Below are 115,343 nucleotides of genomic sequence, written 5' to 3' on the forward strand. Positions count from 1 at the left end.
AGGATTGTTTTTCTTTTTGGCTCTGTTTTGAACTTTCTTTATGGCATCTGAACCAATGAAAATGCCAGATTTTCTAAGTTCTTCACCTAAATTATTAATGTGATTTTTTTAGCATTCAAATATTCTTTTTTCGTTACATTTTTGCTGTTAATTTGGCGATTTTCTAATTCAATAGTTTTATGACGCTTAGAGAGATTTTTAAAACTAATTAACTCAAATTTATAGAATCCTTTTGTATCTTCTATTTTAATTATAAGCCCGGGTAAGCCACTAAATTTGTAAGGACCTTCCGATAGAGGAATATCTTTAGCATACCAAGCTTTGTATTGTCTTCCTCCATAGTTTGTATATGCTACCCCACAATCTATATTTGCAATCTTATCATTTTCATTAGATATTTTCCATGTCAAATTAGGATGTTCAACATAATGCACTGAAAGTTTTGCTGAAATATCATTATAAAATAAGAGTTCATTGTTAGAATAATTTTTAACAATTCTATAAGGAAAAGCGGTCTTAGGGAACTTAGATAAATCCAAAATTGCTACACTATTACCTTCTTTAATATACGAGTTCTTTATAGAATCTCTTTTGTATTTATTGGTACTTAAGAAAAGAGATTTGTTTTTACCAATAAGTAATAGGAATTCCTCACTATCTTTACTGTAGATATTGGTAGAATCATTTTGGTAATTTAGCCAGTACTCACACTGTATTTTCAAGCTGTCTATAGCTTTTTCTTGTGCATAAAGAAAATTAACACTTGTGACTAACAATAGAAAGATATATCTCATTTTTTTGAATTAATAGAGTGTCCGAAAAGGCGAACATATTTTCTGAGAATAGAATCAGATGTGAATATTTTAGTAAGAGTGTTCAGAACTTTTTGGACACTCCGATGTTATTTATTTCCCACAAATTTCATCATCGGCCTGTAAAATTAAATTTACAACTCCGGAGTAGAGTCTCCACATGCTATGCCATGTATGCTACAAGATAGTGTAAAAGGGAAACAACCACTTTCATTTTGTTCTTTTGACGAACAGTTTTTTTCTGTTTTTTCTGATACCTTTTTATTGACTTTATCGTCAATATTGCCATCTTTTGCGGCAGCTGATCCTACAACTAATAATGTTGCGATAAAAAAAGATTTTTTTCATAATATTAAATTTAAGAATTTGTACTTGACAAATATAATGGTGTTTTTTTATATCACAAACAATAAAAACTTTTTTTTATTCAATATGCAAGTGAATATTGTCCAGAAAAACTTTTATATATTTGTAAATTATTAGAATTATATGGTAATAAAAACAATGGCAGAATATGCCGCCGAAGGAAGAGCCCCCGAAGTACTTTTTTGGGTGGGCTGTGCTGGCAGTTTTGATGACCGTGCTAAGAAAATTACCCGAGCGTTCTGTAAAATTCTCAGTCATATAGGCGTAGAGTTTGGCGTATTGGGACAGGAAGAAAGTTGCACCGGAGATCCTGCAAAAAGAGCCGGAAACGAGTTTGTCTTTCAGATGATGGCGCTTACAAATATTGAAATCCTTAATGCTTATGAGGTTAAAAAAATCGTAACGGCTTGCCCTCATTGTTTCAACACTCTTAAAAATGAATATCCGGGATTGGGGGGGCATTATCAGGTGATGCACCATACTCAGTTTTTGAAACAATTGATGGAGGAAGGGAGGCTGAAAGTAGAAGGCGGAAGTTTCCAAGGAAAAAAAATCACCTTTCACGACCCTTGTTATCTCGGTAGAGGAAACGGAGAATACGAAGCGCCAAGACAACTTTTGCAGAAATTAGACGCAGAGCTGGTGGAGATGAAACGCTGCCGCCAGAATGGGCTTTGCTGTGGAGCAGGTGGTGCACAGATGTTCAAAGAACCGGAGAAAGGGAAAAAAGATATCAATATAGAAAGAACAGAAGAAGCACTGAAAGAAAATCCCAATATCATAGCGACGGGATGCCCTTTCTGTAATACGATGATGACCGATGGCGTGAAGCACTTTAATAAGAATACGGAGATAGTAGTAAAAGACATTGTAGAATTATTGGCAGACGCCAAAGAACTTTAATACTTTTGATTATGAAAATTGACGAAAGCAATATTGTAGAGACTAATGACTATCGGGTGCTGATATACCCTGCATCTCGCCCGTTCACGGCGAAAGAGAGTAAAGTCATTACCGAAAAACTATTTGATTTTCTATCGACTTGGGCAGCTCATGGTAAGCCACTATCTTCATCTTTCAAGATTGAAAAAAATCAGTTCATTATAGTAACTGTAGATGAGGACAAAGAGTCGGCGTCCGGTTGTTCCATTGATGCCTTGGGCGGTGTAATGAGAGAGCTGGACAGTGCATTTAGTTTTGGTCTTTTTGATAGAATGAAAGCCTATTATCTACAAGACAACAAAGTGAAAACACTTCCTCTAAAAGACTTCAAAGAGGGATTGAGAAACGGCACTATCCCTCATAATATAGAAGTATTTGATTTTTCAAAATCTACTTATGTTGCTTTTTTATCAGATTTTCTTTTACCGCTAAAAAGAAGCTGGGCGGGGATTTATGTAGATTAAAAAGCTCTATTTTTAGATTAGCCGCCTAAATTTTGATAGTTAAATCTTACTCATTGTAAATGAAATGGATTTCGCTAATAAATGTGTATTTTCGCTTTATCGTTTATGAAGAAAAAAATACTATTTGTTGTCTATGTAAGTACTTAATATGAGAAAATTTATCAAAAATTTTATTGATAATAAAGGTGTTTGGGTAATGTTTTCTTTGGTATTGGTCAAAGTTGGTTTTTTTGTGATGAATATTCTCATTATCAGATGGCTTACAAAAGAAGATTATGGCAGAATTTACATAGCAATTAATTATGTAAGTTTTTTTATGGCTATGGTAGGAATGGGAAATTATCAAGGAGTTTTGAGGTACAATTCTATAATGAAAAAAGGGAGGAAGAGTACCTTGATTAAGGATTATGCGATGGGAGAGGGGCTCAAGAGACAAATGCTCTTAAACATAGGGATGCTGATATTGGCATTTGTGTTTTTTGGTAGTAGATTTAGTATTTTGGAAATTATAGCGTGGCTGAGTATCCGTTTCTTAGGGTTTTATTTTTTAGAGTTTGCCAAGGTAGAAGCCCGTTCGGATTTTGATAATAAAAAATTTGTATTGTACGATGTTTCTTATACTTTGTCTTCGTTGATTTTAGGAATAGGGCTGACTTATTTTTTCGGTGCAAAGGGTTACCTCACCAGCCTTTGTGTAAGTCCTTATGTTTTGTTTTTGTTCAAAAGGTTTCGCTTTAGCTTTCGCCGCCCTGAGATAGATTTTAATTTCAAAGAATTTTGGCACTTTTCGTGGGTAACGGCACTTACCACTCAGATATCAGGTTGGATTTTTATGTTGGATATTTTTATGATAGGAAATATGCTGCCCAATACTTCTGTTGTGGATTATAGGGTGGCATCTATTATCCCGTTCAATCTATTGTTCATAGGTCAAATATTTATGCAAACAGACTATCCCAAGCTGTGCAAAGAACATAGAAACATTCCTTTTCTCAAAAAGTATATTACCAATTATACCTTGGTGATGCTCGCATTTTCTGTGATAATATTTTTGGTGTCTCATTTTTTCTCTACGGAAATATTAGGAATTTTTGGTAAAAATTATAAAGACTCATCGTTGTTCAATATTTTAATTTTTGGAACGATGTCTGCTTTGCTCGTGAGGATTCCTTATGGCAATTTTTTGGCAGCATTGGGGAAATCTCATTGGAACTTGCTCATCGCCATTTTTATCAATCTATTCATTGTCGCAGGACTTTATTTTGTAATTCCAAAGTATGGGCTAAAAGGTGTGGCGTATTTTACGGTAGGTACAATCACTCTTTCCGGTGTTCTTTCTATGATGGCGTTCTTCCACGAAATAAAAAAATCCAATACCTTTGCAGAATGAAAAAAATATTGATTTTAATAATTTTAGGCGTTGCTGTTTCTTCTTGTAGAAAAGAAAATGTTCCTTCTCAAAAAATAGAGCAGGTTTTAAATATTTATGTGAAAAACAGTACAGGGAAAGATTTGTTGAATCCGAAAGATTCTACCAATTATATCTCGGTTTCTGCTGTTGATTTAAATGCCGATATAGATGGGGTGCAAGTGCCTTTGAACATTATGCAGAACGATAGTATCTATTTTTTACAATATATTGCCGGAGCGAGGCGTATTCTCAAAGATTCTTTATCTAAAGACGAGAAAACTTATTCTTCCGATATTGTCTTAAGTTTTAATAAAAACGTCAATCAACAGCTGGTGTCTACTACCGATACGTTAGGTTTGGAGTATTTTTGGTCGCCTTCTATGTTTAGACTTTCAGATGTGAAGCTCAATAATGTATCCCTCAAAAAAGGAAAATCAGGAAATCCTACAGAGGTGGTTATCGTCAAATAAAAATCGTAAATTTGCCTCACGAATTTCATTATTTATAAATAAAGATTAAAAATAAAATGTTACAAGTCCAATTTCTACGTGATAACAAAACGCGTGTTTTAGAAGGTTTAGATAAAAGAAATTTCAAAGAAAAGCACTTGGTAGAAGATGCCGTTTCTTTGGACGACCAAAGAAAGAAAATTCAGTTTGAGTTGGATGAGAATCTCGCTCAGATGAATAAAATATCCAAAGAAATAGGGCAGCTGATGAAAGAAGGCAAAAGAGAAGAAGCGGACCAAGCAAAAGCCCAAACGGCAAACTATAAAGAGAGTATCAAAGAGCTGCAACAGTCGCTTTCTGAAACAGAGGAAAAGCTGAAATCCGTTCTGTACCTTATTCCAAATATCCCTTGCGACAAAGTGGTAGCGGGGACTTCTGCCGATGATAACGAAATTGTATATCAGTCTCAGGAGGTGAAAGGAATAGGAGAGGGGGCGGTTCCTCACTGGGAATTGGCACAAAAATATAATCTTATAGATTTTGAATTGGGGGTAAAGATTGCCGGAGCCGGTTTCCCTGTTTATTTGGGCAAGGGAGCGCGTTTGCAGAGGGCATTAGTGCAGTATTTCCTTGATAAAAATACAGATGCGGGATACCTTGAGGTAAATCCGCCTCATGTGGTAAACGAAGCATCGGGGTATGGTACCGGGCAGCTGCCTGATAAAGAGGGACAAATGTATTTTGTAAATGAGGATAACCTATACCTTATCCCGACTGCAGAGGTGCCGGTAACTAATATTTATCGTGATGTCATCCTTGATGAAAAGCAATTGCCTATAAAAAATACGGCTTTTTCTCAGTGCTATCGTAGAGAAGCGGGAAGCTATGGTGCTCATGTAAGGGGGCTCAATAGATTGCATCAGTTTGAGAAAGTGGAAATCGTAAGAATAGAAAAACCGGAAAATTCTTATGCTGCATTAGATGAGATGGTGAAGCATGTTCAAGGGCTATTGGAAGACTTGGAACTGCCTTATCGTATATTGAGATTGTGCGGAGGAGATATGGGCTTTACTTCTGCGCTGACTTATGATTTTGAAGTGTGGAGTGCTGCGCAAGAAAAATGGCTGGAGGTATCTTCTGTATCAAATTTTGAAAGTTTTCAGGCCAACCGTTTGAAATGCCGTTTCAAATCAGGTGAAGGAAAATCTCAATTGGTGCATACGCTAAATGGCTCTGCAATGGCATTACCGAGAATAATGGCCGCGTTGTTGGAAAACAACCAAACCCCGGACGGTATCAAGATTCCAAAAAAAATTGCAGAATATACGCGGTTTGATAAAATTGATTAAAAAAAAATAAACAATCCTTCTGTTGAAAAATAGAAGGATTGTTTATTATTAAGAGTTGTAGAATTATTACATCTCCTTTTTCAAAAATTTTCCTGTTAGGGATTTTTTGTTTTTTATAATTTCTTCCGGTGTACCTTCTGCTACTATTTTTCCACCGCTTTTTCCCCCTTCTGGACCTATGTCTATGATATGGTCGGCAAGTTTTATCACATCCATATTATGCTCGATAATAATGAACGAATTACCTAAATTCACAAGTCTATCGATGGCTTCCATCAAAATTTTTATATCTTCAAAATGCAATCCTGTAGTCGGTTCGTCCAAAATATAGAGTGTGTTACCGGTTTGCTTTTTGGCTAGTTCGGTAGCGAGTTTTATACGCTGTGCTTCTCCACCGGATAGAGTAGTGGATTGCTGTCCGAGGGTAATGTATCCCAATCCTACATCTTGGAGGGTTTTAATTTTATTGTAAATTTTAGGAATGGGGTGGAAAAACTCAGAAGCCTCATCGATGGTCATTTCAAGGATATTAGAGATAGATTTTCCTTTATACCTGATTTCAAGTGTTTCACGATTAAAGCGTTTCCCGTTACAGGTTTCGCAGTGGACATAGACATCCGGCAAGAAGTTCATTTCAATTACTTTTAGTCCTCCGCCTTGGCAGGTTTCGCAGCGTCCGCCTTTCACATTAAAGGAAAATCTTCCAGGTTTATAGCCTCGTATTTTACTCTCCGGAAGTTCTGCGAATAGAGCCCTAATATCGGTGAAAATACCGGTGTAAGTGGCAGGGTTAGAGCGTGGTGTTCTTCCGATAGGGGTTTGGTCCACATCTACGATTTTGTCTATGTTTTCTATCCCTTCAATGGATTTGTAGGGCAGTGGTTCTTGGATACTGTGGTAGAAATGCTTATTGAGGATAGGATAGAGGGTTCCATTGATTAAGGATGATTTTCCGCTTCCAGATACCCCTGTAACTACCACCAGCTTTCCGAGAGGGATGTTTAGTGTTACATTTTTTAGATTGTTGCCTGTGGCTCCTTTCAGGATAATATTTTTGCCATTGCCCTCTCTTCGGTTTTTAGGGATTTCAATGTTTTTTTTACCCGTAAGATAATCGGCGGTAATGGTATCGGCTTTTATTAAATCTTTCGGGCTGCCTTGCCAAAGGATTTTTCCGCCGTGTATTCCGGCTTTTGGTCCTATGTCCAAAACATGGTCGGCTTCCAAGATAATGTCTTTGTCGTGCTCTACTACTAAAACAGAATTGCCTATATCCCTCAAGTTTTTCAGAGAGTGGATTAGCCTTTCATTATCTCTTTGGTGTAAGCCGATAGAAGGTTCATCTAAAATATAGAGAACATTGACGAGCTGAGAACCGATCTGAGTGGCTAATCTTATACGCTGGGATTCTCCTCCGGAGAGTGTTTTGCTACTTCGGCTGAGGCTGAGGTATTCTAATCCTACATCTAATAAAAATTGCAGGCGGGTTTCTATTTCTTTTAGAATTTCGTTGGCAATGATTTTATTTTTAGCACTAAATTTATTTTTTATCTGTTTGGTCCAATCTTTAAGTTCTGTAAGGCTCATTGCATTTACTTCCGCAATATTTTTTCCGTCAATGCGGAAAGCCAAGCTCTCTTTTTGCAAGCGTGTGCCGTTACATTCCGGGCAAGTTTCTTCAGAAGAAAATAGGCGTTCTATTTTTGCAGCTTCGTGGTTATCTGTATTTTCTATTATTTTTTCTAAAATGGGGATTATTCCGTCGAAGTTTATTTTAAGTTTTTTAGAGATACCGGCGTGTTTCAGGCTTTTTGTGATTTCTTTTTGGCAGCCGTAGAAAATCATATTTTTTACTTCTTTTGGTAGGTCTTTGAAAGGAGTTGTAAGGCTGAGGTCGGATAATTCTAAAATATTTGTAATTTGAGATTTTATCCATTTAGTATTGCTTAGTACTTCCAAAGGGGATAAAGTTTTAAGGGTGGAGAAGTCCGGATTTTCTATAATATTTTCTTCTCTGATTTTTTTTACGGTTCCTAATCCTTTGCAAGTAGGGCAGCTTCCTTTCGGCGAATTAAAAGAGAAGGTATTGGGCTCCGGTATAGGAAGGGCATTTCCGGTAGATACATCCATTAAGTTTTTCGAAAAGTATCGGAACTCGTTATCCCCAAACTTTTGGATCATTACTACACCTTCTCCCATCTCTAGAGCTGTTTTTAGGGATTTTTCCATTCGGCTTTCGGTATTGCTTTCACCTATAATCCACCGGTCTATTACTACTTCTATGTCGTGGGTTTTGTAGCGGTCTAGTTTTAGGTCGTATTCTATATCTTGGAGTTCTCCGTCTATTCGTGCTTGGGAATATCCTTTTTTAGCCAATTGTACGAAAAGCTCGTGATAATGCCCCTTTCGGGAACGAATGAGGGGAGCTAGCAACAATATTTTTTCTCCGTTGTAGGTTTCTTTTATTTTTTCTAAAATTTGTTCAGGAGTGTGGCTTACAAGCAGTTCTCCCGATTTCAAGGAATACGCATCGGATACTCTAGCAAAAAGAAGCCTTAGAAAATCATAGAGTTCTGTTACTGTGCCTACGGTAGATCTTGGATTCTTGTTGGTGGTTTTTTGTTCGATAGCAATTACGGGCGAGAGTCCCTCAATTTTATCTACATCAGGACGTTCCAGACCTCCAAGGAATTGCCGTGCGTATGCCGAAAAAGTTTCTATATAGCGTCTTTGTCCTTCTGCGAATATGGTATCAAAAGCCAGCGAAGACTTTCCACTGCCGGAGAGTCCAGTGATGACCACGAGTTCGTTTCTTGGGATTTTTACATCAATGTTTTTCAGATTGTGCTCTCGTGCACCGTATATTTCTATGAATTCTTTTTCGTTCATCTTGCAAAGTTAATAAGAATAGATTTAAGGAAGAGCATCGTACATTCTTTATTGTTGTGTCTAAATGGCAGTGGGGAAATGTCTAAATGGCATATTTGAATTGTCGGAATAATTATTGACTGCTCTCTCAAAATATGCAGGTTGAGAATTTCATTATTCGAATAATGTATATGAATATATATACTTATTATAATAAACAAAATAATTGTATATTTGCGATTGCATATTGATGTGGTTTTAGACTAAAATAGACAAAAAACAGTGTGGTTACTGGCTTTTTATTGAGCAAAACATATGTTTTTTGTTGGTGAAAACCACTAGATTGATTATTAAATAAAATACTTTTCAAAAATATAGATTATGTATTGGACATTAGAACTTGCATCTTATTTAAGTGACGCTCCATGGCCTATGACTAAGGCAGAGCTTATAGACTATGCCATTAGAACGGGAGCTCCTATGGAAGTGGTAGAAAATCTCCAAGCTATAGAAGATGAAGGAGAAATCTACGAAAGCATAGAAGAGGTATGGTCGGACTATCCTACGGATGAAGACTTCCTCTGGAATGAAGACGAATATTAAAAATTAAAAATGATACAGGTAGTCCTGCTTGCTGTCTGTATCATTTAATTTATAATCCTAAGCAGAATAATGCCATTCTAAAATTGGCTAAAATAAATTTATTATGAGTTTTTTTAATACAATTCTCAAAGGTTTTTTAGGTAATAAAAATGAAAAAGATCTAAAAGAAGTAAGAAAAATAGTAGCTAAAATAAAAGCCTTTGAGCCTAAAATAGAACAGCTGTCGGATCAAGAGCTTAGACAAAAAACTATTGAATTTCAAGATAAAATAAAGTCTGCAACAGATAAGGTAACTTCTCTAATCTCCGAGCTTAAAGAAAAAATACAATCTACTACAGATGTAGATGAAAAAGAAGGCTATTTCGAGAGAATAGAAGTCTTGAAAAAAGAAGCTTACCAAATAGAGGAAAAGGTACTACAAGAGATCTTACCAGAGGCTTTCGCTGTAGTGAAAGATACCGCCAGAAGATGGGCTAAAAATGGAGAAATAAGAGTAAAAGCTACGGATAGAGATAGAGAATTGGCTGCCACAAAAGACTTCGTGAAAATAGAAGGTGATGAGGCGGTATGGCTTAACCATTGGGATGCTGCCGGTACAAGTGTGGAATGGGATATGGTTCACTACGATGTACAGTTCATAGGCGGTGTGGTACTACACAACGGAAAAATTGCCGAGATGGCAACAGGTGAAGGTAAAACCCTTGTGGGAACTTTGCCTATATACCTTAACGCATTACCGGGAAGAGGGGTGCATGTGGTTACAGTAAACGACTATCTTGCCCGGAGGGACTCTGCGTGGATGGGACCTTTATACGAATTTCACGGGCTTTCCATAGACTGTATAGACAATCACCAGCCGAATTCGGATGCCAGAAGAAAAGCTTACCAATGCAATATTACCTATGGTACAAATAACGAGTTCGGGTTTGACTATCTAAGGGATAATATGGTAACCAATCCTAATGAAATGGTTCAGGGAGAGCTCAACTATGCTATCGTGGATGAGGTAGACTCTGTACTTATTGACGATGCGAGAACACCGCTCATCATTTCAGGTCCTGTACCTCAGGGAGATAAACACGAATTTGATTTGCTAAAACCTTCGGTGGATAGAATTGTTAATATTCAGAAAAAAACGGTTTCTAATATCTTTCACGAAGCGAAGAAGCTCATCGCACAAGGCAATACCAAAGACGGCGGATTCAAATTACTCCAAGCGTACAGAGGATTGCCAAAAAACAGACAACTTATCAAATTCCTTTCCGAAACAGGGAACAAATCTTTGTTGCAAAAAGTAGAGGCGCAATATATGCAGGACAATAACCGCGATATGCCTAAAGTGGATAAAGACCTCTATTTTGTGATTGATGAGAAAAACAATCAAATAGACCTTACAGACAAAGGTGTAGAATATATGTCTCAAGGAAACTCGGATCCTCACTTCTTCGTCCTTCAAGATATAGGAACGGAGATTGCGGAACTTGAGGCTAAAAATCTTTCCAAAGAAGAAGAGTTTGCCCAAAAAGAAGAATTGTACAGGGAATACGCCATTAAATCTGAAAGAATTCACACACTTAACCAATTGCTAAAAGCTTATACATTATTCGAAAAAGATGATGAATATGTAGTGATAGACGGGGAGGTGAAAATAGTGGATGAACAAACAGGGCGTATAATGGAAGGACGCCGTTACTCCGACGGATTGCACCAAGCCATCGAAGCAAAGGAGAATGTGAAAATAGAAGCAGCAACTCAAACTTTTGCTACCATTACGCTTCAGAACTACTTTCGTATGTACAATAAGCTGTCCGGAATGACCGGTACCGCAGAAACAGAGGCCGGAGAGTTTTGGGAGATCTACAAATTAGATGTAGTGGTAATTCCTACTAACAGACCGATACAAAGACACGACAGACAAGACCTCGTGTATAAAACCAATCGTGAAAAGTATAATGCAGTTATAGAAGAGATAGAGAGGCTGACTTCCCAAGGGCGTCCTGTCCTTGTGGGAACTACTTCTGTGGAAATCTCACAGCTGCTTTCCAGAGCATTACAACTAAGAAAAATAAAACACCAAGTTCTTAATGCCAAACTACACAAGCAAGAAGCCGAAATCGTAGCAGAAGCAGGTGGTGCAGGAGTAGTAACTATCGCAACCAATATGGCAGGGCGTGGTACCGACATTAAACTTAAAGACCATGTGAAAGAGGCAGGAGGACTTGCCATCATCGGTACGGAAAGACACGACTCAAGACGTGTGGACAGACAGCTAAGAGGGCGTGCTGGGCGTCAAGGAGACCCAGGAAGTTCTCAGTTCTATGTTTCATTGGAGGACAACCTAATGCGTCTATTCGGTTCCGAAAGAATAGCCAAAATGATGGACAAAATGGGGCATAAAGAAGGAGAAGTGATCCAGCATTCTATGATTACCAAGTCTATCGAAAGAGCTCAGAAAAAAGTAGAAGAAAATAACTTCGGTATTCGTAAGAGACTTTTGGAGTATGACGATGTTATGAATAAGCAGAGAGATGTTATTTACAAGAGAAGAAAAAATGCACTCTTCGGAGATCATTTGAAGTATGATATCAATAATATGATTTTTGATGTAGCTCATTCTGTGGTTTCAGCAACTAAAGTGGAGAATAACTATAAGGAATTTGAATTTGAAATTATTAAATACTTTACGATGGAATCTCCTGTTTCTGAAAATGATTTCAAAAACAAATCCGTAGAAGATCTTACTCAGATTGTTTATAAAAAGGCAGCAGAAGACTATCAAATGAAGCTCAATTTGCTGAAAGAAAAATCTTTCCCAATTATCGAGAATGTATATCAAAATCAAGGTAATATGTTCAAGATGATACAAGTGCCTTTCAGTGACGGCATCAAAACAATGACTATCGTTACGGATTTGAAAGAAGCCTTTGAAAGCCATTGTGATACGATGATCAATGATTTTGAAAAAAATATATGCTTGGCGATCATTGATGAAAATTGGAAACTTCACCTTCGTGAAATGGATGATTTGCGTCGTTCTTCTCAGGGTGCTGTTTATGAGCAGAAAGATCCGCTTGTGATTTATAAACAAGAATCTTACTATCTATTTAGTGAAATGGTAGATAAAATCAATAAAGAGATTGTATCATTCCTCTATAAAGGGGAAATACCGGCATAGGTAACAATCAGTAAAAAGCAGCCCTCTCTCTGACCAGAGAGGGTTTAGCTTATCTAAAATATTTAATAATAACAACTAATTTTAATGGGACTATTTACGCAAATATTTCAGTTTATTCTAAGTATATCTATCCTTGTGATATTACACGAGCTGGGGCATTTTATACCGGCTAAGCTTTTCAAAACAAGGGCAGAAAAGTTTTTTCTTTTTTTCGATCCTGTGTTTTCTATTTTTTCTATGAAAAATATCAACGGAAAATGGCAATATCGTTTTTTGTCCAAAAATCTTCCTGATACAGAGACAATAATACAAGATGATGGAAAAGAGAAAAAAGTTCCTATAGACCTATCAAAACTTCCGGAAGATGATTGGAGGCGATACCCTGAAAGTACTAAATACGGTATCGGCTGGTTGCCTTTTGGTGGCTATGTGAAAATTGCAGGAATGATAGATGAAAGTATGGATATAGAGCAGATGAAGAAGCCGGCAGAGCCTTGGGAGTTTCGTAGTAAACCTGCTTGGCAGAGACTAATCATTATGCTGGGTGGGGTAACGGTTAATTTCTTTTTAGCATGGTTTATTTATTCGTGTCTTAGTTTTTTTTATGGAGAAACTTACCACGATAATTCCAAATTTCAAAACGGAATATTTGCTACGGAAGCCGCTCAAAAAATGGGGCTTAAAACGGGAGATAAGATTATTGCTATTGACGGAAAACCATCGGTTAAAATGGAACATTCTCTTATCAATATGTTGTTTGCCAATAATATTACCGTTATCCGAAATGGACAAGAAATAACATTCCGTATAAACGAAGATGGTGTAGCCGAAGTATTGAAATCTAATAAAGCTAAAATTTATTTTACAGCTCGTTTCCCTGCTGTAGTGGATAGCGTGCTCCCTAATTTCGGTGCCAAAGAAGCAGGACTGGAAAAAGGGGATAAGATTATTAGTGTGAATGGTATTTCTACTCCGTTTTATGACGATCTGGAATCTTTATTGGCTTCTCACAAAGGTAAAACCATAGCTATAGATATAGAGAGAAATAATGAAATTCTGCATAAAGACATCAGAGTGAATAGCGAAGGAAAATTAGGTTTTTTCCCTTCTGCGACTGTTATAGAAAAAGCGTTTGACCAAACAAAAGTAGTAAAGAAGTATTCTTTGTTAGAAGCGATACCAAGAGGTTTCTCAAGAACCATAGATGCACTTGTAATGCAGGTAAAACAGTTTAAAATTATATTTAACCAAAAAACACAAGGTTATAAAAAAGTATCCGGACCGATAGGTATTGTAAAGATGATGCCGGAGCAGATCAACTGGGAGTTATTCTGGAGTTTTACGGCTATGTTTTCAATTTGGCTAGCTTTCCTTAATCTATTACCGATTCCAGGGCTAGATGGTGGGCATGTGATGTTTACACTTTGGGAAATGATTACTGGTAAGCCAGTGCCACAAAAAGTATTAGAAAATGCCCAAATGATCGGCGTTATTCTCCTTATGGGACTGATGTTGCTGATTATTGGTGGAGATATTTTTAAACTTTTTAAATAATTTTTTCAGAAAAAATTTGGTTGGTATTAAAAAAGTTTCTATATTTGCACCACGAAAAATGAACAAAACATTCCTCCTTAGCTCAGTTGGTTAGAGCATCTGACTGTTAATCAGAGGGTCGCTGGTTCGAGCCCAGCAGGAGGAGCCAAAAAGACTTACAGAAATGTAGGTCTTTTTTATATCTTTAATAAGATCTTTGGGGTGTTGTGAAAAATAGAAATCACCGTTTTACGAAAAAAAAGAGATTTTATTCCTTAGAAGCTACCTCATATTTATCAATTCTTCTAATGGTACTTCCAGAGCTTCGGCAATTCTGTATAGTGTGTATATACTAGGATTGGTTCTGCCTGATTCTATTCTCTAAATATTAGTAAGGGCTATTTCACCACGCATTTTACCCACAAGTTCAACCTGAGATCTCCCCTTAGATTCTCTTGCTTTTTTAATGCTTATTACCAATAATTTTAAGAATTTCTGCTTTTTCCAATTTGACTTATTTGACAAGTCAAAATTGCATCTTATATTTGTCTAATCAAATGCTATATATGACAAATTTTAAAATTATGAAAACAAAATTACTTTTATTATTTATGTTTATTTTCAAAATTCATTTGCTCAATACAATACAAATGATGAAAATGATTCATTTATCCTTATAACTGTTAAGGTTATATTGGCTATTCTTATATTTTATTTGTTATTTAGAGGTGTAAGCGTGGATAGAATCAAGAGGTAAAGAAAAATACCTGACTATTGATTCTTTTGGGGTAATTTATACTTTAGGATCCATTATAGTAATTAGCTTATTTGTATTGCATGTTTCTCAGGATGAATCAGAAAACAAACCTCTTATTAGAATAATTTTAAAAATCATATGTGCGCCTATTGTTTGTGGAGAAGCAAGTAAACAAAATAAAAATAAATATCTTTGGTTTATTTTAGGGGTAATAGAGTACCACGCTGCTTTATTAGTACTGATGAGGAGTAAAACTATTTTAAAGGTTGAGAAATCAAAAGATGAAAATATTCAAAAAGCAAATGAGGAATACATTGCAAAAATTAAAACCCTTGCTGAACTTAAAAATTCTGGAATTTTAAATGATGAAGAGCTGAAAATTAAAAAAGGCGAAATCCAAAATGAATATATACAAAAAATAGATAGAATAAGAGAATTAGCGATGGCTAATGCCAAAGAGAAAACCGAAGCGGAGCTATTTGAAAAACTAAAACAGGCTTACAACAGTGGAATAATTACCCAAAAAGAATTTGAAGAAAAATTTTTGTCCCTTGTCGATTCTGAAAAAGACAAAGAATTTAAGAGAGAATAAAGCTATTTAGTAAAATTAGGTCAAACATACAAAATTATATTTTAGAGATATCTGGAATGTATGTCTTTTGATTATAAGTTTGTTAGGTTTTTTATTCTTATGAGATGTATTTGTACGGAGTAGCCTTAGTTACTTAAACTCTCGATAATAGGCGATAAGTCCGTTGGTGGAGCTGTCGTGGTCGAGCCGAGATTTTTCGTCTTCGATTTCGGACAATATTTTACCGGCTAAAACTTTCCCCAGCTCTACGCCAAATTGGTCGAAGCTGAAAACATTCCAGATTACACCTTGTACAAAAATTTTATGCTCGTATAATGCAATCAGTTGCCCTAATGAAAAAGGTGTTAATTCCTTAAATAGAAATGTGTTCGTAGGTTTGTTGCCTCTAAAAATTTTATAAGGTAACGACGCTTGAATTTCGTCTGTATTTTTTCCCGATTGCTCTAATTCGGCTCTCACCTCTTCCTCTGTTTTGCCAAATGCCAATGCTTCTGTTTGAGCAAAGACATTTGCCAGCAGTTTCTCCTGATGGTCCGAAATCTTATTGCACGAATGAACATAGGCAATAAAATCCGATGGGATAAGCGAAGTCCCTTGGTGGATAAGCTGGTAAAAAGCGTGCTGCCCATTAGTACCAGGTTCCCCCCAAATGACAGGTCCCGTAGCATAATCTACAAAGTCTCTGTTTCTATCTGCCGACTTGCCATTGCTCTCCATATCCCCCTGCTGTAAATAAGCGGGAAAGCGTTCCAAATATTGTGAATAAGGTAATACAGCATAAGTATCCGCTGAGAAAAAATTGCGATACCAAATCCCTAAAAGTCCCATCAATACGGGGATATTCTCCGAAAATTCCGTTGTTCTAAAATGCACATCCGTATCGTAAGCTCCTCTAAGCAATTCCTCAAAATGCATATAGCCTACAGCTAATACAATACTCAGCCCAATGGCACTCCATAGTGAATAGCGACCTCCTACCCAGTCCCAAAATTCAAAAATATTTTCTTCTAAAATTCCAAAATCTACTACGGCTTTTTTATTTGTAGAGAGTGCTACGAAATGCTTTGCTACATCGTCTTTTTGTGCATCCGATTTCAAAAACCAATCTTTTGCAGAATGGGCGTTCGTCATCGTTTCTTGTGTCGTAAAAGTTTTGGAAGCAATGATAAACAAAGTCGTTTCAGGATTAAGATTTTTCAAAGTTTCCGCAAGATGATTACCATCTACATTTGATACAAAGTGGATATTGAGCCTTGTTTTATAGTGCTGAAGAGCTTTGCATGCCATCACGGGGCCCAGATCCGATCCTCCGATACCGATATTCACGACATCCGTTATCGCCTTACCGCTAAAACCTTTATGTGTCCCGGAAATCACGCGTTCCGAGAATACTTTCATTTTAGATAATACGGCTTTAATGGAAGGCTTTACATCTTTGCCATCTACCAAAATCGGGGTATCCGAAAAATCTCTAAGTGCAGTGTGAAGGACGGCTCTGCCTTCCGTTTCATTGATTTTTTCTCCGGAGAACATGGCTTCTATTGCTGCTTTTAGCTGGCATTCTTCGGCAAGTTCAAGAAGGGTTTCCTTGACTTCGGAATTGATTAAGTTTTTAGAATAGTCAAAAAGGAAATGGTCTGTCTTCATCGAAAACTCAGAAAAACGGCGGCTGTTTTCATTAAACAATATCCTTAAATCAAATTTTTGATTGTTAAATATTTGTTTTAATTTTTGCCAAGATTTAGTACTCTTAGGATTTATTTTTGGTAACATATTGTGTTTCTGTATTTATTGAATTTAATAAACCGCATAGCCTTTTATGCTAAAAAAGCCTACAAAGATAACTCTTTTTTGGATAATGGCTCTTGCACCGTCCTCCTCAGACTGATGCTTTTCCTTAAGATACACCAAGCCAAAGCTCCTAATTATACTATGTTTATTATAATTTTAGGTTGATTTTTCGTACTAATATTCTTATTGATTTTTTGTACTCTTGATAGCCCAAAAATCCTCTAATGAAACAATAAACACTTATAAAAGGATAGAGTATAGGGATTAATTTAAAGAATATTAAAAAATATTGTAAAGCCTTAATTTCATTAGTAGAAAATGCTATCTCATTAATATTAAAAATAAAATGAGCTATTGAATAAATCGAATTAACATCACTACTATAATATGAAATAAAACTAAGAAAAGCTGTGACAGACGCAAAAGAAAAACACGAACGAATTACATTCTGAAAAAAGCTAATATCTTTTTTGTAGCTACGCCGTGTACTTCTCATCACTTTCCAATCGAAAATCCAAATGAATATGATACTCACTAACACCAAAACCTGTAAAAATACCCAATAATAAACAGCGACATCAGGAAATTGCAATGCTAAAGCCACAAAAGCAAAAAATAAAGCCATATATATTTTTAAGCTTTTAGAGAGCAAACTGCCTTTTATGGATTTTTCAGTCTCCTTTTGTATTCTTGTAATCTTTTTTTCTGTAGGTATCCAGGTTCTGTTTACCATCGTAAGATCTTCATTCCAATACGCTTTTGCATTAAGGAAAGCTTCATCAAAGGTACAGTTTTCATCCTTCATCTGAGCTTCTATTTGTTCTGTCATATGGTCTTGCACCTCTACGAGAAGCTCCAGCGGCAAACGCTTTCTATTTAACAAATAATATATAATTTTCCGTGTTTGGTCTATCCTTAGCATAGTTTTGTCATTTTAAGATTGAAAATAGTATTCAGATTTGAGATATAGCTTACCATTTCCTCCTCTTTTTCCACTTGGTAGCGTTTCCCTTTTTCTGTGAGGAAATAGTACTTTCGGTCTCTCCCGTTGATATTTTGCACTTCGGATTCTATGATGCCATCGTTTTCCAATTTATGCAAAATAGGATATAGTGCTCCTTCTGTCATTGCCAGATGCCCGCTCGTCAGTTCCTTTGCCTGCTGAGTCATCTGATAACCGTACATTTTTTCACTTCTTGCAAGAAGTTTCAGGATAATATTCTGTAGCGTTCCTTTGTATAAAGCATTCTTTTTCATAAATGATAAAATTAATACATCACAAATATATGCATAATTTTCTTATATATTAAAATTAAACTTAATTATTAACCTCTTAGACGAATATTCGTTTTTCTTAAATGAGTGAGAGTAAATATTTTGAGACTATTGTAGTCAGTGGCTTTGTGATAAAAGTCATATTTTTTTATTTAGAATTATTATATTTTAAATTTTATCTTTGCAAAAAAAAAGCTTTGGAAAAAGGATTACGCGATTTTTATGGGAGGTTACTGCCTATTTCTGTGTTGTTATTCTTAAGTCAAAATATGGAAGCTCAGAAAGATTCCATAAAGAATAAAGATATAGAAGAGGTCGTAATAACAGGCTACAACAAAGTAAAGAACAGAGTATTCACCGGATCGGCAGTACAAGTTAAACTAAAAGATATTCAGCTAAACGGAGTAGCTGATGTTTCTCGAATGTTGGAAGGGAGAGTTGCCGGTCTTAATATCCAAAATGTAACAGGAACATTCGGTTCTGCACCAAGGATAAACATTCGTGGAGGTGCCTCTATCACGGGGAATGTACAACCGCTCTGGGTAATCGATGGTGCGGTGTATGAAGATATTGTAAGTCTTACCTTAGACCAATTGGTTTCAGGGGATGCTGTTACGCTGATCAGTTCGGCAATTGCCGGTATCAATCCTTCTGACATACAAGATATACAAGTACTGAAAGATGCTTCTGCAACCTCTATGTACGGTGCGAGAGCTCTAAACGGAGTGATTGTAATTACGACGAAATCAGGGAAAAGAAATTCCGCTAATAAAATATCTTACAATTATGAACAATCCTATAGAGATATTCCGTCTTATAATGATTATGACTTGCTAAATTCGCAAGAAACGATGTCTATATATAGAGAAATGGAAAACAAAGGCTATTTCTCTATGGCTAATACTTACTACGGCAGAAGAGCCGGCGTTTATTATCAAATGTATGATGCCATCAATACATTTGACCCCAATACTGGGAAATTCCTTTTGGAGAACACAGAAGATGCAAGGCTTGCTTTTTTAAGAAAATACGAATATGCCAATACTGATTGGTTCAAACAGCTATTTAGAATTACTCCGACACAAAATCATACCATTAGCTTTTCTGGAGGAGGTAAAAATACAGCTGCTTACGCATCTTTAGGATTTTTCAATGATACGGGGTGGTCTATTACAGATGAGGTAAAAAGACTCACTGCCAATATGAAAAATACCTTTTATATTAACAACAAACTCAAAGTAGAACTCGCCGCTCAAGGAAATATTCGGAAACAGAAAGCTCCCGGTACTTTTTCTCAAAGAAAAAACACTGTAATCGGCTCCTATGAGAGAGATTTTGATATAAATCCGTTCTCCTATGCACTGGGAACCAGTAGGACTCTGAGAGCAAAAGACGAAAATGGAAATTTAGAATATTATAGAAACAACTGGGCTCCTTTTAATATTCTTAATGAATATAATAATAACTATATGGATATTAATGTATTGGATTTCAAAATACAAACGGAGCTTGAATATAAAATTAATAAAAAATTAACCGCTAACTTCTTAGCGGTCGCCCGAAAAGCTCAAACAAAATCTAGACATTATATAAAAGAAAATTCTAATACCGTCCTTGCTTTTAGAGCTAATGATAATGCTAAGGTGGCAGACGAAAATATTTATCTCTTCAAAGACCCGGACCACCCTTTGGCTTTGCCTCAATCGGCTTTACCTAATGGTGGAATTTTTAACCAAACAGATAACAGCTTGGAAAGTTATCTGGTAAGAGCCTCCTTAGATTATAGTAAAAGATGGAATGCCCATGATTTAAAGTTATTCGGATTCAGCGAAGTAAGATATGCAGACAGAACGGTATCGCCGTTCCAAGGCTACGGTATTCAGTATGATAGAGGAAATCAAATCTATACCTCGCCTTTGATTTTTCAGAAACTAATCAATGACAATATCGACTACTTCGGGCTTATGATGCGTAGGGACAGAGGCGTTACATTCTCTGCAAATGCCACCTATGCCTACAACAATAAGTATGTGATAAATGCCGTAGGAAACTATGAAGGCTCTAATATCGCAGGAAAAGGTAGTAGAACACGCTGGCTGCCTACATGGAATGTCGGTGCGAAATGGAATATTCATAAGGAAAACTTCCTTAGCAATACGCCTTGGATTAGCACTTTGGCGCTTCGTGGCAGCTATGGTCTCACTGCAAAAATGAATGAAAATGCCATCAATTCCTTGGCGGTATTCAAAAGTGCCATCACCAATCGCTACAATATCAAAGACCGAGAAAATGAGCTAAACATACTCTATTTGGAAAATAGAGACCTTACTTGGGAAAAAATGTACGAAACCAACTTAGGACTGGACTTAGGACTATTTGGTAATAGACTTAATACCACAGTAGATGTTTATTCAAGAAAGTCTTTTGACTTAATAGACCTCATCCGAACCTCAGGGGTAGGCGGGCAATATTATAAGTATGCCAATTTCGGTGATATGGAGACAAAAGGGATAGAGTTTACCCTCAATTCTACCAATATAAAAAACGATAATTTTGAGTGGCAGACCAACCTTAGCTTAAGCTACTACAAACAAAAAATAACAAGATTACTCAACAACCCAAATACTTTTGACTTAGTATCAGGAACAGGACAAGGTAATGTGGTAGGTTATGCGAGAGGCTCTATTTTTTCTTTTGATTTTGCGGGGCTTAACTCTGAAGGACTGCCGACTTTTAATTTTGAAGATTATCCATTCCAAGGCAATATACCTTACCAAAATATATCAGGGGCTGATTTTTTAGATACAAATTATTCTCTTTCTTACCTTAAATACAATGGTAGTGTGGAGCCTAATTTCACGGGTGGATTTTCCAATACATTCTCATACAAAAACTTCTCGTTGTCTTTCTTTGTAACCTTCCAAGCCGGAAATAAGATTAGACTAAAACCTACTTATGATGCGGCTTATGGAGACCTTAATGTATTTTCAAAATATTACTTTGATCGTTGGGTAAATCCGGGAGACGAAGCTAAAACCAATGTGCCTGTAATTCCTTCTCAAGATCTTATCTCTTTACTCGGAAAAGAAAATATAGAAAGAGCTTATAACACTTATAATTACTCTCAGCTAAGAATAGCAGACGGTAGTTTTGTGAGAATGAAGAGTATATCATTAGGGTATAAAGTGCCGGAAGTGTATAGTAAAAGATGGGGCGTATCTTCGTTATCTTTCAGACTGCAAGCGGTAAACCCATTTTTAATCTATTCGGATAAAAAACTAAACGGGCAAGATCCCGAGTTTTATAGAGCCGGAGGAGTGGCTGTACCTATTACGAAACAATATTCTATTAGTTTAAATCTTGGATTCTAACGACTATGATGAAAAAAATTATATTACTTTTACTAAGTTTTACTGTTGTTTCTTGCAATCGGTATTTGGATGTATCACCTGATTCCCAGTTAGATATTAACATTGATTCGGAAGATAAAATCGCTGAGCTTCTTACTGCTGCGTATCCTAAGGCGAGTTATTTCCCAATTTTGGAAACAATGAGCGACAATGCAGAGGAAGTGAGCGGAGGCGTTCATACCAACCTCAACGAAGCAATGTATTATTGGAGAGATTTTGAGCAAGAAGATATCGATACTCCGCTTAATTATTGGAACGATGCCTATCGGGGAATAGCCCAAGCCAATCATGCGTTGGAATACTTAAAACAATATCCTCAAAAAACAGGACGAATAAAAGCACTCTACGGAGAAGCATTATTGCTCAGAGCTTATCTGCATTTTATGCTTGTGAATATTTGGGCTAAGCCTTATAGCCCAAATTCCGATGCACCAGGAATACCTTATGTTACCCATCCGGAAAAAAATGCTATTCCTAAATACAAAAGGCTTACGGTAGGGGAGGTTTATGATAAAATAGAAGAGGATATGCTTTTGGGTATCGCTGCTTTAGATGAACAATATTATAAAATCCCTAAATACCATTTTAACAAAAAGGCAGCTTATGCCTTTGCTGCAAGATTCTATCTGTACAAAGGGGAATGGGATAAAGTTATTGCATATTCTGATTATATATTGGAAAACGATCCTCTTCCTAAAATAAGAGATTGGGCAAATAAATACCAAAGTTATATTACGACACCTTATCTGATTCCAAGGGTTTATTCCTCTGTAGATGAACCTGCCAATTTATTGATTACCTATACTCAATCCCGTTGGAAAAGAAATTTGTCAGACGCAAAATATGCTATGAGTGAGAATCTTAGGAGCAAGCTGTTTTCTAATTTTGCATCTAAGTACTCCGCTTCTTTTTGGTATATTACAAAGGGAAATAGCCTTACCGGAAATAGATATGTGGATAAATTTACAGAGCTTCAGAAATTTCAAGACGAGGGAAGTAATCCTAGAGAACTCTACACCCCTAATGTACTATTCACTACAGATGAAGTACTACTTAATAGAGCAGAGGCCTATGCTATGAAGCAAAAATATGATGATGCCGTAAACGACATTATTACCTTTATGAAAAATAAATCTCAAAAAACTTTTATTAAAGACGAACTGTTAGTAGCTTTCCAAGATGGGCAAGAAAACTATACTCCTTTCTATCCTCTTACATTCTATCAAGGTTCTTTGGTAAATGCTATTGCGGAACTGAGGAGAAGAGAATTTGTACACGAAGGACTGAGATGGTTTGACATTAAAAGATTTTACCTTACCGTAAACAGAAACAAAGCCGGTGACGAATACGATATCAATAAAATACTAAAAAAAGAAGATCCGAGAAAATTATTGCAAATCCCTCTACAAGCCCAAAGATTAGGCTTAGAAGCTAACCCAAGATAATGAAAAAAATGAGAAGAATAGTTGCTATTATTATACCTGCATTATTGTTATTTATTTCTTGTAACAATAGAGATGAACTCAACGAAGAGTCTGTCCTCGTGAAAGAAATAAAAAATAATGACGAACTAGATACTTGGCTTTATAACAATTATACAAAGTCTTATAATATAGACGTAAAATACCGATGGGATGCTAATAATATAGGGCTATCTAATACTACAACTCCGGTAGAAAGAGAACAAGTAAAGCCTACTATGGAAGCTCTAAAAATACTTCTAATAGAACCCTATAAGAAAGTTACCGGTGATAATTTTCTAAAAACTTATGCTCCTAAAGAAATCTATCTCTACGGCAGTAGAAATTTAGACACAGAAGGATATGAACAGATAAAAAGTAATCACACGCCTTTGCAGATGCCGCTATTTAGGGTTAATGACTTCAAAAAAACAGATTCTGCCTCTGTGGTCAAAATACTTAGAATGGCTCAACACCACTTTATAAAAGCTCTAATTCATAAAAAGCCTTTTGATAAAGAAGCTTTTTTTGCACTTAATTTTTATAGTTATAATGATAATTGGGGACAGCTGGATCCCGATAAGCTATATGATTTAGCATCCAGAGCTTCTGATTTTGGCTATTATAGTATGTTTGCAGCAAGGGGCGGCGTAGAAGAGGACTTTGCAGAAACTGCTAGTGCATTACTTTGCAATACCAAACAAGAAGTAGATGATATGATATATAGCTATGCCGGCTACGAAGACCCTTATGTTCCTGATGATAAAATTAGGGCTAAAAATGCTATAAAAACTTTAGAGGCTAAAAGAGATTTTATTATAAAATATTTTAAAGATAATTTTGATGTTAATTTCAAAAGGTTACAGTTTGAAACTAATGTCCAACTTAAAACTTACATAAGATGATTAAATATAAGCAAGTTTTAATACTATTAGGATTTACCGCCATTTTCTTATCTTGTAGAAACAAAGATAGTAATATATATAGCGAAACTCCTTCAAAAAGAATACAAGGAAAGATAGACGAATTAAGGCAAGAGCTTGTGAATACTCAAGACGGATGGTTGTTATCATACTTCCCTGCTACCGATTCTCTTAAATTTTCAAGTCCTACCAAAAATATTAAGACAGATGATAATGCTATAGTACAACTTCACACCAAATTCGGTGAAGGAGGGTATAATTTTTATATGAAATTTAACCCTAAAGGAACAGTAGAGATGCTTTCAGACAAAGATTATAATACTGTAAGAGCTACCCATATAAGTGATTTTGAAGTAGGCCAAAACACTTATACTCAGTTGAGTTTTACAACTTATAATTACATCCACCAATTATTAAAAAGCGATTTTCTGTTTTGGAAAAAAGATGAAAACGGAAGACTTATATTCAGGACCAATCAATATTTGGATAAAAACAAAGAATATATAGTAATGACCCCGCTAAAACTGAATAATGAAACGATAAGTGAGAAAATATATAATATCTATTATCAAAGACTTCTTTTCGAAAGGGCAAATAATCCTATTCTTACCATTAGAGATAGTGATAATAATATTTTATTCCAGAGTAATTTTGCTTTTAGACAGATAACCAAAGAAAAACGCTATACGGTCTTTGTGAAAAATTGGCAGCCTAAACTTTACAATAGTTCTTATTATTCAGGCTTAGGTTCCGGATATACTTCTACCGAATCCGGATTGTTCTTTTATCCGGGGATTAGACTGAGTGACAAAGTAGTATTTAGAACATTTAACAGAGATGGTTCTGTTTATAGAGCAACAGTTGATGGCTATACTGCGGAAATCGATACAAACTAAAAATTCATAAAATGAAAAATATATTACATACCATTATACTCTGCGTTCTTATATTTCCTTTAATATTAGGATGCAACCAGCGTTCAAAAGATTTTCCGGATGAGAATTATAACAGCTTGTTCCCCAATAAAGGCAAGATAGACACTCCGGATGTGGATTATACGGATATGACCTCTATGCCTTGCGATCCTAAGGAAGATGATATCAACTATAAATATCCTGGGGTAGATATTTCTGAAAATGTAAGAACCTATACTGTAACTCTAAAATATCAATTCTCTGAAGAACAAGTCAATACATTAGGCGGAAGTGATAATCGTTCTCAATTTGATCTAAAATATATTGACGAAAATAAAAAATTAGTAACATTAAGAAGTTACTCTGATGATGAAGGACATAAACAAACCATTGAAAATAAAAAACAATACGAAACAACTTTCAAAGTAAAATCAGGCTATCCGCTGTATTTATCCGTATATGGTGCGGGCTACGATATATTCAAAATCAAAGCCAGTATTCAAGCGAAATCCGATGACGGCATAGTCGTGTCTCCCGTTATAAAGTACGAAAATTCCTTCTATACAGATGGGTTTAGTGATGATTTTTCTTATTGTGAAAAAATTATATTACCTTAAAAAATATTCATTATGAAAAATAAAATTATCTTAGCTCTTATGCTATCTTCTTTATCTTTTATCTCTTGCTCTCGCGGAGATGGTGGTTCTTCAAGCGAGCCTATCACACCTATTACGGTTGATGAATCTTACAAATACGAATTTTCTCGTAATGGATTTAGTACTGTAGATCTAAACGAAGGCATCGAAATGATAAACTCATTCTACCAATTAGACAAATCTTTAAAAACTGCGGGGATAACCAGTTTGTCTAAATATCAATCTCTTACAAGCTATGACAAAAGTATGGAGTCTATCACGGCAAGTTCTACTGGGTATTATCTTAAAAATTCTGCACTAAGAACAAAAGTGTTAAATGATGTCCGTCATTTATTTGATGACTTAGATATGATTCGTAATGCCGGGGGAAGTGAAGCAGAAGAGGGAAAAGCAGGATTCATTGGTTACGACCAAGAAAAAAGATATGTGAATGAATATGGTATAGAAACCGGAGCGGTATTACAAAAAGTTCTAATGGGATTAGCTCTATTAGACCAGATTTCTAATGACCAACTCAGTAACAATGTTTTAGATAATTCAAAACTTCAAAATGATAATAGCAATGGGGTATTGGTATCCGGTAAAAAATATACAGAATTGGAACACCATTGGGATCTCGCATATTCTTATTTGGGAAAAGAAAACTTTACACAAACCCCTCTATTCATATCAAACTATATGGAGAAAGAGACTATAGATATGCCTTTTTTGAAAGATATAGATAAAAGAGTATATAAAGCCTTTTACCTCGGTAGAAAAGCTGCTGTGGAAAAAAATTATACTGAAATGAAAGCGCAAGCGAATGTTATAAAAAAAGAACTTAATACGCTATTTGCCGCAAGAGCGATCTACTATCTCAAAAAAGGAATTCCGGATTTGAGAGAAAATGTAAAAAATGCATTCCACGGGCTATCAGAGGCGTATGGGTTCATATATGCTCTCAATGCTTGTAGAGATACAAATGGGAAACAGTATGTATCTTATGATGAAATCAATCAAATGCTTTCTGATCTTAAAGGAGAAAGAGGATTCTGGGATGTTGACCGCTTGGCTGCTGATGAAAGCACAACTGGCTCTTTACTCAATGTTTCTAAAAGAATAGCGGATAAATTTGGATTCAATGTAAATGATATTTAATAAATTTGAAAATTATATAAAATAAAATAATTCAGTATTATGAAAAAACTATTATTAGCATCCAGTGTATTATTCTCTACGCTTGTGTTTTCACAACAAAATCTTATTGACAATGGTGGATTAGAAGAATGGGAAGATATAAACTACGCTCCTTATGAACAACCGGTAAATTGGAAAGCCGGAGGATCCAACGCCGAAAAATCGGGAAGCAATCCACAAGAAGGAGAGTTCTGTGTGGCTTTTCCTCCTAGTAGTAATAGCAGCAGCTTTATCCGTTATCTAAAAAATAATGCCGGTGTGGTACCGGGACAAAAGTATATCCTGTCTTACTATGTTTATGATAATAGTGAAGGTAGATCTATAGCTCATAATTTCGATTGGAGAAAATCCTCGGGGGAAAGTATAACAACAGGAAAAGACAATTATACCAATGCGGATAATAGCGATAGTTGGGTAAAAGTGACAAGAGAGCTTACTGCTCCCGATGAAGCTGCCGGTTTTGGTATTACTGTAAGAGCTGGGGGTACTGGTTCTGATGTGCTTAAAATAGATAATTTCAGCCTCGTAAAAGAGAGCGATATGGGAACTACGGAAGTTGCCGATAAAAAACCTAATTTCTATGTTGCAAATAAGGTGCTGCATATCTTTCCAAAAGAAAAAATGACAGTAAAAGTCGTTAATTTCAATGGACAAATTCTACAATCAAAAACGGTAAATACAGAGACGGTTTTAGATTTGAATACTTTATCAAAAGGGATTTACATTGTAGTATTTGAAACTGATAACGGTTTATTCGCAGATAAAATCAGCTTATAGTAAATATAACCAATTAAAATTTTATAAAAATGAAAACAATTAAATTTTTCTTGCCTATTATGGCGTCCGTATTGACATTGTCATCATGCAATAATAATGATGATACAGATGTAACTGTAACCCCCGATAAGTACACCGTACCTTCGGAATATGTTTTTACCAGAAATGGAAAATCTTCCGTTGATTTAAGTCTTGGTAATCAGGTTTACCTTAAACTTAAAGTGTTGGATGATGCTGCAAAAGACTTTAAAAATATAAATAAAGCAGATTTATTGGCTATATATACCGAAAAAGGAGCTGACAATTTTAGTTTGAAAGAACTTACTGCGGGTAATAGCGTAAAGTATATAGAAGATAATCTAAATGAATTGGTGGATATCGTGGCGGAGTCAAAAGATGTTGTAGCTACTGAAGGAAAAGCAGGTAATGTTGGTGGTAAAAGAATGGTTAATGGCTTAGGCTTTGAAAATGCTCAGCTTATTCAGAAAGGGCTAATGGGGGCTTTATTGTTAAATCAAATTTTTAATAATCATTTAAGTGACAATGTTCTAAAAAATAAAGCTGTTTTAGATGCTAATAATAAAGCAACTTTAATGGCGGGGACTAATGAAACCGAATTAGAGATGCATTGGGATACAGCCTATGGTATTTTAGGTCTAAATCAGCCTAATAATGTTAATGCCTTTTGGTCAGGATATCTTTCAAAAGAACTTACAGATATTCCTGAGACAAAAGGGGTTAAAGAAGTTATTGAAACTGCATTTAGAACAGGTCGCGCTGCGGCATCGGCTAAAGACTATAAAACAATGTATGAACAAGTGGCTATTATTAGAGAAAAACTTGCATTGGTTGCATCTATTAGAGCGGTTCATTATCTAAACTCAAAAATTGATGTAGAAAATGTGGCTAATTCTTTCCACGGACTTTCCGAAGGAACCGGCTTCGTATATGCATTACAATTTACTAAGAAAAAAGATGGAAGCAGCTATATTACTAATGATGAATGTATGAGTATCATAAACAGTATCAAAGGAGATAAAGGTCTTTGGGATGTAGATAGATTATCTAAAGATGAAAACTCTCAAGGGTCTCTTAAATATTCTGCAAAAATGATTGGTGATAGATTTGGTTTTGACTATACCAAGCCATAATAATAACTTAATAATACAGTCTTGATTTTTCAGGACTGTATTATTTCAAAAAACATAAATTATGAAAAAATATTTTTCACTAAGCGTATTACTATTTATGCTAACATTATTGGTATCATGTGGAGGTAGCTCGTCGGGTGATGAAATCAATAATGGTGGGAGCAGCGGCAATGGAGACGGCTTTGACCGTAAGGCTATGCTTACAAATTGGATGGACCATTTTGTAATTCCTTATACTCAAGATTTTACTAATGCAGCTAGAGATTTAGATGAAAAAATAAAAAACTTTAATAATACTCCTAATGCCTCTACGCTGTCTGAGGCAAGAAAAGCTCTCAATAAAGCCTACGAAGCCTACCAATACATCGGATTTTATCGTTTTGGAAAAGCAGAAGAAGTAACGATGAATTTTCAGTATAGGCTAAATACCTATCCTACAAACACGAAGAGAATAAAACAAAATGCAGTAGCTAAAAATTACAGCTTCCGAAAGCTATCGGAAATCAGTAATGGAAATATTGCACAAGGGCTTCCTGCCGTGGATTATTTGGTCAATGGTATTGGTGAAAACGATACAGAGATTATCTCTTATTTTACCACAAATACCAATGCAGAAGATTATAAAGCCTACCTTATAAAACTTACCAAAGAAATGCTGTCTTCTTCGGAAGAAGTTTTAGCAGATCTGAAAAGTAATCGTAATAAATTTATTGAAAATACGAGTAATAGTGCTTCCGGTAGTATTAGTTTGGTAGTAAATGCTTATGTACAGTATTATGAGAAATATCTTAGAGCAGGAAAGATAGGCTATCCTTCGGGAATTATCACGCCTATGTATATACAGCAAAATACCGAGCCAAAACCAGAACTTGTAGAGTCTCAATTTTCGCCGCAGTATAATCGTTCTTATGCATTATTAGGCACGAAAGCAATGGCAGAGTTTTTTCAAGGGAAAGGCTCAGATGGCACAGAAAGACCGTCTTTGCAACAATATATAGAGTATATGTCTGCTAAAAATAATAACAACAAGACCCTTGCACAAGAAATCAATTCAAACTTCCAAAGTTCTGAGGCTGCGATTCAAGGTCTTGAGCCCAATTTTAAAGTTCAAATACAAAAAGACCTTAACCAATTGAAAAATGCTTATTATAGTCTTCAAAACAATGTTCCGAAATTAAAAGTAGAGATGGCTCAGACTTTAAATATTACTATCTCATATATGGATACAGATGGAGATTAAAACACTAAAATACCAATTGCTAAAACAACCCATAAGTGCCTCTGTATTGAGTACTTATCGGTTGTTTTTTGGTGTTCTGATGCTCATTAGCATCGGAAGGTTTTTCTATTATGATTGGATTTACAAACTCTATATACAACCTAAATTTTTCTTTAGCTATTATGGTTTTGGTTGGATAAAACCTTTAGGCGAATACACTTACGGGCTATTTGCATTAGCCGGTTTGTTTGCTTTTCTGGTGATGATAGGGAAGTGGTATCGGTTAGCGATTGTAGGTTTTTTCCTTACATTCACTTATATAGAGCTTATGGATAAAACCAATTATCTCAACCATTACTACTTCATTAGCATTCTCAGTTTTCTGATGATTTTTCTACCGATGAATGCCTCTTATTCATTGGATGCAGAAAAAAGCGTATCGGTGCGAAAAGAATTTGTTCCGGCTTGGGCAGTTAATTGCATCAAACTACTCGTGGGGATAGTCTATCTCTATGCCGGACTTTGCAAACTTAATTCCGACTGGCTGTTCCAAGCAATGCCCCTGAAAATATGGCTGTCTTCTAATTTTTATATTCCCGTTATTGGTCCTTGGCTGGACAAAACCGCAACTGCATATATCTTTGCTTGGGCAGGTGCGTTGTATGACATTAGTATTCCTTTCCTTCTGTGGAATAGAAAAACCAGAGTCCTTGCTTTCATCAGTGTAGTGGTATTTCATACACTTACTTGGATTTTATTCCCTATCGGGATATTTCCTTTTGTGATGATGTTCGGGGCTACCATCTATTTTTCCGAACAATGGCATCAAAATTTTTGGCGTAAACTTTATAAAGCATTAAAACTTGATATTAACAAATATAAAAACAATAAAACCTATCAAATCTCCCACAGATGCCGCCGTGTGGTTTATCCTATCTTGATATTATTTTTCGTTATCCAAATATTTTTCCCTTGGCGATACCTACTCTACCCCGGAGAATTATTTTGGACGGAAGAGGGGTTTCGTTTCTCGTGGCGGGTAATGCTTATGGAGAAAGGTGGCTATGCAGAGTTCCGCGTCTATAATCCCGAAAAGAAAGAATACTATATTATAGAAAACTCGGATTTCCTTACCCCTACTCAAGAGAAACAGATGGCGTTTCAGCCTGACTTTATACTGCAGTTTGCCCAATACCTCAAAACTTATTTTGAGAAAGAAAAAGGAATGAAAAATGTAAAAGTTTTTGCTACGGTCTATGTAGCTCTAAACGGAAGAAAAAGTCAATTATATATTAATCCAAATATAGATTTATCTAATGAAAAAGAATCTTTTCTACATAAGAAATGGATTTTGCCCTTCCCGGGTAGCATCAAAGGTTTGTAAGCTCAGCTTACTCGTAGCGCCTCTATTCTTTTATTCACAAGTGCAAGTAAAAGATATAAAGGAAGTACAGCTTGTGAAAAGGAAATTAGCCGCTTTTGAGTCCAGAAGACTGAGAGATGTAGAGGGTAGTAATATTTTTGCCGCAAAGAAAACGGAGGTTATACTGATGGATGTAAAAGTTATCAATAAAGCGCTGAACAATCCCCGCCAAGTGTTTTCCCAAGTTGCCGGAATCAATGTATTCGATAGTAATGACGGCGGCTTGCAGCTGAATGTAGGAGGGAGAGGGCTAAACCCAAACCGCTCTGCCAATTTTAATACCCGACAAAACGGATATGATATCAGCGCCGATGTATTAGGTTATCCGGAAAGCTATTATACCCCGCCTGCGGAGGCATTGGATGAAATCCAAGTCATAAGAGGGGCTGCATCTCTGCAATACGGAACTCAGTTTGGCGGTCTTCTTAACTTTAAGATGAAATCGCCTCAAAAAAATAAAAAATTGGAGCTCATAAGTAGAAATACCTATGCGAGTTTCAATACTTTTACCACATTCAATTCCCTTAGCGGAACGACAGGGAAATTAGGATACTATACCTTTTTCAATTATAAGCAAGGTGATGGTTTCCAAAATAATTCCGAATACAATTCCAGAAACTTTTTTGCCCATTTGGATTATGCCGTTTCCAAAAAGACTAAAGTAAGTGCGGAAATTACGAAATTCAACTATCTGGCTCACCAGCCGGGAGGTCTTACCGATGCTCAATTTTATCAAGATCCTTACGCAAGCCACAGAAGTCGGAATTGGTTTCATGTAGATTGGAATCTTTGGAATTTCAAAATCAATCATCAGTTTACCGAAAATTCAAAAATTGATATTAGTGCATTCGGGCTAAATGCTTATCGATATACATTGGGCTACAGACCTTCTAAAGTTGCTAATTCGGATTATGACGACGCCGTAAGAGATTTGATTACGGGGAAGTTTAGGAATTGGGGCGTAGAAGCCAAATATCTACAACAGTATGGTAGAAAAAGTAACACTTTCCTCATAGGAGGGAAATATTACCAAGCCAATAATACCGGAAAACAAGGTCCCGGAAGTATCGGCAAAGGTCCCGATTTTAATTTTGACCAACAGAATGTCAATTATTTCTTTCAATCGGATTATCTTTATCCCAACAAAAATATAGCCCTGTTTTCTGAGAATATTATCAAAGTAGGCGACAGCTGGTCTATAGTTCCCGGTATCCGGTGGGAATGGATAAACACAGGTTCCGAAGGAAACTACCAACGCATCATACAAGATAACGCTGGAAATGTCATCTACAACAAAAAATTCGATGAATCCGAACATAGAAAAAGAAATTTTTTCCTATTGGGCTTAGGCGTTTCTTACAAACCGATGAAAGCATTTGAATTTTACTCCAACCTTTCCCAAAACTATCGCTCGGTAACATTCAGTGACATAAGAGTAGAAAATAACTCTCAAGTGATAGACCCCAATATCAAAGACGAAACAGGCTATACCGGCGATATCGGTATTAGAGGAAATTGGAAAAACAATATCTCTTATGATGTCAATGCTTTCGGATTGTGGTACAACAACCGTATCGACAATGTATTTCGCAAGCGTGAAGGGCTGTTCAATGATGTTGCCAAAGTGAGAACCAATGTAGGAGCGGCACTTATTACCGGTATTGAGTCGTTAATTGATTTTAACCTCAATAAAATGATATTGAATAATGAGAAAGACTGGAAATTAAACTTATTTCTCAATACAGCACTTACGCATTCGGAATATGTAAAATCTGAAATACCGGGAATCAAAGGAAACCAAGTAGAATATGTCCCAAAAATAAATCTGAAATCCGGACTAAACTTTGGCTACAAAAATCTATTGGGGAGCATTCTATACACCTATATGTCCGAACAATTCACAAGTGCAACCAATGAACCTACGGATAAAACAGATAATATTTGGGGGATAAGAGGGAGTATTCCGAGCTACCAAATCTTAGATGCCTCTTTTTCTTATCGATTTAATTCTCACTTAAAAATAGAAACAGGAGTAAACAATATCTTAGATGAGGTATACTTTACCCGCAGAGCCACAGGATATCCCGGTCCCGGCATTATTCCTTCTGCACCTCGCCAATACTATATGACTATGGAGATGAAGTTTTAGTTTGTACTAAAAAGTATATCCATAAAAAAAACAGACTTCATAAAGAGGTCTGTTTTTTTATGAATTATTATTGTCCTTATTCTTTCACAATTTTCTTAACGGACTCTTTACCGTTTACCACAACACGAACAAGATACACACCTTTACTCAACTTGTTAAGACTGATCGTATTGCGATTAACATTAGATGCCACTACACGCCCTAAAGTATCAAATACTTTTATTTCAGAAGGAACGCTTAGTGTATTTACATACAATACATCTTTTACCGGATTAGGATATACTGATAAAGTAGAACTTGCATTTACTTCTACCACAGACATATTACCACATGTAGAAGCAAAAATAACATCTGTGTCTCTCTTCCATTGATCCTCCTTAGCAGTTTTTCCTTCTGTAATTTTCACACAATGAAGATTAGGGTTACCTGTAATATCAAATTCCCCAAAGTTTGCATAATCACCGAAAGAAATATCTAAACTATTTAATTGGTTATTACTAAGAATAAGTTTAACTAATTTTGAATTATGGCTTGCATCTAAAGTTGTCAATTGATTATCACTTAAATCAACTTCGCTCAATTCTATATTCTTAGAGATATCAAGACTTGTAAATTGATTACCATACGCAGAAAGATATGTCATCTTGGGATTATGTGTTAAATCTAAACTTGTAAGATGATTGGTGGCAATACTTAAACTATTCAACTCGGGATTGCTCTCTACATTTAAAGATGAAAGATTACTTTCATAGCATTCTAATTGTTCAAAATCAGGATTATTAGAAAAATCTAAAGTTGTTAAATTTTCAGTATTATTACATGTAAGATTTTTCAATTTCGGATTTTCACTAAGATCCAAAGATTGAAAATTAGATCCCTCAATATTTAAGTCTGTTAATTTACTATTGCTTAGTTTCAGGTGGGTTAAATTACCCGTATTATATAAGAAATCAATACTTTTCACATTCACAAATGCCTCAAGACCAGTAAGATTGCTTATATTAGAATCAGAAATATCCAAGCGTGTAACAGCAGCGGCTTCTTCTTGGCTAATCTCACCATCACCATTCTTGTCTATGGCTGGCCTGATTTTTAAAAGTTTTTGTTTTAACGCTGCATCCGGAATGTTTACATTCTGGGCTATTGACAAAGCTCCTGTAAAAAATAGCCCCGCTAATAAAAATTTTTTCATAAGTTAATTTAATATTTATTTAGAATGTGCAAAAATAAAGAATTAAGCCCCTTAAAAAAAATATGATTTTAATCATTAGAAATAAAAAGCAACCTCACGAGGAGGCTGCTCTAAAAAATATTGATAAAAGCAGTTCTTATTGTAGAGTTACATTATCCACCTGGATGGTCGTGGTTACGGTTTTGCTACCTTTATAAGCAAATACGATAAACCCTCTACCTGAAGTAGGAACCTTATATTCTCCACTATTTACCCAGTCTTTGGCATAGCCACTAGTGTTTCCGCTTGAGATTTGGAATTGATTTGTAATATCTACCAAGTCTGTATCTTTAAGTTCTTTACCAGGCTGATATTTCGTAGTATAATAAACTTTTAGTACATCTCCTTTGTTATAACCATCTTTCGTTTGGAACGAGATCTTGTTGGAGCCTGTAAACTCTGCCGGTATCATAAAGTAAGTAACTACCGGAGCCTCACTTGTGGTCTTGAATGCCTGAGCCATAAGATATCTCTCTTTAGTTTTGCTGAAATAACCGGAAGTCCAAAACTTATTGCCTGACTCTAAGTAGTTAATAAATCTACCGTCTTTAATATTATAATTTTTATTTTTAGAATCTTCTACTTTTAAGTCATCGAAATTTTGAACAAAAGAAGTCTTGTACTCTAATTTATCTCCTCCCAAAATAGTTCCCTGAGGGGTATCTTTAGAAAGAGTAAATCTCTCATCTGTAAATTTCACATCTTGTAGGCTGTTAATGTATAATTGCCAAACTGTATCTTTGGTTTGATACTTGCTTACAACTACTGTGATTTCACCACTTCCTGTCGGTAATACAGTTCCTGCAAAACGGGCATACCCGCTATTTCTTACTACAGCTTCGTTTCCGTCTTTATCTACTATAATTCTGTCTGCGGTGGCTTTTTGTAGATAATCTGCATAAGTTAGTTTACCGTCTGCATCTTTGAACTCTACATTTTTAATGGTTACCAAAGTATTGATATTATTATCTGTGAGTGCATCTTTTAGGTTGTCATAAACCTTAGGAACTATAGTAGCCACATCCATATGATTAACTGCATTGACACCAGATAAGAACTCGCTTATTTGGGATTGTGGAATCTGTCCCGTAGGGGTTCCGTAGCCTAATTTGATAACACCTCTGTCTTGCCCGACAGTCAATCCATTAGCCATCACTCTAATATGAGCTCCGATAGGAAAGTCCGTATAGAGGAAACCTTTGTTTACTGCTACTTGTATTCCGGCAGTTGCTCCGATAGGCTTATCCTGGATAACCAAAGTCTTGTAGAAGTTTCCTTGCTCATCGCTGGATACCACATAGCCGTCGAAAATCACATTTTCTTGTCCGGCACCTTTGGGAAAGAAGTAGGTATTCTTATAATCAGAAGGTGCTTTTGCTTTCACATCTGAGATTGTACTATTGGGTACATCAAATCTATCTGTACCTTTAAAGTTAGGAGTGTCAAAATCATCGCTTTTCACACAAGAGGCAAGTGCCCCCATAGTCATTAGAGATAATAACGAGATTTTAAGATATGAAGTTGTTTTCATTTTTTTAATAATTGAGGTTAGTTAGAATCTTAATTGTAGGTTAACAAAATATTGTCTGCCTTGTAAATAGAAGTATTTAGGGGCAAAATAAGGATTTTCTCTATCGTGGTCTCTTCTGAAATCTGCAAAGTTCACATTTCTTGTTTGCTCAAAACCTCCTGTTGCATAGGAAGTATTGTCAAGAATATTATTTACAGAAGCGGTTATCAAAAGATAGTATTTACCGATAAGGAAAGATTTTCCTGCATTTACATTAAAAAAGCTGCCGTCTTTCAGTTTCACTTGTTTAGTCAATCTTCTGTACTCTGCTCTATCTACGCCGGCATAAGGCGTTCCTGTATTGGGATTCGTTACAAAGAAATCTGTTCTCAAGATAGAGGATGGGTCCAAATAATTATCATCTAAATAATTCCAGCTGGCTCCTATCCACCAAAACTTAGGACTGTTGTATTTTAGTCCGAAAGAATAAGCTTTCTGAGGAGTTCCTCCTACTTTGAAATTTCTGATATAAGATTTTCCATAGTTTATATAGGTCTCTCCATTAGGAAAGATTCCCGCAGCATCAGACATGAAGTAAACGGCAGGATTGTTTCTATAAGTGTATTCGCCGTAGCTCACTACCCCTGTAGCTACCAATGTCGGTAGGATGTTAGCCTGGATACCCAGTTCTGCTCCCATATTTCTCTTTTCTACATCAGTCATCAGCTGTGTAACGAAAGCACTTTGAGCGTTGGTAATATTGCCTTGTGCATCTACATTAGAAAGCTGGATACCGTCTGCAAAAAAACGCTGTATATCGGTCCCGTGATAAGAGTTTAACAAATAAGCGGTTGCTCTTATTTTTACAAAAGGGGTGGACATAATATAGCTGATGTCATTTGCGTTAATTACCGTACTCTGAATATTTGGTGGCGTAACGGCATTGACTCTTGCGTTTGGATAGAGATTGGTTAAATAAGGTGCTTGAGAGTAAAATGCTCCGTTATACTTCAAGAAGTTTCTACCATTGATTCTATACACCACTTGCCCTTTAAGACCTGTGTTCCAAAAGATTTTTTCTTTTGATTTTCCATAAGAATTATCATACAAGTAGTGTTTGAATTTACCATCTCTACTGCTGCTACTATAAGAAAATAATCCGGAAACAAACACATCAAAATTACCTGCTCGGAATTTTAATGAAGGATTAACATTTACTTCCTGTCTGCTGAAAATATAGTCGTATCCGATCTTATCTCCTACTTTTTTCCTGATATTGTTATCCGTTTCATTGAGCAAACCAGTTTTTCCAGGTTGATTTGTGGAAGCGTATGGGTCTTGATTAAGAGCATAATCACCTCCGAGCAAATCTCTTACTTCTCTATATTGTTCAGAGTTGTAATTTTGGTAAGCCAGATTAAGATAGAAACTCGTATCTCCACCGAAATTATATGTAAAGTGCGTGGCTGCATTCCATATTTTGTCATCATTCACATCGTTTACCAAATAGTAAACAGACTGCTCTCTGCCCCTATTGGCGTTGTATAGGGCTTCCCAATTTATTTGGGTGTAATTAGGGTCATTGGTTTCCCATTTATTTTTTAGAAATTCGCCTTCTTCTAAGTCTTCGGAGGTAGCTCCTTCTCTGCCAAACCAATAGCTTGGTAAGTTTTTGTAGTATAAAGTGGATGGATTTTGGGCATTATACCAATCCAATCTTGAGCTTTTATCTTTCCCGAATTGATAAGACACAGTAGTTACCAAATTAGATTTCTCTCCAAGTTTAAGAAAATCCGAAATCTGGAAAATCGGCTGGAAGCCTTCTTTTATTCGTTCACTGCGTTTTCTGCCATTTTGCCAACCCCAATAAGCATTGTAGTGGATACCTCTGTAATTTTTCACCTCTTCGGTCATTGGGCTGGCGGTGCTTCTTCGGTAAGGCGAACCTATAAAATTAAAAGTGATGGAATGTTTATTCCCAAACCTCTTTTCAATTCCCAAGTAAGTTCCGTAAGCATCGTAGAATGTTCCTTCTTGGATTCCTTCCTGAGCCCACCTTCTAGCTCCCATTATGGTAAATACCCATCCGTTGCGGCTCATTCCGGAGGTGTATCTCAACGAAGTTCTATAGCGGTAGTTTCTGTTAGTCAAGGATTGGGTAAGCTGAAATCCTTTTCTGTAACTGCTTGCATTGGTATATTTGGATACCACTCCGCCTGCTCCACCAAATCCGTATTCCGAAGGAGCATGGTTTTCTGCAATTTCAGGATATTTAGTAATATCATTAAGTCCTCCCCAGTCGCTGTAATTGACTATACCTCTATCGGGGTTTGCCATATTGATGCCATTGATCATATAAGAGGACATTCTTCCATCCACACCGCGAGGGCGGAACCAGTAGTTCCCCAAATCAAAAGAAGCAACATTGCTAAAAACATCCTGAGATGAATGTAAAAGCCCTAATGTAGGCTTCGCTGCAATTTCATCTGTGTCATTAGATGAATCTATAAGAACTAAACCCAAATCTTGTGTCCCAAGGTTAGAATAAAGCGTAACAGTTCCTAAATTTTTTCGTTTCTCATTGGCTAAAACATCAAATTCCAGCACCTTATTTTCAAAATTGGGCTTCATCACCGTGATTTTGTAGTGTCCGGGCTTCATGTCCACCAGTTGAAAATAACCAATCTTGTCTGCCAAAATATCCTCGTCCCCATTCTGAAGCATGACTTCTGCATTTTCTATGGGGGCACCTTTGTCATCTTTTACATAAGCAAAAACCGTAGTTTGTGCATAATAAAATGAGGCCGGTAACATCGAGAATATTGAGATCAATGATAATCGTTTAATCATAATATTCTATTTTTTTTCTTGAATATAAAAATGTTATCCATTGCAAAGATACCTTATTTTTTTGGTAGAACCATAGCTGTGACTGCAAATAAGACTATGATATATATCAATAAATGAGTTAAAATAATGATTAAAAGAAAGTTGAAAGGGTTTTGTGTCTTCTCTCTATTAATTAAAATTTAATCTTAAAGGTTAATTCTAAGATTTTCTATAACTTTGCCGTGATAAACATTATTCATCAAAACTATGAAAAAAAATCTTATACTGGCGGTATTGTACCTCTCGTGCTTTGCTTACTCCCAAAGTGGAAAATTCAGAAGAATGGCAACCATTGGTTTTTACAATGTAGAGAACTTGTGGGACACCATAGCTTCCGCAGATTATATAGACGGAACTCTGTCTCCGGACAATCCGAAATTCCACAGAAGCATTTCAGTAGACTCTATAAAATATCTTCCTCATGAGCCTTATAGTGGTGAATGGTCCGATTCTAAGCTCAAAGGTAAAAAAGTAGTAAGATACCAGGCTTTTAACGATGAATTTACGCCTAATAGCTCTAAAAGATATACAACAGAATTATATCACAAAAAACTACAAAACTCTGCAAAAGTCATCTCAGAATTAGGTGCTTCTATTACCAAATCTCCTCCCGTAATTGTAGGACTCTTGGAAGTAGAGAATAGACAGGTAGTGGAAGATCTTACCCAGCAGACACCCCTCAAGTCCTATGATTATGGAGTAATTCACTTTAATTCTTACGACTTTCGTGGTATAGACCCCGCTATTATTTATCAAAAAAGGAGATTTAGTCCTACCTATGCTACTCATAAAGAGCTGAAACTCTACAAAGAAGACGGAAAAAGAGAATATACACGAGATTTGCTCGTGATTTCCGGTTACTTGGATGGCGAAAAGGTAGCAATATTCCTAAACCACTGGCCGTCCCGTAGAGGAGGAGAGGCTATTTCCCTCCCCAAAAGGAATGCCGCCGCTGCTTTATTAAGAAAACAGATGGATAGTGTGAGGGCTGTAGAACCTAATACTAAGCTGATAGCAATGGGAGATTTTAATGACGACCCTGTAAGCAGCAGTATTAAAGATTATCTAAAAGCAGTGGGGAAACCGAAACAGCTGAGCCACGAGTATCCTTATTTGAACTTAATGTATCCTCTTTACAAAAAAGGAGTGGCGTCTTTGGCTTATCGAGATGCACCCAATTTGTTTGACCAGATTATCGTCTCCGAGAATCTCGTTAAAAATACAGATCCTTACACTTATAGTGTTTATACAACAATAGTTTATGCTCCAAATTACCTCATTAACAAAGAGGGGAACTTCAAAGGCTATCCTTTCCGTTCTTGGGACGGAGATACTTTTACTGGTGGATATAGCGACCACTTCCCTGTTTTTACGGTATTGAGCAAAGAGGTGGAAAGATAAAATATTTTATTTTGTACTGATAAAACAAAGCCGGCTCATATTGAGTCGGCTTTGTTGATTTATAAAATTTTATTTCCATTTATCCCATTTAGAATCATTATCACGAGGGGAAAATGTACTCATCAGAGATTTCAGAGCCGCTATATCTATCGATGCTGAATGAACGGAATTAAAAAGATTGAAAATTTCTTCTTTTTTAGTGTCAATGAATAGATTAAATGGATAATTCATCTGAAAATCATCTGCATATGTTTTTAGTTTGAGTAACGCATCGGCTGTATTTAGGGCAGCAGAGTTTTGGTTAGATGCCATATTATCCAGCCCTAAACGGTGGTAAGAATAATACACATTTCGGAAACTATCCATATCCTGCCGTAGCAGACGGTTTACCAGTGCTCCTCTTGTACGCTGTCCTTCCATTTCGCTCCAGCCTTTGAATCCTTTATTTTGCGAATTTTGAGCAATTTGTTTAGCGGTTTCAAACCACTTTTGTCCTCCTTTGTTTTTAAAAGAATCTGCATCGTAGCCTAAAACCAGATAAACATAAAAACTAATGACATCTATCAGATTTTTTCCCGAAAATTGTCTGTTGTTAAATATCAAGTTTTCGTTTTCATCGTACTTAAATGAAAAATTATTGTCGTTGATATTGATGAGAGGGGTTTCATATTGGCTATTGTAAATAGGGCGTACAGCCTGCACGACAATACTTCCATTGAATACATTGCTGCTTGGTTTTTCGGATATTACAATGGCAAAATTACATTTTATTTTTTCAAAGTTTTGTAGGCGTTGCCCTGTCCAGCTCGTATTATTGATAAAATCTCTAAGGCTTTTCTGTAGGATTTTGAATACCATATCGTTGCTGCCTGCTACCTGAGAATGGTTGATTTGGACTTCTGCTTGAAGCTCTTGTGCGTGGGGCATTATTCCCCAGATAAGCACTAAAAATACAAAAAGTTTTTTCATTTTCAATTTTTATGATGACTACAAAAGTATAAAATATTTGGTATTCAGTCTAAAATGTTTTTGCATCCCCAAAAAGACTTTTGAAAAAAAATCTAAATGTTTTAAAGTATACCTATAATGTGTTGATTTTCAATGATTAAATTTTGTTTATTTTTTTATTTATAAATTTGTACAAAATTAAAATATTATGATCAACAAAATTAGTTCGCTTAAAGTAGTTCTCATATGTTTAGTTCTAAGCTTTTTATCCTTGAATTTACATGCCCAAAGCCATAGTTATATTGATAAAAATAAGGATATGGCTAATGAATTGTCTATTAAATATGGGATACCTAGTTCTGTGATATTGGCAGTTGCTTTTGTAGAATCTGGTGCTGGGACGAGTAAAAATGCTAAAATTCTAAAAAATCATTTTGGTATAGTAGGAAAAAATACGGTAAATAGATCCAGATATAGAAGTTTCAAATCTGTGAGAGCTAGTTATGAAGCCTTTTGTAAACTTCTTTCAAGGAAAAAATATTATGCAAGACTGAAAGGCAAAAAGAACTTTTCGGAATGGGTACATGCCATCGCCGAAGCCGGCTATACCACGGTACCTAAAGAATGGATAAGAAGAGTTACTTTTGTAAATAAAAAGTTCAACCTAAGTCGATTAGATTAAAGGTAATGTTGTGATAGAAAAGAACAGCCACTCTTGAAATTATCAAAGTGGCTGTTTTGTGTTAAAAAAAAGCATATAAAGAGATTAAGCTATTGTAATGCTGTCGTCTAAATAAACATCTTGGATAGCATTGAGCAATTCTACGCCTACTTTCATATCTTTTTGGAAGGCTTTACGCCCAGAGATAAGTCCCATACCACCGGCACGCTTGTTGATTACTGCTGTTCTCACAGCGTCGGCTAAGTCTGTGGCACCTTTGGATTCTCCTCCGGAATTGATTAAGCCTGCTCTTCCCATATAGCAGTTGGCTACTTGGTAACGAGCCAAGTCGATCGGATTGTCGGTTGTAAGTTTTTCGTAAACCAATTTGTTGGTTTTTCCTACTTTCACAGCATTGTATCCACCGTTGTTAGTAGGTAGTTTTTGTTTAATGATGTCTGCTTGGATGGTTACCCCCAGATGGTTTGCTTGTCCTGTCAAATCAGATGAAGCGTGGTAATCTACACCATCTACCTTGAAAGCACTATTTCTAAGATAGCACCAAAGGATAGTAGCCATACCCAGTGAATGTGCATATTCAAAAGCTTTAGCCACTTCTACTATCTGTTTGTTGCTCTCAGGGGAACCGAAATAAATTGTAGCTCCTACCGCTACAGCTCCCATTTCCCAAGCTTCTTTTATGGTTCCAAACATAATTTGGTCATAAGATTCAGGATAAGATAGTAATTCATTATGATTGATTTTGACTACAAAAGGAATTTTATGGGCATACTTACGAGCTACTGCTCCGAGTACTCCAAAAGTAGAAGCTACCGCATTACACCCTCCTTCTATCGCTAATTTTACGATGTTTTCAGGGTCAAAATAAATAGGATTTGGTGCAAAAGAAGCACCTCCGCTATGCTCAATTCCTTGGTCTACCGGTAATATGGATACATATCCTGTATTTCCCAGTCTTCCGTGCCCTAATATCTGCTGGAGGCTTCTAAGAACTTGAGGATTGCGATTAGACAATGCCCATACCTCATCCACATGATTAGGAGACGGTGCGTGTATCATTGACTTGTCAATAGTTGAACACTTGTGGTTCAAAAGCATCTCTGCATCAGAACCTAATAACTCGATAATTTTGCTGTCAGCCATAATTATTTAATTTATTTGTTAATTCTTTTGTATGTTGTACAAATATAATCATTATCATCAGAATGAGCAAAATATTATAAATACTTTATTCTAAGAGTATTTAGAGAGGGATGCGTGGCAAAAACAGAATTTTATTTCTCCCAAATATACGGTCTAAATACAAAAATCGAATATGAAATCCTATTTTTTCCGTTTCTACAAAGTTGAAAATAGATTTTAGCTATACAAGTTTTTTCTTGGGTATGTTTTGAAGATAAGTGTGGGATATTTATTGTATAAGACTATTGGTTTTTGTAATTTTACGAGGTTAAAAGTAGGCTTATGTTTAGACCTAAAAAATGTTTTTCAAAAGTGTTTTTATATTTGCTTGGAATGGGATTTTTCCTGTTTTTTAATTCGTTTAATGCCCGTAGCAGAGATGCCAAAACGGTGGTAATAGGTGTGAAAGTGGCTCCTCCTTTTGTTGAAAAAAAAGGAAGTAATTTTTCGGGGCTTAGCATCGACTCTTGGGAGCTGGTAAATAAGTCATTGGATTGGAATTACAAATTTAAAGAATATAAAGATGTTAATTCCTTGTTATCAGCAGTGAGACGAGGAGAAGTGGATTTTAGTATCAATCCTATTACTGTAACGGAAAATAGAGCAAGGCATTTTAGTTTTACCCAGCCATATTTTATTTCAAATACGGTGATGGCAAGAAAGAAGGGGTTTATCGTTGTTACTATACTGAAAAATCTGATGACTTGGAGTTTTATTTCGGCTGTAGGAGCATTGGCTACTATTATTTTTATTTTCGGTTTTCTTATTTGGATTTTTGAACGCAAAAAAAATAAAGAACAGTTTGGAGTGGGCAGATGGAATGGGATAGGAGAAGGCTTCTGGTGGAGTGCTGTAACGATGACTACCGTAGGCTATGGAGATAAAACACCCAAAACAACTATGGGAAGGCTTATAGGTATTGTTTGGATGTTTATAGCGGTGATCAGTATTTCGAGTTTAACGGCAGGGATTGCCTCCGCACTTACTGTTCAAAACCTTAATGAGGGTATTTCCTCTATAGACGATCTCAGCCGTTTTAAGGTGGAGACAGTCAAAAATTCAAGTACAGGAGAGTTTTTAGATTATTATCATATACATTATAAGGCTGTAAACTCTTTAGCACAAGGTGTCAATGATATTGATAAAGACAGGGAACAAATTTTTGTGTATGATGAGCCTCTCCTTTACTATCAAATTGATAGTTTGGACAAAAGAGACGACATAGAGATTCTTCCGCATATTCTTAGAAAAGATTATTTCAGTTATTGTTTCCCTAAAAATTCAAAACTAAGAAATGAGGTTAATCCGGTTCTTGTCAGTACTCTGAAAGATTTGCGTTGGCTTAAACTGATAAAAGATTATCAAGCAAAGTAAATTCTCTATAAAGATTATTCTTCTTATTTTTGTGCAATGCAGGATTCTTTTTTACATAAAGGCAAGAGGAGGATATTGGTCAAATACCTCAAAGAAAAAATAGGAATAAAAGATGAACGGGTTTTGGCTGCTATAGATACCGTACCGAGACATTTTTTTATGGAAAGTGTATTTTTGGATTACGCTTATGAAGACAGAGCGTTTCCCATTGCAGCAGGACAAACAATATCTCACCCCTCTACTGTGGCAGAGCAGACGGAGCTTCTGGAGATAGAACGAAGCGACAAGATACTTGAGATAGGTACCGGAAGCGGCTATCAGACGGCCGTACTTATTGCTATGGGGGCGTTGGTCTATACAATAGAAAGACAGAAAGGATTGTATGATTTTTCTAAACAAATGTTTAAGAAAATGAATATTAGCCCTATTCATCAGGCTTTTGGAGATGGATTTGAGGGACTTCCTTTCTTTGCTCCTTTTGATAAAATCATAGTAACCTGTGGAGCAGGGGAACTTCCTATGGCACTTTTACGACAGCTTAGAGTAGGTGGTAAAATGGTAATTCCCTTAGGAGTAGAGGAAGAACAGGTGCTTTATAGGTTTACTAAAATTTCGCCTACAGAATTTGAAAAAGAGCAATTTGGTTTGTATAAATTTGTACCGATGCTCGGTAATATAAACAAGTAGATTTTTTATAAAAAAATATCCTGCTTTTTAGGATACGGCACATTCAAATAGATAAAAGAGGCCTTTCGAAGTTCTAAAATTTAAGTTTTTCCTTGGTCTTCAGTTGGTTTTATGTTAAACTTCTTTGATATATTCATTATCAATAGTACTAAATTCTGATGATTTCGAAATGTATTGTTTGACTCATTTATTGCTATATTCATTCAATTCCCTTTCCCATAAATTATACGGATGTACAAAATAAAATTTAGCCTGCAATTTTTTTTGCAACCTTTTGATGATGGGTAAACTCAACACTATTATCACTGGTAATGGACTTTACCGAGTCTTTATAGGGCAGCAGTATATCTATCACGGTTTGTGTCCGTATTTACGCATTTTTACCTTAAAAAAATCCTTTTAATAGAAATAAATCTTTTTATCTCATATATCGCTTTTATATTTGAACTTAGGAATCTCTTTTAGTGACAATAAAATTATATTTGTAAATGTCTCAAAGCTATAGAGTGTTTTTGTTGATATTATCTTCACTTAAAACAAATTTATTGTTTATGTGTATTTATTACTGTAATATTTTATTGGCTAATTTACTATACATGGCATAACAATATTGACAATTGATTTGCTACTCAGCTCTGCTTTCTCATTATCGTTAAAACCTTTCAAAATCCTAAGTTAAAAAACATTGGACGACACAATATCTATTTTTTGTTGATAAGAATAATTATTCTCTCTTCAAATTATCTCAAGGAATGTTTCCATATCGTTTTTTTTTACTATCTTTGGGCAAATTAAAAGTAAATATCAATAATCATAAACAAACCTCATCTAATTAAACTAATAAGACAATATGCACAGATATGTTTCAGCCGAAGAGGCCATCTCAGTAATAAAAAGTGGAGATAAGATTTTCCTGCATGGAAGTGCTTGTACTCCGAATTTTTTGGTAGATGAACTTGCCAGACAAGCAAACCGATTAAAAAATGTAGAATTAGTATCCATTACCGTACAAGGTAATGTAGAATGTGCCAAACCACAGTACGCAGACAGCTTCCACATTAACTCTCTTTTTGTATCTACTCCGGTAAGAAATGCAGTAAATGGAGGAAACGGAGATTATGTCCCTATTTTTCTCAGTGAAATACCGCGATTGTTCAAAAGCAAAATACTTCCGCTGGATGTAGCTATCGTTACGGTGTCTCCTCCCGACAAACACGGATACTGCACTCTGGGAACCTCCATAGATGTAGCTCGAAGTGCGGTAGATTCTGCCAAAATCATCATTGCCCAGGTCAATCCTAAAATGCCGAAAACACACGGTGACGGCTTAATCCATGTAAACCGCATTGCAAAAATGGTGTGGCACGAAGAAGAATTATTGACCATAGACTACGCCTCTAAAGTAACCGACATTGAAAGACAAATCGGGAAAAACATTGCAGAGCTTATTGACGACCGCTCTACCCTGCAAATGGGAATCGGAACAATCCCCGATGCAGTACTCCAATGCCTTAAAAACCATAAAGACCTCGGTATCCATACAGAAATGCTCTCCGATGGTGCAGTGGAACTTATTAAAAACGACATTATTACCAATAAATATAAAGGAACTCATAATAACCGAACCGTTACCAGCTTCTGTTTCGGAACTAAAAAACTCTATGATTTCGTAGATAACAATCCTTCCATAGAATTTATGGATGTGGAATACGTTAATTTCCCTATCAATATTATGAAAAACCATAAATTAACGGCTATCAACTCTGCAATAGAAATTGATTTTACAGGGCAGGTTTGTGCAGATTCCATTGGAACTTATCAATACAGCGGGATAGGCGGACAAATGGATTTTATGAGAGGTGCCGCATTGAGCGAAGGCGGAAAACCTATTATCGCCATCTCTGCGAGAACTAAGAAAGGAGTTTCTAGAATTGTACCTTGCTTGAAAGAAGGTGCGGGCGTGGTTACCACAAGAGGACATATCCACTATGTTGTAACAGAATATGGTACAGCTTACCTTTATGGGAAAAGCTTTAAACAGAGAACAAAAGCACTTATAAATATCGCTCATCCCGATGATAGAGAACAATTGGAAAGAGCAGCCTTCGAAAGATTCGGTTCACTATTGTAAAATATACTTTAATTAATTTAAAAGAAAGTTCCTAAGTTCAAATATAAAAAGCAACAAATGGGATAGGATTTTTATTTCTATTAAGGAGGATTCTCTTAAAAAAAAGAAGAGAAAAACAAAAAAGTTTTTCTCTTCTGAATCCTGAAGTCTTTGTTTTCCAAACAAAAATAAAATGAGTCCGTTAACTTTAGTACAAAGTAGGCATTAAATGCTTATTTGGAAGCTGAGTTTGCCTATCGTCAAAAGATTACAAAAAAAAGTTGCAGGCTAAATTTTATTTTATACATCCGTATAATTTATGGGAAAGGGAATTGAATGAATACAGCAATAAATGAGTCAGACAAAACATTCCGAAATCATCAGAATTTAGTACTATTGATAATGAATATATCAAATAAGTTCAATATAAAATAACTGAAGACCAAGGAAAAAACTTAAATTTTAGAATTCCGAAAGACCTCTTTTATCAATATGTTGCATTGGTTGGTCGGATGTACCCTTTACAGCCATTTTAAACTATCGGTAATGACTTCGGATTTGAGTTCCGTTTCTTGCCATTCTTTTTCGGGAATGCTTTGGGCAGTGATGCCTCCGCCTACATATAGAGAAATGGAGTTCTCAAAAATTTCGGCACAACGAAGATTTACAAAATAAAAAAAATTATCCTCTGATTTTACCCGAATATATCCCGAGTATAAAGCCCTATCGAATAGTTCAAATTTTTTGATATTCTCTCTGCAAAATTCTTTTGGATATCCGCATACTGCTGGGGTAGGGTGTAGGGCATAGATGATTTTCTCTACATTCTCGGCTTTGGTATTGATTTCAAAGTCATTGCGGAGGTGCTGTATATTTCCGCTTTCTACGGTGTAAGTATCGGATACTCCGACTCTGCTGCTGAATTCCGAAAGAATATTTTTGATGTATTCCGTAACCGGTTTTTGCTCCTCTATTTCTTTATCCGTCCATTCTTCTCCGATGGACAGAGTCCCTGCAAGACTCATTGTAGAAAATGTTTCCGTGATGGTGTTGTATTTTCCTAACAGTTCCGGTGTCGCCCCTATCCAGCATTTCCCATTTTGAATCAGAAGATACACAAAGGCAGACGGATACTTTTCGCAAAGCTGTATAAAAGTATTTTTCAAATCTAAATATTTATCTTGGAAAGAAATTGTTTTCTTTCGGGCATAAACCATTTTTTTCAAGTTGTTTTCTTTTACGAAATCGATAATTTTTTGTACCGTATCTTCGTAATCTTTTCTGGAAATATTTTCATCAGAATCTTTATTGGCTTCAAGGGATTGGGAAGTTAGATTAAGCTCCGAAAGACGGTGCTTGGGCACTTCTACCGCTTCCCCTGAAAAGTCGAAACATTTCGCACCATCGAAATCAAAAAAATCTACAGTATTATATCCTTGGTTGTGTTCTATTTTATAGACTTCTGTATTGTTGGGTAATCTGAAAAGTGTGTAATTCATTATTTTTTGATAATGTTATTAGTCATTGTGGTGTGGTTGATGAGCTGATCGTTCTCGTCACGGATTTCTATAGTGGAGACATGTACGGTTCTCCCTTTTCGGAGGAATTGTGCCACACCGGTTACCATTCCGTTTCTTTTGCTTCTTAGGTGGTTGGAGGTGATATTCGTCCCTACTGCATAGTATTTTTTTTGGTCTATGCTTACATTGGAGAGGCACGAACCTAAGGTTTCGGCTAAGACACAACTCGCACCACCGTGCATAATACCAAAAGGCTGGTGTACTCCTTTGTTTACGGGCATAGTTGCAGTAAGGGAATCTTCGGTAACATCAGTGAAAATGATGCCTAAGTTTTTCGCTAAATGTTCTTCGCTCCAATTATTTAGGAAATGGAGGATTTCTTCTTTTCGATCTTCGTTCATTACTTATGCGTTTTACTTATTGTATGTTTGGATTCCAGTTTTCCGGTACTTTTGGGTGTATGTCTTTCTCTATATAGTAATCGGAAATTGTTTTTAGAATATCTTCATAAGATTTCGTTTCAAGCTCTTCTACGCTTATTTTTTTTCCAATGTATGATATTTTTCTTTTGAAATCGCCGGTGGCAAGGACAATAGGAACTCTTGCTTTTAGTGCCATATGATAGAATCCTTTACGCCATTTTTGTACATAGCTTCTTGTACCTTCGGGTGTGATAACCAAACTGAAATCCTCTTTTTCGAATAGATTTGCCACGAAATTTACCAAGTCGTTTTTCTGGCTTCGGTCAATACCTATTCCGCCCAATCCTTTTACTATTCCTCCATACCAAGCTTTGGTGTGAGCATCTTTGATGATGATTTTAAGAGATTTTCCTAACGACCAGTAAGTTAAATTTCCCAAAAGATATTCCAAATTGTGCGTATGCGGAGCAACCACCAATATGCAACGGTTCAAATTGTTGGCATTGCCGTCTAATATGACTTTCCATCCTAATAGTTTAAGGATGAGTTTCCCTATGATTTTTTTCATTTTAGATTAAGTTGATAATATAAAAAACAAGTAACCCTATGTTTGACAGAGGCTACCCATAAAGCTAATGATTCTTGTATTTATAGAAAATCTATAAGTCTAAGAATGCATAAAGTGAGACAGAATATCCATCACTTTTACTACGATATCCAAAACAATTTGTACCATAATTTTTTTTGTTTTTATACACGGCTAATTTACGAATTAATTGTAATTGCACAATACAGCATAATGTTAAAATAAATATAAAATTTTAACTGTTGGTTAGATAGAAAATAGGTTAAATTTATTAGAATGTAATTGGTTAAATTGTGTTGAAATCTGATTTTTGTCATTTGTATGTTTGTCTGTAAATGTGTATTATTGCCTGATGTTAAAATAAATAAAATAATAGATTTTTATTAAGCAAACGCTTTGCAGCGGCTTTGTTTGTGCTTGCGAGTGTTTTCGGTTGGGCACAGCAGAAATTACCTCTACAATCGATGGGAAAAGTCTCTTTGGGATTAACTCTTTTATCCGTTGATTATCAAACGCCAATACAAGGTTCTTGGATTTTAGATTCTAAATTTGGTACGGGGCCTAGTGCTACCATAGAAAATGGTAAATATCTGCCGGCTTATCTCGCCCAATCTTTATTTCTGTCTTCAGAAGCTCGTTATCTATACAGTTTTACCAAACGCCAAGAGCTGGGGCGAGATATAGCTTTAAATAGTGCATCATATTTTGGGATTAAAGCAAGATATAATTTCAAACCTTATCCTGGTGCTGGGCGAGATCTTGATTCTTTTTTTAGTAGGCGTGATGATCGGAAGTATAGTAATACTTTAAGCTTAGCAGGAGTATGGGGATTGCAGAGAAATTTAGACTCTAATTTTTTATTCAATATTTATATTGGACCAGGTTATATGATTGATTTTAATAACAAAAGTTCGTCTTTTTATCCTGATTTAGGATTAGTATTTTCTTATGTCTTTATTAAAAGCAAGAAATAAATTCTCATCGCTTAAAAATATGCAAAAAGGAGGTTTTTGAAGCCTCCTTTTTTATTGATGAAGAAAGAAATAATTTAACTACTTTGTCTTTGGGGTATTGATATTGAAATTAAAGCCAGGTACATTAAAGTTGATATTCATATCATCAGAATCTGTATCTATATTTAAGCTGTCCATTTTCTTTTTGGCTTCTTTACCGCTGTAAGTTTTTCCATTGATGGTAACTTTATCCTTCCCATTGATGCTTTGGATAGAGATTTTATTTCCATTCCTGGTGATATTCATAGAGACCGTTCTGTTTACTTGGGTGCTATCCGCTTGGTCATCATCATTGTCGTCATCATCGTCATCGTCTCCGTTTTTGGTTTTTGAGGCGTAAGGCGAGTCGTCATTTAGGCTAATGTTGTCTGTATCCTCGTTGATTACCACCATATCTTTTGGAACTACTATAGTGTATTTTACTCTGTATTTTCTCATTTTTTCGGAATAAGGAAAGAGTATATAGTTAGGCAGTTCTATATTATTCCCTTCTATTTTTACCAGAATTTTTGACTTTAATGGAAGGTTATAGCCTTCGGCAATTCTGGTGATTTCCAGATAAGGTATTTTTATATCCTTTCTTGAGACCTCTACATCGGGATTATCGCCGTCGTAAACCGTTTTTTTGTCTGTGAAAATATTATCATAATCTTCGGCAGATTCGGGAATGTGTATTTTATTAATTCCTACAAAAAGGGTATCCGAAGGGGTGTTAATCGCTATATTCTCTGTATCTTGCTTTTTGCCGCTATATACTTTGCTCCCTTTTATTATTAAAGTACTTAATACTAGACCGGTAATAATCCATAAACCAATGAGTATAAAGAATATATATTTAGTATTTTTAAAAGAGGTTTTAGGTGATAAAAGTTTGATACTCAATAAAGACAAACCAAATGTAGGAATGGCAAGGGTAAAGAATAAAAATAAATCTATAAGATACAGGTAATCATTGTAATAAAAAGATAATTTTGTAAAATGTAGTATGCTCGTAAATCCTACGGAGCATAAAGTTGCAAATAGAAAGCCTACTGCTACTATTGCCACCATTCCTCCAAGGATGTACCTTAGAATAGTGAGAGGCTCGGATTCAGACTTTAGAGGAAGTTTTTCCATCGCCATAGAAGCTGTTTTTATATTGTCAAAATTGGCAGGTTCGCCTTTCATTTTAAGGAAGTCGGAAGCGGTTTGTGCTTTTGGTAAGATTGCCCAAAGAATAAGGTATACCATAGTTATAAACGGTAGAGAAGGTGCGTATTTGAAGAAAATATAGATAATGGCTAGGGCAGCCCATATTCCACGCATTAGGGTAACATCCATATTGAAATAATTTGCCAATCCGGAGCATACCCCTGCGATTTTTTTGTTTGTAGGGTCTCGGAATAGTTGCTTTTTCATCTTAGGCTTTTTTGTATTGTCTGCATAGTAGGTTTCCTCTTGTCCTTCTATCTCTTCCGGTGTACCGATGAGGGAGATTACTTTTTCCACATCTTCATTGCTTACGACTTCGCGTTTCCCTAAAGATTCTTTCAGTATTTCTACTACTCTTATTTCTATATCGTGCATCACCTCGTCTGCCTCTTCTTTTTCCATATTATTTCTTAGGGCAGAGAGATATTCACTTAGTTTTATGTAGGCGTGTTCATCTATAACAAATGAAAAACCGGCTAATGCTATTGATAGTGTCTTGTTCATGGTATTAAGGTTTATATTGGGTAATTTGGTTTACAGAGTCTATAAGTTGTTGCCAAGTGGCTTCCAGTTCGGTGAGGAAAACTTTTCCTTTTTCGGTAATCTGGTAGTATTTTCGTGGTGGTCCAGCTGTGGATTCTTCCCAGCGGTAGGAGAGTAGGTCGGCATTTTTCAGTCTGGTAAGCAGCGGATAGAGCGTCCCTTCCACTACATCTAATTTTCCGTTTTTCAGAGCGTCCATCAGTTCGGAGACATACATCTCTCTTTGTTTGATGAGGCTTAGAATACAGAACTCCAGAATGCCTTTTCTCATTTGGGCTTTTGTATTTTCTGTGTTCATTTCTTTTGTTATAATGAGGTTAAAATATTATAAAATTTGATTCTAATTAGAATGATTAGGTCTAAAATTTAGACTACTTTCCTAATCTATTCACTTCCGAAGGTTGATTTTGGTTAATGTTTATCTTCTTATAGTTCTTTCCTGTAATATTCCATTGTACGGTAATTCCGAAGCTTTGGGTATCGTAGAGCATACTGTCTGCATAGTACACTTCCGGGATATGCGTTTCGTTTTTCTTTTTGGTGCGGAGTATATCATTGGTATTTAATATTATAGAAAGGTTTTGGTTGATTTTTTTCGTTAAACCTAATCCAAGAGATTGCATAGCAGATTGTGTCATAAGCCCTATATTATTAGGCGATTGTAAGTAGTATTCAATATTAAACTGAAGTCCCTTGCCAAAGTCAAATGTATTATAAGAGATGAATTGGAAAAAAGGTTTTGATTTTGCTAAAGTCTGATAGGTTTTGTCTTTAACATTTATATAAGATCCCATTATAGTGGTTTTTGTCGTCCAAAATTCATTGAAAAACGAGTGGCTGTATTGTGTGCCTAAACCGTACACATACACATTGTCGAAGTTTCGGTAAGACTGTATGATATTTTTTCCATCTGTTTTGAAGAAAATCCCTGCCATATCTTTCATATACTGAAATTCGGAGAAGATACCCCAGCCTTTTTTGAAGGTATTTAGTGAAAGACTGTATATTTTTTGTGGGCTGATTTCGCTGTCACCCGCAAAGAGGGTATTAGAATTATGGATTTTCGCAAACGGATTTAGGTAGGCGTAGTTTGGCCTTCTGATTTGCTTACGGAAAGATATGGCATACATTCTTTGTCCTTGTGTCGCCCAGCTGTAATCCGTATTGTAGAGGAGATTGGAATAATTTTTTTTATTCTTGTAACTTTCCTTTGTGGCAAGGTCCGAAAAATCGTAATCAATAAACGAGCTCTCGTTTCTTATCCCCAGGTTAAGGTTGCCTTTGCCTAGCGGAATAGACTGATTGAAATAGACTGCTGCCACTTGCTCCTTGTAATGGAATGGCGAATTGGTATCAAAATTATAATTGTTATTCGTTACATCCGTATTCGTATATCTGCTTCCCACCGAGCTTAGGCCCCATTTTGTTTTGAAGTTCAAGTCTGCGTAACCAATGTAGATAGGCGTGGTATTTTTAATGTCTTGGCTGATGAACTGCCCTGCCGAAGTAGCGGAATTGTGGCTGTCGCTTTTACTGAAAATCTGATATGTCCCTATTTTTAGGGAGGTGTTTTCATTGAAAATATGTTTCCAGTTCTGAGAAAGCTGTAATTTTTTGCTTACCGTATTTTCTTGGGTTGTTTTCAGGAAGTCGTCGTTGAAGGTTTGGTTGTTGTTTTTAGACTTGTCGTAGCTAAGCGTTCCCGAAAAGCTCAGATTGTCTTTCTCTGAGGGGGAAATATTTAGGTCAATGAATGCTTGGTGGCTGTGCTCTTTATTATCATCAATGTTTTCAATGGAGAGCAGATCCTTGTTGCCTATCTTTTGTTTGATATTTCCGGTATTGTACTCGGGGGAATTATCGTAATTATAGGAAATATAGAACTGCGTTTTCTTGCCATTTAGTGCATAGTTGATATTGTTTGTGCCGTAGAAATCCTTTCTGTGTTTCCCACCGGTGGCATTGATGCCCAGGCGGTAGTTTTGTTTGCTTTGGTCTAAAATAATATTGATTACCGCATTTACCTCTGTGCCGTAGGAGGCGTTAGGATTGGGATTGAGTTCCAACTTTTTTATGGATTTAGGGTCAAGGGACTCGAGGAAGTTTTTGAGGTCTTTCCCTCTTAGCTCGCTTTGCATCCCGTTGATTTCCACGATGGCAGCCTTGTTGAATATAGACATTTCGCCGTCTTTGTTTATATCCAGCATTGGCACCAGTTTCATTCCTTCCCAGGCGTTTTGTGTCTTTTGGAAATTGGTATTAGACACTACTACTTCGTATTTTCCCTCTTTTTTGCGGACATTCATTGCAGGGAGTTTTTTCATCACTACGGTTTTTATCGTTTGTGTTTGTAGTGAATCTTTACTTTGGCTCTTGGTTTGGCTCGTCTGTGCTTGGGACAAGCCAAATATTAGAACCGGGCTGAAAATTGAAAATTTGTTCATAATCTTTTTGCTTTTGGTTGTGTAAAAATTGATTTGATATATATGTAAAATGATTTGGTGATTATTTTACATTGCAAAGATATATAAATTAAATAGTATTATGCAATACAAAGTACTATATTTATTTTTAATTTGTTGATTTTCAATGTTAAAAATTTTAACAAAAGTTTTTTGACTTAAAAAAATAGGGGCAAATAGAAAAAATGCGTAGAAATCATTTGTTTTTTTGTTTGCATCCCCAGTTACTTCTTTATATATTTGAGCTATGAATTACAACGAAGCATTACAAAAGAGATATTCCGTAAAGGAGTTTGATTCCGAGAAAAAAGTTTCGCAGTCTGTTTTGCAAAATATTCTCAATGCAGGGAGGCTTTCGGCAAGTTCTTTGGGGCTGCAGCCTTACAGGCTTATCGTTGTAGAAACGGATACTGTTAAAAACGAGATGGCTTCGGTGTTTGCAAACCCTCGCCAGGCACTTACTTGCTCTCATCTTTTGCTTATCGTAACCAAAAAGGAAATTGAACCTTATTATGTAGACCGTTATTTCGAGCATATTGCAAAGGAGAGGGAAGTGGAGGCAGATAGTCTGCTGCCGTTCCGAAATATGGTAGACTATTATTTGTCAAAGCTTTCAGGCGAAAACTTATCGGCGTGGAATGAGAAACAGAGCTATATCCTACTGGGGCATTTGATTTTTGCGGCTGCATTGGAAAATGTGGACTCTTGTCCTATGGAAGGTTTTGACGCACAAGCGTTAGCTCAATTGATTGATTTGGATACGGCAAAAGAAAATGTTTCTGTAACATTGGCATTGGGGTATCGCTCTCAGGGAGACATTTTTCAACATTTCAAAAAAGTGAGAAAACCAGAGGGGGAACTCATTAAGTTCTTGTAAAAATAAACTTTATCCGTTAAAAAAAAATTGGTAAGGTGTGTTTTCTGCTTATTTCTTTGAATGATAATTTCAAAATAATTTGTAATTTTGTATAAGATTTAATGTTGTTTAACGGTCTTATAATCAATATGGTTTGGTTAAACAATGTTTTGTAAATAAAATGATATGAAAGTTGTTTTAGCGGGTGGAACAGGTTTTGTGGGAAGCCGGCTTACGGAAATGTTGATAGAGCGGGGACACGAGATTCTGATGCTTACGAGGTCTTTGGAAAACAAAAAGAATACGGATAAAATTACTTATTACGAATGGACTCCCTCTTTGCTTAGCTGCGATGTGGAGCCTTTTCTGGTTGCCGATGCAGTGGTTAATCTTGCAGGGGCCGGGATTGCAGATGAACGATGGACGCCGGAGCGGAAAAGGGAGCTGATGAATAGCAGGGTCAGCAGTAATCGTACTATTGTAAAAATGCTTAGAAAAGTAGAGAACAAGGTAAAGCAGGTGGTCTGTACTTCTGCTATCGGCTGGTATGGCTATCAGCCGGACAATTCTAAAAAGCTGACGGAAGATTTGCCTCACGCTGCGGATTTTTTGGCACGTTTATGCTATGAGTGGGAAGAGTCTGCAAGGCGTATAGAGAAGATGAATAAAAAATTGAGCATCATCCGTACAGGTATCGTTTTAGGTAAAGGCGGAGGAGTTTATCCACAGATGACAAAGTCTATGAACTTTGGGGTAATGGGGATTGCTGGAGATGGAAATCAGAAAATGAGCTGGATTCATTTAGACGACCATTGCAGGGTGTATATTCATCTTTTGGAGAATGAAATAGAGGGTATTTTTAACTCGGTTTCCCCCAATGTGGTTACTCAGGAGCAGTTTTTGGTTAAAGTAAAAGAGGTAAAAGGGCGATTTTGCATACCAATTAAGACCCCAAAATTCATTTTGAAGACTATTTTTGGTGATTTGGCGGAAATGATTTTGTCTTCCGCAGTTATTTCCTGCGAGAAAATACAATCCACAGGCTTCAAGTTTAGATTTAATAGGCTTTTGGAGGTTGTAGAGACTATTGAAAAATCATAAAATAGTTACTTTTTCTAATGTTTTCTATTTTGTTAGTAATTATTTAAAAATAATGTTATTTTATTGATTTTTTTTTAATCATATTTTAATCTAAACGATTGTCGGTGGTATTTTGTTGGTCCGTATTGGTTTAAGGCGTCTCTATGCTGCTTGGTAGCGTATCCAAAGTTTTTGTTCCAGCCATATTGCGGGAATTCTTCGTGTAGTTTTATCATAAGCCGATCTCGGTAGTTTTTGGCTAAAATAGAAGCCGCAGCTATGGAGAGTACTTTGGAGTCCCCTTTTATAATACATTGATGCGGGATAAAAGGGTAGGGGTGGAATCGGTTGCCGTCCACCAAAATCAGCTCGGGGCGGGTTTTTAGTTGGTCTATGGCGAGGTGCATAGCATGTATGCTGGCGTTTAGAATATTATGCTTGTCTATGAATTCCGGAGGTAGCTCTGCAATGGCGTATTCCAAGGCATTTTCTTTAATATAAGTATCTAATTCGTTTCGGATTTTGACGGTCAGCTTTTTTGAGTCGTTGATGAGGTTTTGCTCAAAGTTTTCCCTTAAAATTACCGCTGCTGCTACTACCGGTCCGCACAAGCATCCGCGGCCTACTTCGTCGCATCCGGCTTCTATATAATTTTTTGTCCAATTTTTTATCAATTTCATAATGTGCAAAGATAGGTTAAATTTTTAATTCAAACAATATTTTTAATGGGTTGTTTTAATTTTTTTTGTATAAAATTTGTGTAATTTAACATAATTGGTTAATATTGTCCCAAGTGAAAAAATTATTTAAGATATGAAAAAACTAACAACGAGTGTTTTGGTTGTGGTGCTTTCTTCATCGTTTGCTATGGTAAATGCCCAGCAGAAGAAAGACACTATAAAAACTAAAAACATAGAGGGGGTAGTAATTACCGCCCTTGGGATTAAAAGAGAGAAAAAGTCTCTTGGGTATGCTTCTCAGGAAGTTAAGGGAGGTGCTTTGACGGATGGAACTACTAAGACGGGGAATGCGGCAGCATTGCTTTCCGGTAAAGCAGCAGGAGTTCAGATTAACTCTAATAACAACTTTGGTGGTTCTACCAATATTGTGATTAGAGGGTATAAGCAGCTAGGCGGTAATGGTGGTTCGCCGCTTGTTGTAATTGATGGTTCTCCTATTAGCAATACTTATGTTTCAGGAGATTATGATTTGGGTAATTTTCTTTCAGACCTTAATCCGGATGATATTGCGAGTATGAATATTCTTAAGGGAGCGGCAGCTTCTGCACTTTATGGGGAAAGAGCTCTCAATGGAGTTATCGTTATTGAAACTAAAAAAGGAAGAAATGGTAAGAATGGTTCTTGGGGCGTTACTTTATCTACAGATGTTAATTTCGGCTTTATAGACAAATCAACTTTCCCTACTTACCAAACGAGATATGGTGCAGGGTATGGTCCTTACTACAGTATGAAATCTAATCCGTTTTTTGATGAGGGACCAGATGGAAAACCTATGGCACCTTTTGGAGAAGATGCTTCTTATGGAGCAGAGTTTGATCCGAACTTACTAGTATGGCAGTGGGGTTCTTTTGATAAGTTTTCATCTCACTATGGCAAGCCTTATGCGTGGACAGCTGCTAAAAATGGTCCTATAACATTTTTTGATACGCCATTTACAACTTCCAATAGCATTACTTTGGAGAAAGGAAATGCTAAAAACAACTTTATGTTGAGTTACAACAATTTCCTTTCTACAGGATTGATGCCAAATTCAAAACAGAAAAAGAATACATTCTCTGCAAGAATTAACTATCAGCTTACAGATAAATTAAGCGCCAGTGTATATTCCACTTTGACATTAGAAGACACAAGAGGAAGAAATAAAACAGGTTACTCAGACAATTTGGTAACTGGCTTTAGAGAATGGTGGCAGACTAATGTGGATTTACAAGAGCTTAAGGATGTGTATTTCAAATCCGGAGGTCTTAATAGAACTTGGAATAGGTCTTCTGTAGATGATGGTAGTCCTGCTTATTGGAACAATCCGTATTTCCAAGTGTATCAAAACTATGAGTCAGACGGAAGGACAAGGAATTTTAGCTATGCTCAAGTAAAATACAATTTTAATAAAAACTTTGGACTACTTGCAAAAGTATCTAATGATTTTTATAATATGCTTGTAGAGCAACGGTTAGCAGATGGTAGTTTGACTCAGGCGTTTGGTGTGTCTGGAAGAAACGCCAGTTCAGGTTATTGGAGACAGAATAGAACAGGATTTGAGACTAACTTTGATGTTATTGGAAATTATAAATTTGATATTTCTGGTAAATTGAATGTTCAGGGTATTGTGGGAGGTAATGTGAGAAGATCTGGATACGAGTCTCTTACAACTTCTACAGAAGGAGGACTTGCAGTACCTGGTATATACGCTATATCAAACTCTAAAGGACAGGTTTTAGACCCTGTAGAGTACTATGCAAGGAGTGCTTCCGCAAGTGCATATGCTTCTGCCTCATTTGCGTATGATAATTTTCTATTTGTAGATGCTACTTATAGGATAGATAAATCATCAAATCTGCCAAAAGGGAATAATGTATATGGGTATCCTTCATTTACAGGAGCATTATTGCTTAGTGATTTAATTCAGAAAGATTGGTTAAATTATCTTAAACTAAGAGCAAATTATGCAGAAGTAGGTTCTTCTACTGGAAATTATAATCTGGTAAATACATTTTCTAAAAATGGTATTTTTAGAGATCAGGCATTGTTTTTTGCTCCGTCTACATTGGCCAATCCAAACTTAAAACCAGAGAGATCTAAAGAAGTAGAGTTGGGTATCGAGTCTAAAATGTTTAATAATAGATTTGGTTTTGATGTCGCAGTGTATAGAACAAAAACTTTTGATCAAATTATAAATTTACCAGTATCTAATGCATCTGGGTATAATGCTGTAGTGGTAAATGCAGGAGAAATAGACAATAAAGGGGTAGAGATTCAAATGAATCTGACACCTATTAAAACTTCTGCTTTTACTTGGGATATTAGCGTTAACTGGGCGAAGAATATTAATAAATTGGTTTCTTTGCATCCAGACGCAAAAGTACTCAGATTAGACGCTTACCAAGGAGGTGTTTCTCTGAATGCTGTAGAAGGTCAAGCCTACGGCGTATTGTATGGTACGGATTATGTTTACCAAGATGGGCAGAAAGTGGTAGATCCTAAAACGGGAAGATACCTTAAAACAACGGAATCTAATAAAGAAATAGGAAACATCACACCTGACTGGACCGGAGGTATAAGGAACAACTTTAAATTCGGTAAAAACTTTTCTATGGGCTTCTTGATTGATGTTCAGCATGGTGGTAGTATATTCTCTACAGATATGTACTATGGTCTTGCCACAGGATTGTATCAAGAGACAGCAGTGGGAGATTATAGAACAAAAGGGGTGGTTCATCCGGGGGTTAATCCTGATGGAAAGCCAAATCAGACTTACACAGCAGGTGCTCAGGCATTTGGTAATGTAGATGGATATAGAAGGATGCCAAACAAAAGATTTGTATATGATGCATCGTATATCAAACTAAGAGAAGCTAATATTACTTATAAATTACCTAAATATTTAATTGCTAATACATTCTTGGAAGAAGCTAAAATTTCTTTAGTAGGAAGAAATTTGTGGATTATTTACAAAAACCTTCCTTATGCAGACCCTGAAGGAAGCTCAGGAGGAGGATTGCAGTCTAGAGGAAGTTCTGTAGGGGTGCTTCCTACAACAAGAGATATTGGTGTAAATGTTACTTTAAAATTTTAAAAAATGAAAAAAATACTTTTTATAATAGGAGCTTTAGCGGTTACTCTTCCGGTTATTAATTCTTGTGAAAGAGATATTACCCAGCTAAATGTAGATCCCAAGCATCCACAGTCTTTACCTTCGGTAAACTTATTTTTGACCTCTCAAAAGAATTTATTTACGCAATTAGATGAGGCTAGTGTCAATAGAAATATTTCTAGATTTTTTACACAGCAGTGGACAGAGACGACTTATACAGATGAGTCGAATTATGATATGGTGACGAGACAGATTAATGCAAGGCATTGGAATACGATGTATCGTAATGTCATTAATATGATAAAGTTAGCTAAAGGAGCATTGCAGGCAGAATCTCAAAAACCTGGTGCAGACTCTGATGTGATGGATAATGAGTGGGTACAGATGGAAATAATGGAAGTGTATGCATGGGTGAATATGGTGGATACTTATAATAATATTCCTTATACTGATGCATCAAAGGCTGCAGATGGGAAATTATCACCAAAATATGATGATGCCAAAACGATTTACTTGGATCTTATCAAGAGATTAGATGAAGCGATAGCTAAAATAAAAGTTTCAAAAGAAGGTTATCCCGATTATTCTTATGGTGGAGATATGGCAAAATGGAAAAAATTAGCTAATTCCATAAAACTTAGATTAGGTGTTAATCTTTCTGATGTGGATTCTAGTGTCGCGAAAGCAACAGTAGAAAGTGCAGTACAAGGTGGTGTGATAGCATCTAATGCGGATAATTTAACTTTGACCTATACTGCCGGATTATTCAGTAGTCCATTATATCAGAATGTTAATGTAGAAGGCTCCGGTAGAAAAGATATCGTAGCGGCTAATACATTGGTAGATGCTTTAAAAGCTAAAAATGATCCGAGAATAGGCAAATTTTTTACTTATAAGCCAGGAACTACAGAGTATGAAGGCGGAGAATTTGGGACACCATCTGCTTACGCATCTTATTCTCATGTTGCAGATGATATTATCAAGGCAGATGCTACAGCAGATTTTTGTGATTATGCAGAGGTGAATTTCTTGTTAGCAGAAGCGGCTCAAAGGGGGTTTAATGTAGGAGGTACAGCACAAAGTTTCTATGACAAAGCGGTTAAGGCTTCTATGGATTATTGGGGAGTTTCAGATGCAGATGCAACTGCATATTTAGCTGTAAATCCGTACGATGCTGCAAATTGGAAAAAATCATTGGGAGAACAATCGTGGTTTGCTATGTATAATAGAGGATTTACAGCATGGACATTTAATAGAAGACTTGATTATCCGGTTTTCAAAAATCCTGTAAATTCATATATTGATGGTGTACCAACGAGGATGACTTACCCTGCAACAGAACAGGTTCTGAATAAAGCGAATTGGGAAGAGGCAACCTCTCATTTACAAGGTGGAGAGGATGTTGCTACAGCAAAAGTATTTTGGGATAAAAACTAAAATCTCGTGTTTTGCATTCATAGAAAGACCGCCTTCGGGCGGTTTTTTTTGTATATTTGTAGCCTAAAATACTTGGTATGAATATTAAGCAGAAAATACAAGCTCAGATAAGTGAAATAGTTCTTAGTCTGTATCAATTAAAAGATATAAACCTCGATGTTCAGGAAAATAAAACCGATTTTGAAGGGGACTTTACCGTAGTGATTTTCCCTCTTGTAAAACAGCTCAAAAAAAATCCTGAGCTATTGGGTGAAGAAATAGGAGAAGCACTTGCAAATGCAGTTTCTTATATCTCATCTTTCAAGGTGGTGAAGGGTTTTCTTAATCTTAGCCTAAAATCAGAAGCCTTTATAAAGGCGTTAGATTTTGCCGATCAAAATTTTGATACCATAGAACCCAAAAATCAAACAGTGATGGTGGAATATTCATCTCCTAACACTAATAAGCCCCTTCATTTAGGGCATATTCGGAATATACTTTTGGGGTATTCGGTATCGCAAATTCTTCAGGAGGCGGGATACAAGGTCATAAAAACGCAGATTGTGAATGATAGGGGAATCCATATTTGCAAATCTATGTTGGCGTGGGAAAAATTCGGCAATGGCGAAACTCCCGAGCAGACTGATACCAAAGGAGATAAGTTTGTGGGGAACTATTATGTGAAGTTCGACCAAGAATACAAAAAAGAAATAAAGCAATTAGAGGCAGAGGGGCTTTCGGAAGAAGATGCCAAAAAACAAGCTCCGCTTTTCCGTCAGGCACAAAAAATGTTATTAGACTGGGAGCAGGGCGACGAAACCGTAAGGACGCTTTGGGAAAAGATGAACCAATGGGTGTATAGCGGGTTTAACCAAACCTACAAACGCCTTGGCGTAGATTTTGACCAAATCCAATACGAGAGCAATACTTATATCTTAGGAAAAGACCTTATTCAAGAGGGGTTAAAGAAAGGCGTATTTTTTACAAAAGAAGATGGCTCTGTGTGGTGCGATTTGTCCGATGAAGGCTTAGACGAAAAATTACTATTGCGTGGTGACGGCACCTCTGTCTATATGACGCAGGACTTGGGGACGGCTGTGGAGCGTTTCAAAGACAATGATATACAGCAGCTCATCTACACCGTAGGAAACGAGCAAGACTATCATTTTCAGGTATTGTTCAAGATTTTGAAAAAGCTGGGCTATGCTTGGGCAGACCACCTTTACCACTTGTCTTACGGGATGGTGGAGCTGCCGAACGGCAAGATGAAATCTCGGGAAGGCACCGTGGTGGATGCCGACGACCTTATGCAGGAAATGTACATCACTGCCAAGGAGAAAGCTCAAGAGCTTGGCAAGCTGGAGAATCTATCGGAAGAAGACAAAGAAAAATCTTATGAAATAGTAGGCTTAGGCGCCCTCAAATACTTTATCCTAAAAGTGGATCCTAAAAAGAAAATGCTCTTCAATCCCGAGGAAAGTATTGATTTCAATGGAAATACAGGGCCGTTTATACAATATACCTATGCGAGGATACAGTCGCTTTTAGAGAAAGCGGGATACCAAAAGCAAGATTTACCGAAAGTTCTGGATATCAATGCATACGAGAGAGGGCTTATCATGCAGCTGTGTAATTTTAAGGCAGTCGTTCAGAAGGCTTCGGAGAGTCTCAGTCCCGCACATTTGGCGAATTATATTTACGATTTGGTGAAGGCGTACAACTCATTTTACCAGAACAATCCTATCCTTAACCAAGAAGACCTGTTGTTGCGTCAGTTTCGTTTAGAGTTGTCGGTACTCACTTCCCGCACTATTCGTAGAAGTCTTTCGTTACTTGGTATAGGTGTAGTGAATAGAATGTAAAATAGAATTAGGGCGTGCCCTTTCTTTCGCCGTTGCTCTGATGCCTCTGCGAAAGAAAGGTCGGTCTTTGGGCAGTCGCTATCTCTATCCCTACCATTGTTCTTCGCTGTTAGAGATGAACTCCGACAATGCCCTACGCCCTCACGCAAAACAAGATGATGTTCATAGACTTTACACAAAAAGATGCTTGGAGAGCTTTGTCGCCCCGTACGCCGTTTCAGCAGGAGGTACTTTCTTTTTTAGAAGAATGGTATTCAGGCTCTCGTACCGTGATGGTACAGACTTCAGGCTCTACGGGTGTACCTAAAAGATTTCCGGTAGAGAAGGACAAGATGCGTTTCTCGGCACGGCAGACTTGTGCATTTCTTGGCTTGGGGTATGGAGACTTGTCGGTACTGTGTTTACCGGTAGCGTATATTTCCGGTAAGATGATGCTGGTGAGAGCCATAGAGAGCCGTATGAGGTTGGTTGTTTTAGAGCCGTCTTTGTCCCCGCTTTCAGAGTGGGATACAGAAGTAGATTTTTGTGCAATGACGCCTTTGCAGGTAGAGCATTCACTTTCCAAAATACATCACCTCAAAAATCTCATTATCGGAGGTGCGGCGGTCTCTTCTATCCTAAAATTAAAACTAAGCACACAAAAAAATAAAATTTACGAAACCTACGGAATGAGTGAAACTCTTTCCCATATTGCACTTAAACAAATAGCTCCTTGTGCAGAAGAGTATTTCACGGTTTTTGGTGGTGTGGATATAGACACGGATGCCAGAGGGTGTCTGTCTATTTTTGCCCCTGATCTTTGTGACGGACGCTTGCAGACCAATGATTTAGTAGAATTAAAGAATGATAAGGCATTTAGGTTTTTGGGTAGAGTAGATAATGTTATCAATTCCGGTGGAGCAAAGATTTTTCCCGAAGTTTTAGAGCAAAAAATAAAAAATGTCATTCCAAACGAAGTTATATTTTTAGGCTTAGAAGATATGGTTTTAGGGCAGCGGTTGGTTTTGGTGGTAGAGGGGGAGAGTAGCCAAGAGCTTATTTCTAAGCTGGAGCGTATCACCTACGAGAAGTCTTTTCACCGCCCCAAAGACATTATCTTTGTAAAAGAAATCCCAAGAACTCCCAACGGAAAAGTCAGCAGACCCGCCCTGAAAAAGTTGCTTGATAATGATTAGTGTTAATTTTTCTTAATACGCTATATGGGTGGTTAAAAATATATAATTTTGAGGTATTCGTATCGATGCTAAAATAAGAAAATTAAAATGCCTATGAAAAGACTTCTAAAAGGGCTCTTCCTACTTTTGCTACTAATAGTTTTAGCAGGTTGTAGAGCAGACGAAATGCTTACCGAAGCAAAAACAAAAGACGATTTAGCTAATAAGTTTAGTATTTTTGTAAAACGCTCAGGCAGTGATGTCATTGATTATCCGAAAGGGTTTAGATATCTCGCTCTGAGGTACGACAGTATCCACCGTACGAATATTTCGGGGCGGGAACACTTGGAAAAGCTGAAAGAGTTGTCAAAAGATAAGCCTATTACCTTAACCAAAGTAGAGGCAGAGCCTTATATAGATTTTGGAATTCACTCTCAGACTATTACCGAGAAGAACGGAGATAGATGGGTGCTTTATCCTAAGGTGCAGACCGGTAAAGTGGTAGGATTGGTAGCTGCAGTACTATCCGATGAAGAAACAAAAGTCTATTATTATACCGTAAACCCATTATCTGAGCTATATAAGAACAATATTAGCTTGTTCCAAAAAGCCTACACGAAAAAGTATTTTAACGTAAAGTCTAATAGAGGACTTAGCGGCTTAATAGAGATGGCAATGTGTGGAACAGATGATATTCCTTCGGGTGATATAGAAGAAGTGGTAATTATTGGAAATCCACCTAAATCTGGAGACCATAATGGAGACTGGAGTTGGTTGTTTAATGGTTTGTATCCTGGGTATGGACACTATATAGGAGGAGATTGTCTCAGGTATATAAAATGTTTTGATCCTGTTAATGGATTTGATGGCGGAGGAGGAGGCTATTCTCCACTACCACCACTAAATGATAATAATGGTGATCCGTGTTCAGAGATGAAAAAAATGAATAATAGCTCAGCTTATTCAAAGAAAGTTGATGAGCTAAAAGAATCTTCTGTTCTTAGTAGAACTTACGAGACAGGATATAAAGAAAATAAAGATGGAACTTTTCATAGTCTTAGTCCTGCCAAATCTACTGCTAACTCTGACGGAATGAAAATTGATATAGATGCTGATACCAAAGGCTATATACATACGCATATAGATGATTATGAAGTGGAGGACGCAAATGGAGATCTACAGATGAGGATGCCGATTAGAATGTTCTCGCCAGCCGATGTAAATGCCCTAATGGAGATAGCAAAAATGCAAACGGACGGAAATTACGACGAAATATATGGGACGATGGTTTCCAGCGAAGGAATTTATACCATTAAATTTACAGGAACAAAATCTGATATTAAAACTGGATTTAGTGGTAAAGAGTGGAGAGATAAATTCATATATTTTTGGAATAAACATAGTGGAAGTAATGAATTAAAATTTTTAAGATTTTTAAAAGATGTTATGGGAATTGATGGAATATCCTTATATAAAACTGGGAAAGATGGTAAAATAGAAAATAAATTTTTAGAGAGTAACAATAGAGTAAAATCAAATGACTGTCCATAATTTAAAAAAAAATAAAATAATGAAAAAGATAATATTAGTATTCGCATTAATGATAATATGTAATATCAATGCCCAAAGAACAATATCATTAGCTCAGGCTTACGAATATTTTAAGTCGCCTAATGGAATACCAGAGGATGTATCCTATGTGAAGGATACTAATAATGACTTAAACAAATTTATTGGTACCTGGAAAGGAAATTATGATGGGAAAACTTATATATTTAGGTTTATAAAAAAAATAAAAAGTGGGGAATATGATATAAAGTGGGATTATTTAGTAGGTAAGCTTAAAGTAACAGATAATAAAGGTAATATTCTTTATAATACATTTTCCTTAGACGATGATAAAACTTATTTTAGTGGAACATATCTACAACATCAATCTTATATTATGGATTTCATTGTAAATACTTATTGCAATGATTCTGGAGTTGTTTTTTTAAGGATATATGACAATCAACCTAATAAGATGAAAGTTTTATTTGACAGAGATAGGACATGGTACGACCCTAAAAAATGTCCTAATTATGAGACTTACGAAACGACATTACCGCAGAAGTCTTTTGTTCTTACTAAGCAATAAGAAACAAAAAGTCCGGTTACCCAGCCGGGCTTTTAAAACTAAATAGAGATGAAAAAGGTAATATTAATAACTACATTATTCGTAGCGTGTTTATGTAAGGCACAAACTTATACATTAAGAACGACAGGTGTAAAATTTCCTAAAGACAGCTATGTAAAGGATACTAACAACGAATTACCTGAATATGAAGGCACATGGAAAGGGACATGGGGCGGAAAAATGATTTACTTAACATTTAAAAAGATAAAATATTATAATTGGTTTTTAAACGATCGTGCCTACTACCGAGATATGTTAATAGGGAAGTTTAAGGTATTAGATCAAAATAACAAAATACTATTTGATAATACTAATGTATCTGATAATGATGCAAGAATTAAAGGATTTGGATTTATGAAAACGGGAGGAAAGTATTTATTAGGGTATATTGATGAAGATATTTGTTATATGAATGGTCGCATTACTATTTATTTTACGGACAATACCAAAAAGAAACTTCAGTGGGATTTCTATGAAGGGGATAATCTCATTACACCGGATTGCAGGTATTATAAGGCAAAAGAATTTCCTCAGCCTTTACCAAAATCTATAGTTCTTACTAAGCAATAAGAAACAAAAAGTCCGGTTACCCAGTCGGGCTTTTAAAAATAAATAGAGAAGAGATGAGAAAGGTAATATTAATAACTACATTATTCGTAGCGTGTTTATGCAAGGCACAAACCTATCCGTTGAGAACATTTACACAGTTACCTAATGGTGCTTATTTGAAAGATACTCAAAATGAATTATCTACATACGAAGGCACATGGAAAGGTACTTGGGCAGAAAAAACGATTTACTTGACATTCAAGAAACAAACTAGATTTTATAATACAGTTTTAGGAATTTATAAAGACTTTTTAATAGCTAAATTTAAGGTCTTGGATAAAGACAATAAGATTCTATTTGATAATACCCATTTGTCAGATAAAGATGCTAAAATAGTAGGCGGTAAATTTAGAAAAAAAGATGGAAAATATTCTTTTAGTTATAGAGATGAAGATATTTGTGATATAAATGGTTATATTACTATTTATTTTACGGACAATACCAAAAAGAAACTTCAGTGGGATTTCTATGAAGGGGATAATCTCATTACACCGGATTGCAGGTATTATAAGGCAAAAGAATTTCCTCAGCCTTTACCAAAATCTATAGTTCTTACTAAGCAATAAGAAACAGAAAGTCCAGTTACCCAGCCGGGCTTTTAAAAATAAACGGATATGAAAAAGATAACATTAAGCTACTTACTAACGCTATTTATAGCGAATATGGGAACTGCCCAAGAAAAAATAGGCACGCTAAGGCAGTTCGAAGAATGTGTGAGCAGATCTAATTATCAATCTGAGGGTTGTCCGGATTTAGAAAATATTACTTATATCAAAGATGTAGAGAATAGATTAGATAAATTTGTAGGAACTTGGACGGGAACTTATAACGGAAAAACTTATACTTTTAAATTTAATAAAAGAGTAAAGTATAGTGATGGAATGGGAAATAGAACCATAGATTTACTTTTTGGTAGAATAAAAGTTGAGGGAGCTAATGGAGAAATCCTTTATAATACTCTATCTGAAAGTAATGATAGTAATACTTATTTTTCCGGAGATAATTTTCAAAGAAATAGTTATATTATGGATTTCATTGTAAATACTTATTGTAACGATACGGGTGTTGTTTTTTTAAGAATATATGACGATCAACCTAATAAGATGAAAGTTTTATTTGACAGAGATAGGACATGGTACGACCCTAAAAAATGCCCTAATTATGAGACTTACGAAACGACATTACCGCAGAAGTCTTTTGTTCTTACTAAGCAATAAGCAACGAAAAGTCCGGCTGCCCAGCCGAGCTTTTAAAAATAAATAGAGATGAAAAAATTAATATTAAGCTACTTACTAATGCTATTTATAGCGAATATGGGAACTGCCCAAGAAAAAATAGGAACGCTAAGGCAGCTTGAAGAGTGTACTCATAGACCCAACCATCAGTCTGAGGGTTGTCCGGATTTAGATAATATCACTTATGTAAAAGATGTAGAGAATAGATTAGATAAGTTTGTAGGAACTTGGACGGGAACTTATAACGGAAAAACTTATACCTTTAAACTAAACAAGAGAGTTAAATTTGGATTTGGTCAAAGAAATGGGTTATATTGGGATAGATTAATTGGCAGAATGAAAGTTCAAGGAGCTAATGGGGAAGTACTCTATAATACTCTATCCGAAAGTAACGATAGTAATACTTATTTTCATGGGGATAATTTTCAAAGAAATAGTTATATTATGGATTTCATTGTAAATACTTATTGCAATGATTCTGGAGTTGTTTTTTTAAGGATATATGACAATCAACCTAATAAGATGAAAGTTTTATTTGACAGAGATAGGACATGGTACGACCCTAAAAAATGCCCTAATTATGAGACTTACGAAACGACATTACCGCAGGTGTCATTTGTTCTTACTAAGCAATAAGAAACAAAAAGTCCGGTTACCCAGCCGGGTTTTTAAAAATAAATAGAGATGAAAAAATCATTAAAATTAGCAGTTTTATCATTGTTTTTGGGAGTTCAGTTTTCATTTGCCCAGCAGGTTGTGGTTAATAAGCCGTCAGATACAAGGCTATTAGAAATTAATAAAAAAGAGTTTATAGGTAAACCTTTAGACTACTTATTGTCGGTCATTAAAGTACCAATAAAGTCTATTCAAGCCTATCCTAATAAAAACAAAAATGAAATCAATAGCTTAACATTTAGGTACATTACATATAAAGAATATCTTAAAACATGGGATAAAGAAATGAATGATAGACCTACTCAATTAGTTATTGAATTTAACCAAAATTGGAATTTTATAGGTAAGAGGTGTTATCCTAATAAAAATCCTCAGTGTACAGAATGGCTGCCGGAAGATGAGAAAACTTTAGGGAATTTGATTGTTTATGATATTTATGTTTTGGGTAAAGACTAATGCGATAAAAGTCCGGTTACCCAGCCGGACTTTCAAAACTAAATAGAGATGAGAAAGTCATTAAAATTAGCAGTTTTATCATTGTTTTTGGGGATTCAGTTTTCGTGTGCCCAGCAGATTGTAATTAACAAGCCGTCAGATACAAGGCTGTTAGAAGTTAATAAAAAAGAATTTATAGGGAAACCATTGAGTTATTTATTATCGGTTATTAAAGTACCTATAAAGTCAGTACTAGCTGTTCCTAATAAAAATAAGAATGAAATTAATATGCTATATTTTAGATATATTACTTATGATGAATATCGCAGAGTATGGACTAAAAGTAGTATTGAAGAAGGTCCTACTCAATTAGTTGTTAAATTTAATCAAAATTGGAATATGGAGGGGAAGTTGTGCAAACCTATAGAAAATCCCCAGTGTGCAGAATGGCTGCCGGAAGATGAGAAAAATTTAGGAGGTTTAATCGTATATGATATTTATGTACGGGGTAAAGACTAATACGATAAAAGTCCGGCTGCCCAGTCGGGCTTTTAATACTAAATAGAGATGAGAAAGGTAATACTAAGTGCTTCGTACCTTTTCAGTATTTTAGGCAAAAAGCATATGAAAGATTTATTTTGATAGCTTAGCTATTTTGTGATTATAAAAAGTTCCCACGCCGCAGGCGTGGGAACTTTTTATAATCACAAAATACACCTACTCATAGTAGGCAATCTCACGCTCTATGACGATTTTGGCTTTTCCGTCTTGATAGATTATTGTCTTAATCCAATTACCATGGGTGTCGTATTCGTAGGTATAAGTATTTTTCAAAGTTAAACCGCTCTCTAAGTTATAACTAACCCACTCTATCTCATTCCCTTTATCATCATACGCAAAAGTTTTTTTCCAATCTAAACTGCCATCTGAGTTATACCTAACCGTCTCTATCTGATTCCCTTTATCATCATACGCATAAGTCTCTTTCCAATCTAAACTGCCATCTGAGTTATAACTAACCCACTCTATCTGATTCCCTTTATCATCATACGCAAAAGTGTTTTTCCAATCTAAACTGCCATCTGAGTTATAACTAACCTCCTCTATCTGATTCCCTTTATCATCATACGCAAAAGTGTTTTTCCAATCTAAACTGCCATCTGAGTTATAACTAACCCACTCTATCTGATTCCCTTTATCATCATACGCAAAAGTGTTTTTCCAATCTAAACTGCCATCTGAGTTATAACTAACCCACTCTATCTGATTCCCTTTATCATCATACGCAAAAGTGTTTTTCCAATCTAAACTGCCATCTGCGTTATAACTAACCTCCTCTATCTGATTCCCTTTATCATCATACGCAAAAGTGTTTTTCGAATCTAAACTGCCATCTGCGTTATACCTAACCTCCTCTATCTGATTCCCTTTATCATCATACGCAAAAGTGTTTTTCGAATCTAAACTGCCATCTGCGTTATACCTAACCTCCTCTATCAAATTCCCTTTTTCATTAAAAACAGCATAAGAATTATCATCATTTCCACCTGTTTTTCTCCCTCTTTCTACTTTTCCAAATTTCTCTACGGCTTCATAAGATATCTGCCTTACGGATTTTACTTTTCCTTTCAAACCTGTTTCTTCTGCATCGGTTTTCTTGTGTTGTTTATCACACGCCCAAAGGCTTAATGCACTAAGCATAACTAAAATTGTTTGTTTTATTTCTATTGAGTTTTTAAATGTTTTATATTTTCATCAAAATTTTTAGATGAATTACCCAAATTTTTAGGCAGACCTACCAAAATTTTTATTGATTTATTGAAAACTTTGCAACAACTACCTGAATTTTTAAGCTCTATATCCAAATTTTTGGCTTAAGTATCGAAATTTTTGGGTGCCATAGGCAAAATTTTAGGCTTAGGGGCTAAAATTTTCGCTGCCAAGGCTAAAAATTTCATTGTTTTAGGCAAATCTTTCATCGAGATAGCCAAAAGTTGGGGCATTTTGCCCCAACTTTTGGCTACCATAGCTTTACGCTTTATTCAGAAGGCGTATTTTGTGGGTCTTCTGCTTTTTTCTTTTTAGAACGCGGAAAGAATTGCGACAGTTCCTGTGCCATGCTCGTAGTACCCGGCGCATTCTCGCCACTGAGGTAGCGAATATTGCGGTAGAAAGTGAGTGCGGCAGTGTAGTTGTCGTTATCCAAAAGGATTTTGGTATCAGAGAGTTGCTCGGTGATGCTTTCCAGGCGCAAGAGGCGTTTTTCTATCACCTCGCGTGTGGCGTAATCTTTGTCAAACTCCGCTTTGTCCACAAAAGGCGGCACATAGTCTGGGTACTGCTCCATTAGGGTTTTGCTTTTTTGCACAAAGAGCTTGTTTTGCTCGGCAATTCTACCAAATTGTTTACGCTCTTCGGGCGTAAGGTTGCGGGTTTTGCCTTTCAACGCCTCTTCCACCGCTGCCAGGGCATCGTCTATTTTCTTTAAATCCTCGGCAGAAAATTCAAGGCTTAATAAATCTTTGTTCATACTGTTTTGGTTTTTTTTAAGTTAAACTTCTTTTTCTATTTAATTGTAAGGTATATACCTATGATTTTTTCACTCATTCTTTATTTAAGAGACTCGATAGATATGATATTATTTAGGCTTTTATCCATTTCAGAAGTTGTTTCCAAGAAGCTTTATTACCATGCATCAAGATACCCACACGGTAGATTTTTGAGGCAATAAAAACCATCAGCACCGTAAATGCTATCAAAATAGAAATAGACAAAATAATCTGCCATACAGGAACGCCAAAAGGTATCCTTGCAATCATTGCCACAGGCGAAGTAAACGGAATCATAGATAGCCAAAAGCCCATTGGTCCATCTGGATTTTGGGCAATAGAGAAACTGCCGTACATCCCTATCATCAGAGGCATTATTGTGAATAATGAGAACTGCTGGGTCTCTGTTTCATTATCCACCGCAGAACCTATGGCAGCGTACATAGAGCTGTAAAAAATATACCCCCAAAGAAAAAATAACAGAAATACGACAATGATGGTCATATAGTCCAAATCTAAAAGCGTATGAGAAATATTTGATAACATTTCTGTAAAATTGTTCATCTTATTTAGAGGATTTTCTGCATTCAGATTTTGTAAATTTGTGGCAGAGCCGAAATAATTATTTATGACAAGAGCCGCAGAAACAGTCATTGCAATCCAAATCACAAATTGAGTGATAGCGACTAAGGTAACCCCCAAGATTTTTCCCGCCATTAGTTCAAAAGGTTTTACAGATGAAATGATGATTTCCACCACACGGTTATTTTTTTCTTCCAGCACGCTCCGCATCACCCTCACCCCATACATAAGGATAAACATAAAGGTAATGTACATCAGAACCATACTCATTACTGTTTTAACGCTAAAAGCGAGAGTATCATCTTCTTTGTCTTTTTCTAATATATTTTTGGTTTTGATTTCAAAAGACTTATCCAAATCTTCTAGTTGATTTTGAGTAATGCCTAAAGTTTTTATTTTTTCATTTTTGATAACTTTGGTCATTGCGTTGGCTATTTTTTCCCGCACATCATAGCTGATTTTTTTGTTAATCAAAAGCTGCGTATTTTGTTCCAGTGAATTGTAGTCGTTATTGATTAATGCAGGGATAATGAGTAGTCCGTCTATGCTATCCATTGTTTCGAGATTTTTTTTCAGAGCAGGTTCATCAGCTTCGGAGACATAGGTGAAAGTAATATCTTTAGGGGCTTTCATTTCTTTTTGAAAAATGCCGTTTTTGTCTATTACCAAAAAACCGTGCTGTGTTTCATTAGCCTTGAAAATCATTCCGATAAGTCCGCCAAAACCTATTAGCAAAAGAGGTGCAAGTATGGTAAGGATAAGGAATGATTTCTTTTTTACTTGTGTAAGAAATTCTCTTTTGGTGATGATGAATATATTTTTCATAATGATTGTTCTTTGTGGGTTATTGGCTTACGGCATTGATGAATACTTCGTTCATACTCGGTATTTTTTCGTCAAAACTTCTGATATAGCCTATCTGCATTAGTTCGCTGATGATTTCGTTTTGATTACCGTTGTTTTTAGTTTCAAAATAGACCAAATTATTATTTTTTCTACTTTCCAAGATTTTATATTTATTAAAGAATTGGGCTAATTTTTCCTCATCGGCATCAGCTAAAATAACATTGCAAACATTTTTCTTGAATTTTTCCCTTACATCAAAGACTTTTCCGTCAATGATTTTTTTAGAATGGTTGATGAGAGCCACATAGTCGCACATTTCTTCAACACTCTCCATTCTGTGGGTAGAGAGGATAATGGTAGTACCGTTTTCTTTTAGTTTGATGATTTGGTCTTTAATCAAATTAGCATTGACAGGGTCAAATCCTGAAAAAGGCTCATCTAATATCAATAGCTTCGGGCGGTGTAGCACAGTAACTACAAACTGTATTTTCTGTGCCATTCCTTTGGAGAGTTCGGCTATTTTTTTCTTCCACCATTGGTCTATTTGTAGCTGTTCAAACCAATATTTGGCCTGTTCCAGAGCGTCTTTTTTAGACATTCCTTTGAGCTCTCCGAAGTACAAAAGTTGGTCGCCCACTGTCATATTTTTGTATAGACCTCTCTCTTCGGGCATATAGCCGATATCCCGTATATGGTTGGGATTTAGTTTTTCATCGTCAATGAAAATATTGCCGCTGTCTGCTTGTATGATTTGGTTTACAATTCTGATAAAAGAAGTTTTGCCGGCACCATTAGGCCCCAACAGTCCGTATATGGAAGATTTTGGAACATGGATGCTGAAATCCGAAAGGGCTACTTTCTTTCCGGCATCGTAAGTCTTGTTAATGTGTTCTGCTCGTAGCATAAGAATAGGGTTTAGATAGAATGGACACTGCTGCCCTCTAAAATTTATTTAGCAAATTTAACTTATTCCGATAAAAAAGCAAATAATAGACTATTAAGATAGAATAAAGTTGTCTTTACAGTTTGTCTATTTTAGAATTATGCAGCTCTACCGGATTTTTGGATTTCCGCATTTTCATATTGATAAATTCTACTGACAGAGAAAAAAATATTGCAAAGTAGAGATAGCCCTTCGGAATGACGCCCACTTCCTGCCCAAATAACGCAAAATGCCCTAAATGTGAAGCTTCTGCTAAAAGCATTACCCCAATGAGAATTAGGAAAGATAATCCTAAGATCTGTATGCTAGGGTGGCGGTTCACAAAGTTGCTTACCGGTCCTGCAAAAGCCATCATTATAGCGATGGAAAGCACTACTGCAGCAATCATTATAACTAATGCTCCACCGTTTCCATACTCCTGAAAACTTACCAATCCTATGGCAGTAAGAATACTGTCAAATGAAAAAACCAAATTGAGTGCCGCAATTTGAATGATAGCTCCTAATAGATTGATTTTCTTTTTAGATACAGATTGTATCTCGTCTTCTCCTTCCAATTTTTCGTGTATCTCGGAGACGGATTTATACAAAAGAAATAATCCTCCAAAGAAAATAATCAAACTCTGCCCCGTGATGCTTCCGTGAAACCACGAAAGATGAATGCCAAAAAGTTCATCATTAAGGCTTACCACCCATTTTATCCCAAAGAGAAGCAAAACACGAAACCCCATCGCCAAAAGCAATCCTATATTCCTTGCTTTTTTGCGGTCAGACGCTTCTATCTTATTGGATACTATAGAGATAAAGACAATATTGTCTATCCCAAGAATAATTTCTAAAAAGGTAAGCGTAAAGAATGCTATCCACGCTTCGGTGTTACTTAGAACATCTAAAAATGCCATAGGGTATGTATTATTAAGCCACAAAAATAGTGAATATCTTAGATATAAATGATTTCTGTGCCTATTACCTTTTTCCCTATTTGCTCCAGAAGCGCTTGATATTGCTCTATCTGTTTGCGGTGTTCTTTTTTCTCTTCCCCTGTTTTGAAGTCCACGATATAGCATCCGTCCTCGGTTTCCACAATGCGGTCCGGGCGGTAGAGGTGTGCTCCTTGCTCATCTGAAACCATAATGGCTCTTTCATTAATCACATTCCGAAATCCGGAAAAATATTTTTGATACAGAGAATTTCTTACAATGGCTAATATCCTGTTTTCTATTTCTGTTTTCTCATCTTGGGAAATAAGCCCTTCCAGAAGATAATTGCCTAAAACTTTCGCAATATCGTTTTCGGATTTTATTTTGGATAATATTTCGTGAATAAAGATACCTTGTCTTACCTTTTCATTTCTATTTTTGTAGCTTTTAGACGGTGTGGCAATACGGATATTATCAACTTTTTGGGAAGGTTTTATTTCTTTAATACTTAAAATATTTGCGGAAAAATCCTCTTCCTTTTTTTCTAATTTTTTGTAAGAGCTGCCCACCTCAGGGTACAAATCAAAGCTATCCTCCGTGCTGTTTATTTTTTGGACAAAATCCATAATCACAGAAGGTGACTCTTGAGAACTATCCGACTGCCGCTGTATATAGAGGAACAGCTGTTGTTCCGGTCTCGTGGTGGCTACATATTGTACACAGAGGTCATCTATTTTTTCTTTGTAAGCAATGGCATCATTATATTCTTTCGCTTTCTCATCGTAGCCTGCAATTTGTGTATTAAAAGGTTTAATATTCACATAGCGAAGCTCTCCCATATCTTCTACCGAATACCAATCACTGGATTTCTTTTTATTAGAGCCTATCAGAATAGGATACATGACCACCGGAAACTCAAGACCTTTGGCAGAGTGTATGGTCATAAATTTTATGGCATCTATATTTTCAGAACTTTGTACAGATTGTCCTTTCGCTTCATCGTCCCAGTATTTCACAAAATCTTTGAGGGTTTTTCCCGGTATCTGAGCGAAATTATACGCCACTTCCAAGAAGGTCAATAGAAAGTTGGTTTCCTTTTCGGAAACAGATAACACTTGTATGCATTCCTCTATATAGTTGTACAAATTGAGTGAAAACAGTCCTTTTTGCCTTAGCTCCAAATCATATTTTTCTGCCAAAAAATCTTTAATGGCTTCTGGTGATTTTAGATTGAGAATATGCTGTAAATCTTCGGTAAAAGACTTTATCTCAATTCTTTTATTTTCGTTAAGGTAATAAAGCATTTTCACAAGGTATTCCCGATTTTCAGAGCTCAGCTCCCAATTGATAAAAGCCATCAAAGCTCTTAGCGTTAATGATAATTCTAAAGCCAACCCTCTTTCAGAAATGGTTTTGATTTTAGATGGGCTGCCGTGGTATGTTACTTCCTTTTTACCAAGCTCTAATGAAAGCGAGGCGATATCTTTGCCATTCCTACATAGGATACAGATATCCGAAAACTCAAAACCATTGTTGATACATTCCTGTATGTCGTGATGGATTTTTTCTGCCGCATTTTCGTGGAAATCATTATGGCTAATGAGATTGATACGCACTCTGCCTTCGTGATTTTTCTTTGCTTTCTGTATCGCTAAGTCCCCGAAAATCCGTTTATGTTTAGGTTCCAGATTTTCCGCTTCGGTAGCGTATAGTTTATTATTGAAATCCACAATGTTTTTGGCACTTCGCCAATTGTTTTCTAAGTTTTCGACATTGATTTTCACAGAGGTATAGCCGTCCTTTTTAGCCTCTTCTTCATTGATGATACCCAGCATCAGCTCACTATCGCCTCCTCGGAAACGGTAGATACTTTGTTTGGGGTCTCCCACAATGGTAAAAGTGTGGTCTTCCGAGCTTATGGTGTGGTTTCTTAGAGGAATAATATTTTTCCATTGCATCTTAGAAGTATCCTGAAACTCATCAAAGAAATAGTGCTGAAATTTAGTCCCTACCTTTTCATAAATAAACGCGGAAGGCTCATCTTTAAGGTTTTCATTAATAATAACATTGAACTTTGATAATAGCACAAGCTCATTTTCTTCCTCTATTAAGTTAAGCTCGTCCGAGATATTTTTGTTAATGGTAAGCGGTAGAAGTTCTTTCAAGATTTTTTTGATTTTCTCTATCTCTATCCAGTCTTTTGTAATCTCTTCCCATAGGGGGATAAGCTCGGTAAGAGCACCGTCCACACTATCGCGGATACTTTGGTTTTTAGAAGCTGTCCCACTCTTAAAATTTGCCATAGAGCGTTCTTTATCTTTGGGTATCTTCAGCTCTTTGGTTTTGTTTTCAGAAAAAAGCAAGTTGTCCAAGAAATACTTTGCAATGCTTGATCTCGTCCCTCCCTTGAAATCACTTACCGTAAGCCCACTTTCTTGGATAATATCACAGCCTTTCCGGATATTGGATTTTATTTTTTCTTCCTTTTCTTTGATGAAAGCCCTTATCTTATCTTTGGTTTCCTCATAAGCCTTTTGGTCAAAAGATTTATTTTCTTTAAGTTGCTCGTAGTTCGTATCTTTAATAAATTCTTTCGCAGCTTCATAAAGGGATTGGTTTAGGTGTACACGCTCATCGTTTTCTAAATGGAAGTACATTAAGTCCAGCAGCGTTTTAGAGAGTATCTCATCATCTCCCACTTTGTCCAATAGCCTTTCCACCGCTTCCACCAAGAAAGGTTCGTTATTAATTTCGATATTGAAATTTTGGGGAAGCCCAAGCTCAAAGGCAAAGCTCCGTATAAGCTTGGAATTGAATTTATCAATCGTCCCAATATTTAGCACCGAATAATTATGCAGTATGTAATCCAAAAGTTTTTTTGAGCGTTCGTGCAGGTCTTCTATGCTTATATTTATACCGTTTTCTTTTAAGTATTTTTTTATGCTTTTAAGCTCAGAATTGGTTTTATAATCCTCTTTGGTAAAGCCTAGCAGCCACTCCAATATACGGGATTTCATCTCATTTGCGGCCTTATTGGTAAAGGTAAGGGCAAGGATGTGTCTGATGGTCTCGCGTCCGTTAGGGTCTTTTAAGCATAGCGAAAGTACTCTAATGGCAAGTGCATAAGTTTTTCCCGAACCGGCGGAAGCATTGATGGCAGTATAGCTGTGCATTTTCTATCATTTAATAGACTGCCAAGATATGTAATTATTTTGAATTAAGCAATCGTGAGCCGCAGGATATTGATGAGGTTAGTTAAGCTTATATGAGAGCATAATTCCTCCTCTATAAGGGATCCATTCTCCACTGAGGTTCCATTTTCCAGAGTGTACTTCATATCTCCTGATAAAACTTGGGGGATTATCCGCAGGTTCGTAGCCGTGGTAAAATCCTTGAGAGCTACCGCCTCCCAAGAATAGGTCTATATTCCATTTTTTGCTCCATTGGTATTGGTAGCCCACTACACCACCCAGCATATAATTGAACCCCCGTTGGTATTTTTTAGATTTCAGATAGTTCCATTTTGTAATATCAAAAAGTCCAAAGCCTACATTGAGACCAGCATACCAGCCTTTAAAGGCTTGTTTGAAATAATACCTGACCTCCGTATGCCCCATATAGATTTGAAAATGATGCCCATTCACCGACCGCCATGGTGAAACCAACACATCGGCTTGCAGAGTGTATTTAGGCGCCAGCTTACATTCGGCTCCGGCATTGAAAATCAAGGCTGGAAGTGTCAAGACATTACCTTTTACATAAATCTCAGGGAATTTTCGCTCTACATTATTTTGTGCAAATATTGCAATCGGCAAAAATAAAAATAGGATAATCTTAGCTGTCTTCATACTGCAAATATACATAGACTCCAGAGAAAATGGAATTTTGTAAAATTTATAATAAATTCTCAATAAAAATCCACCGCTTAAAAAGCTAAGCAGTGGATTAAATTGCTGTGATTATTTCTAATTTTTCACGACTAATTTTCCTTTTATGGGAACTAAATTATCTCCTAAATTTATCACATAAATATAGATTCCGGCAGGCACATTAGCCCTCCAAGAGTTGTTGTATCCTTTTTTTGTAAATATCAATTTTCCGCTGAGGTTAAAGATTTGAACCTCATTGTTTTTATATTTATCAAGGTTTAATATATTCCAAGTTTGATTATAACTAAGAATATTGTTCACAAGAATATCAGAAGTCGTATTATCTTGTACCCCTAAAGAATTATCATTTCCCTCTTTCACTGTTACCTCTGCTTTGTTTACGGCAAGGAAAATATTGTCATCGGCTTTAATCATAATTCTGCCGTGCTCCGTTACCATATCGTTAGTAAATTTAATGTCTGCGGCACCATTGTTCGGAAGATTTTTCGCTACTAGATAAGGAAACGATTTTCCGCCGTCGGCAGAGAAATAAACGGAAACGGTTTTGGTGTTAATCGGCACGTTATCCGTGCCTGCGACATCCCAAGTGATATGTGTATCTTTGTAGGCAGTAAAGGTTTCAGGAAACTCTTGTGAGGTTACCTTGAAAGGCCCCGACTGCTCATCAACCGTAATATCCACATAATCCCATACTACATTTCCTGCTTCTCCTCCGGCAACCGCTCTGTCTCTTACCACAAAAGTCCATTTCATCGTTCTACCTATGCTCGAAACGGTTTCCCAGTCGCCTCCTTGAGGCCATGTTTCGGTTAATTTATCTTCCAATATTCTGGAAAGTTTAGGCACATATCGGAAATTGTCTGCAGAAGGTGGGTACATTCTTGTCGTTGCTCCTGCCGGTTGGCTGGGGCCAAAAGTTTGGATGCTCACTTCTTTAAAGTCTTTGTTGGTCTTGTCCTCTTCTTCCCAGGTGTAGTAGAGTTGGTCGTTATCCGCATCGGTGGCTTTGCCTTCCAATTTATAAGCCGTAAGTTTCGGTATGGTAAATTCAGAATGTTTTCTTGCCCCGATAGCGGGAGCGTGGTTACCCGTTTCTTCCGTCCTAAGCTGTAACCCCTGCTCTTTTGCTTTTTCTAAGGTATTTCTGATTTGCTGCACGGAGTAATGATTAAAGTAGTTATCCGAGCTTCCTTGTACATTGTTTTCGTATTTCAATCCGGCATAACCCATTATGGTAGTTCCGCTGCCGGGTTCTATGGCAGATGTATATATAGGATTTCCCACGGAAAAAGAATGTGTTGCCCCCAGCTGGTGTCCTACTTCGTGAGCGAAGATTAAATCTTCCATAACGGTTTGTATATGGTTAAACCGCGTATAAGCTTTGGTTCTGGATAGCTGCAGAGACGGCTTTATGGATCCAACTACAGCCTGCCCCGAAGGCGTTCCGCCATGAAACCTGTGGCCTAAATCATAGTTGTCTTTTCCTACCTCTTTGTTGATGAGGTCTCTTATCTTCTTCCCGTTTGCAATGAAAACAGGATTATCGCCTTTGTCGAGGTATTTACTTTTTTCGCTAAATTCCGTAAATATCGTAGAGATGCCGGAGACAAGCTCTAAGCGTATGCCTAAATCCGACATAAGAATCTGGTTGGCAGTATTGATTGTCCCTGCTATTGCACCCAAAACAGCTTCTTTTTTTTCTTGGTCTGTGGCGTGTTCGTAAGGGCTTCCTATGGGGCCGCCATAGCCTTTTGAGTAATATAGGAAAGCTCTGGAATATTCTACCGTAGCCAATACGGCGAATCTTACCACGCGGGTTTTAATGGGGTTTTCTGCCGGCTGGGTATAGGGGATTATGTCTGAATTTCCGGCAGCCTCCCTTGCAGCAGTAGAAAATGCATCGAGGTCAAGCTCGCGGCAGGCATCGGTTTTCAGCATTTCTTTGGAGATGCTGCTTTTTCGGACGGAATATTGGTTGTCAGTATCTTTACTGATGTATTGTATTTTGTCTCCGTCTATCACGGCGGCGTCCGATAGTCCTTGCTTTGTCAGTACAAAATTGATGATTTTCTTAGGATTGTTTACAGAGATACCTGTATAGGTACGGATGTTCGGGTATTTTCTTTGAAGTTCGTCCGACAGAGTTTTGGTCTGCCTCACCTCATAACCTTCTGTTTTTCCTTGTGCATCAGGGAAATAAACTTTTTTTGCAGCATTGAAATCAGAAGGGAGTTTAGCTTCAAGAGCCTTATTGTTTAAGTGATATTCAACGGCATTCAGGCTGTTTTTATTTGCTTTTGCTACGCTCAGCTGTTTCCAATATTGTTGGGAAAAAGCCGTCGAAGAAAGTAGCAAAAAAATAAATATTGTTATTCCTCTTATTTTCATAAAGCTTTAATTTTTAATCAGTAATTTTCCTTTGAAAGTACTCTTTGTTTTATCTTCTAATGCAATGATATAATAATAAATGCCGGCAGGAAGTCTTACCGTCCAATCATTGCGATAATCTTTCAGAGTGAGAACCCGCTTTCCTGATGCGTCAAAAATACGGATTATATTTTTTTTGTAAAACTCAATATTTTTGATGTACCAAATTTGGTTTGCATGAAGAAAATTGGAAACAATTATTTTATGATCATTAGCAGAGGGTTCTTTGTTTTTCAAAGTATCATCCTTTTCATCACAAACATCTCCGATGCCGTCGTTGTCCGTATCTTTTTGGTCTGGATTGGCTATATTTGGACAATTATCTTGTACATTAGGAATTCCGTCTCCGTCGATATCGTCATCGCACGAATCTCCGATGCCGTCGTTATCCGAGTCTTGCTGGTTGGGATTGGCAAAGTTCGGGCAGTTGTCTTGATTGTTTAATATATCGTCTCCGTCAATATCATTGTCGCAAGTATCTCCGATGCCGTCGTTGTCCGTATCTTTTTGGTCTGGATTGGCTATATTTGGACAATTATCTTGTACATTAGGAATTCCGTCTCCGTCAATATCACTGTCGCAAGTATCACCAATGCCGTCGTTATCCGAGTCTTTTTGGTCAGGATTGGCAATGTTCGGGCAGTTGTCTTGATTGTTTAATATACCGTCTCCGTCAATATCATTGTCACAAATATCTCCGATGCCGTCGTTATCGGTATCTTTCTGGTCAGGATTGGCTATATTCGGGCAGTTGTCTTTACCATCTTCAATACCGTCTCCATCTTTGTCTGTAACAGGCTCTTCCCCCTCTTTCACGGTTATTTCTGCTTTGTTTACGGCAAGGAAAATATTGTCATCGGCTTTAATCATAATTCTACCGTACTCCGTTGCCATATCGTTGGTAAATTTAATGTCGGCAGAACCGGTATTCGGTAAGTTTTTAGCCACTAAGTAAGGGAACGATTTTCCGCCGTTGGCAGAGAAATAAACGGAAACGGTTTTGGCGTTAATCGGCGCATTATCCGTGCCTGCGACATCCCAAGTGATATGTGCATCTTGGTAGGCGGTAAACGTTTCAGGCGACTCTTGTGAGGTTACCTTAAAGGGGCCTGCATCGGCATCTACGGTTACATTCGTATAATCGAACACCGTGTTTCCTGCTTCGCCGCTGGTAATGGCTCTGTCTCTTACCACAAAAGCCCATTTCATCGTTCTGCCTACGCCCGAAACGGTTTCCCAGTCGCCAAACATCGGATATGCCGAAGTGTTGGGATTGGTTTCCGTAAGTCTGCCTTCCAGTATTCGGGACAGCTTGGGTACATATCTGAAATTATCTGCAGACGGCGGATGCATTCTTGTAAGAGCCCCCTGCTCCAAATCTGGTCCAAATCGTTCTTTGGTAACGGGTTTGGAAGGTGCCAGCGGGTCGGATTCCTCCCAAGCATAGTAGAGTTGGTCTTTGTCGGGGTCTTCGGCTGTTCCTTCCAATTTATAAGCCGTAAGTTTCGGAATGGTAAATGTTTTTACACGCTCGGAAATTACGGGAGCTTGGTTGGCAGACGGCTCCGTCCTTAGCGATACGCGGCTCAAAACATTTTTCATTTCCATAATTGAACGGTGGTTGTAATATAAATCTTTTTTGTATTGAATATTTTGGCTTACTCTGTTCCCCGTAAAGGCCACCCCGGGATATGCCATTATAGTACTGCCGCTCGCCGGTTCTATTTTACTGCTGTTTCCCAAAATTTCTCTTTTGTAGGAGAAAGAATGAAAAGCACCCAGCTGATGCCCTATTTCGTGGGCAAGTACTCCTTCGAAGCGGTCTCTTATGTTAAAAGATTGGTCTGATGAAAAGGCATTGGCTTTTTGGTTTGGAAAAGCAATGGTTCCCACCCCTGCGGATAAGCCTCCACGGCTACCGAAGAGAAATAAATGTCCTAAATCGTAATTATTTGCACCGATAGCTTTGTCTAGAGTTTCTTTAATTTTGAAATCATGCCAAGAGCCGCTTCCTCCTCCTATGTAGGGTTCGTTGTGTTGGTTCAAAAAAATAGTGGATTCATCAGAAACCAATTCCAGACGAACCGCTAAGTCTGGCATAAGCATATCGTTCACGCGGTTGACAGAGCGTGTAATGGCTTCCAAAACCACGCGTTTCTTCTCCTCTTCCGAGGCATTTTCTTTATTCATAAGTTTCAGCCATACATTAGAATATCCGGCGGAAGCAAGAACCGCAAAACGCACCACGCGTATTTGATGATTTGTTTCGGCAGAGAAACGTCTCATCCATCCGTACGGCTTTTGGTTGTTCTCCGGCAGTTCATTCATATTGCATTCAAAGGGCAGCTTGGGCTCTTGGTTCGGCTGCTTTCCGGTAATATGGTATGCTCCCTCTTTTGGGCTTAAATAATAGATTTTATCGGGTGTTTCAAAAACAGCGTCCAATCCTGTGGAAGACCACACAAAACTCACTTTATTTTGTGGTTTTTTTACGGAATAGCCCCTGAAAGTAAGGAGTTTTGGGTGTTTTCTCTGTAATTCGTCGGAGAGGGTTTTGGTTTTTACAATTTCGTAAGCAGAGAGGTTTCCGTTTTCATCAGGTAGGTAAATGGTTATTTTCTGCCCAAAAGGAGTATTTGCCAAATTATTTTCAAAATCGGTTTTGTTTAGTTTATAATACTGTTTTTCAGTGTTTTTGTGCAATTGGTTTTTAGCAATGGTCCAATATTGTTGAGAGAATAAAAAATTAGAAAGAAATAAACTTAAATAGAACGGAATGGCTTTGATTTTTATCATTTTATTTTTCCACAAAGTTACTATATTTTTTTTTTAATATTTTTTTCAAAAATAGAATTAACTAATTTTTAGACAAGCTCTATTATGGCGATGTCAGAAGTTTTGGACTTACCTTAAAATGGAATTTTACGGGGAAAATCTATCGCCAAAGCTCAATGTAAAACATAAACGACAATACAATAGATAGATTGAAATAAACTTATATAATCAAAATAATTCCTCTTAGTTGTTCGTTTTTGACGGAATTTTGATTACTTTTGTAGAACAAAAATTTATATTATGAAATTACCAAAATTTTTAATGGCAGATAATTCAGATTTTCCTGAGGATCTGTTCGTTGTTCACACGGAATATCCAAGATTTATCCTCAATGTAGAAGAGGAAGAAGTAGAGTGGCTTGACGATTTGGAAGGCGATGATGAAGAGACCATTGCAGACGAAGCTACAAAAGTAATAGAAGCTGCTTTCAAATGGTGCGATGCCGAATTGGAAAAATACGATACTGGAGAAGACGAAGAATAATATCAAAAAGATATTCAAGAATGAAAGATGACTCGTTAAGAACGATAGCTCGGATCTTTATTGCAATTTTTTGTTTATCTATTTTATATAATTGGGGATATCAATACGCAAAAAGACATCTTGAAAACCACAGCACACGACGATAATTATTCAAAAAAAAGCTGTCCAAAAAGGACGGCTTTTTTATTGGTAACGTTTGTGTTCCTCTTTCTTTATAAATGGTTTGATAATTGGCTTAAAGAACATTTTATATTTTTCGGCATCAAAGACTTGAGAGTCTGTAAGGGCCTTGAATACAAGCCAGATACTAAGAGGGAATAACACGATATTCGGTAGCCATACTGCAAGATAAGGATTAAGCCGAGATTTCCAAGACAAATTCTCCGCTGTGAGGTCTATTACATAAAAAACAATATAAATCATAATCGCTACTACCACAGGGAAGCCCATTCCTCCTTTACGAATAATAGAACCCAAACTTGCCCCTATAATAAAAAAAATCAAACAAGCAAAGGAATAGCTCAGCATCTTCTGTTGGTATTTTATTACTGTACTTTGATGCTTTATCATATTATAGATTTCGTTTTTGTAGTTTTTACTATTGTCTTTTAATGTGGTTATTTTATCATAAGCATTCTCCAGAATTCTCAGTCTTTTCTTTGAGTCAAGGGTATCCAGTTTGAATGGTAGAGGCGGAAGTTTTGTTTTGTCTTTCACGCCGTCGCTCGTAAGATAGGGGCTAATCTGGCTCAGTATATCATAGCTAATCGTTTCAAAACCTGATTTATTGTCGTTTTTTACCTTTTTTATGTCATTACTAACTTCGCTATAATTGTGGAAATCATAGTTATCTGTTACCTTTTCTTTTTCTATAGCTTGGTTCCGTAGTTCGCTAATATCAAAGTTAGACACAAGGCTGTCAAATTTCACAGACTGATTCGGCTGTTTTACCCTCCGTGAGAAATCTGAGCCGTCTATATTATCCTCAAAAATATAACCATTATACAAAACAAGTTTCAGATAATTCGGATCTTCGGCATTAGCGAAACGCCCTCTTTTAGCGACTATGGTTTGTTGGTCTTCGTAGAGGTTTGCAGTTTTGTGAATAAAAACGCCGGTAAGGTTTTGCCCATTTTCGCCTTCTATTTTATCGAATTTTACAGAGGTGCCTGGCAGTGAGGTAACAAATTGCCCTGCCGTAAAGGATAGCGCCGGTCGTGCGATGGCTATATTGTAGAGCATATTCTTAGCCTTCTTATTAAAGCTCGGAATAATGTTATTGGAAAACAAAAATAAAATTCCGGCAATAATCCCCACCACCATAAGTAACGGACGCATCACTCGAAAGAGCGAAATTCCGGCGGACTTTATTGCTGCCAGTTCGTAATGTTCTCCAAAATCTCCAAAAGTCATTATAGAAGACAAGAGGATCGTCAAAGGCATTACCATCTGAATGATACTTACCCCAAGGTAAAACAATAATTTTGAAATCTCAAAAGGAGTAAGTCCTTTACCGGTGAAATCGGATAATTTGATCCATACGATATTGACAATGAATATAAAACACAGCACGCTGAAAATAAACAGAAACGGTCCAAAGAAAGTTTTGATGATATATTTATCTAATTTTTTCAGCATACCTTATTAAGATTGGAACCACAAAGATAAAATTCTATGGCTAAAAAGAAAACTTTTTGTAGTCTTTATTATAGTTCCGTGATGACATAGTCCGGATATTTACTTTTATCAAAAGAAAATGCAGCCCCATTGCTTGCATTGGCTTTATAAGAATTTACAGTGATAGAGGAGGAGGTATTATTCTTATAAACTTGCTGCATTTTTAATATTTGCTTTTTCGAGGCATCAATGTACAGAGAAATGTATCTAAACTCTGATGAAGAGGTAGGTGTAAGCCTAACGACAGAAGCCTGTTTTCCGTTTATCCGCTGAGTTCCCATAGCCTTTATAGCATAGCCTTTACGGTATTCTTCAATATAGTTAAGAGGAGAAAAGACAGATGCAGAAGCATTAGGTTTGCTTATTGTTATTTCTTTTTCTTCTTTGTTGATGCTGTAAACTTTTTTTCCGTCAAAAATTTGTCGGGTTCCCGTTATCTCGAGGGCATATTTATTCCCCGATGCATCAAATGTCCCTTTCTGCTGTACTTTGCTGCTGCCTGTCGAGTATGTAAAAGTGAAATAATTACTCTTTTTAGATTTGTAGTTTGCGGATACTGCGTCCAAGAGTGCTTTAGCCTTCGCATCTATTTTTTGGGCAAAAGTATAACTACCCATAAACACAAGTACGGTAAAGGCTAAGATGATGTTCCTATTTAATATCTTCATTATTAAAACTTTTAGTTTCTCATTTGTTCCAAAAATTGTTCCAAAGCATTCAAATCAGAGATTAAGACATCTCTTGCCTTAGAGCCTTTGAAAGTCCCTACGATACCATTGGCTTCCAGCTGATCCATAATCCTGCCCGCTCTGTTGTACCCCAGTTTCAGCTGTCTTTGCAGCATAGAGGTAGAGCCTTGCTGTGTAGAAACTACTATTCTTGCCGCCTCTTCAAAAAGACTGTCTCTTTCATTTGGGTCAAAATCTCCCGATGTACCGCCTGCATCTTCCCCTACATACTCCGGCAGTTCATAGGCACCACCATAACCTCTCTGCTCACTGATGAACTCTACTATTCTCTCTACCTCAGGCGTATCTATGAATGCACACTGAAGACGCGTTAAATCATTACCGTTAAAATAAAGCATATCCCCTTTACCTATAAGCTGTTCCGCTCCGGGACTGTCTAATATGGTACGGGAATCCACTCCCGAAATCACTCTAAACGCAGCTCGTGCAGGGAAATTGGCTTTTATCATCCCCGTAATTACATTTACGGATGGTCTTTGGGTGGCGATAATCAAATGGATACCTACCGCCCTTGCCAATTGAGCGAGACGGGCTATAGGATGCTCCACTTCTTTTCCTGCTGTCATGATAAGGTCTGCAAACTCATCTACGACCAACACGATATAGGGCAGATAGCGATGTCCGTTTTCGGGGTTAAGTTTTCGCTCTGTAAATTTTTGGTTATATTCTTTTAGGTTTCTACAAAATGCCGCTTTCAGCAAATCGTAGCGGTTATCCATCTCTATACAAAGAGAATTAAGCGTATTGATAACCTTTGTGGTATCGGTAAGCACCGCATCTTCTTCGCCCGGAAGTTTTGCGAGATAATGGTTCTCCAAATGGGCATACAGCGAAAGTTCTACTTTTTTCGGGTCCACCATCACAAACTTAAGCTCGCTCGGGTGCTTTTTATAAAGTAAAGAAGCTAATATTGCATTGATACCCACAGATTTACCTTGTCCCGTAGCACCAGCCATCAGTAGGTGTGGCATTTTTGCCAAATCCATCATAAAAATTTCATTAGAGATGGTTCTACCAAAGACTACAGGCAGCTCCATATCGGTTTTTCTAAATCTATAAGAATCGATAACGGAACGCATAGAGACCATAGCCGGATTGCTACGAGGCACCTCTATACCAATAGTTCCCTTACCCGGCATAGGGGCGATAATTCTAATCCCGAGAGCTGCCAAATTCAGGGCGATATCATCTTGCAATCTCTTAATTGTAGAAACTCTTACTCCCACTTCTGGAATAAGCTCATAGAGAATTACCGTAGGTCCTACAGTAGCGTGAATATTTGCTATACCCACATTGAAGTTTTTGAGAAGGTCTTCTATCTTTTTTTTGCTTTCCTCAAGTTCTTCTTGAGATATGGTGATTTCTTGATTGCCATAATCTTTTAGCAATTCTATAGTCGGCATTTGGAATTTTGCCAAATCTAAACGGTGGTCGTACAGCCCGTGCTTTTCTACCAAATCATTAGGGGCAGGTTCCTCTTCTTTGTCGTCTTCTTCCGAATGGATAGGTTCAATGACAATAGGGATATCCCCCAGACTGCTTCCCTTAGGTTCTTCATCTCTTGGGATAGAAGTGCTGCCTGCCGCTGTAGGCGGTTCATCATCGGAGTGATTGAGCTGAATATTGATAGGCGGTGTCGTTTTTACTTCGCTGCCATTGCCAACAACTTCTTTATTATCCGGTGTTTTAATTGGCGCTACTGATGGCGGATTTTCAAAAACCTTATCCTCAAAGCTTTGTACGGCTTCTTTACTTTCAGACTCATCATTCTCATCATATACCGCATCTTTTATTTTATTTTTTTGTTCCTCCGCTTTTTCTTTCCAGTCATTAAGTTTTGACTTAACTCCGTCAAAACTGAAATTAAATTCTAAAATAAGATAAAGGATAATCACCGATAAAAGTATCAGCCATAAGCCAAAACTCCCTAAAATAGACTCTCCGTACTCATACATTTCGTAGCCGTAAACACCGCTTAGAACACTACTTCCTCCGGTAACGGTGGCAATGAATACCGGCAGCCACAAAAGGAAAAATACACTGTGGTAAACCGCTTTCCAAAATTTGAATAATTTTGTTTTGAAAAATACAGAACTCAATAAGAAAAACAAAAAGGCAATAAAAAATGCCGCTATCCCAAAGCTCTCATAGATAAATAAATTGCCCAGCCAATCTCCTAATTTTCCAAACACATTAGAAGACTGTACACTTTTATTAAACATTGCGGCTGATTGGCTTTGGTCTTCCTGCCACTTAAAGAGATAGGAGACAAACGAAATTGTCAAAATAATGGAAAATATAAACAGCACCCAGCCGGTTATGATACGGACTTTATTCTTTTTTTTTGGTGCTTTTGGTGTTTCTTTGTTAGTGTTCATTGCTAATGATTAAATATAGAAAAAATGCAAATTTAATAATAATTATCCCAAAAATAAACCTTAAAAAAGAAAACTTTTCCACTCTTTACAACACGAAAATAGAGTTATTTATATTCTATAAAAATAATAAATTAGTGATTATTATTAGACTTTTTTGGCATATCCTCTTTATATTTGTGGTTTGAAATTTTTACACACGCCTTTATTTTATGGAAAAATTACAGAAAATACTGATTTCTACACGCACTATGGCAGTTCTTCTGCTGGTTTATGCTATTTCAATGGCGTATGCCACTTTTCTGGAAAATGACTTCGGGACTCCTGCCGCCAAAGCCTATATATACAATTCGTGGTGGTTCTCAGCAATAATGTTTCTACTGATTATCAATTTTATAGCTAATATCCCAAGATACCGTCTCTGGAAAAAAGAAAAATGGCCTTTGCTGGTGTTCCATTTGTCGTTTATACTACTATTTATCGGTGGGGCTATTACTCGATACATCAGCTATGAGGGACAGATGCATATCCGCCAAGGAGATACTTCTAACCAGATTGTGTCCGACAGAAATTATTTCAAAATAAAAATGGAACGCGATGGCGATGTGTACAACTATCAAGACATTCCGTATATCGCTACACCGAAAGTCCCGTTCTGGACTGCCGTTACACAGCATAATTTTCGTGCTGCATACGACTTCAACGGCGAAAAAATAAAAGTAACGGAACTAAATTATGTCCCAAGGAAAAAAGACAGCATACAGCTGAATCCAAGCGGAAAAAAATACCTCCACTTTGTGACTACGGACAATGCAGGAAGATTGGAATATTATATCGAAGACGGAGAAGTGAAAAATATTGGAAACTACCTCGTTACGCTGAACAGAAAGATAGACGGTGCCATAGAGTTCAAAACAGAAGGAGATAAAATTTTGATTAAAGCGCCTATTGATGCAAGCTACCTTACGATGGCAACCCAAACTACCGGAACCGTACGGAAAGACACCTACGAGCCTCTTGCTCTTAGAAGCCTGTATTCCATTGACCAACTGAAAATAGTGGTTCCTAACGGGATTGAACGCGGTAATCTAATCTCTTACTCCGGAGACAAAGTAAAAGAGAAAAACCTCCCTGACGAAATGACGGTGGAAGTACAAGGGCAAAAGTCCAAGCAAATCGTAAAACTAACCGTACAGGACAACACACCGGGACAGATGAAACAAATCAATGTAGATGGGATCAATATAATGCTGGGGTACGGATCAAAAGTTTACACCACGCCATTTGCCTTGAAATTAGATGAGTTTATACTGAAAACTTACCCTGGCTCTTCTTCGCCTTCTTCTTTCGAAAGTAAAGTTAAAATCATTGACAACGGTACAGAAACACCTTTTAGAATTTATATGAACCATATTCTCAATTATAGAGGCTATCGCTTTTTCCAATCGAGTTTTGATCCTGATAGAAAGGGGACTATCCTCTCCGTAAATCACGATTATTGGGGGACGCTCATTACTTACATCGGCTACGCATTGTTGTTTTTAGGAATGTTTGTTACTCTATTCTGGAAAGGGACTCGCTTTTGGGAGCTTAATAAAAGACTTAGAGATATTGCTAAAAAAAGAGGACTCACCGTTCTGATTTTTCTGTTGGCTTTCGGTTTTTCTAAAGCCCAGAACCATACTCAAAACACGCTTGCCCCTACGTCTCCTACGGCTAATAGGTCTGCCGAGGAGATTTTGAAAACCATTAAAATAGATAAACACCACGCTGAAGAATTTGGTTCGCTATTGGTGCAAAGCTACGACGGAAGAATAGAACCGATAAACACCCAGGCACTTGATGTACTAAGGAAGCTCACGGCTCACGACAGCTACGAGGGCATAGATGCCAACCAATGGTTTTTGGATGCGGTGATTATTTCCGCTGTCAATCCTATGATTTTGGCTAACTTGAAAGTAATAAAAGTAGAAAGCCAAGGAAATATAGGAAAAGAAATAGAGAAAAAAGCCAGAGCCAATGCAGACGGTTATACCAGCCTGATAAACCTCTATACACCAGATACTAACGGTATGCCGGTATATGTTTTTGAAGATGATTATAACAAAGCTTTCAGAAAGAAAGCATCTGAACAGACGAAATACGACCAAGCTGTCATTAAACTAAACGATAAGGTACAAGTAATGAACAGTCTGATGAACTGGCAATACTTCCGCGTAGTGCCTGTCCAGAACGATCCTAACCACCGCTGGAACTCCGTAGTAGATGCAGAGCTGAAACCTGATAGTATTTCTCAGAAAATCCTCGGACCTTATGTTTCCGCGGTAGTAGATGCTACGCAAACCCACAACTGGAAACAAGCTGACGTGGAACTGAAAAAACTGAAAGACTACCAAATGAAATGGGGGAAAAGCGTAATTCCATCTGATTCTAAAATAAAAACAGAACTTTTGCTAAATAAGTTGGATATCAATTTTATATTGATGATTTTCTATACTGTAATTGCTGTGATATTAATTGTTTTAGGATTTGTAGAACTCTTTAAACCTCATTCTATTTTGCATAAAATCATCAAGATGATTATTGCATTAGGAATATTAGGCTATATCGTCCATTTTGTAGGACTTGTCGCAAGGTGGTATGTTTCCGGGCACGCCCCGTGGAGCAATGGCTACGAGGCGATTATGTTCATCTCTTGGATCGGTATTACGGCGGGGCTGTTGCTTTACCGAAACGGAAACGCATTGATTCCTTGTTCGGGGTTTATGGTAGCAGTGCTTCTTATGGGGTTTGCACACGGTGCTCTTAGCCTCAATCCACAGATTACCCCGCTTGTTCCAGTACTGAAGTCTTATTGGCTTGTGGTGCATGTTGCCATCATTACTTCCAGCTATGGCTTCTTTGCACTCTCGTTCATTATAGGCTCTACGGTACTTATTTTCTATATCCTTACAAATAAAAAAGTGTATAAAAAGCATCACGATACTACGATAAAGGAACTAGGAATAGTCTCTGAAATGTCTCTTACGGTGGGGCTGTTCTTGCTTACCATAGGTACATTCCTTGGGGGGATTTGGGCTAATGAATCTTGGGGACGCTATTGGTCTTGGGATCCTAAAGAGACTTGGGCTTTTATCTCGGTAATGGTTTATGCATTTGTATTACATATGCGTCTTGTGCCGGGGCTTAGAGGGGCACATACTTTTCATATGGTAACGATGTTTGCATTCAGTAGTGTGGTAATGACTTATTTTGGAGTAAATTATTATCTCACCGGGCTGCATTCCTATGCGGCGGGAGATCCTATTCCTATTCCGATATGGGTATATATTACCACTGCTGTGATGATAGCTCTTTCGGTATGGTCGTGGATAAAGTACAAGGAACTTAACCGTAAATAGAAGCCGTGGATTTTAATGATTTTCATTGTTAGCGAGAGGTCTGATGCGATACTCTCGTTTTTTTACAAATAAAATAGTTGAAAATTTTATAATCTCCCGAATTTAATTTCAAAAACAAGCCGTATCTATTTGTAAACAAGGAAGGTTTGTTAAAAGAGAGGTTTTGGAAGGCATTACTTGGGACGATATTTCGGATTTGTTTACAAAGTAAAGATATGGTATATTTGCAAAATCTTTTCTTAAGTAAAATGAGAATTGAAAAAGAATAATTATAGAATATGATACTACCTATTCGTGCATACGGCGACCCTGTCTTGAGAAAGAAAGGAATGGATATTTCTGCGGATTATCCCAATCTCGGGCAGCTGATTAGTGATATGTTTGAAACGATGAATAGTGCCAACGGCATTGGCCTTGCCGCACCGCAGATAGGATTGGATATCCGCTTGTTCATCGTAGATGTATCGCCTTTGGCAACCGATGAGGACTATGCCGATATTGCCGACGAGCTGAAGGATTTTAAGAAAGTATTCATCAATGCTAAAATTCTTGAAGAAAGCGGCGAAGAATGGAAGTTCAATGAGGGCTGCCTCTCCATACCCGAAGTTCGTGAAGATGTAAAGCGTAAAGACACCATCGTGATAGAGTACTATGACGAGAATTTCCAAAAGCATACCGAAACCTATTCGGATATCCGTGCAAGGGTAATCCAGCACGAGTATGATCATATAGAGGGCATACTCTTCACTGATAAAATAAGCTCTCTGAAGAAAAAAATGATTAAAGGAAAGCTCAGCAAAATATCTAATGGCGAAGTCCATATTAACTATAAAATGAGATTTCCAAATAAAAAATAAGTGTATAACATGTAATACAATATAAAATGATTTTAGAAAAAATAATTTCAATCTCGGGAAAACCAGGACTTTATAAACTTGTTTCTCAGCTCAGAAACGGATTTATCGTAGAGGACATTACGACCAAGAAAAAATTGAGTATTTCTAATTCCAGCCAAGTAAGTCTGTTGGATAATATTGCCATGTTTAGTTTTAGCAGAGAAGTTCCTCTTTTTGAAGTCTTTGAAAATATTGCTAAAGACGAGGATTACAAGCAAACCATTAATCATAAATCTTCTGACGAAGAACTGAAAACATTTATGTCTAAAGCCTTGCCGGACTATGATACCGATAGAGTCTATGTATCCGATATCAAGAAATTGGTGCAATGGTACAATATTTTGCAAAAAGCGGGATATATTACGCCAGATAGCTTTGTGAAAGCAGATACAGAAGCTTCTGGAGAGAACGGATAAAAATAATGATGTACATATAAATTATAAATTTTAACTTTGCTGTTGGATAAGCTTCAGCAAAGTTTTTTATTTATGAATACCAAAGAACAAAAACTACAAGCCTTTGAGGAGTTGTTAGGCATTATGGACGAGCTTAGGGAGAAATGTCCTTGGGACAGGAAACAAACGCTGCAATCTCTTAGGCATCTTACATTGGAGGAAGTCTATGAGCTCTCTGATGCCCTTCTTGGGGAAGACCTCGAAGAAATAAAAAAAGAATTGGGTGATGTCCTATTGCATTTGATATTCTATGCCAAAATAGGTTCTGAAAAAAATAGCTTTGATATCGGTGATGTCATTAAATCTCTCAATGAAAAATTGATATTCCGCCACCCTCATATCTACGGTGATACGGAGGTGAAAAATGAAGAAGAAGTAAAAAGAAATTGGGAAAAACTTAAACTAAAAGAAGGGCAAAAATCCGTTTTAGCTGGTGTACCCAAAAGTCTTCCGCCCGTGATAAAAGCATTTAGAATACAAGAGAAAGTTAAGGGGATAGGTTTTGAATTTCCTAATGCAGAGGAGGCTTGGAAAAAGGTAGAAGAAGAGCTGAAAGAATTTCATACAGAGCAAGACTTCAGGAAAAAAGAAGAAGAATTAGGAGATATTTTTTTCTCTCTTATCAACTATGCCAGACTTTTGGACATTAATCCGGACACGGCATTGGAACGAACCAATCAAAAATTCATTAAAAGATTTCAATGTATGGAACGCTTAGCCCAAGAAGAAAACACTACACTTTCCGAGCTTAATCTCGATGAAATAGAGCAATTGTGGAACAAAGCCAAAACCATTATTAAAAATCCTTAACCCTATGAATAACTATTTAGATTTACTTCGTCATATTTTAGAAAACGGAACAGATAAAACGGATAGAACGGGCACCGGCACTCGGAGTGTTTTCGGATACCAGCTAAGATACGACCTGTCCAAGGGATTTCCTTTGGTAACCACAAAAAAAGTCCATCTCAAATCTATTATTTACGAATTGCTTTGGTTTTTGAAAGGAGATACAAATATTAAATATCTAAATGATAACGGCGTAACGATTTGGGATGAATGGGCGGATGCCAATGGAGACTTAGGTCCCGTATATGGTGCCCAGTGGAGAAGTTGGAAGGGGGCCGATGGGAAAGTCGTAGACCAAATAAAAGAGGTCATTCATCAAATAAAAACCAATCCAGACAGTAGGAGAATGCTGGTTTCGGCGTGGAATGTGGCAGAGCTTCCAAATATGGCTCTGGCACCTTGCCATGCAATGTTTCAGTTTTATGTGGCTGATGGAAAACTTTCTTTGCAACTATACCAAAGAAGTGCTGATGTATTTTTAGGAGTACCGTTTAATATTGCGAGCTATGCCTTATTAGCGATGATGGTAGCACAAGTCTGCGATTTGGGAGTGGGAGAATTTATCCACTCGTTTGGCGATGTTCATATTTATAACAACCATTTTGAACAGGTAAAAACACAGCTGTCCAGAGAGCCGAGAGAGCTTCCCAAAATGATGATCAATCCTAAAGTGAAAGACATTTTTGATTTTGAATACCAAGATTTTACATTAGAGGGCTACAATCCCCATTCGGCTATTAAAGCCTCTGTTGCCATTTAATCCTAAACCACTAAGATGCTTTTAGAAATTAAAAACCTTTATTTTTCTTATAATCCTCAGAAACCTTTATTCCGAAACTTATGCTTAGAGATAAAGGAGGGGCAAATTATTGGACTTGCCGGGGAAAGCGGATGCGGAAAATCTACACTTTTAAGCTTAATTTACGGATTGCTTGACTGGCAGTCGGGGCAGATTATCTTTGAAGGTATTCCTACATTTGGTCCGAAAGGCAACTTGGTTCCCGGAGAAAAGGATATGAAATTAGTCGCTCAAAATGATGAGCTGATGCCCTATGCAACAGTGTATGATAATGTAGGGCAATTTTTGTCTAATATCAATCTCTCTGCAAAGAAAAGCAAGGTGCAGGAGCTTCTTCAAGTGGTAGGATTAGAAGACTACGCCACTCGACAAGTGAAATATCTAAGCGGAGGGCAGCGGCAGCGTGTAGCTATAGCGAGAGCTTTATCTGTAATGCCTAAACTTCTGCTGTTGGACGAGCCTTTTAGCAATTTAGACTTTGCGAGAAAATTGGAGCTTCGCCACAAGCTGTTTGGCTATGTAAGAAAATACAACCTCTCGCTCATCATCTCTACACACGAGTTGCAAGAAGTAATGCCTTGGCTCGATAAAATTATTATTCTTCAAGAAGGAAGGCTAATACAAAACGACACGCCGGAAGACACTTACAAAAAACCATACAACACCTATGTGGCAAGCCTTATGGGCGAAGTAAATGTGCTGAGCGACAAAGACCAAACCGCTCTCAATTTGGAGAGAGACCACTACTATCCGCACGAGATATATCTGTGTGATAATGGAAGATCGGCTAAAGTATTGGAAAGTCGCTTTGCAGGCAGTTATTTTTGGAATCTTATTTCCGTAGAGGGAATAAAGTTTATCATCTATAGTCCTCAAGTACTTGAGGGAGAAATTTTTGTTGAGTTTCAACAAATGTTGTGAAGTTTTATGTAAAAAAAATATCTTAGTTGCGGAAAAAAGATATTGTTAAATGAATAATCCGAAATAAAAACTTAAAAATATGAAATGGACTAATAATAGAAGTGGTATAGACGACCGTCGTGGACAAGGTCTGAAAGGAGGATTGGTAGGTGGCGGTATTGGTACTCTTGTCATTGCCGCAATTATCTTTTTTTTAGGAGGAGATCCCAGTGCTTTGTTGGATTCTAATATGAACTCTGCTCCGGTTCAAACAGAACAACGCCAATTGACACAGCAAGAGCTTCAGATAAGAGAATTTATAGAGATGCTGCACGCTGAAAATGATATTACTTGGCAAAAAGAACTTCAGAAAATAGGAGTAGAGTACAGACCTCCCAAAGTAGTTTTGTTTGAGAATACTACCCAGTCAGGCTGTGGAACAGCTCGTTCGGAAATGGGGCCTTTCTATTGTCCCGCAGATGAAACCATTTATATGGATATGAGCTTTTTTAAGGAATTGGAAAGCCGTTTTGGAGCTAAAGTGACAGAGTTTTCTGTGGCTTATGTATTTGCCCATGAACAAGGACATCATATTCAGACGATTTTAGGGACTACTCAAAAAGTAAACAGCTTGAGACACAGTAGAAAATACTCCGAAGCACAAATGAACAGAGTGTCTGTGGCGACTGAACTTCAAGCTGATTTTTATGCCGGACTATGGGCGAGATTGACAGACAACAGAGCCAAAATATTAGAACCTGGAGATATCCAAAGTGCATTAGATGCTGCTGAAGCTGTAGGCGATGATAATATCCAAAAACGACAACAAGGCTATGTGAACCAAGAGGCTTTTACACACGGAAGCTCCAAGCAAAGAGAAGAATGGTTTCTAAAAGGCTACCAAACGGGAGATATCCGCCAAGGAGATACTTTCAGTGTTTTGCTGAGATAAATAGTGTTTTTTAGGGTTTGTTTCATAAAGGGAATAAAGGATAGAGTAGAGACATCATTCACGCTATGTGTGTGGTTTCCTTTATTTATAGGATTATAAAACATTGAATATTAGTTTGAGATATTGATGATAGATGAAAAAAAATGACGACAAGGTAAGCCGACTTTGTTGTAGTATTAAGTGAAAAAAAATATATTATTGAAGCTAAGTTCCGAATATTATGTAATTTTGCAGATGATATTAGGAACTTTTTTATTATGCCACATCATTTATTGCTGATTATACACTTATTAGGTGCTGCCATTTGGGTAGGTGGTCATCTTGTCTTGTCCATTGGTATTTTACCCGAAGTGCTTAAAAAGAAATCTCCGGAATTACTCCTGAATTTTGAGCGTAAGTATGAGAAAATAGGAATGCCCGCCCTCGTACTAATGGTAGTTACAGGAATATGGATGGCTTATAATTACGGCGTAGGTTCCAGCCAATGGTTTCATTTTGCCACGCCGCTGGAGTGTGTTGTTTCGCTGAAACTCACATTGCTGTTAAGCACGGTGTTATTTGCCCTAAGTGCCAACATATTTTTATTACCAAATCTAACTCCAAAAAAACTTCCTATAATGGCATTTCATATTATCTGTGTTACGCTTATCGGGGTGGTTATGCTGATATTGGGTAGTTTTGTGAGATATGGAGGAGCTTTCTAAAATTTTTAATCTTTTCAAAAATAAATATTTAACAAAAAGTTTGGTACAATTTTTTATTATTAAACCATAAAAATTAAAACAAATGAAAAATTTAATTATCATAGGTATCATAGGTGCTGCTACGATAGCCTCTTGTTCTTCTCTTCAACAAGAGCAGCAAGCCCAAAACAATCGTAAAGAATTCCTGAAATTAAAAGGAAAATGGCAAATCGTAGAGATAAATAACTACAACAAAAACTTTAGAGTTAAACCTTTTGATGAAGGCATAGATTCCAAGTGTTTTATGGGCAGTGTATGGACGCTTGTGCCTAATAACTGGAGTGGGTCTTACACTCTGGAAAATCACGAAGGGTGTCCTTTTGTTTCTCAGAATATTAAGTTTGATGTGAAAAATGGAAATGAATTTATATTCAAAAAAATCTTTTCAGGAGAGAAACCTAAACAAGTCGTTTCTGGATATTCTCTTACTTTGGAAAATCAGACAGATGATTCGTTTACTTTGGCACAAAATATATCTTACCAAGGCGAAAATATTAAAGTGGCTTATGTATTCAAAAAAATTAGCAATAAATAAATTATAACACAAATGAAATTATTTAACAAAACAAGTGCAGCTGCAGTGTTCCTATCCGGAAGTCTTTTACTCACAAGCTGCGAAGCGGTACAAAACTCAAATAACCAGCAAAGAGGTACAGCCATAGGCGTTGCTGCGGGTGCTGTTATTGGAGGGATATTGGGCAACAACTTAGGGAAAGGTAAAAATGCCCCACTTGGAGCGGTACTTGGCGGGGTTGTAGGTGGTGTGGCTGGAAATGCCATCGGAAGAAAGATGGATAAACAGGCAAAACAGATTAAAGAAATACTTCCAGGTGCAGAAGTAGAAAGGGTAAACGAAGGTATCAAAGTAACCCTGCACGAAAATATGGTAAACTTTGCGTTCAACTCTTCGGACCTTACGAACCAAGCTAAAACCAACTTGGATAAATTAGGTAAAGTACTTAAAGACAACCCAGAAACCAATATCAATATATACGGCTATACGGACAATGTAGGCTCTGATGCTTATAACCTAAAACTGTCTGATAGAAGAGCTTCCGCCGTAGTAGATTACCTTGCGTCATTGGGTATAGACAGAAGCCGATTGATTCCTAAAGGAATGGGAGAAGCTGATCCTGTAGATACTAACGCCACAGCCGCAGGACGTGCTAAAAACCGTCGTGTAGAATTTGCCATTACTGCAAATGAAAATATGATCAACGAAGTAAAACAGGAAGCTGTGAGATAATTTATTATCTGTAAGTAAAAATCGTCTCGGAGTATTTTTTCTCTGAAGCGATTTTTTTTTCTATACTTGGAACTCGTATCGATCGTATCATTTCAAGGAGTTAAAGCTTTTTTAGCAAAATTAAATAAAAAATATTATGAATTAGTCGTAGCTTCAGTATTGTGTGTTAATGTTTATTCTTCAAAAACTATTCTTTTCCAGAATCGGAGTAGGAATTCATTATTATTTTGATTTTAAATAACTTCAAAAAATACATATTTCTTCGGCTAATGTCCTTATCATTTGATAATCGCATTAGCCGTTTTTTTTGTTTTAAGCTTGTAGGAAACAAAGTTATTTTTCTTCTTCAAAGTATAGACGGTAGAATTTCCCTTTTTCATTTTGTCCGGTTTCTATCATTTTACGGTCACCGTGTACATAGATATGGAAATTTTTGTCTAGTTTTATTACGCTTTTGAAATACCGCTGTTGTTTTTTTACTGCCGTCGTATTTATTGGGAATTCTTCGGCTATGGACATTTGGGTTTCTTGTTCGTAGTCGGTTTTGTAATTGACAAAACTTTCTATCACATTTTCGTCTCCGATAACTTCTTGGGTAAATTCCTCAAAATCAAATTGCTCTTTATCTTTAAAGAAATTGATGGATTTATTCAAAAAATCGGCTTGGTCTGCTTTTGAAATTTCGAATTCTTGGGGAAGCTGTTTTGTAATATAATCTTTGTAAACGGCGAGGGTTTCTTGGGTGTGGAAGTAGTCGTCCTCGCGTTGTTTTACTTTTAGAAAATCTTCGAACCAGTAATAGACATCGCCATTTTTGTTATTATCTATTATGGATAAAATGTATCCGGTTTCTTTATTATTGTTGTAAATGACGGCCCCTTTGTCCAGCTTTGAAAGTCCGATGCCAAAGTCTTTTTCTAAGTTGTAGGCATCATCATCATTAGCATTTATTTTTAAGAAAGTTTCTTTGTTTTCTGTTTTGAAAATCCCGATAGAATCTATCTTTCCGCCTTCTGTCTCTTCGCCTTCAAAATAAACGATAAATAATTCGCCCCCTTGTACACGTGGGTTTTCGGTTATTTCGTAAAGGTGTTTGGCAATATTTTCGCTTTCCCAAAGAAATTTATTTTTATCCTCAAATATTTCGGAAACAGAGCTATAAACGGGGTTGCTCGTGAGATAGGAATCGCTGTAAAACTGAAACTGTTCTTCGCCTTTGAAGGATTTTAGGAAGAAGTTTTCTAACAATTCCTGCATTTCCTCGTCTAAGTGTAATTCCTCCGAAGAAAGAAATAAATTTTCTTGGTTTATTTTGTTTCCTACTTTATGTACAATTATTTTAGAAATCATATTAGAGTGTGTATTTTTGTGCACAAAGATAAGGATTAAATAAGATTTTTATTCTGGAAATTTCGGATAGTTTGGTTTGTATAGATGTAAAATTACGGACTTGTTTAGTTTTTTTAGGCAGAGGGCTTAAACTAATTTGTAAACTTCAATAAAAAAAATTACATTTGTAGAACAGAATTAAAGGTGTTTTAACGCTTAATGACTAAAAATATTTTATAATGAAATTATCTCATCTTGCTACCCACTTGGTAGCCTCTGAAATTGTAAAAATAAGCAATGAAGTTAATGATTTGAAATCTAAGGGAAGAGCTATTTCCAATCTTACCATTGGAGATTTGAATTCCAATATATATCCTATCCCTGCTCTTTTAAAAGAAGCTATACAGGAGGCATATAATGCTAATTTTACCAACTATCCACCGTCGCCGGGTATTGCAGAGCTTAGAGAAGTGGTATCTAAAGACATTAAAGAGAGGTATGATTTGGATTATCCTGCTTCGGATATTCAGATTGCCGGAGGTTCCCGTCCATTGATTTACACTACTTATTTGAGTATTGTAGATGAAGGGGATAAAGTCGTCTATCCGGTACCTTCTTGGAATAATAATCACTTCTGCTATCTCAGTGATGCCCAAAAAGTGGAGGTAGAGACTAAGCCTGAAAATAATTTTTTGCCTACGGCAGAAGAGCTTAGAGGAAAATTAGACGGAGCAGTTCTTTTAGCCCTTTGTTCACCGCTCAACCCTACAGGAACAGCCTATACAGAGAAACAATTAAAAGAAATCTGTGATTTGGTTTTAGAGGAAAACAAAAGAAGATCGCCGGACCAAAAGCCACTCTATCTCTTGTATGACCAAATCTATGCATTGCTTACTTTTGGAGGTAAGCATGTATCACCAGTGGGTATATACCCGGAGATGAAAAAATATACTATCTATATTGATGGGATATCCAAATGTCTGGCAGCCACCGGAGTTCGTGTAGGCTGGGCATACGGTCCTACTGAAGTTATTGCTAAAATCAAGGCTTTTCTTACCCATATTGGAGCTTGGGCACCAAAACCGGAGCAAGAAGCTACAGCTAAGTTTTGGGCTAAAGCAGATGCGGTAGATGCCTTCGTTGCTGATTTCAAAGGAAAGATTAACCATAGTTTGGAAACTTTGCATCAAGGGATTCAAAGCCTTAAATCAAAAGGGTTTGCGGTTGATAGCATTAAACCTATGGGGGCATTGTACTTGACTGTAAAAATGGATTATGTAGGAAAAACAGCACCGGACGGAACAGTTATAAAGGATACCACAGATTTGGTGTTCTATCTCATTAACAATGCAGATGCTGCTTTTGTGCCGTTTTCGGCATTTGGGAATGGTAGAGAGATGCCTTGGTTTAGGGCTTCTGCGGGAGGATGTTCTTTGGAAGATATCCAAAATCTATTGCCGAAATTAGAAAAAGCACTTTCTCAGTTGAAATAATAAAATGCTATAATGTAAACAAACTTCATCGATGCCAAATTTTTGGATAGATGGAGTTTTGTTTTTTTAAGGATTAAAAATGAAAAATAAAATCATAGCGGTAATTCCTGCACGGTATCAGGCAAGCCGTTTTCCGGGTAAGCTAATGCAGAAATTGGGTGACCGAACTGTCATTTCTACGACTTATCATAATGTGAGAGAAACCGGACTTTTCGATGATGTTCTTGTCGCTACGGATTCTGAAATGATATTCAATGAAATCAAGGCTAATAGCGGGAATGTCGTGATGACGGGGACTCACGAAACGGGGAGCGACCGCATAGCGGAGGCGGTGCAAGATTTGGATTGCGATATCGTGGTGAATGTTCAGGGCGATGAGCCTTTTCTCAAAACAGAGCCTTTGAAGCAGCTTGTAGAGGTTTTCGATGAAGATGTTCAGAAAGAGATCTCTTTAGCCTCATTAAAAATAAAAATGAAAAACTTTACCGAAGTAGAAAATCCGAATAATGTAAAAGTCATTACCGACAAAGATGGTTTTGCTCTTTATTTTAGTCGTTCACCTATTCCTTACCCAAGGGAGAAAACAGATTCTTTGGCCTATTACAGACATATCGGCGTTTATGCTTTCCGTAGAGAGGCACTTTTGGAGTTTTCAAAATTACCAATGCGTCCTTTGGAGACAGCAGAAAAAATAGAATGTTTGCGTTATCTGGAGCACGGGATGAGAATAAAACTCATAGAGACAGACTTTGTAGGCGTGGGTATAGATGTACCCAAAGACTTGGAGAGAGCCAGAGAAATTATCGGGAAAGGAAGCGTATAGTTTTTTTATTAAAATTAAAATTATATCTTTGGCAATATTTAGATTTAATTGAATGCGGATGAAAAAGATATTTTTGATTTTAATTCTATGTTTGGGAGGCGGGGCTTTTTCTCAGACTGCAAAGGAAATTATAGCTAAAAATATAGAGCTTACAGGAGGTGAAAACCATTGGAAACTTCTCAATTCTATAATGCTTCAGGGGAAGGTGGTATTGAGCCTCAATGAAGAATACCCCATAGAAATTTTTCAACAGAGGCCCAATCTTACCAAGACTGTCATCATCAATAATGGCAAAGAAAGCGTGATAGAAGCCTATGACGGTAAGAAAGGCTACGCGATGAACTATGCGACTAATAAACTTCAAGAGTTTAGCGATTATCAGCCCGAGAGTTTTGATACAGACTACTTGAACTACGAGGCGAAAGGCTTTACAGCGACGGTTTTGGGTAAAGATATGGTCGATGGAAAATCTTGCTACAAAGTAGAACTGACTAAAAATGTAAATAAAACCATTTATTATTTTGATGTCAATAGCTATATGCTGCTGAAAGAGGAGAAAAAAGGCGAAACGCTTATTTATTCGGATTTTAGGAAGGTAGGAAATCTTGTGATGCCCTATAGAATAGAGTCTTCTAATTCTAAAAAAGAAGGTGAATATTTAATGGTTTTTACCCAAATAGATGTTAATAAAGTACTACCTAAAAACACATTTAAAATTAAATAAACATTATGAAAAAAATATTGGTTTTATTCCTGTCGGTTTTAGCATTTTTTCAATGTACTAAAAGTAAAGGACAATCTTCTAAAAAAGATGCCGGTATCCCGAAAAGTATTTATGATTTTAAGGTGGAAAGTTTAGATGGAGACGAGATAAATTTTGCGGATTTCAAAGGCAAAAAAATCCTTATCGTAAATACCGCTTCCAAGTGTGGTTTTACCCCTCAGTACGAAGGTTTGGAGAAACTTTATGAAAAGTACAAAGACAAACTAGTGGTAGTAGGTTTTCCTGCGGATAATTTTGCCCATCAGGAGCCGGGGAGCAACGAGGAAATACAGTCGTTCTGTAAAAAGAATTACGGCGTAACTTTCCCAATGGCGGCCAAAGTTTCTGTAAAGGGAGAGGATACAGCTCCTATTTTTAGATTTTTGACGGAAAAGAAATTCAATGGGGTAAAGAATACGACGATACTATGGAACTTCACTAAGTTTTTGTTAGACGAAAACGGGAGAATCATCGATACCTATCTCAGTACCACCAAACCGAATAGCGAAAGTATCACCAAGCATTTGCAATAAATGAACTGAAATGTCCGGAAACTTGTCATATAAGATGAGAAAAACTCAGATTATCGGGCTGATGGTGTTGGGTGTTTTTATCTTGTTGGTACAGTTAGGTTTTTATTTTTATAAGACTAATAATACGGAACAATCTCCTGAAATAGAGCTTTTGGGGGATTCTGCTTTACCGAAGGCAGGGGGAACGGAGCTGTCACCATTTAATCCGAATGATTTGGATGAAGAGGGCTGGCAGAGGTTAGGCTTTTCGGAAAAACAAGTAAAAACAATTCTAAAATACAAAGACATCGTAGGAGGGAGGTTTGTATCCAAAGAGCAACTGTCAAAGTGCTATGTCATATCCAAAGAGAAGTACGAGACACTGAAAAATTTCATTATCCTGCCCGAAACTTATTCCGAAAATAGGAAACCGCAATACAGCCATTCCCGCCACAGCCTTTACATAAAAGGAAAATTCAATCCGGATCAATATACCCAAGCACAGTGGCAAGCATTGGGCTTTAGCGAAAGGCAGGCACAGGCGATTATGAAGTATAAAAATTACCTCGGAGGCAGTTTTCTGAGTAAAGAAAAATTTGCAGAGTGCTTTGTTATTAGCCCTGAAAATTATAGACAATTAGCCCCTTACCTTATATTGCCTGAAAAAGTAGAAAAGGATTGGTCTAACGCTGATTTTGATAAAACTAAAAGACAAAAAATCAATCTGGTGTCGTATGCAAAGTTCAATCCTAATTCTTACAGCAAGGAAGATTGGGAGCTGATAGGCTTTTCGGAGAAGCAGGCACAGGCGATTATAAATTATCGGGATAAGAAATTGGGCGGGCGATTTTCGTCGTTGGGTGATTTGAAAAATTGCTTTGTAATATCGGAGCAAAAATACCAAGAAATGGCACCGTATATCGTGATTCCGAAAGAAGCGGAGAAGCCCAAAATAGATTTTTCAAAATTGGAGCTGAACAGCATCACTTACGAACAACTTTTAGCGTTTGGTTTTTCTCCTAAGGAAGCCAAAGGTTTTGTGTCTTTTAGGGAAGCTCTCGGAGGTTTTCAGGATAAAAATCAGATATTGGAAGTTTATGGAATTGACCAAAACTTAGCTTCAAAACTAATGGGAATAGCACAATTTGACAATTCTAAAGTTAAGAAATATAAATTGGTAGAAGCTCCTGAAAATTGGCTCAAGCAGCATCCTTATTTTAAGTATTATTCGGATAAAATACTCTATTTTAGAATGAATTACAGATCTACAGATAAGATTCTAAAGAAAGCAAATGCTCGGGATTTTGATCTTCCGAAAATGAAACTTTACCTTAGAGAATGATAATAGATGAATTTGATTTTGTGTATTTCGGTGAAAAGCAATAACTTCGCCGTCCTATTATAATAAATCAATGAATAAAGAACTTCGTATTTCTTATAAGGTCATTGAGGCAAACGACCTTGATGAAACGGAAAAGAAACTTTTTGATGCAGCCAAGAAGGCAAGAGAAGACGCCTATGCACCGTACTCTAATTTTCTGGTGGGCTGTGCTTTGCTTTTGGAAAGCGGCGAAATCATCAAAGGGAGTAATCAGGAAAATGCAGCCTATCCATCGGGATTGTGTGCGGAAAGGACTACGATATACTGGGCATCGGCTAACTATCCCAATGCTAAAATCAAAAAACTCTTCGTACTTGGAGCTCCTCGTGATGTTATAGAGTATCCGCCTACGCCGCCTTGCGGTGCATGTAGGCAGAGTATGCTGGAATATGAAGCCAAACAAGAAGAAAAAATAGAAATTTATATAGCTTCTTTGGGAGGAGCCATTTACAAGGTGGATTCCATTCGCAGTCTTTTGCCTTTTTCCTTTGATCAATCGTTTTTGTAGTATTTGCTGTTGGCTTAAATAGGTTGTCAATAAAATAGATGCTATTTATTGAGATTGTTTTTGTACAGGAGTATGAGGGGGAAGAGATTTTATGTTGAGCATAGATTTTAAGTTATTTGATTAAATTTGCAGAATGTTAATAGAAGTTTTTAAATCAAAAATTCACAGAGTAAAGGTTACGCAGTCGGATCTCAACTATATTGGCAGCATTACTGTTGATGAAGATTTGTTAGACGCTGCCGGAATTATAGCCGGAGAGCGGGTTTATATTGTGAATGTAAATAATGGAGAACGCTTTGATACCTATGCCATCAGAGGGAAAAGAGGCTCGGGAGAGGTGTGCCTTAATGGTCCCGCTGCACGACGGGTACAGAAGGGAGATATCATTATCATCATATCTTATGCACAGATGACGATGGAGGAGGCTAAAACTTTTCAGCCTAAGATTGTTTTTCCAAATGAAGAAACCAACCGCCTTACAAACTAATGGAAGAAAAAAAACGAAATGAGACCTTTAAAAATATCCTTACGATAGTGACATCATTGCTATTTGCAGGACTTTTTATGTGGCTTGCCCTTCGTGGTCTTAATTTTGACGAGATTACCAAATCATTGGAAAAAGCCAATTATTTTTGGGTTTTGGCAGCGGCATTTTTTGGCGTTTTAGCCTATTGGGTAAGAGCAGTGCGGTGGCATCTGTTACTTGAGCCATTAGGCTATGAGATTTCAAATTCTAATTCTCTCTGGTCGTTGTCTTTCGGGTATTTAATGAACCTCACGATTCCAAGAAGTGGGGAAGTGGCAAGGGCAACAGCCCTCTATCGTGTAGAGAAGGTTCCTGTGGAAAAATCGTTTGGCACTATCATTACGGAGCGTATTGTGGATCTGTTGTGTATGGGGATTTTTCTTGTTCTTACCCTTATTTTTAAGCATAAAGCCATCATTGAGTTTTATCAATTTGCCGTAAAACAAAAGAAAGATGAGCCGAAAAGTGATTTCCCGTTAGCTTATGTTCTTTTAGGATTTTCTATATTGATTTTAATACTATTCTTCATTCGGAAGAAGATAAAGGGAATGCTGCTGTTTGTTAAGATAAGATTATTTTTAGTAGGCTTGTTTCACGGTGTCGTTTCCGTATTTAGGATGAAGCAAAAAGGTAAGTTTATACTATTATCTTTGGGAATTTGGATTTGTTATTATTTAGCGACTTATCTGGTATTCTTCGCGTTGCCGGAAACATCTCATCTTGGGATTGCAGACGGCTTTTTCATCATCGTTGTGGGAACATTAGGAATGATGGTGCCCGCGAGCGGAGGTATTGGGGCTTTTCATTTTGCGTTGAAATTGGGCTTTATGGCATTGTTTATTTCTATAGGTGAGAATCCTAAATTAGGCGGAGAAATGGGGTTATCTTATGCACTCATTGCTCATACAATGCAGCTGGTAATAATGCTGGTAATGGGAGCCATATCGGTACCTATTCTTGCTAAAAATAAAAATGCTTTAATTGTGAAATAATTTGTATATTTGTCTTGGTAGAAGAATAAAATAATATGATGACAAAGAAAATTTCGTATGCAGTGTTGATGGCAGGAATGCTTTTAATATCTTGCGGTAAAAAGAATCAAGAAGATAATAATGCTGCGGCTCCGGTTGCTCAAGGGGACCAAAAGCTAAAGCCTATTGCAGATTCTTTAAAAGTAGATTGGACGGCCTATAAAACGACGGATAAAGTACCGGTAAAAGGACATTTCACTTCGATAAAATTAGAAAAAGTAAGTGAAGGCAACAGCATAGAAGACATTATGAACAGTGCTGAGTTTAGTATCAATTCTATGGAATTGGCTACAGGAAACGATGGCAGAGATGAAAAACTTAAAAAATCTTTTTTCGGACTAATGGATGAGCCGGGCGTGATAAAGGGAAAACTGAATTTTAACGATAATCAATGGACGGTTTCCCTCACAATGAATGGCGTAACAGTGGATAATGTTCCTGCACAAGTGGAAATCAAAGACCAAAAATTCACGCTGAATACGACCATAAAATTAGAAGACTTCAAAGCCATAAAAGTGCTGAATGCCTTGAATGAAATTTGCCACGATCTGCATAAAGGTCCGGACGGTATCAGTAAAACTTGGGATGTGGTAGATGTCTCTGCTACGGAAGTTTTTGAGGGAGTAGAATAAGTTAAAAACGAATCTAAAATGTTTTTTAGTGATACTTCTTATTCGTTGGGGGTATCACTTTTGTTAAATATCCTTAAGCGTACAGGTTTATGAAAGTATTCAAGTTTGGGGGAGCTTCTGTAAAAGATGCCTTAGGTGTAAAGAATGTTGCAAAGGTTTTGAATTTACAAAAGTTTGAAAATGGTGTCATTGTAGTTTCTGCTATGGGGAAGACCACCAATGCATTGGAGGCAGTGGTAGAAGCCTATTTTAATGGGAGCGATTATCTTTCGGGATTAAGTAAAATAGAAGATTTTCATTATCAAATAGTGAGAGATTTGGATCTGGAGGATATTGCCGAAGCAAAAGGTATTTTTTCGGTATTTAATGATATTCAATCTTTTTTAGAGAGAAACAAATCCCCTAACTATAACTTTGTCTATGACCAAATCGTATCCTGCGGAGAGATTCTTTCGTCCAAAATTTTAAGCTGTTATCTCAACAAAAACGATATAGCCAATAGCTGGTTGGATGCAAGAGATTATATTAAAACTGATGATTCTTATAGAGATGCTAATGTGGACTGGCAGAGAACGGAAGAAAATATTATTGCACTAAAACCACATAAACGATATGTTACGCAGGGCTTTATAGGCTCTGATGCCAATCACTTCTCGGTAACATTAGGGAGAGAGGGGTCGGACTATTCGGCGGCAATATTTGCTTATGCTTTAGAGGTCTCCCAGATGGTGATATGGAAAGATGTTCCGGGCGTGATGACAGGCGATCCTCGTGTTTTTGATAATGTGAAATTACTTTCCAATATTTCTTACGAAGAAGCGATAGAGATGGCGTATTATGGCGCATCAGTCATTCACCCAAAAACTTTACAGCCATTGAAGCAAAAACATATTCCGCTCTATGTGAAGTCCTTTACAGAACCTACTGCAGAGGGAACTATGGTAGGGATTTCGGATAAAAACCAGAAGGAAGAAAGTTTTATTCTGAAGAAAAATCAAGTGCTGATGAAGATTAGTACTCGGGATTTTTCGTTCATTGCAGAGGAGCATATCAGCTTGATATTCGGCTTGTTGTATAAATACAGAATGAAAGTTTCATTGATGCAAAATTCTGCAATATCATTGGCGGTATGTATGGAGGATAAGTTTGATAATTACAAAAAAATAATTGAAGATTTGGAGTGTAAATTCAAAATAGATTGCCAAAAGGATATTTCTTTATATACTATTAGGAATGCTGATATGGAAAAAATTGATGATTTTTATGAAGATAAGGATATTCTTTTGGAGCAGATATCGCAAAAAACAATTCAAATAGTAACCCGATAAAGCCTTATAATGAGTCTGATTACAAAGAAAGATTTAATAAATGCAGCCCATCTCAATAAGATAGGTCCGCTCAAGAGACCTGTTGCTTCTTTGATAATGAAAGTTGCAAAAATATCGGAAATCAATAAGCTGTATGAAAAGCTGAAAATTTACGAAGGAAAAGATTTTTTTGATCATTTTCTTAAAGAAAGAGATATTCGTTATGAGGTCTTTGAGGAAGATTTACAAAGAATACCGAAGACAGGTCCTTTTATATTGGTGGCAAACCACCCCTTGGGTGCCATAGACGGTATTTTGATGTGTAAAATACTTACAGAGATACGCCCTGATTTTAAGATTATGGGAAATTTTCTTTTGGAGAAAATCCAGCCGATGGTACCATTTGTAATTCCGGTAAACCCTTTCGAGACTCGTAAAGATCTTCGGAGCAGTGCTACGGGATTAAAAAGAACTTTGGAGCATCTCAATAATGGCGGATGCATTGGCGTTTTTCCGGCAGGAGAAGTATCCAATAAAAATAACGAAACAAGAGAAATACTTGATAAACAATGGGAAATACCTGTTCTAAAGTTAATTCAAAAGGCTAAAATACCAGTAGTGCCAATGTATTTCCATACTAAAAATAGTAATATTTTTTATAACGCAGCTAAAATACACGCAGATTTACAAACACTGATGCTGCCTTATGAAATGATGAATAAACGCAGCAAACCTATAAAAATAAGAATAGGAAAACCCATTACCCTTAGAGTGATGCGGGATTACGAGACCCCTAAAGAATTAGGCGAATTTCTTAGAAAGCGGGTGTATATGATGAAATCTTATTTTGATAAGAGAAAATCTATCGCCAATATGCTGAAATTACCAAACCTTAATATTAAACAAATTGTAGGAAAACCTGTTATTCAAAATATTATAGAAGAAACCCCGAAAGAGAATCTTTTGGCAGAGATTGAAAAACTCCGCTCTCAGGAAAAAATGCTTTTTAAGAATAATAATTACGAAGTATATTTCAGCCCGTATGATGATATCCCTAATATTATGAGGGAGATAGGAAGGCAGAGAGAGCTTACATTCCGTACGGTGGGAGAGGGTAGCAATCTGCCTTTTGACCTTGACGAGTACGACCAATATTACCACCATTTATTTCTTTGGGACAGCGGGCAAGAAAAATTGGCAGGAGCTTATAGAATGGGGCTGGGTAAAGAAATTATGCAGAGCAGAGGGATTAAGGGATTTTATACCAATTCTCTATTTGAATTTGATGCTGAACTTCATCCGTTTTTCCGAAAAGTCATCGAGATGGGAAGGGCTTATATTTCTACGGAATACCAGCAGAAACCACTGCCGCTGTTCCTTTTATGGAGAGGGATAGTGCATGTTTGTTTGAGAAATCCGGAACATAAATTCCTAATGGGAGGCGTGAGTATCAGCAATAAATTTTCGGATTTTTCCAAATCTTTGATGATAGAGTTTATGCGTTCTCATTATTACGACCCTGTGGTGGCACAGTATGTACACCCAAAGAATGAGTTTAAAGTAATGCTTAAAGAGAAAGATAAAAATTTATTCTTTGAAGATATGGATGCAGACTTAGGAAAGCTGGATAAACTGATAGATGATTTGGAACCGGAGATGCGTTTGCCTGTATTGATAAAAAAATACATAAAACAAAATGCAAAAGTCATCTCATTTAATGTTGATCCTAAATTTAATGATGCTATAGATGGGCTGATGTATATCCGCATAAGTGATTTACCGGAGGAAACAATTAAACCTGTTTTAGAGGAAATGAGTGAGCAATTATTCTAAATAGATAAAAAATAATTTTGATAATCAATGATTTGTATATATTGGTAAAAAAAATATCTGAAAAATTTGTATAAATAAGAATTAAGATATATCTTTGCACCGCTGAAAACAACTGATAGTAGTTAAGCAAACAAGGTCTCTTAGCTCAGTTGGTAGAGCAAAGGACTGAAAATCCTTGTGTCCCTGGTTCGATTCCTGGAGAGACCACAAACCGCCTTTAAATAGGGCGGTTTTTGTTTTATATTCTTGTTTTTATAGAAAATAAAAGCTACTACAATGTAGCTTTTATTTATGTTTTGCGATAATGTTTTACGCTAATATATTAGGAAGAGATAATCTTTTCAAGGACGGCAGTTACTTCTTCTACGGTTTGTATATGGTCTTTCCTCATCATCAGTTGGACACCATCTTTTCCGTGTTTTTCTTTGAGGGCAGCGTCTGTAGGGTTTTTACTAAGATAATTGATTACCGTTCGGAATTTATCGCTTTGGTAAAACTTATCTTGTGGATTGGAAGGAAAGTAGCCTAAAAAAATACCGTTCTTCATCACTATTTTTTCGAAACCGATGTCGGCAGCCAGCCATTTTAGCGTTACAGATTTCAAAAGATTGACCACTTCTTGAGGGCATTTTCCGAAGCGGTCTTCCAGCTCGTATTGGAACTTTTCTAATTCTTCTTTAGTGCTAATGTCTGCTAATTTTTGATAGAGAGAAAGACGCTCTTCCGTACTCTGGACATAGGCGTCAGGAATCATTAGCTCTAGGTCGGTATCTATATTTACTTCCTTTTGGGATTTAAATAATTTTTTACGGTCTTGTTCGTTCTCAAAAAGCGTTTCAAAATCATCACTATTCTGAAGTTCTTCTAATGCTTCTTGCATAATTTTTTGATAAGTGTCAAAGCCCATTTCATTGATAAAGCCGCTCTGCTCGCCTCCGAGTAAATCCCCTGCACCGCGTATTTCTAAGTCTTTCATAGCAATCTGAAATCCGCTGCCCAAATCAGAAAATTGCTCTATGGCTTCTAATCTTTTGCGGGCATCGGTAGTCATCATATCGTATGGTGGCGTAATAAGATAGCAGAACGCTTTTCTATTACTTCGCCCCACACGCCCACGCATCTGGTGCAAGTCTGCCATACCGAAACGCTGTGCATCGTTTATGAAAATCGTATTGGCATTCGGTACATCTACACCGCTCTCCACGATAGTTGTAGATACCAATACATCGTATTTTCCCTCCATAAAGTCCAGTACATTCTCTTCCAGCTGTTTCCCATCCATTTGTCCGTGTCCTGTAATTACTCTTGCATCCGGCACCAGTCTTTGTATCATTCCGGCGATATCTTTTAGATTTTCCACTCTGTTGTTGATGAAATAGACCTGCCCGTCCCGCTGAAGTTCATAGGAGATAGCGTCGCGGATGATTTCTTCATTAAATCCGATTATATTAGTATCCACAGGCTGGCGGTTAGGCGGAGGTGTTTTTATGACGGATAAATCCCTCGCTGCCATCAGAGAAAACTGCAAAGTTCTCGGTATAGGCGTCGCGGTGAGGGTAAGTGTATCGATATTGGTTTTAATGGTTTTTAGTTTGTCTTTCACAGAAACGCCGAATTTGTGTTCTTCATCAATGATAAGAAGCCCTAAATTTTTGAATTTAACTTTATCCGATACCAGCTGATGGGTCCCTATGATGATATCTACTTTTCCCTCTGCGAGGGCTTTCAGTGTTTCATTTTTTTGTTTTGCAGTTCGAAATCTATTGAGATAAGAAATATTTACCGGAAAATCTTTGAGCCGTTCTGCAAAGCTGTGATAGTGCTGGAATGCCAAAATAGTTGTGGGAACCAATACTGCCACTTGCTTGCCGTCTGTTGCAGCTTTGAAAGCGGCTCTAATGGCAACTTCTGTTTTACCGAAGCCCACATCTCCACAGATGAGCCTGTCCATAACGGTTTCTGCT

Annotated in this window: 95 protein-coding genes and 2 tRNA genes (1 of these 97 only partly in view); 64 read left to right on the forward strand and 33 right to left on the reverse strand. The window is 36.8% G+C overall.

The annotated features are described in order from the left end of the window. Positions 1-86: 86 nt before the first annotated feature. Positions 87-794, reverse strand: a complete 708-nt coding sequence (locus BLS89_RS00240; protein WP_092735507.1) for a GLPGLI family protein — start codon at positions 792-794, stop codon at positions 87-89. A 507-nt stretch (positions 795-1,301) separates the two neighbouring features. On the opposite strand from BLS89_RS00240, the gene BLS89_RS00250 reads away from it, so the two are divergent. The 5 genes from BLS89_RS00250 to serS all read left to right on the forward strand — a co-directional run bounded on the left by BLS89_RS00250 (position 1,302) and on the right by serS (position 5,793). Beyond that, complete coding sequence (locus BLS89_RS00250; RefSeq protein ID WP_092735509.1) at positions 1,302-2,081, forward strand: (Fe-S)-binding protein; 780 nt, start codon at positions 1,302-1,304, stop codon at positions 2,079-2,081. Between the two features lie 11 nt (positions 2,082-2,092). Next, positions 2,093-2,584, forward strand: a complete 492-nt coding sequence (locus tag BLS89_RS00255; protein ID WP_092735510.1) for a hypothetical protein — start codon at positions 2,093-2,095, stop codon at positions 2,582-2,584. Between the two features lie 148 nt (positions 2,585-2,732). Next, positions 2,733-3,974 (forward strand): lipopolysaccharide biosynthesis protein, encoded by a 1,242-nt coding sequence (locus tag BLS89_RS00260; RefSeq protein ID WP_092735511.1) that lies wholly within the window; start codon positions 2,733-2,735, stop codon positions 3,972-3,974. Next, complete coding sequence (locus tag BLS89_RS00265) at positions 3,971-4,465, forward strand: hypothetical protein (protein WP_092735512.1); 495 nt, start codon at positions 3,971-3,973, stop codon at positions 4,463-4,465. The genes BLS89_RS00260 and BLS89_RS00265 overlap by 4 nt, the downstream gene beginning before the upstream one ends. 56 nt (positions 4,466-4,521) lie before the next feature. After that, complete coding sequence (serS, locus tag BLS89_RS00270) at positions 4,522-5,793, forward strand: serine--tRNA ligase (protein WP_092735513.1); 1,272 nt, start codon at positions 4,522-4,524, stop codon at positions 5,791-5,793. Positions 5,794-5,859: 66 nt separating this feature from the next. Here serS and uvrA read toward each other — a convergent pair whose 3' ends face one another. Continuing rightward, a complete protein-coding gene (gene uvrA / locus BLS89_RS00275) occupies positions 5,860-8,682 on the reverse strand; it encodes an excinuclease ABC subunit UvrA (protein WP_092735514.1) in 2,823 nt (940 codons plus the stop codon). Positions 8,683-9,042: 360 nt separating this feature from the next. Between uvrA and BLS89_RS00280 the strand changes: the two genes are divergently transcribed. The 4 genes from BLS89_RS00280 (at position 9,043) to BLS89_RS00295 (ending at position 14,141) form a co-directional block, all read left to right on the forward strand. Beyond that, positions 9,043-9,264: a DUF2795 domain-containing protein gene (locus BLS89_RS00280; protein WP_002662059.1), complete on the forward strand. Its 222-nt coding sequence runs from the start codon at positions 9,043-9,045 to the stop codon at positions 9,262-9,264. A gap of 103 nt (positions 9,265-9,367) precedes the next feature. Next, a complete protein-coding gene (gene secA, locus BLS89_RS00285) occupies positions 9,368-12,439 on the forward strand; it encodes a preprotein translocase subunit SecA (RefSeq protein ID WP_092735515.1) in 3,072 nt (1,023 codons plus the stop codon). 84 nt (positions 12,440-12,523) lie between these two features. Then, a complete protein-coding gene (gene rseP / locus BLS89_RS00290; RefSeq protein ID WP_092735516.1) occupies positions 12,524-13,993 on the forward strand; it encodes an RIP metalloprotease RseP in 1,470 nt (489 codons plus the stop codon). A 71-nt stretch (positions 13,994-14,064) separates the two neighbouring features. Next, a tRNA-Asn gene (locus BLS89_RS00295) sits at positions 14,065-14,141 on the forward strand. Positions 14,142-14,254: 113 nt separating this feature from the next. Here BLS89_RS00295 and BLS89_RS11265 read toward each other — a convergent pair. Next, entirely contained in the window at positions 14,255-14,350 is a 96-nt protein-coding gene (locus tag BLS89_RS11265; protein ID WP_317039403.1) for a helix-turn-helix domain-containing protein, read from the reverse strand. A 455-nt stretch (positions 14,351-14,805) separates the two neighbouring features. Between BLS89_RS11265 and BLS89_RS00305 the strand changes: the two genes are divergently transcribed. Further along, positions 14,806-15,321 carry an SHOCT domain-containing protein gene (locus BLS89_RS00305; protein WP_092735517.1) on the forward strand — a complete coding sequence of 172 codons (516 nt, stop codon included), beginning with the start codon at positions 14,806-14,808 and terminating at the stop codon, positions 15,319-15,321. Positions 15,322-15,450: 129 nt separating this feature from the next. On the opposite strand, the gene pgi is transcribed toward BLS89_RS00305, so the two are convergent. From pgi to BLS89_RS00320, 3 genes are all read right to left on the reverse strand, one after another. Beyond that, positions 15,451-17,094, reverse strand: coding sequence for a glucose-6-phosphate isomerase (gene pgi / locus BLS89_RS00310; protein ID WP_092735518.1), 1,644 nt, complete (start codon positions 17,092-17,094; stop codon positions 15,451-15,453). A gap of 166 nt (positions 17,095-17,260) precedes the next feature. Next, positions 17,261-18,034 (reverse strand): hypothetical protein, encoded by a 774-nt coding sequence (locus BLS89_RS00315; protein WP_092735519.1) that lies wholly within the window; start codon positions 18,032-18,034, stop codon positions 17,261-17,263. Beyond that, the gene (locus BLS89_RS00320) at positions 18,028-18,369 is read right to left on the reverse strand and encodes a PadR family transcriptional regulator (RefSeq protein WP_092735520.1); all 342 of its coding nucleotides are present in this window, start codon (positions 18,367-18,369) and stop codon (positions 18,028-18,030) included. The genes BLS89_RS00315 and BLS89_RS00320 overlap by 7 nt, the downstream gene beginning before the upstream one ends. A gap of 287 nt (positions 18,370-18,656) precedes the next feature. Between BLS89_RS00320 and BLS89_RS00325 the strand changes: the two genes are divergently transcribed. From BLS89_RS00325 to BLS89_RS00375, 11 genes are all read left to right on the forward strand, one after another. After that, positions 18,657-21,758, forward strand: coding sequence for a SusC/RagA family TonB-linked outer membrane protein (locus BLS89_RS00325; RefSeq protein ID WP_176763209.1), 3,102 nt, complete (start codon positions 18,657-18,659; stop codon positions 21,756-21,758). Positions 21,759-21,766: 8 nt separating this feature from the next. After that, positions 21,767-23,242, forward strand: a complete 1,476-nt coding sequence (locus BLS89_RS00330; protein ID WP_092735521.1) for a RagB/SusD family nutrient uptake outer membrane protein — start codon at positions 21,767-21,769, stop codon at positions 23,240-23,242. Positions 23,243-23,250: 8 nt separating this feature from the next. Continuing rightward, positions 23,251-24,162, forward strand: a complete 912-nt coding sequence (locus BLS89_RS00335; RefSeq protein WP_245688723.1) for a putative zinc-binding metallopeptidase — start codon at positions 23,251-23,253, stop codon at positions 24,160-24,162. After that, entirely contained in the window at positions 24,159-25,076 is a 918-nt protein-coding gene (locus BLS89_RS00340; protein WP_092735523.1) for a DUF4302 domain-containing protein, read from the forward strand. Before BLS89_RS00335 ends, BLS89_RS00340 begins: the two co-directional genes overlap by 4 nt. A gap of 11 nt (positions 25,077-25,087) precedes the next feature. After that, complete coding sequence (locus BLS89_RS00345) at positions 25,088-25,711, forward strand: hypothetical protein (protein WP_092735524.1); 624 nt, start codon at positions 25,088-25,090, stop codon at positions 25,709-25,711. A 12-nt stretch (positions 25,712-25,723) separates the two neighbouring features. Further along, on the forward strand, positions 25,724-26,887 hold the full coding sequence (locus BLS89_RS00350; RefSeq protein ID WP_092735525.1) for a DUF4856 domain-containing protein: 1,164 nt from the start codon (positions 25,724-25,726) through the stop codon (positions 26,885-26,887). A 39-nt stretch (positions 26,888-26,926) separates the two neighbouring features. Then, on the forward strand, positions 26,927-27,703 hold the full coding sequence (locus BLS89_RS00355; protein WP_092735526.1) for a T9SS type A sorting domain-containing protein: 777 nt from the start codon (positions 26,927-26,929) through the stop codon (positions 27,701-27,703). Between the two features lie 29 nt (positions 27,704-27,732). Continuing rightward, entirely contained in the window at positions 27,733-28,854 is a 1,122-nt protein-coding gene (locus BLS89_RS00360; protein WP_092735527.1) for a DUF4856 domain-containing protein, read from the forward strand. Positions 28,855-28,915: 61 nt separating this feature from the next. Continuing rightward, on the forward strand, positions 28,916-30,094 hold the full coding sequence (locus BLS89_RS00365) for an imelysin family protein (RefSeq protein WP_245688724.1): 1,179 nt from the start codon (positions 28,916-28,918) through the stop codon (positions 30,092-30,094). Next, entirely contained in the window at positions 30,084-31,457 is a 1,374-nt protein-coding gene (locus BLS89_RS00370) for an HTTM domain-containing protein (protein WP_092735529.1), read from the forward strand. Before BLS89_RS00365 ends, BLS89_RS00370 begins: the two co-directional genes overlap by 11 nt. Then, positions 31,390-33,645, forward strand: coding sequence for a TonB-dependent receptor family protein (locus tag BLS89_RS00375; RefSeq protein ID WP_092735530.1), 2,256 nt, complete (start codon positions 31,390-31,392; stop codon positions 33,643-33,645). Before BLS89_RS00370 ends, BLS89_RS00375 begins: the two co-directional genes overlap by 68 nt. Positions 33,646-33,721: 76 nt before the next feature. Here the strand turns inward: BLS89_RS00375 and BLS89_RS00380 are convergent, their stop codons facing one another. The 3 genes from BLS89_RS00380 to BLS89_RS00390 all read right to left on the reverse strand — a co-directional run bounded on the left by BLS89_RS00380 (position 33,722) and on the right by BLS89_RS00390 (position 39,236). After that, a complete protein-coding gene (locus BLS89_RS00380; RefSeq protein WP_092735531.1) occupies positions 33,722-34,837 on the reverse strand; it encodes a T9SS type A sorting domain-containing protein in 1,116 nt (371 codons plus the stop codon). Positions 34,838-34,973: 136 nt separating this feature from the next. Then, positions 34,974-36,407: a M949_1556 family lipoprotein gene (locus BLS89_RS00385; protein ID WP_092735532.1), complete on the reverse strand. Its 1,434-nt coding sequence runs from the start codon at positions 36,405-36,407 to the stop codon at positions 34,974-34,976. 21 nt (positions 36,408-36,428) lie between these two features. Continuing rightward, entirely contained in the window at positions 36,429-39,236 is a 2,808-nt protein-coding gene (locus BLS89_RS00390) for a carboxypeptidase-like regulatory domain-containing protein (protein ID WP_092735533.1), read from the reverse strand. Between the two features lie 246 nt (positions 39,237-39,482). On the opposite strand from BLS89_RS00390, the gene BLS89_RS00395 reads away from it, so the two are divergent. After that, positions 39,483-40,676, forward strand: a complete 1,194-nt coding sequence (locus BLS89_RS00395) for an endonuclease/exonuclease/phosphatase family protein (RefSeq protein WP_092735534.1) — start codon at positions 39,483-39,485, stop codon at positions 40,674-40,676. A 69-nt stretch (positions 40,677-40,745) separates the two neighbouring features. Here the strand turns inward: BLS89_RS00395 and porD are convergent, their stop codons facing one another. Beyond that, a complete protein-coding gene (porD, locus tag BLS89_RS00400) occupies positions 40,746-41,645 on the reverse strand; it encodes a type IX secretion system protein PorD (protein ID WP_092735535.1) in 900 nt (299 codons plus the stop codon). A 298-nt stretch (positions 41,646-41,943) separates the two neighbouring features. Between porD and BLS89_RS00405 the strand changes: the two genes are divergently transcribed. Beyond that, positions 41,944-42,306 (forward strand): glucosaminidase domain-containing protein, encoded by a 363-nt coding sequence (locus BLS89_RS00405; protein WP_245688726.1) that lies wholly within the window; start codon positions 41,944-41,946, stop codon positions 42,304-42,306. A gap of 84 nt (positions 42,307-42,390) precedes the next feature. Here the strand turns inward: BLS89_RS00405 and BLS89_RS00410 are convergent, their stop codons facing one another. Further along, positions 42,391-43,449, reverse strand: coding sequence for a class I fructose-bisphosphate aldolase (locus BLS89_RS00410; protein WP_092735537.1), 1,059 nt, complete (start codon positions 43,447-43,449; stop codon positions 42,391-42,393). A 321-nt stretch (positions 43,450-43,770) separates the two neighbouring features. Between BLS89_RS00410 and BLS89_RS00415 the strand changes: the two genes are divergently transcribed. From BLS89_RS00415 to BLS89_RS00425, 3 genes are all read left to right on the forward strand, one after another. After that, positions 43,771-44,862 carry a transporter substrate-binding domain-containing protein gene (locus tag BLS89_RS00415; protein WP_245688728.1) on the forward strand — a complete coding sequence of 364 codons (1,092 nt, stop codon included), beginning with the start codon at positions 43,771-43,773 and terminating at the stop codon, positions 44,860-44,862. 36 nt (positions 44,863-44,898) lie between these two features. Continuing rightward, on the forward strand, positions 44,899-45,549 hold the full coding sequence (locus BLS89_RS00420) for a protein-L-isoaspartate(D-aspartate) O-methyltransferase (RefSeq protein ID WP_092735538.1): 651 nt from the start codon (positions 44,899-44,901) through the stop codon (positions 45,547-45,549). A gap of 850 nt (positions 45,550-46,399) precedes the next feature. Then, entirely contained in the window at positions 46,400-47,680 is a 1,281-nt protein-coding gene (locus tag BLS89_RS00425) for an acetyl-CoA hydrolase/transferase family protein (protein WP_092735539.1), read from the forward strand. Between the two features lie 500 nt (positions 47,681-48,180). Here BLS89_RS00425 and BLS89_RS00430 read toward each other — a convergent pair whose 3' ends face one another. The 3 genes from BLS89_RS00430 to BLS89_RS00440 are packed head-to-tail and all read right to left on the reverse strand — an operon-like array spanning position 48,181 to position 50,169. Continuing rightward, positions 48,181-49,158 (reverse strand): chorismate-binding protein, encoded by a 978-nt coding sequence (locus BLS89_RS00430; RefSeq protein ID WP_092735540.1) that lies wholly within the window; start codon positions 49,156-49,158, stop codon positions 48,181-48,183. Further along, on the reverse strand, positions 49,158-49,580 hold the full coding sequence (locus tag BLS89_RS00435; protein WP_092735541.1) for a PaaI family thioesterase: 423 nt from the start codon (positions 49,578-49,580) through the stop codon (positions 49,158-49,160). Before BLS89_RS00435 ends, BLS89_RS00430 begins: the two co-directional genes overlap by 1 nt. Before the next feature lie 16 nt (positions 49,581-49,596). Then, entirely contained in the window at positions 49,597-50,169 is a 573-nt protein-coding gene (locus BLS89_RS00440) for a 1-acyl-sn-glycerol-3-phosphate acyltransferase (RefSeq protein ID WP_092735542.1), read from the reverse strand. A 482-nt stretch (positions 50,170-50,651) separates the two neighbouring features. Between BLS89_RS00440 and BLS89_RS00445 the strand changes: the two genes are divergently transcribed. After that, positions 50,652-51,161: a hypothetical protein gene (locus tag BLS89_RS00445; protein WP_143017698.1), complete on the forward strand. Its 510-nt coding sequence runs from the start codon at positions 50,652-50,654 to the stop codon at positions 51,159-51,161. 78 nt (positions 51,162-51,239) lie between these two features. On the opposite strand, the gene BLS89_RS00450 is transcribed toward BLS89_RS00445, so the two are convergent. The 3 genes from BLS89_RS00450 to BLS89_RS00460 all read right to left on the reverse strand — a co-directional run bounded on the left by BLS89_RS00450 (position 51,240) and on the right by BLS89_RS00460 (position 55,378). Beyond that, complete coding sequence (locus BLS89_RS00450; protein WP_092735544.1) at positions 51,240-52,895, reverse strand: PspC domain-containing protein; 1,656 nt, start codon at positions 52,893-52,895, stop codon at positions 51,240-51,242. A gap of 4 nt (positions 52,896-52,899) precedes the next feature. Continuing rightward, on the reverse strand, positions 52,900-53,232 hold the full coding sequence (locus BLS89_RS00455; RefSeq protein ID WP_092735545.1) for a PadR family transcriptional regulator: 333 nt from the start codon (positions 53,230-53,232) through the stop codon (positions 52,900-52,902). Positions 53,233-53,305: 73 nt separating this feature from the next. Beyond that, positions 53,306-55,378, reverse strand: a complete 2,073-nt coding sequence (locus tag BLS89_RS00460; protein WP_092735546.1) for an outer membrane beta-barrel protein — start codon at positions 55,376-55,378, stop codon at positions 53,306-53,308. Positions 55,379-55,643: 265 nt separating this feature from the next. Between BLS89_RS00460 and BLS89_RS00465 the strand changes: the two genes are divergently transcribed. Further along, complete coding sequence (locus BLS89_RS00465) at positions 55,644-56,273, forward strand: NAD(P)H-dependent oxidoreductase (protein ID WP_092735547.1); 630 nt, start codon at positions 55,644-55,646, stop codon at positions 56,271-56,273. A gap of 165 nt (positions 56,274-56,438) precedes the next feature. Further along, a complete protein-coding gene (locus tag BLS89_RS00470; RefSeq protein ID WP_092735548.1) occupies positions 56,439-57,353 on the forward strand; it encodes a TIGR01777 family oxidoreductase in 915 nt (304 codons plus the stop codon). A 74-nt stretch (positions 57,354-57,427) separates the two neighbouring features. On the opposite strand, the gene BLS89_RS00475 is transcribed toward BLS89_RS00470, so the two are convergent. Further along, positions 57,428-58,012, reverse strand: a complete 585-nt coding sequence (locus BLS89_RS00475; protein WP_092735549.1) for a ribonuclease HII — start codon at positions 58,010-58,012, stop codon at positions 57,428-57,430. A gap of 133 nt (positions 58,013-58,145) precedes the next feature. Here BLS89_RS00475 and BLS89_RS00480 point away from each other — a divergent pair, with 133 nt between their 5' ends. The 12 genes from BLS89_RS00480 to BLS89_RS00535 all read left to right on the forward strand — a co-directional run bounded on the left by BLS89_RS00480 (position 58,146) and on the right by BLS89_RS00535 (position 71,244). After that, a complete protein-coding gene (locus tag BLS89_RS00480) occupies positions 58,146-61,145 on the forward strand; it encodes a SusC/RagA family TonB-linked outer membrane protein (protein ID WP_092735550.1) in 3,000 nt (999 codons plus the stop codon). A 3-nt stretch (positions 61,146-61,148) separates the two neighbouring features. After that, a complete protein-coding gene (locus tag BLS89_RS00485; RefSeq protein WP_092735551.1) occupies positions 61,149-62,600 on the forward strand; it encodes a SusD/RagB family nutrient-binding outer membrane lipoprotein in 1,452 nt (483 codons plus the stop codon). 77 nt (positions 62,601-62,677) lie between these two features. After that, positions 62,678-64,441 carry an arginine--tRNA ligase gene (gene argS / locus BLS89_RS00490; RefSeq protein ID WP_092735552.1) on the forward strand — a complete coding sequence of 588 codons (1,764 nt, stop codon included), beginning with the start codon at positions 62,678-62,680 and terminating at the stop codon, positions 64,439-64,441. A gap of 158 nt (positions 64,442-64,599) precedes the next feature. Then, on the forward strand, positions 64,600-65,616 hold the full coding sequence (locus tag BLS89_RS00495; RefSeq protein ID WP_176763210.1) for an AMP-binding protein: 1,017 nt from the start codon (positions 64,600-64,602) through the stop codon (positions 65,614-65,616). 93 nt (positions 65,617-65,709) lie between these two features. After that, positions 65,710-67,146 carry a hypothetical protein gene (locus BLS89_RS00500; RefSeq protein ID WP_245688731.1) on the forward strand — a complete coding sequence of 479 codons (1,437 nt, stop codon included), beginning with the start codon at positions 65,710-65,712 and terminating at the stop codon, positions 67,144-67,146. A gap of 19 nt (positions 67,147-67,165) precedes the next feature. After that, the gene (locus BLS89_RS00505) at positions 67,166-67,732 is read left to right on the forward strand and encodes a DUF6705 family protein (RefSeq protein ID WP_092735736.1); all 567 of its coding nucleotides are present in this window, start codon (positions 67,166-67,168) and stop codon (positions 67,730-67,732) included. 48 nt (positions 67,733-67,780) lie between these two features. Further along, entirely contained in the window at positions 67,781-68,341 is a 561-nt protein-coding gene (locus tag BLS89_RS00510; RefSeq protein WP_092735554.1) for a DUF6705 family protein, read from the forward strand. A gap of 53 nt (positions 68,342-68,394) precedes the next feature. Beyond that, positions 68,395-68,946: a DUF6705 family protein gene (locus BLS89_RS00515; RefSeq protein WP_143017699.1), complete on the forward strand. Its 552-nt coding sequence runs from the start codon at positions 68,395-68,397 to the stop codon at positions 68,944-68,946. 48 nt (positions 68,947-68,994) lie between these two features. Next, positions 68,995-69,597 (forward strand): DUF6705 family protein, encoded by a 603-nt coding sequence (locus tag BLS89_RS00520; protein WP_176763196.1) that lies wholly within the window; start codon positions 68,995-68,997, stop codon positions 69,595-69,597. Positions 69,598-69,645: 48 nt separating this feature from the next. Next, a complete protein-coding gene (locus tag BLS89_RS00525) occupies positions 69,646-70,251 on the forward strand; it encodes a DUF6705 family protein (protein WP_176763197.1) in 606 nt (201 codons plus the stop codon). Positions 70,252-70,299: 48 nt separating this feature from the next. Further along, positions 70,300-70,746 carry a hypothetical protein gene (locus BLS89_RS00530; protein ID WP_245688735.1) on the forward strand — a complete coding sequence of 149 codons (447 nt, stop codon included), beginning with the start codon at positions 70,300-70,302 and terminating at the stop codon, positions 70,744-70,746. A gap of 48 nt (positions 70,747-70,794) precedes the next feature. Continuing rightward, positions 70,795-71,244: a hypothetical protein gene (locus BLS89_RS00535; RefSeq protein WP_092735556.1), complete on the forward strand. Its 450-nt coding sequence runs from the start codon at positions 70,795-70,797 to the stop codon at positions 71,242-71,244. 198 nt (positions 71,245-71,442) lie between these two features. Here BLS89_RS00535 and BLS89_RS00540 read toward each other — a convergent pair whose 3' ends face one another. The 10 genes from BLS89_RS00540 to BLS89_RS00580 all read right to left on the reverse strand — a co-directional run bounded on the left by BLS89_RS00540 (position 71,443) and on the right by BLS89_RS00580 (position 85,677). Then, positions 71,443-72,426 carry a hypothetical protein gene (locus tag BLS89_RS00540; protein ID WP_092735557.1) on the reverse strand — a complete coding sequence of 328 codons (984 nt, stop codon included), beginning with the start codon at positions 72,424-72,426 and terminating at the stop codon, positions 71,443-71,445. A gap of 173 nt (positions 72,427-72,599) precedes the next feature. Next, positions 72,600-72,752, reverse strand: a complete 153-nt coding sequence (locus tag BLS89_RS10515) for a hypothetical protein (protein ID WP_176763198.1) — start codon at positions 72,750-72,752, stop codon at positions 72,600-72,602. 11 nt (positions 72,753-72,763) lie between these two features. Then, positions 72,764-73,255 carry a hypothetical protein gene (locus BLS89_RS00545; protein ID WP_092735558.1) on the reverse strand — a complete coding sequence of 164 codons (492 nt, stop codon included), beginning with the start codon at positions 73,253-73,255 and terminating at the stop codon, positions 72,764-72,766. Positions 73,256-73,367: 112 nt separating this feature from the next. After that, positions 73,368-74,681, reverse strand: coding sequence for an ABC transporter permease (locus BLS89_RS00550; protein WP_092735559.1), 1,314 nt, complete (start codon positions 74,679-74,681; stop codon positions 73,368-73,370). Between the two features lie 19 nt (positions 74,682-74,700). Continuing rightward, positions 74,701-75,606 (reverse strand): ABC transporter ATP-binding protein, encoded by a 906-nt coding sequence (locus BLS89_RS00555; RefSeq protein ID WP_092735560.1) that lies wholly within the window; start codon positions 75,604-75,606, stop codon positions 74,701-74,703. A gap of 115 nt (positions 75,607-75,721) precedes the next feature. Then, complete coding sequence (locus BLS89_RS00560; RefSeq protein ID WP_092735561.1) at positions 75,722-76,546, reverse strand: TerC family protein; 825 nt, start codon at positions 76,544-76,546, stop codon at positions 75,722-75,724. Between the two features lie 38 nt (positions 76,547-76,584). Beyond that, complete coding sequence (locus BLS89_RS00565) at positions 76,585-79,737, reverse strand: UvrD-helicase domain-containing protein (protein ID WP_092735562.1); 3,153 nt, start codon at positions 79,735-79,737, stop codon at positions 76,585-76,587. Positions 79,738-79,815: 78 nt separating this feature from the next. Next, the gene (locus BLS89_RS00570) at positions 79,816-80,412 is read right to left on the reverse strand and encodes a DUF3575 domain-containing protein (RefSeq protein WP_092735563.1); all 597 of its coding nucleotides are present in this window, start codon (positions 80,410-80,412) and stop codon (positions 79,816-79,818) included. A 117-nt stretch (positions 80,413-80,529) separates the two neighbouring features. Then, positions 80,530-82,842, reverse strand: coding sequence for a reprolysin-like metallopeptidase (locus tag BLS89_RS00575; RefSeq protein WP_092735564.1), 2,313 nt, complete (start codon positions 82,840-82,842; stop codon positions 80,530-80,532). Positions 82,843-82,848: 6 nt separating this feature from the next. Continuing rightward, entirely contained in the window at positions 82,849-85,677 is a 2,829-nt protein-coding gene (locus tag BLS89_RS00580) for a thrombospondin type 3 repeat-containing protein (protein WP_092735565.1), read from the reverse strand. 279 nt (positions 85,678-85,956) lie between these two features. Here BLS89_RS00580 and BLS89_RS00585 point away from each other — a divergent pair, with 279 nt between their 5' ends. Next, entirely contained in the window at positions 85,957-86,199 is a 243-nt protein-coding gene (locus BLS89_RS00585) for a hypothetical protein (protein ID WP_092735566.1), read from the forward strand. Between the two features lie 183 nt (positions 86,200-86,382). Here BLS89_RS00585 and BLS89_RS00590 read toward each other — a convergent pair whose 3' ends face one another. From BLS89_RS00590 to BLS89_RS00600, 3 genes are all read right to left on the reverse strand, one after another. After that, entirely contained in the window at positions 86,383-87,837 is a 1,455-nt protein-coding gene (locus tag BLS89_RS00590) for an LptF/LptG family permease (protein WP_092735567.1), read from the reverse strand. A 68-nt stretch (positions 87,838-87,905) separates the two neighbouring features. After that, positions 87,906-88,544, reverse strand: coding sequence for an outer membrane lipoprotein periplasmic chaperone LolA1 (locus BLS89_RS00595; RefSeq protein ID WP_245688737.1), 639 nt, complete (start codon positions 88,542-88,544; stop codon positions 87,906-87,908). 11 nt (positions 88,545-88,555) lie between these two features. Further along, entirely contained in the window at positions 88,556-91,003 is a 2,448-nt protein-coding gene (locus tag BLS89_RS00600; protein WP_092735568.1) for an FtsK/SpoIIIE family DNA translocase, read from the reverse strand. Positions 91,004-91,212: 209 nt separating this feature from the next. On the opposite strand from BLS89_RS00600, the gene ccsB reads away from it, so the two are divergent. The 10 genes from ccsB to BLS89_RS00655 all read left to right on the forward strand — a co-directional run bounded on the left by ccsB (position 91,213) and on the right by BLS89_RS00655 (position 101,241). Further along, entirely contained in the window at positions 91,213-94,401 is a 3,189-nt protein-coding gene (gene ccsB, locus BLS89_RS00610) for a c-type cytochrome biogenesis protein CcsB (protein WP_092735570.1), read from the forward strand. 278 nt (positions 94,402-94,679) lie between these two features. After that, the gene (def, locus tag BLS89_RS00615; RefSeq protein WP_092735571.1) at positions 94,680-95,258 is read left to right on the forward strand and encodes a peptide deformylase; all 579 of its coding nucleotides are present in this window, start codon (positions 94,680-94,682) and stop codon (positions 95,256-95,258) included. A gap of 26 nt (positions 95,259-95,284) precedes the next feature. After that, complete coding sequence (locus BLS89_RS00620) at positions 95,285-95,713, forward strand: DUF5606 family protein (RefSeq protein WP_092735572.1); 429 nt, start codon at positions 95,285-95,287, stop codon at positions 95,711-95,713. 72 nt (positions 95,714-95,785) lie between these two features. Then, entirely contained in the window at positions 95,786-96,562 is a 777-nt protein-coding gene (gene mazG, locus BLS89_RS00625; RefSeq protein ID WP_092735573.1) for a nucleoside triphosphate pyrophosphohydrolase, read from the forward strand. 4 nt (positions 96,563-96,566) lie between these two features. Next, positions 96,567-97,361 carry a thymidylate synthase gene (locus BLS89_RS00630; RefSeq protein ID WP_092735574.1) on the forward strand — a complete coding sequence of 265 codons (795 nt, stop codon included), beginning with the start codon at positions 96,567-96,569 and terminating at the stop codon, positions 97,359-97,361. 15 nt (positions 97,362-97,376) lie between these two features. Further along, positions 97,377-98,321: a sulfate/molybdate ABC transporter ATP-binding protein gene (locus BLS89_RS00635; protein WP_092735575.1), complete on the forward strand. Its 945-nt coding sequence runs from the start codon at positions 97,377-97,379 to the stop codon at positions 98,319-98,321. Positions 98,322-98,400: 79 nt separating this feature from the next. Beyond that, positions 98,401-99,252 (forward strand): KPN_02809 family neutral zinc metallopeptidase, encoded by an 852-nt coding sequence (ypfJ, locus tag BLS89_RS00640; protein WP_092735576.1) that lies wholly within the window; start codon positions 98,401-98,403, stop codon positions 99,250-99,252. 257 nt (positions 99,253-99,509) lie between these two features. Next, on the forward strand, positions 99,510-99,956 hold the full coding sequence (locus BLS89_RS00645) for a copper resistance protein CopD (RefSeq protein ID WP_394330503.1): 447 nt from the start codon (positions 99,510-99,512) through the stop codon (positions 99,954-99,956). A gap of 82 nt (positions 99,957-100,038) precedes the next feature. Continuing rightward, entirely contained in the window at positions 100,039-100,530 is a 492-nt protein-coding gene (locus BLS89_RS00650; protein ID WP_092735578.1) for a lipocalin family protein, read from the forward strand. A 12-nt stretch (positions 100,531-100,542) separates the two neighbouring features. Then, a complete protein-coding gene (locus BLS89_RS00655) occupies positions 100,543-101,241 on the forward strand; it encodes a YiaD family glycine zipper/OmpA-like lipoprotein (protein WP_092735579.1) in 699 nt (232 codons plus the stop codon). A gap of 333 nt (positions 101,242-101,574) precedes the next feature. Here BLS89_RS00655 and BLS89_RS00660 read toward each other — a convergent pair whose 3' ends face one another. Next, on the reverse strand, positions 101,575-102,591 hold the full coding sequence (locus BLS89_RS00660) for a nucleoid-associated protein (RefSeq protein ID WP_092735580.1): 1,017 nt from the start codon (positions 102,589-102,591) through the stop codon (positions 101,575-101,577). A gap of 218 nt (positions 102,592-102,809) precedes the next feature. On the opposite strand from BLS89_RS00660, the gene BLS89_RS00665 reads away from it, so the two are divergent. The 12 genes from BLS89_RS00665 (at position 102,810) to BLS89_RS00720 (ending at position 113,586) form a co-directional block, all read left to right on the forward strand. Continuing rightward, on the forward strand, positions 102,810-104,063 hold the full coding sequence (locus tag BLS89_RS00665; protein WP_092735581.1) for a pyridoxal phosphate-dependent aminotransferase: 1,254 nt from the start codon (positions 102,810-102,812) through the stop codon (positions 104,061-104,063). Positions 104,064-104,142: 79 nt separating this feature from the next. Further along, on the forward strand, positions 104,143-104,886 hold the full coding sequence (gene kdsB, locus BLS89_RS00670; protein ID WP_092735582.1) for a 3-deoxy-manno-octulosonate cytidylyltransferase: 744 nt from the start codon (positions 104,143-104,145) through the stop codon (positions 104,884-104,886). A gap of 58 nt (positions 104,887-104,944) precedes the next feature. Beyond that, positions 104,945-105,610, forward strand: coding sequence for a histidine kinase (locus BLS89_RS00675; protein ID WP_092735583.1), 666 nt, complete (start codon positions 104,945-104,947; stop codon positions 105,608-105,610). A 5-nt stretch (positions 105,611-105,615) separates the two neighbouring features. Then, positions 105,616-106,182: a glutathione peroxidase gene (locus BLS89_RS00680; protein WP_092735584.1), complete on the forward strand. Its 567-nt coding sequence runs from the start codon at positions 105,616-105,618 to the stop codon at positions 106,180-106,182. A gap of 10 nt (positions 106,183-106,192) precedes the next feature. After that, positions 106,193-107,503, forward strand: a complete 1,311-nt coding sequence (locus tag BLS89_RS00685; RefSeq protein ID WP_092735585.1) for a ComEA family DNA-binding protein — start codon at positions 106,193-106,195, stop codon at positions 107,501-107,503. Between the two features lie 70 nt (positions 107,504-107,573). Further along, the gene (locus tag BLS89_RS00690; RefSeq protein ID WP_092735586.1) at positions 107,574-108,050 is read left to right on the forward strand and encodes a cytidine deaminase; all 477 of its coding nucleotides are present in this window, start codon (positions 107,574-107,576) and stop codon (positions 108,048-108,050) included. A 133-nt stretch (positions 108,051-108,183) separates the two neighbouring features. Then, a complete protein-coding gene (gene panD, locus BLS89_RS00695) occupies positions 108,184-108,537 on the forward strand; it encodes an aspartate 1-decarboxylase (protein ID WP_092735587.1) in 354 nt (117 codons plus the stop codon). Continuing rightward, positions 108,537-109,568, forward strand: coding sequence for a lysylphosphatidylglycerol synthase transmembrane domain-containing protein (locus tag BLS89_RS00700; RefSeq protein ID WP_092735588.1), 1,032 nt, complete (start codon positions 108,537-108,539; stop codon positions 109,566-109,568). The genes panD and BLS89_RS00700 overlap by 1 nt, the downstream gene beginning before the upstream one ends. A 35-nt stretch (positions 109,569-109,603) precedes the next feature. After that, on the forward strand, positions 109,604-110,239 hold the full coding sequence (locus BLS89_RS00705; RefSeq protein WP_245688739.1) for a YceI family protein: 636 nt from the start codon (positions 109,604-109,606) through the stop codon (positions 110,237-110,239). A gap of 89 nt (positions 110,240-110,328) precedes the next feature. After that, positions 110,329-111,567 carry an aspartate kinase gene (locus BLS89_RS00710; RefSeq protein ID WP_092735590.1) on the forward strand — a complete coding sequence of 413 codons (1,239 nt, stop codon included), beginning with the start codon at positions 110,329-110,331 and terminating at the stop codon, positions 111,565-111,567. 9 nt (positions 111,568-111,576) lie between these two features. After that, positions 111,577-113,379 (forward strand): lysophospholipid acyltransferase family protein, encoded by a 1,803-nt coding sequence (locus BLS89_RS00715; protein ID WP_092735591.1) that lies wholly within the window; start codon positions 111,577-111,579, stop codon positions 113,377-113,379. A 134-nt stretch (positions 113,380-113,513) separates the two neighbouring features. Then, positions 113,514-113,586, forward strand: a tRNA-Phe gene (locus BLS89_RS00720). A 115-nt stretch (positions 113,587-113,701) separates the two neighbouring features. Here BLS89_RS00720 and mfd read toward each other — a convergent pair. After that, positions 113,702-115,343 carry the 3' portion of a transcription-repair coupling factor gene (gene mfd, locus BLS89_RS00725; protein ID WP_092735592.1) on the reverse strand. 1,718 nt of this gene lie beyond the right edge of the window, so only the last 1,642 of its 3,360 coding nucleotides appear in the window; its start codon lies beyond the right edge, outside the window — the gene reads right to left on this strand; its stop codon occupies positions 113,702-113,704.

The organism is Riemerella columbipharyngis (genome assembly GCF_900101995.1).
Taxonomy (GTDB): Bacteria; Bacteroidota; Bacteroidia; order Flavobacteriales; family Weeksellaceae; genus Riemerella; species Riemerella columbipharyngis.

What these genes read in the sequence shown, in the direction of transcription:
- BLS89_RS00240 (WP_092735507.1), bottom strand. Translation starts at nt 794, where the DNA reads ATGAGATATATCTTTCTATTGTTAGTCACAAGTGTTAATTTTCTTTAT.
- BLS89_RS00250 (WP_092735509.1), top strand. Translation starts at nt 1,302, where the DNA reads ATGGTAATAAAAACAATGGCAGAATATGCCGCCGAAGGAAGAGCCCCC.
- BLS89_RS00255 (WP_092735510.1), top strand. Translation starts at nt 2,093, where the DNA reads ATGAAAATTGACGAAAGCAATATTGTAGAGACTAATGACTATCGGGTG.
- BLS89_RS00260 (WP_092735511.1), top strand. Translation starts at nt 2,733, where the DNA reads ATGAGAAAATTTATCAAAAATTTTATTGATAATAAAGGTGTTTGGGTA.
- BLS89_RS00265 (WP_092735512.1), top strand. Translation starts at nt 3,971, where the DNA reads ATGAAAAAAATATTGATTTTAATAATTTTAGGCGTTGCTGTTTCTTCT.
- serS (WP_092735513.1), top strand. Translation starts at nt 4,522, where the DNA reads ATGTTACAAGTCCAATTTCTACGTGATAACAAAACGCGTGTTTTAGAA.
- uvrA (WP_092735514.1), bottom strand. Translation starts at nt 8,682, where the DNA reads ATGAACGAAAAAGAATTCATAGAAATATACGGTGCACGAGAGCACAAT.
- BLS89_RS00280 (WP_002662059.1), top strand. Translation starts at nt 9,043, where the DNA reads ATGTATTGGACATTAGAACTTGCATCTTATTTAAGTGACGCTCCATGG.
- secA (WP_092735515.1), top strand. Translation starts at nt 9,368, where the DNA reads ATGAGTTTTTTTAATACAATTCTCAAAGGTTTTTTAGGTAATAAAAAT.
- rseP (WP_092735516.1), top strand. Translation starts at nt 12,524, where the DNA reads ATGGGACTATTTACGCAAATATTTCAGTTTATTCTAAGTATATCTATC.
- pgi (WP_092735518.1), bottom strand. Translation starts at nt 17,094, where the DNA reads ATGTTACCAAAAATAAATCCTAAGAGTACTAAATCTTGGCAAAAATTA.
- BLS89_RS00315 (WP_092735519.1), bottom strand. Translation starts at nt 18,034, where the DNA reads ATGCTAAGGATAGACCAAACACGGAAAATTATATATTATTTGTTAAAT.
- BLS89_RS00320 (WP_092735520.1), bottom strand. Translation starts at nt 18,369, where the DNA reads ATGAAAAAGAATGCTTTATACAAAGGAACGCTACAGAATATTATCCTG.
- BLS89_RS00325 (WP_176763209.1), top strand. Translation starts at nt 18,657, where the DNA reads ATGGAAGCTCAGAAAGATTCCATAAAGAATAAAGATATAGAAGAGGTC.
- BLS89_RS00330 (WP_092735521.1), top strand. Translation starts at nt 21,767, where the DNA reads ATGAAAAAAATTATATTACTTTTACTAAGTTTTACTGTTGTTTCTTGC.
- BLS89_RS00335 (WP_245688723.1), top strand. Translation starts at nt 23,251, where the DNA reads ATGAGAAGAATAGTTGCTATTATTATACCTGCATTATTGTTATTTATT.
- BLS89_RS00340 (WP_092735523.1), top strand. Translation starts at nt 24,159, where the DNA reads ATGATTAAATATAAGCAAGTTTTAATACTATTAGGATTTACCGCCATT.
- BLS89_RS00345 (WP_092735524.1), top strand. Translation starts at nt 25,088, where the DNA reads ATGAAAAATATATTACATACCATTATACTCTGCGTTCTTATATTTCCT.
- BLS89_RS00350 (WP_092735525.1), top strand. Translation starts at nt 25,724, where the DNA reads ATGAAAAATAAAATTATCTTAGCTCTTATGCTATCTTCTTTATCTTTT.
- BLS89_RS00355 (WP_092735526.1), top strand. Translation starts at nt 26,927, where the DNA reads ATGAAAAAACTATTATTAGCATCCAGTGTATTATTCTCTACGCTTGTG.
- BLS89_RS00360 (WP_092735527.1), top strand. Translation starts at nt 27,733, where the DNA reads ATGAAAACAATTAAATTTTTCTTGCCTATTATGGCGTCCGTATTGACA.
- BLS89_RS00365 (WP_245688724.1), top strand. Translation starts at nt 28,916, where the DNA reads ATGAAAAAATATTTTTCACTAAGCGTATTACTATTTATGCTAACATTA.
- BLS89_RS00370 (WP_092735529.1), top strand. Translation starts at nt 30,084, where the DNA reads ATGGAGATTAAAACACTAAAATACCAATTGCTAAAACAACCCATAAGT.
- BLS89_RS00375 (WP_092735530.1), top strand. Translation starts at nt 31,390, where the DNA reads ATGAAAAAGAATCTTTTCTACATAAGAAATGGATTTTGCCCTTCCCGG.
- BLS89_RS00380 (WP_092735531.1), bottom strand. Translation starts at nt 34,837, where the DNA reads ATGAAAAAATTTTTATTAGCGGGGCTATTTTTTACAGGAGCTTTGTCA.
- BLS89_RS00385 (WP_092735532.1), bottom strand. Translation starts at nt 36,407, where the DNA reads ATGAAAACAACTTCATATCTTAAAATCTCGTTATTATCTCTAATGACT.
- BLS89_RS00390 (WP_092735533.1), bottom strand. Translation starts at nt 39,236, where the DNA reads ATGATTAAACGATTATCATTGATCTCAATATTCTCGATGTTACCGGCC.
- BLS89_RS00395 (WP_092735534.1), top strand. Translation starts at nt 39,483, where the DNA reads ATGAAAAAAAATCTTATACTGGCGGTATTGTACCTCTCGTGCTTTGCT.
- porD (WP_092735535.1), bottom strand. Translation starts at nt 41,645, where the DNA reads ATGAAAAAACTTTTTGTATTTTTAGTGCTTATCTGGGGAATAATGCCC.
- BLS89_RS00405 (WP_245688726.1), top strand. Translation starts at nt 41,944, where the DNA reads ATGGCTAATGAATTGTCTATTAAATATGGGATACCTAGTTCTGTGATA.
- BLS89_RS00410 (WP_092735537.1), bottom strand. Translation starts at nt 43,449, where the DNA reads ATGGCTGACAGCAAAATTATCGAGTTATTAGGTTCTGATGCAGAGATG.
- BLS89_RS00415 (WP_245688728.1), top strand. Translation starts at nt 43,771, where the DNA reads ATGTTTAGACCTAAAAAATGTTTTTCAAAAGTGTTTTTATATTTGCTT.
- BLS89_RS00420 (WP_092735538.1), top strand. Translation starts at nt 44,899, where the DNA reads ATGCAGGATTCTTTTTTACATAAAGGCAAGAGGAGGATATTGGTCAAA.
- BLS89_RS00425 (WP_092735539.1), top strand. Translation starts at nt 46,400, where the DNA reads ATGCACAGATATGTTTCAGCCGAAGAGGCCATCTCAGTAATAAAAAGT.
- BLS89_RS00430 (WP_092735540.1), bottom strand. Translation starts at nt 49,158, where the DNA reads ATGAATTACACACTTTTCAGATTACCCAACAATACAGAAGTCTATAAA.
- BLS89_RS00435 (WP_092735541.1), bottom strand. Translation starts at nt 49,580, where the DNA reads ATGAACGAAGATCGAAAAGAAGAAATCCTCCATTTCCTAAATAATTGG.
- BLS89_RS00440 (WP_092735542.1), bottom strand. Translation starts at nt 50,169, where the DNA reads ATGAAAAAAATCATAGGGAAACTCATCCTTAAACTATTAGGATGGAAA.
- BLS89_RS00445 (WP_143017698.1), top strand. Translation starts at nt 50,652, where the DNA reads ATGGGAAAAGTCTCTTTGGGATTAACTCTTTTATCCGTTGATTATCAA.
- BLS89_RS00450 (WP_092735544.1), bottom strand. Translation starts at nt 52,895, where the DNA reads ATGAACAAGACACTATCAATAGCATTAGCCGGTTTTTCATTTGTTATA.
- BLS89_RS00455 (WP_092735545.1), bottom strand. Translation starts at nt 53,232, where the DNA reads ATGAACACAGAAAATACAAAAGCCCAAATGAGAAAAGGCATTCTGGAG.
- BLS89_RS00460 (WP_092735546.1), bottom strand. Translation starts at nt 55,378, where the DNA reads ATGAACAAATTTTCAATTTTCAGCCCGGTTCTAATATTTGGCTTGTCC.
- BLS89_RS00465 (WP_092735547.1), top strand. Translation starts at nt 55,644, where the DNA reads ATGAATTACAACGAAGCATTACAAAAGAGATATTCCGTAAAGGAGTTT.
- BLS89_RS00470 (WP_092735548.1), top strand. Translation starts at nt 56,439, where the DNA reads ATGAAAGTTGTTTTAGCGGGTGGAACAGGTTTTGTGGGAAGCCGGCTT.
- BLS89_RS00475 (WP_092735549.1), bottom strand. Translation starts at nt 58,012, where the DNA reads ATGAAATTGATAAAAAATTGGACAAAAAATTATATAGAAGCCGGATGC.
- BLS89_RS00480 (WP_092735550.1), top strand. Translation starts at nt 58,146, where the DNA reads ATGAAAAAACTAACAACGAGTGTTTTGGTTGTGGTGCTTTCTTCATCG.
- BLS89_RS00485 (WP_092735551.1), top strand. Translation starts at nt 61,149, where the DNA reads ATGAAAAAAATACTTTTTATAATAGGAGCTTTAGCGGTTACTCTTCCG.
- argS (WP_092735552.1), top strand. Translation starts at nt 62,678, where the DNA reads ATGAATATTAAGCAGAAAATACAAGCTCAGATAAGTGAAATAGTTCTT.
- BLS89_RS00495 (WP_176763210.1), top strand. Translation starts at nt 64,600, where the DNA reads ATGTTCATAGACTTTACACAAAAAGATGCTTGGAGAGCTTTGTCGCCC.
- BLS89_RS00500 (WP_245688731.1), top strand. Translation starts at nt 65,710, where the DNA reads ATGAAAAGACTTCTAAAAGGGCTCTTCCTACTTTTGCTACTAATAGTT.
- BLS89_RS00505 (WP_092735736.1), top strand. Translation starts at nt 67,166, where the DNA reads ATGAAAAAGATAATATTAGTATTCGCATTAATGATAATATGTAATATC.
- BLS89_RS00510 (WP_092735554.1), top strand. Translation starts at nt 67,781, where the DNA reads ATGAAAAAGGTAATATTAATAACTACATTATTCGTAGCGTGTTTATGT.
- BLS89_RS00515 (WP_143017699.1), top strand. Translation starts at nt 68,395, where the DNA reads ATGAGAAAGGTAATATTAATAACTACATTATTCGTAGCGTGTTTATGC.
- BLS89_RS00520 (WP_176763196.1), top strand. Translation starts at nt 68,995, where the DNA reads ATGAAAAAGATAACATTAAGCTACTTACTAACGCTATTTATAGCGAAT.
- BLS89_RS00525 (WP_176763197.1), top strand. Translation starts at nt 69,646, where the DNA reads ATGAAAAAATTAATATTAAGCTACTTACTAATGCTATTTATAGCGAAT.
- BLS89_RS00530 (WP_245688735.1), top strand. Translation starts at nt 70,300, where the DNA reads ATGAAAAAATCATTAAAATTAGCAGTTTTATCATTGTTTTTGGGAGTT.
- BLS89_RS00535 (WP_092735556.1), top strand. Translation starts at nt 70,795, where the DNA reads ATGAGAAAGTCATTAAAATTAGCAGTTTTATCATTGTTTTTGGGGATT.
- BLS89_RS00540 (WP_092735557.1), bottom strand. Translation starts at nt 72,426, where the DNA reads ATGCTTAGTGCATTAAGCCTTTGGGCGTGTGATAAACAACACAAGAAA.
- BLS89_RS10515 (WP_176763198.1), bottom strand. Translation starts at nt 72,752, where the DNA reads ATGGTAGCCAAAAGTTGGGGCAAAATGCCCCAACTTTTGGCTATCTCG.
- BLS89_RS00545 (WP_092735558.1), bottom strand. Translation starts at nt 73,255, where the DNA reads ATGAACAAAGATTTATTAAGCCTTGAATTTTCTGCCGAGGATTTAAAG.
- BLS89_RS00550 (WP_092735559.1), bottom strand. Translation starts at nt 74,681, where the DNA reads ATGAAAAATATATTCATCATCACCAAAAGAGAATTTCTTACACAAGTA.
- BLS89_RS00555 (WP_092735560.1), bottom strand. Translation starts at nt 75,606, where the DNA reads ATGCTACGAGCAGAACACATTAACAAGACTTACGATGCCGGAAAGAAA.
- BLS89_RS00560 (WP_092735561.1), bottom strand. Translation starts at nt 76,546, where the DNA reads ATGGCATTTTTAGATGTTCTAAGTAACACCGAAGCGTGGATAGCATTC.
- BLS89_RS00565 (WP_092735562.1), bottom strand. Translation starts at nt 79,737, where the DNA reads ATGCACAGCTATACTGCCATCAATGCTTCCGCCGGTTCGGGAAAAACT.
- BLS89_RS00570 (WP_092735563.1), bottom strand. Translation starts at nt 80,412, where the DNA reads ATGAAGACAGCTAAGATTATCCTATTTTTATTTTTGCCGATTGCAATA.
- BLS89_RS00575 (WP_092735564.1), bottom strand. Translation starts at nt 82,842, where the DNA reads ATGAAAATAAGAGGAATAACAATATTTATTTTTTTGCTACTTTCTTCG.
- BLS89_RS00580 (WP_092735565.1), bottom strand. Translation starts at nt 85,677, where the DNA reads ATGATAAAAATCAAAGCCATTCCGTTCTATTTAAGTTTATTTCTTTCT.
- BLS89_RS00585 (WP_092735566.1), top strand. Translation starts at nt 85,957, where the DNA reads ATGAAATTACCAAAATTTTTAATGGCAGATAATTCAGATTTTCCTGAG.
- BLS89_RS00590 (WP_092735567.1), bottom strand. Translation starts at nt 87,837, where the DNA reads ATGCTGAAAAAATTAGATAAATATATCATCAAAACTTTCTTTGGACCG.
- BLS89_RS00595 (WP_245688737.1), bottom strand. Translation starts at nt 88,544, where the DNA reads ATGAAGATATTAAATAGGAACATCATCTTAGCCTTTACCGTACTTGTG.
- BLS89_RS00600 (WP_092735568.1), bottom strand. Translation starts at nt 91,003, where the DNA reads ATGAACACTAACAAAGAAACACCAAAAGCACCAAAAAAAAAGAATAAA.
- ccsB (WP_092735570.1), top strand. Translation starts at nt 91,213, where the DNA reads ATGGAAAAATTACAGAAAATACTGATTTCTACACGCACTATGGCAGTT.
- def (WP_092735571.1), top strand. Translation starts at nt 94,680, where the DNA reads ATGATACTACCTATTCGTGCATACGGCGACCCTGTCTTGAGAAAGAAA.
- BLS89_RS00620 (WP_092735572.1), top strand. Translation starts at nt 95,285, where the DNA reads ATGATTTTAGAAAAAATAATTTCAATCTCGGGAAAACCAGGACTTTAT.
- mazG (WP_092735573.1), top strand. Translation starts at nt 95,786, where the DNA reads ATGAATACCAAAGAACAAAAACTACAAGCCTTTGAGGAGTTGTTAGGC.
- BLS89_RS00630 (WP_092735574.1), top strand. Translation starts at nt 96,567, where the DNA reads ATGAATAACTATTTAGATTTACTTCGTCATATTTTAGAAAACGGAACA.
- BLS89_RS00635 (WP_092735575.1), top strand. Translation starts at nt 97,377, where the DNA reads ATGCTTTTAGAAATTAAAAACCTTTATTTTTCTTATAATCCTCAGAAA.
- ypfJ (WP_092735576.1), top strand. Translation starts at nt 98,401, where the DNA reads ATGAAATGGACTAATAATAGAAGTGGTATAGACGACCGTCGTGGACAA.
- BLS89_RS00645 (WP_394330503.1), top strand. Translation starts at nt 99,510, where the DNA reads ATGCCACATCATTTATTGCTGATTATACACTTATTAGGTGCTGCCATT.
- BLS89_RS00650 (WP_092735578.1), top strand. Translation starts at nt 100,039, where the DNA reads ATGAAAAATTTAATTATCATAGGTATCATAGGTGCTGCTACGATAGCC.
- BLS89_RS00655 (WP_092735579.1), top strand. Translation starts at nt 100,543, where the DNA reads ATGAAATTATTTAACAAAACAAGTGCAGCTGCAGTGTTCCTATCCGGA.
- BLS89_RS00660 (WP_092735580.1), bottom strand. Translation starts at nt 102,591, where the DNA reads ATGATTTCTAAAATAATTGTACATAAAGTAGGAAACAAAATAAACCAA.
- BLS89_RS00665 (WP_092735581.1), top strand. Translation starts at nt 102,810, where the DNA reads ATGAAATTATCTCATCTTGCTACCCACTTGGTAGCCTCTGAAATTGTA.
- kdsB (WP_092735582.1), top strand. Translation starts at nt 104,143, where the DNA reads ATGAAAAATAAAATCATAGCGGTAATTCCTGCACGGTATCAGGCAAGC.
- BLS89_RS00675 (WP_092735583.1), top strand. Translation starts at nt 104,945, where the DNA reads ATGAAAAAGATATTTTTGATTTTAATTCTATGTTTGGGAGGCGGGGCT.
- BLS89_RS00680 (WP_092735584.1), top strand. Translation starts at nt 105,616, where the DNA reads ATGAAAAAAATATTGGTTTTATTCCTGTCGGTTTTAGCATTTTTTCAA.
- BLS89_RS00685 (WP_092735585.1), top strand. Translation starts at nt 106,193, where the DNA reads ATGTCCGGAAACTTGTCATATAAGATGAGAAAAACTCAGATTATCGGG.
- BLS89_RS00690 (WP_092735586.1), top strand. Translation starts at nt 107,574, where the DNA reads ATGAATAAAGAACTTCGTATTTCTTATAAGGTCATTGAGGCAAACGAC.
- panD (WP_092735587.1), top strand. Translation starts at nt 108,184, where the DNA reads ATGTTAATAGAAGTTTTTAAATCAAAAATTCACAGAGTAAAGGTTACG.
- BLS89_RS00700 (WP_092735588.1), top strand. Translation starts at nt 108,537, where the DNA reads ATGGAAGAAAAAAAACGAAATGAGACCTTTAAAAATATCCTTACGATA.
- BLS89_RS00705 (WP_245688739.1), top strand. Translation starts at nt 109,604, where the DNA reads ATGATGACAAAGAAAATTTCGTATGCAGTGTTGATGGCAGGAATGCTT.
- BLS89_RS00710 (WP_092735590.1), top strand. Translation starts at nt 110,329, where the DNA reads ATGAAAGTATTCAAGTTTGGGGGAGCTTCTGTAAAAGATGCCTTAGGT.
- BLS89_RS00715 (WP_092735591.1), top strand. Translation starts at nt 111,577, where the DNA reads ATGAGTCTGATTACAAAGAAAGATTTAATAAATGCAGCCCATCTCAAT.